Genomic DNA, 115343 nt, shown 5'->3' with positions numbered 1-115343 from the left:
TGCACTTATAATGTTGTTAGTAATACTGATAGTAATCGACAGCAATATTATCAAGTAGCTGCAGCTGCGTTAAATTTACCCGTACCAAATTTTGTTTGTGATCAACAGCCTGCTACAGGTAAAAAAATTATCGGTGAAAAATTAAGAGCAGTATTAGATTACCGTTATCAGCAAGACGAGCTATTAGTGTGGTTAAAAGAAAGTAGTTAAGCTCATTAAAGCGAATAGGCTAGTAACTTAGGTTAAAGTCAGGATTTAAAGTAAAGTGTAAAGCAAGGTTAAAAGTTATGGCGAAAAACATTATTACAAAAACATTAAAAGCAATTTACCAATATAAAATGGCATTATTGTTTGTTGTGTTATGGGCGCATGTTTCGTTGTTAAATTTGTTTTTTGTAAATTACAGCGGACCAGTTTTCCTCTGGGAGCAAAATGCACAATTAATTACTATTCAAACGCATTTTCTTATTGCACTGATAACCACTTTATTTTTTTTAATGGTGAGCAAGTGCCGAGAGTTTAATCGTAATAAAAAAGTAAAAATATCTGATAAAATTTGGCTACTTTGTTCTATCCTTTTAATTGCGTCAATTACCTTTGTGCTTATTTAATCCTCTAAAAACTTTATAATAGCGACTCAATCAAGGTTATTTTGCTATTAAATTTTTCGCAAAAAAACCGACTAGTTAAGTCGGTTTTTACATTTAGCAAAAGTATTAATCATTAATAAGGCGATGTTAAAGCTTGTTATGAATGCCGGCGGTTGCTAACCATTGTTTAAAGTCGAGTAAGTTGGCTGGCAGAATAACTTTGGTTGATGCCTGGCTTAACCCTTTCATTTGTTGCAAGTATTGTTCACTTAATTGCATGTCTAAAGCTTGTTGTCCACCGGGTTGCTCAATGGCAGCCGCTAGCTTGCTGATAGAGTCGCCCGTTGCTTGTGCAATGGCTAATATTTCTGCTGCTTTACCTTCAGCGGAGTTAATTCTGCGTTGCTTTTCACCTTCAGACAAATTAATTAACTCGGTCATTTGTCCTTCTGAGCGATTAATACGACTGGCTCTATCTCCTAAACTTTTAGCTAAAATAGCGCGACGTTCTCGCTCAGCATTTACTTGCATTTCCATCGCATTTCTAACTGTTATTGGTGGGGTAATATTTTTTATTTCATAGCGATGCACTCTTATGCCCCAACTTTCACCCGCTTTATCAAGCACTTCTACCACTTTTGCGCTGATAATGTCTCGCTCTTCAAAGGTGCGGTCTAGCTCTAAAGTACCAATAACTGAACGAGTTGTGGTTTGTGCTAGCTGCATGGCTGCAAAGCGATAATCGGTAATGCCGTAACTTGCTTTTATGGCATCGATAACCTGAATATAAATAACGCCATCAACTTCAACATTAACTTCATCTTTTGAGAAACACTCTTGTGGTGGTACTTCTATTGTTTCTTCTTTTAGATCTTGGATAAACGCCACACGGTCAATAAAGGGTAATAATAAGTGAAAACCCGCTTCTAAGGTGCAACGATATTTACCTAAGCGCTCTACAATATAGGCAGATTTTGTTGGCACTAAACAAATCGCTTGGAAAAATTTATAGGCAAGAAATAAAAAGATAAATGCCCAAACGGCCAGCACAGCTAAATCTAAGGTATTACCATCAACAGCTATCATGACTTTGCTCCTTGAATATTTTCTGTTACTTTTTCCATACCTTGGAAGAAGCCTTCTAGTTTCGCTACTTCGCTTGGGACAATAGAAACATCGGCACTTTTCAATATATTGCTAGTTTGCGAAATAAACTGTTCTAATAAGCGCATTTTAATCGCTTGATCGCCACTTGGCATGGCAGCGGCTTTGGCAATTAAATTAATACCTTCTGCTGAAGCTTGAGTAAGAATGGCAATTTCTTGGGCTCGACCGTGGGCTTCATTGATTTGTTTTTGTTTGTCGCCTTCAGATAAATTAATTGCTTCTTGGCGCTCGCCTTCAGACAGGTTAATGGTCGATTCTTTTTCTGCTTCTGCTAGGGTTATTTCAGCACGCTTTTGGCGTTCAGCCTCCATTTGTTTTTCTAGTGTATGAATAACATTGTCAGACGGAGTAATATTACGTACTTCATAACGCATTACTTTTATCCCCCAAGGATCAGAAGCTTTATCTATTTCACGAACAATCGTTTCATTTAACTTGTCGCGCTCAGAAAAGGTTTGGCTCAGATTTAATTTACCAATTTCAGAGCGCATCGTGGTTTGGGCTAAATTAACGCTGGCGCGACTGTAATCTTCAATACCGTAACTGGCTTTAGCACCATCCATTACTTGAATATACACTAAACCATCAACATTGATTTGAATGTTATCGCGTGAAATACAGCTTTGGGCGGGTATATCTAGCACTTGTTCGCGGGTTTCGTGACGATAAGCAACTCGGTCAACAAAGGGAATTAAAAAATGTAAACCTGGCGCTAAAACGGCACGAAATTTACCGAGTCTTTCGATGACACAAACTTCTTTCATTTGCACTACCAGCACAAGTTTTAAAACAATAAAGAGTAACGCTAGAAATACAAATGTAATTGTAGCTAACATAGGTATTCTCCTATTTTTATAAGTGTTATTAGGTTAATTTAGCTAAGTGTTTAATGTAATTAAGACTATTTTGTTGGCTCAACCACTAATGAAATATTTTCTTTGCAGACAATCGCAGCATGCCTGCCAGCTTCGATGATAGAACCATCACTTAATGCTGACCACGTTGTACCTTGATATTCAACCCTACCTGGTTGTGTTCCCGGGCCTATTTGCTCTAATACGAGTACAGATTTTCCGTAGATATCTACTTCTTCATAAATATTTTCAATGGTCGTTTCACCGGGGAAATACCGTTGGGTAACAAAGTAGACAACAACGAGTAGGAAGGTTGCGAGGATAAACCATGTGGTTAAGGTTATTATCCAGGTATCAAGAATTTCTTGTTGAACGCCAATAGCAACGAGTAATGAGGCAATGCCTAGATTAAGTAAAATTCCGCCGGGTACGAAAATTTCTAAGCAGGCAAATAGAATGGCCAAGATAATCCATGTTTCAAAAAATAGTATGTATTCCATTACCACCTCCAAGATTAAATACTGTTAATGTAAGGTTAACAGTGATTTATTCAAAGTAGCAAGTATGACATATTATGTCAAGCAGGTTGCTTTGTTTATCTCTGAGCTTTATTGGTTAATACTTCATCTAGCCTTACAGCACATAACATTTTATGAAGATAAAAAAACCGACAGATGTCGGTTTTATTTTTTAGCTATAAACTTAATGCTAAGCAACGAGATTTAGTTTAGCAAAACTTAAGTTTTCTATTTTTAATAGACTAAAATTAAAGCGATAAGTTATCTAAAATATCATCATCAACTAAGTTAGCTAACGTTACTTTAAGCTTAGGCGTACGGGCCATTTCACGTTTAATTGCGAAGTTAGCTTCAGCGTTACGTGCCCAACTGCGACGAGCAATACCGTTGTTAACATCAAACAATAGCATGGATTTTAAACGACGTTCAGCGGCTGCACTGCCGTCAAGCAACATACCGAAACCACCGTTAACCACTTCACCCCAGCCTACGCCGCCGCCATTGTGGATTGACACCCAAGTCGCACCACGGAAGCTGTCACCAATAACGTTGTGAATCGCCATATCTGCAGTGAAACGACTGCCATCATAGATGTTTGAGGTTTCACGAAATGGAGAGTCAGTGCCACTTACATCGTGATGATCACGACCAAGAACAACAGGGCCAATTTCACCGCTATTAATGGCATCATTAAAGGCTTTAGCAATGTCCATTCTACCTTGTGCATCAGCGTATAGAATGCGGGCTTGTGAGCCAACCACTAGCTTGTTTTGCTTAGCATCTTCAATCCAAGTGATGTTGTCTTGCATTTGCTGCTGAATTTCTTCAGGCGACTCTTGCATGATTTTTTTCAATACACTGGCGGCAATAGCATCGGTCTTATCTAAATCTTGCGAATCACCCGAAGCACAAACCCAACGAAACGGACCAAAACCATAGTCAAAACACATTGGGCCTAAAATATCTTGCACGTAAGATGGGTATTTAAAATCGATACCATTTTCTGCCATCACATCGCCGCCGGCGCGTGATGCTTCAAGTAAGAAAGCATTACCGTAGTCAAAGAAGTAAGTACCACGTGCGGTGTGCTTATTAACGGCATTGGCGTGACGTATTAACGTTGCTTGTACTTTTTCTTTAAATACTGCTGGCGCTTCACGAATTAAACGATTTGATTCTTCGTAGCTAATATCTACCGGGTAGTATCCGCCTGACCACGGGTTGTGTAATGACGTTTGGTCTGAGCCTAAGTGAATAAATATCTCTTGCTCATAAAAGTTTTCCCATACGTCAACAATGTTGCCGATATAAGCAATTGAAACCACTTCTTCATTTGCTTGTGCTGTTTTAACACGGGCGACTAGCTCAGCCATATTATCGATTAACTCATCAACCCAACCTTGCTGATGACGCTTAGTTGCGGCTTTTGCATTAACTTCAGCACAAACCGTAACACAGTTAGCAATGTTACCCGCTTTAGGTTGTGCGCCACTCATGCCGCCCAAACCAGCGGTAAGGAATATTTTTCCTCGCGGGCTATCATCTTTATCAAGCACCTTACGAAAGGCATTCATTACTGTAATGGTTGTACCGTGTACTATGCCTTGTGGGCCAATATACATGAATGAGCCGGCGGTCATTTGACCATACTGAGTAACCCCTAATGCGTTGAATTTTTCCCAGTCGTCAGGCTGCGAATAGTTCGGGATCATCATACCGTTGGTCACTACTACGCGTGGAGCATCTTCTGATGATGGGAACAAACCCATTGGATGACCAGAGTATAAATGTAGCGTTTGATCGCTTTCCATTTCACTTAAATACTTCATGGCGAGTAAGTACTGTGCCCAGTTTTGGAACACGGCACCGTTACCGCCGTAGGTAATTAACTCTTCTGGATGCTGCGCAACGGCAGGATCTAAGTTATTTTCAACCATCAGCATAATCGCAGCAGCTTGCTGGCACTTAGCTGGGTAGTCAGCAATAGAACGCGCTTTTAAGTGATAACTTGGTTTAAAGCGGTACATATAAATACGGCCAAAGTCTGTTAACTCTTGTGCGAATTCAGTGGCAAGCTCTTGATGCCACTCTTTCGGGAAATAGCGCAGGGCGTTTCTAACAGCTAACTGTTTTTCTTCTCCTGATAAGATATCTTTACGTTTTGGGGCACGATTAGCATCAATAGGATATGGTTTGGCTTTAGGTAGTTCACTAGGAATACCTTGTTTTATTTCATCTTGAAAATTAATGGCTGTTTCCATTGTTATCAACTCCCCTAATTATGCTGTAAAACTAACGGTAAATGCTTGTGAACGTACTAAAGCGATCATGGCATCAATATCAGGTTTCAGTAATCTGTCTTCTTCAAGTTTTGCAACTTTTTCTCGGATTACTTGAAAGTTCTTTTCTATAATATCTGAGCATTTATTAGGGCGTCTAAACTCAATGGCTTGCGCGGCATACATCAATTCAATCGCTAAAACTTTCTCTAAATTACCCAATATTTGATTAAACTGGCGGCTTGAGATACTGCCCATAGAAACATGATCTTCTTGTCCCATTGATGTTGGTACACTATCAGCAGATGGTGGGAAACAAAGTGATTTGTTTTCGGTTACTAACGCTGCTGTAGTGTATTGTGGGATCATCATGCCTGAATTTAGGCCGCCTGAAGCAGTTAATAGGCGAGGTAAACCATGCAAACCTTCTAGTAATAAATAACAACGACGGTCTGAAATATTACCTAATTCAGCTGCGGCAATAGAAGCATAGTCAAGTACCATAGCTAACGGTTGGCCGTGGAAGTTACCACCAGAAATAGCTTCTTCGCTACTGATAACAATAGGGTTATCAGTGACAGAGTTCATTTCAATTTCTGCTAATTCATTTAAATGCTTAAAAGCGTTTCTTGAGGCGCCATGTACTTGTGGAATACATCTGAGTGAATAGGGGTCTTGTACACGATCACAGTTAGTGTGCGATGACATATTTTCAGAGCCGGTAAAGAATTCACGCATGCGCGATGCGACTTCAACATTACCAGGAAATGGTCGAGTTGCATGTAGCTCAGCTCTAAATGGTGATTGGCTGCCTTGCATACCTTCGATACTCATAGCACCCGTTAAGTCAGCTAAATCTAGCAAGTAACGCATCTTAGTTAAGCCCGTAATAGCATGCGATAAGATAAATTGTGTGCCGTTAATTAATGCCAAGCCTTCTTTTGCATGTAACTCCATTGGCGTTAAGCCGTGCTCTTTTAAAGCTTGTGCTGCAGGTACTATTGAGTCAGGTTGACCAGCGTTGCTTTGCCAAAACTCACCGACACCGAGTAAGGGTAAAAATAAATGCGAAAGCGGAGCTAAATCACCAGAAGCCCCAACTGAGCCTTGCTCTGGTACTACGGGGATAAGATCTAATTCAATAAACGCTAGCATTCTTTCAACGGTTTCTAAGCGTATACCTGAAAAACCTTTGCTTAGGGCATGTACTTTGGTGATCAGCATTAATTTTGAAATTTCTTTCGCTATTGGCTCACCAACACCTACAGCGTGTGTGATCAGCAAATTGGTTTGTAGCAGGTTGGTTTCTTCAGGGGTAATTTGTGTATCACATAATGGACCAAAGCCAGTATTAATACCGTACACCGCTTTATCTGAAGCTGCCATTTTTTCTACTCTTTGGCGGCTAACATTAATGTTATCTAATGCTTCTTGGCAAAGCTCTGCTTGGATACTGCCGTTGGCAATACCGTTAACAATATCAAGATCTAAATGGTCGATACCGTATTTAAATTTCATCTAAACGCTCCTAAACTAAAAGACTAAATGGCTACCTAAGCGGTACTTATTACCGGGTGCCGTTAATATAGCTAAGCTAACAACACCTTGGCTCGACCAAGTTCGACGTTTAACTTGCAAACAAGGGGTAGTGTTATTAATGGCTAATAATTGGTTGATGTCATCTTTAGCGATAACGGCTTCAACTTCATGAGTTGCTTCAGTTAATGGCGCTTCAGATGATAAATATTCATGAGGGGTTATTTTAGTAAAGTTTTGCTTAAGGTAATGCGGGATTAACTTTGGATTAACGAAACGTTGTTCTAGTTGTATCGGGGCATTATTCTCAAAGTGAAGTACGCTTGAATAAAAAGCAGTTTCGCCTTTCTTTAGCGCTAACAATATGGCGACTTCATCATTTACTTGTACACTTTCTAAGCTGAGTTGTTCGGCATGATATTGATGACCACGGTCGTTTATTTCATCGGCAATATTACGAATTTCTAATAGTGAAGATTGCGACTTAAAAGTGGCTACGAAGGTACCAGAGCCTTGAGAACGTACTAATAAACCTTGCTCGGTGAGTTCTTGTAAAGCACGACGTGCAGTCATACGACTGACTGAAAATTGCTCGGCTAGTTCATTTTCTGAAGGCACTTTACTGTGTTCAAGCCAGTCACCAGATTCAATATTTTCACAAATATGCTGTTTAATTATATTATATTTTGCTGTTTTTACTTGTGTCATTGTCATGCCCAATACTAGATAATATGCAGAGTAAACTTTTACTTGTATATACAATCTCATTTTTTAACGCTTAGGTCAACACTTGTATATACAAGCTTGCTTGTTAAAATACTATCAGTTAAAGTATTCGTCAGAAACATCAGTCACTAAGCCCTGCGGCCGAACTCACTCATCAAATATACATTTGCTTTAAACAGGTAATTTGGAATTTTTATGTCAATAAATACAACTGCATGGCAGACTCTTTGGATTAACGTCAATCTAGCGACCATGACCGAAGAAGCTAAGGGCTATGGCACTATTGAAAATGGCGCTATCGCTATTGCTGATGGCAAAATTGCTTGGCTAGGTTCACAAGCTCAATTGCCAAGGTTTGATGTAGATACTGTTGAGGTAATTGACGGTGGTGGCAAATGGTTAACGCCAGGTTTAGTTGATTGTCATACACATATTGTTTATGGCGGTAATCGAGCGAATGAATTTGAAATGCGCCTTGAAGGTAAGAGCTATGAAGAAATAGCGAATGCTGGCGGTGGCATTGTTTCAACGGTTAAAGCTACACGATCAGCAAGTGAGCAAAGCTTATTCCAAAGTGCTTTAAAACGTTTAACGGCATTACATCAGCAAGGTGTTACCAGTATTGAGATTAAATCGGGCTATGGTTTAGATACTGACAACGAAATTAAAATGTTAAAGGTTGCCAAAAGTTTAGGGCAAGCGCTACCCGTAACGGTATTAAAAACCTTTCTTGGCGCGCACGCCTTACCTGTTGAGTATAAAGACCGTGCAGATGAGTACATTGATCTCGTTTGCAATGACATGATACCGAAAATATCGGCTAAAAGCCTTGCGGATGCGGTTGACGTTTTTTGTGAGGGCATTGGTTTTAATTTAAGCCAAACGGAAAAAGTGTTTGCTGCTGCCAAGGCACATAACTTACCGATTAAAGTACATGCTGAACAGTTATCAAACCTTGGTGGTACTGAATTAGCTGCGCAATATCAGGCCTTGTCTTCTGATCATATCGAATTTTTAGATGAAGCTGGCATTAAAGCCATGAAAGCGGCAAATATGACTGCTGTTTTATTACCAGGGGCTTTTTATTTTCTTCGTGAAACCCAATTGCCACCCATGGACTTATTGCGTAAACATGGGGTAAATATGGCAATAGCAACAGATGCCAATCCAGGTTCATCGCCCATTTGTTCAATTCAACTTATGTTAAATATGGCATGTACATTATTTAGATTAACCCCTGTTGAGGCGCTGGCGGGTGTTACTTGTAATGGTGCGAAAGCGTTAGGGTTGTCAGCCACTAAAGGGCAGTTAGCTCTTGGCTATGACGCTGATATTGCTTGTTGGGATATCGAACAACCAGCAGAGCTATGTTATCAGTTTGGTGTTAACCCGCTAGTTAATTTAATACAAGCAGGAAAAATAGTTATTTAAGGTATAACAAAAGCTTAGCATAAATAAACCATGTAACTGTACAAAAGCAAACAGATTGATTAGTCTTAGTTAATGTTGTCGTTTTAGGTTTTTATATGGCTAGTTTCAGTGCTACACGCCTTGTAATACTTTTATTAATTAGTGCTTTATTCGGTTGTAGTTTTATATCTTTTGAGGCGAATGCTGCAAGTGAATCTTTCTCATTTGTTGAGTTTAATATTGCTTTCGTTTTAGGGCTTAGCCTACCAGTATTGCTGATTGTTTTTATTATTAAAGCTAGACCCGCCATTCAAAAAAGACTTCCTGTATTATTAACCGTTACCTTATTGGGGCTACTTTATTGTCTTAATTTCAATCCTGAAAACTATTTATATCTCAGCTTGATTTTTAGCGGTTTGATGTTTCAAACCATCAGTTATTGGTCGTGCAATTATCAATTCAACGACAGTACATCAACCATTAACCTAGTGTTGAAGCATAGCTTTTTTGTCGCGACTTTTCTGCTATTTGTATTGTTACTATGGTCGAAAATAGTGAGTACTCCTATTGCATGGGGAATTTTGGCTAGCGTACAAGTTGTGATTACTGCAAGTTATGTCTGGTTATCTCGCCACAAGAGTAATGAAGTGAATCTGCGCTCGGTATCCTTATTGATTATTAACCTTGCTTTCGCCATGAGTATTTATTGTTGGCTTACCGGGCGCTTATCATTTAATTTAATTGTCGGAATAAGTGTTGTTACCTACTTATTAGCTATGGCGAACGGTTGTTGGCATATTGTGACTACATTAATTACTCGCGAAAATGAACAAGCCGTTTTAGCCACTCAACCTCAGTTACAAGTTTCATATGATCCAACGACAAACCTGCCTAATTATCAATTTGCGTTATCTGTATTTGAACACAATATTGCAACGAATGAGTCTGCACGTTATGCCGTAATAATATGTAAGCCAACAGATTTTCAACAAATAAATGCGATACTAGGCCACCATAATTCTGACATTTTACTGTCGCAGTTGGTGTACAGCTTGCAGAAGTCGCTTACTCATAACGCCACATTACTTAACTTTTCCTCTATAGATTCACCCATTAGAATTGCACGTTTGCAAGGGCTGCAATTTTTTATGGTGATGGATGTTTCTCAAACTAGCTATAATGAAGAGATTGTTATTGAGCAACTTTGTAAAGAACTTGCTCTTGCGGTACCTGGCCCTATGAGCTTTAAAAGCTTTTCGTCATATTTTAAATTAGCGTTTGGTGTTGCCTTTGTTGGAAAAAATAGTCAAAGCGTTACTGAAGTAATAGCGTGCGCTGAAGATGCGTTATTACAAGCTGAAAAACAACAAATACTTGTTAGTTTTTTTAATCAAGAGCTCGCACTTTTTAACCAACAGCAGTTACTTAAAATGGAGCAGCTAAAATCGGCGATTGTGCAAGATAATTTACAATGGCATCTACATCCGCAAGTGAATGTTCAGAGTAAACAACTGACAGGTTTCGAATTGCAGGTGAGTTGGCAGCAACAAGACAGTGAGCTACTTAGTTTAGAGGAAATACTGCTAATTGCGGAACAAAGTGGCGATACTTATGCCTTAAGTCTACAAATAGTGAACCATGCATTTAAAGCAATTATAGCGCTTCAAAGCTTAGATATAAGAATTCCGATAGCAATAAAGCTGTCAGACAATAGTTTACTTGAACCCGATCTTGTTGATTACATTGAGCAGCAATCTAATACATATGGCGTTGATTGCGAGCTCCTTACTGTTGAGGTGCAAGAAGCTATTCTTTTAATGTCTTCACCACAAGCTAAAGCTAGTATCGATCAGTTAAAGTCATTGGATGTCAGCATTGTTATAGATCAATTTTCAGGAAGTTATGAAGCACTGCGCTATATTCGTCGTATGGCAGTCAGTGGTATAAAAATAGACTGTTATTCGTTGGCTAAAGCTACACCAGGTTCATCAGATAAAGCTATTATTAACACGTTAATAACGCTGACACGTAAAATGGGTTTACCTTTAATTGGCACGAACATTAATGTTATTGCCATTGAAGAAATGTTTATCGCAATGGGCGGAGAGTTTGCTCAAGGTCAGCGATATAGCCTAGGTATAACGCAAGAAGAGTTGCCACACTGGCTTGTAGCGTGGCGCAAGCAATATCCTGAACAGAGTTAACTAACCAAGGGGCGGTTAAGGAAACTATTACTCTAAATCTAAGGGCTCAGGTGAAAGAATAATCCCAGTGTTGTCGGCATAAATGTGATCGTCAGGTAAAAAAGTAACGCCGGCAAAGTTTATCGCGAGGTCACTTTCTCCGATATTATTCGCACTAGCGCCAACAGGAATAGAGAGTAAGCCTTGAATGCCAATATCAATATCTTCTAAGGCGTCAACATCCCTAACACTGCCATAGCAAACTATGCCTTCCCAGTTATTCTTTGCAGCTTGTTCAGCTATGTTAATATCAATAAGTGCTCTACGAGTAGAGCCACCGCCATCAATAACCAGTACTTTACCTGTACCGTCAGTGTTAACTACTTCGGCAATTAGGCCATTATCTTCGAAACACTTTATTGTCACAACCTTACCGCCAAATGAACTTCTACCACCGTAATTGCTAAATACGGGCTCAAGAACATCGATTAAATCAGTGTAAATATCACATAACTCTGAAGTGTTGTATTCCATTGTAAGTATTTCCTCATAATGTCTAATGTTAACTAGTATAACTGCTCAATACCAAGGCACAACTACTAAGCTGTTATAGCGACTAAAATAATGAAATTTATACAAACTTGTAATTCATTAAAAAACATTATTTAATAGCCAACACTATTTTTTATTAAGAGTTTTTTTTATGGCTGTTCGGGAATTCACCCATAGCTTAATTTATTCTACAGAAACTCTCATTTTCAGTATTCTTGCTTTACTTCTTCTTGCTTACTATCGTGGCCTGGGTCGCACGTATGTAAAGTACTGGATGTTAAGTTTAGTGGCGTTATCTGCCCACCACTTTTCATTAACGCTTGAAAGCATTTTTAACCAACAAGCTGTTGGTAGTTTTATTGATATATCGTTAGCGCTATTACGGCAAGTTAGCCACTATCTCTACTTTATGTTTTTAATGTTGGGTATATTTAGCGCAACAAAGCAAAAAACAATTCCTCCTAGCGTTATTACTGTAGGTTTGCTCGTTATTATTGTAATAAGTGCTACTGCAGTGCTGCCTTATGGGTTTGATAGTAGTAGTGTTTTTAATCGCTTTTATTTACGCGAAAGTATGGCTGCTTTTATTTTTGGTTGTGGTTTTATTATTGCCGCTTGTTATTTCTATTCCGCTAATATTGAACATTTTTCAGGTAAAATTTTATTGTATTTTTGCATGTTTGCAGGAGTGCGTTTTTTAGCTTTTTCATTTGCTTCTATTATTTCATTAACAGAAAGTTGGTTTAGAGAGTTAACTGAGTGGTTGATCTATGTTGATCTTGGTATTCATACTGTTTTAGGTTTTATTATACTTATATGGATGCAAGGTGCAGAAAGGCATATTGCTGATAAAGCGATTAATCGAGTAAAATATTTAGATGAACATGATGCGTTAACAGGTGCTTTAAATCGCGAACAGGTTATTGAAAAACTAACATACGAAATGAAAATTGCTGGCGACAGTGAACAAAAACTTTGTATTTATTTACTCGACATAAAACGCTTCAAATTTGTGAATGATACTTATGGTTTAAAAGTTGGAGATTTAATTTTAGGTGAAACGGCTCGCCGATTAACCGAGAGTATTTTGCAACCCAAAGTAGTTGGACGTTTGAGTGGCGACTCATTTGTGTATGTTATTGATTATACAAGTGAGCAACAACAATTGACCGCAGCTGAACATTTACATGCAATAATTGCAGATCCTTATCAAATTGATCAACATGAAGTACATCTACAATGCAGTGTAGGGTATTGTGAATACCCTAGCGATGCAGACAATGCAGACGAACTATTACAAAAATCTAATCTAGCGCTTTTTCAAGCTGAAAGTACCAATATGCATAGTGTTAAATATGAAACAGGTATGCAGGCTCACGGCCGACATTTAGTAACGGTGGAAAAAGAAATTCGTCATGCTATTGCAAATGAAGAGTTTATTTTACACTTTCAGCCGCAGTTAAATTTGAAGAGAAACCGTTTAGAGGCTGCTGAAGTATTAGTGCGTTGGCAGCATCCTGAAAAGGGGTTGTTAGCACCTGGTCAGTTTTTTGATGACATTCAAGCTTTAAATTTATTTAGTGAACTAGATAATTACGTATTAGAAAAAACATGTCAGACTATCGATAGCTGGTATAAAACTTATAAAAGGCGTATTCCTTTAGCGATTAATATTACCGCAGATGAGTTTCAGAGCCCTAACTTTATCCAAACTATACAAAAACTACTTAAAAAATATAATATTCCTCCGATTTATCTCGAATTGGAAGTTACAGAGAATGTGGTTATAACGGATATTGAATTAGTCATGAAAATTATTGTTGAGTTGCAAAGCATGGGAATTAAAGTATCGATAGATGACTTTGGTACCGGTTACTCTTCATTAGCCTACTTAAGAAGATTGCCTATTGATAAAATAAAGATAGATCGCAGCTTTATTCAAGAAGTCACCACTAACGACTCAGACTTAACCATAGTAAAAACCATGGTTGAATTATCTCATGGTTTAGGTAAGCGTGTTTTAGCGGAAGGTGTTGAGACAAAAGAACAGCTGCAGTTATTGCGTAATATTGGCTGTGATGCCGTTCAAGGTTTTTTTGTTAGTAAGCCAATTAGTGAAGAAGCGTTTGCTAAATACTTAACCAGAAAATAGCGGTAGCTAAACTCAATAACTCTTTAAGGTAATGATTATTAGACCCTGTAATACCAATTGATATAACAATAGCGTTTCGTCTATCGCTGAAATTACTTAACTTCTTTAATTTCTATCATTGCCTCACGGCTATTGCTTACTGTGCTAGTACTCGATAAGTAACGCTGCCAGCGTTGTTGGTATTCAGTCGCTAAGGTGAGTAAATAATCTTCGTTATAAATATTGCTATGGCCATCATCAAAAATGAATCGGTAGCCATGCTTGCCTACCGATTCAATGTTTAATAGCTGTACTTGCTTCTTGTGATAGACCTTAGGTATTTCACCTATTGCTTTACCTTTGTCATCAGTTGGAGCGTACACACGTAAATATTCAATACTTAACTCAATAGTTGTAGGGCTGCTTTGTTTATCCTTTTCAAAAGAAATGGATAAAGCTGAAGCAGTTTTATTGAGAATAAAGCGGCTAATATTACGCATGTATAACTCCTGTGCTAATAGTTCATTAGAGAATAAAGCGGCTTAAGTCTTCATCTTTAACTAGATCAGATAAAATATTAGCAACAAAGTCAGCATCAATGAGAATGGTTTCTCCTGTGCGATCGTTTGCGGTAAATGAAAGCTCTTCAATTAAGCGCTCCATCATAGTATGTAAACGACGAGCGCCAATGTTTTCAGTACTTTCGTTTACTTGCCATGCTGCATTCGCAATTGCTTGAATACCATCTTCACTAAATGAAATATTTACACCTTCAGTGGCTAATAAAGCAATATATTGCTCGGTTAATGAAGCATTAGGCTCGGTTAATATTCTAACAAAGTCGTTAGTGGTTAATGCTTGTAACTCAACGCGAATTGGCAAACGACCTTGTAATTCAGGGATCAAGTCAGATGGCTTTGACATTTGAAATGCGCCAGAAGCAATGAAAAGAATATGATCCGTTTTTACCATACCGTGTTTAGTACTAACCGTTGAACCTTCAACTAATGGTAGTAAATCGCGTTGCACACCTTCTCTTGAAACGTCAGGGCCAGAGCTGTCGCCGCGTTTACAAATTTTGTCAATTTCATCAATAAATACGATACCGTTTTGTTCAACGGCATAAATCGCTTTTTCTTTAATGTCGTCTTGATTAACAATTTTCGCGGCCTCTTCTTCTTGCAAGGCTTTGAAAGCATCTTTGATTTTTAATTTACGCTTTTTAGTTTTGTCACTCGACATGCTTTGAAACATGTTTTGTAATTGCGATGTCATGTCTTCCATGCCTGGAGGAGCCATGATCTCAACGCCCATTTGTGGTGCAGCTAAATCGAGTTCAATTTCTTTATCGTCAAGCTGACCTTCGCGTAATTTTTTACGGAAAACTTGTCGTGTTGAAGAGTTTTCAGCTTTTTCATCATTACCAAAACCATCGCGGGCTTGCGGTAATAAAACATCTAAAATGCGCTCTTCAGCCGCTTCTTCAGCTAAGTGCTTAACACGTGCCATTTCTTGCTCTTTGGTCATTTTAATGGCCATATCTGCAAGATCACGAATAATGGTTTCTACTTCTTTACCAACATAACCCACTTCAGTGAATTTAGTTGCTTCTACTTTAATAAAAGGGGCATTGGCTAACTTGGCTAAGCGTCGAGCAATTTCTGTTTTACCAACACCTGTAGGGCCAATCATCAAAATATTTTTAGGGGTAACTTCAGCACGCAACTCTTCGTTAAGTTGCATTCTACGCCAGCGATTTCTTAGTGCAATGGCAACGGCACGTTTAGCATCGGCTTGCCCAACAATGTGGCTATCAAGTTCGTGAACAATTTCACGTGGTGTCATATTCGACATAATAATTCCTTACAAATTTGCCGTTATAGTTCGTCAATTACGTGTTGCTGATTGGTAAACACACAAATGTCACCGGCAATTTTTAATGATTTTTCAACAATTTCTTTCGCAGAAAGTTCGGTGTTCTCTAATAGTGCAGTCGCTGCAGACTGAGCAAAGTTGCCACCGCTACCAATAGCAATAAGATCATGCTCAGGTTGCACAACATCGCCATTACCCGTAATGATCAGTGATGCGGTTTCATCAGCAACGGCTAATAATGCTTCTAGTTTGCGCAAAGCTCGGTCGCTACGCCAATCTTTGGCTAATTCAACCGCTGCTTTCGTTAAATGGCCTTGATGCATTTCTAACTTGCTTTCAAAGCGTTCAAATAGTGTGAAGGCATCAGCTGTGCCGCCAGCAAAACCAGCAAGTACTTTGCCATTATATAAACGACGCACTTTACGTGCATTACCTTTCATTACAGTGTTGCCAAGGGAAACTTGACCATCACCACCAATGGCAACTTTGCCATTACGTCTGACAGAAACAATAGTAGTCACAATTAACCTCTTACATATTGCCAACTGAGATAGTCGGCTTGTCTAATGTAGAATAGATAAGGGAGATGGAAGGCTTTTTCAAGGGAACGGCGTTTATTAATAACAAGTAGGGATTAATAAACGCAGGGATAGCTGTTAGTTCTTAGCTGTCAGCTATCAGTTTTACTATTATTTTTGCTATAGGTTGTGATCTTGCTTGCTTAATCCCAGCCCCATATTTTGCAGCCATGCACTGAATTATTTTTTAATTTGTGTTTATCTTTTTCTGCTTCACGTTTTTTCGGGTAAGGGCCCAAGTACACTTTATACCAAACTGATGAAGTGCCTGTGGCTTTACTTACTTGTGCTTCTAAACCCGTAAAAGCAATTTTAGCTTTTAAAGATTCGGCTTGTTTACGGGTTCTAAAAGACCCACATTGCATTTTGTATGGGCCTTTTTGAGTAACTTTATATTCGCCCACTTCAACTTCTTTGCTTTTTAGATCGTCTACATAAGTCCATTTTTCTTCAGGTAACTCAGGTAGCTCGGTTGTTTTTTTAGGTTTAACTATTTTAGTTTCTACTATAGGTTCAGGCTGTTTATCTTTAATACTCCATAACATATAGCCAAAACTAGGTATTGCGATAATCAAAAAGGCTGCAATTAGTTTAACTTTTGTTGGCTTACCTTGAGCTGGTTGCTCATTTTTTTTGTAGGGACTTTGCTTTTTATTTTTCGCTCTTGAGCGGGAAACGTAATCTTGATGTGCCATGGAAAATTTATACCTGAAGACTTTCGCCAATTCTAACCAACTGATAAAGAAAGATCACCCATTGAGTGTATTAATTGCATAAAACATATTCTACGCTATCTTATTTTTCTCTTTGAAATAGATTTTTATTTTTACAGGGAGGAAACAATGAGAAAAGAATGAGTAGGGATAAAGATAGTTTTTAGCTGTCAGCTGTCAGTAAGTTAAAATAAGTTTTTAATATTGGTTTTGCGGTACTTTCCTCCTGCGGTTCTCCTGTTTTTCTCCCTGTTAAAACTGTTTATGTACAAGGAGGAAACAATGAGAAAAGAATGAGTAGGGATAAAGATAGTTTTTAGCTGTCAGCTGTCAGCTATCAGTAAGTTAAAATAAGTTTTTAATATTGTTTTTTCGGTACTTTCCTCTTGCGGTTCTCCTGTTTTTCTTCCTGTTAAAACTGTTTATGTACAAGGAGGAAACAATGAGAAAAGAATGAGTAGGGATAAAGATAGTTTTTAGCTGTCAGCTGTCAGCTATCAGTAAGTTAAAATAAGTTTTTAATATTGTTTTTTCGGTACTTTCCTCTTGCGGTTCTCCTGTTTTTCTTCCTGTTAAAACTGTTTATGTACAAGGAGGAAATAATGAGAAAAGAATGAGTAGGGATAAAGATAGTTTTTAGCTGTCAGCTGTCAGCTGTCAGTAAGTTAAAATAAGTTTTTAATATTGCTTTTGCGGTACTTTCCTCTTGCGGTGCTCCTGTTTTTCTCCCTGTTAAATAGGGTTTTAGGGCGCGTGCGGTCCCCTCAACTACCAGCTTAAGTCCACTGGGTCGATATCAATTGACCATCTCACTTTAGCTTGCCACTCATTTGTTGCGCTTTGATGAATAAGTTTAAACACGGCTTGGTGCAGGTGCTTGCGTGATTTAGCCTGCAAAATTAAATGAAAACGAAATTTGCCGGCTTTTTTCTCCATTGCTGCAGGCACCGGGCCCGCAAACTGACAACCTTCGAAAGGTATTTCTGTCATGGCGCGTAAAAATTTCTCTGGATAAGAAGGGTAATTCGCTTCGGCTCTAAATAAAGCTTGAAAACTAAAGGGAGGCAATAAAGCTTGTTGACGCTCGATAAGCGCTTGTTTAGCGAAATGTTGATAACCATTGTGCACTAAATCTTGCAACAAGGGATGATCAGGAAAATTACTTTGTACCATTACTTTACCCGGTTTACTTGCTCGACCTGCACGTCCTGATACCTGCACCAGTAATTGCGCCATATGTTCAGCCGCACGAAAGTCATAACTAAAAAGTGCGCCGTCAACATCAAGCACAGCCACTAAAGTAACGTCAGGAAAGTGATGACCTTTTGCCAGCATTTGCGTGCCAATTAACAGTTGGTGCTCTTTATTACTTACTTCGGTTAATAACTTGGCTAAAGCGCCTTTTTTACGAGTGCTATCGCGATCTATACGCACGGTTGAATATTCAGGAAACAGCGCACTAATTTTTTCTTCTAACTGCTCTGTACCTTGGCCGATAGGCTTAATGCGTACGCTACCACAACTTGGACATTGCGGAGGAATACGTTTTTGGCTACCGCAATGATGGCAGATAAGTAACCCTTGACCTTGATGAAGTGTATAAGGCTTATTACAACGCTGACAATCAGCCACCCAATGACATTCTTGGCAGTTAATCGCCGGTGCATAACCACGACGATTAAGAAATATTAAGGCTTGCTCGCCGCGGGCAAGGGTGTTTTTAATTGCTTGTTTTAACGTACCAGAAAGGCCATGTTCCATTTGTTGTTGTGCTACATCAATTAAGGTAATTTTGGCTGTCGAAGCATTGCCCGCACGTTTACGTAGTTTGTGGTAATGGTATTTGCCAGTTAAGGCATTTTGCAATGACTCGAAACTCGGTGTTGCTGTACCTAAAATAATAGGAATATTAAGTTGTCTAGCCCTGAGTATGGCAATATCGCGTGCATGATAACGAAAACTGTCTTGTTGTTTAAATGAAGCATCGTGTTCTTCATCTACAATAATTAAGCCTAAATCATGTAAAGGTGAGAATATTGCCGAACGTGTGCCGATAACAATTGCGGCGCTGCCACGTTGGGCTTCTAACCAAGTTTGCAAGCGCTCTTTATCGTTCAGCCCTGAATGATGTAGGCTAATTGGCACATTAAAGCGTTGCTCGAAGCGGCTAAGTGTTTGAGGCGTTAAGCCAATTTCAGGTACTAATACTAACACTTGCTGATTTTTAGCTAATACCTGCTCAATGGCTTGTAAATACACCTCAGTTTTACCACTGCCGGTTATGCCGTCGACTAAATGACAAGAAAACTGCGACTGCATTTCTTTGACTGTAGCAACAATCATGGCTTGTTCGGCTGATAAAGTCAGTCTGTTTTCTTGCTGAAGTGCTTCTGGCTGCCAGGTAAACTTTGAGACTGGACGAGTTTTGCTATAAATAAGTTGTTTTTTTTCTAAAGCATTAAGCTGTGCTTTATTAAAACCAAGCGTTAATAGTTCAGACCATGTCATGCCTTGGTGTTGCTTGAGCATAGCTAATAACTCAGCCTGCTTCGGCGAGCGCTTAGCGGTATTGGCTTGTTCTTCTTCGGTTAATTCTGCTTTTGTTAACCAAATTTGTGGCAGTTCAACATCGGGCTGTTTAATTTGTCGTAAAAGCACAGGAAGCGCTTGTTGGAAAACATCGCCAATAGGGTGGTGGTAATAATCACTGCAGCGCTGGATAAAACTAAGTAATGTTGGTGAAAAATTAAAGTTGTCGGTAACTCTACTTAATATCGACTTTATTTTTGCTGGCGAATATTCTGTGCTTTCATCTACCGACAATACAATGGCAACAACTTGTCGAGAGCCAAAGGGTACAATCATACGTTCGCCTAAGCTGATGGGTTTACTATTCAATTCGGCAGGTACTTTATAAGTAAACAATTGGCGCATCGGCACCGGTATTGCAACTTGTACGTATATTTCTGTAGAAGGGGTTGCCAAAAATGTTGTCATATTAAAACCAAATGTTGTGCTTATTCTACTGCTAAATTACGCAATGCCAAGCCAGAAAATCGCGCTATCGGTATTTTTATGAAATAAAGTTAAGAGTTGCTTAAATTTTTAGCGATTTTTATTGCTATAGCGATAATGATCCTATAACATTCGCCTCCATTATTTTTAACTCGTATGGTGCTTGGCAGCAATAATGACTGATCAAGTGGCGATACGGCCTTAACAGAGGTTTCCCATGAAAGACGGTATTCATCCAAATTATGTAGAGTTCAAGGCAACTTGTTCTTGTGGTAACGTTATTACAACTCGTTCAACTGTAGGTAAAGACTTACATTTAGACGTATGTTCAGAATGTCACCCATTCTACACTGGTAAGCAAAAAGCTGCTGAGACTGGTGGTCGTGTTGATAAATTCAACAAGCGTTTTGGTGCTCTTAGCAAGAAGTAATTCTGCTAATATACCAGATGAAAAAAGCACCTTTGGTGCTTTTTTTTTACCTAAAATTAAGTTTATTTAATTTTAGGTAAAAAAACATAACGATATCTTGGTGAATAGACTTGGTATTGCATTGTTATTCCTCAGCTTTTATACAGTACTTATCTGCTCCTCAGAAAATAATTATTTTATTTTTACTTCTCTTTAAACCCTTTTACGGCATACTGCATCTAACTTAATAATTAAGAAATTGTCGAGAATTTACTTTTTGGATAAGTTAAAAATTATTGATGCCAATAAATGTTTTAGCCCAGATCTTGAGCCGCAATGGATAGCACAAGCTCAGCAGGGTGATCAGCAGGCGTTTCATCACCTTTATCAAAGTTATCACCGTCGTATATACGCACTGTGCTGGCGCATGATGGCCGATAAAGACAGTGCTGAAGATGTTTGCCAAGAAGTTTTTGTTCAGCTTTGGCAAAAAATAAGTAATTTTCGCGGCGAAAGTAAGTTTTCAACTTGGCTGCACAGTGTCGCAACCAATATTGTTTTAGGACATATTCGTAAAAATAAAACTTGGATACAACGAATTTTTAGTATTGAAGATCAACCGGTAAAAGACACTATGGTAGAAATGCCAGAATGTTCAAACTTAGATCAAAAAATTCAAACCTTGCCTGAAAGGGCACGCCTGGTGTTTGTTTTATTTGCCATCGAAGGCTATCGCCATGAAGAAATCGCTAATATGTTAGGTATGGCAGTAGGCACAAGTAAAGCTCAGTATCATAGAGCTAGAACTTTATTACGCGAGTCGTTAAGTGAGTAAAAAATGAAAGAAACGATGAATGCTGATAAGAATGCTGAAATGAGTTTGCAAGCGGCAATTGCACAGCTTCCCAAAGAAATAGTGCCAGAGCGAGATTTATGGTCGGGTATCGACAAAGCCATTAATCAAAGTGCTACATTGGCAGACAATAATGACAAGAAAAAAGCCTTTACACCTGTTGCATGGGCAGCTTCAATAGTTGCTGCAGTATTATTAACTTGGGTAACTCTAGGGCCTGAACAGCTTACTAGCAAACCTCAGATAAACTTAGTAGCAGCAATGCAGCAAGACTTTGAACAACAAAAACAAACAATGTTAGTGAATTTTGGCGCGCCAGACATTAAGCAATTACCAGTAGCAATGCAAACTGAATTAGTTAAGCTAAGTTCTGCACAAAACACGATTAGCAAGGCCTTAGCGGATGATCCTAATAATAGTGATTTATTAAATTTATTACGTTGGACACAGCAGCAAGAGTTAGACTTGCTGAATCAATTATATAGCCCTCAGTGGCAAACAATTTAATCGTGATGATAGTCGAGATAAGAGGTTAACATGAGAAGCTTACGTAATTATTTATCCCTGTTGCTGTTAATAGCTGCCTTGCCAAGTAAGGCCGGTGAGCGAGTCGACGAGTCAATGCTATTGGGGAATATTACCAATGTAACTATTGAAAATTTACGCGGTGAAGTAAGTGTTATAGGGAACAGCGGTGATACGGTAACCGTATCGGGCGAGTTAGACGATAAAGCACAAGGGTTAACGTTTGAACGTTCAGGATCACGAATTATTATTAAAGTTGAAGTACCCAACAATAGTCATAATAGTTGGGGCGAAGACGGCTCAGATTTGACTATTGTAATACCTAAACATGTGCGGGTTAGCTTTAAAGGTGTATCTTCAAATATTAACATTAGCGACTTTACACATGGCAGTGAAATTCAAACGGTTAGCGGTGATATTAACGCTAAAAACCTTATGCAACAGGTAGAGCTTGCAACGGTTAGCGGTAATATCGAAAGCAAGAATCTCTCAGGGAAATTGCGTTTGTCAGCAGTGAGTGGCGATATTGATGACCGAAACTCTTCAGGCAGAGCATTGTTTAAAACCGTCAGCGGTAATTTAAACGCTAACTCTAGTGCGAATGAGATATCAGCTAATACCGTATCGGGCGACATAGAGTTAAAACTTGCGAAAGTTGATGAATTAATTGTTTCAACGGTGAGTGGAGAATTTTTCAGTCAGTTATCATTAAATGACAATGGCTTGGTGAAAATGTCGAGTGTCAGTGGAGATTTAACTCTCGACTTTAAAAATGAAGTGCAAGCCAGCTTTAATTTAAAAACCAATGCTGGAGGCAATATTGTCAATGAACTAACCTCAGCAAAAGCGAAGCGCGCAAAGTATGGCCCAAGTGCTAAATTATCTTTTGAAACGGGTAACGCCAGTAGTTCAGTTCGAGCAAGTACGGTTAGTGGGCGTATAGAAGTAAAATAACTATAGTAGCGCCTCTTTTATAGAGGCGTTAATCTTTGCTAGAGCATATTAATGCTGCGAACATATCCTGATAAACCCCGCGATTTTATTGTTAAATACCTTATCTAACCTGAACGCTGAATAATGAGTGCTTGATACTCAAGTGATTCAAAAACTTAGGTAGTAAAGTAAATGCTATAGTAAGGTGAACATCTCGAATAGACACCAGCAATGCTTCATTTTATGCCATTTCCAAGGCAAAATATTTATGACTAGCGAGCTATTTATTGACGTTTTAATGCAGATAATGGGGTAAAAGGGAGCATTGAGTAAGTGCTGCTTATCCAGAATTAAGATTATCTATAAGCTTATCGAAATCACCTTTATTTAAAATGTGTTCAGTGAAATATATTGAAATAAATCTTTTCGTTTTTCATTTTGCTTAAGGTGAATTTCTGCTACATTAGCTCTCTTTATTTTCGAATAATTTTATAACGTTATTGAGGCATAATTTTTCTCAATAACAGAGATTATCGCCAAGCATTTAGGGTGTGATATGGCCGATCGCAAGCCAGCCAAGTTCAGCAAAAATAACCAATTTCCTCGTGACAAACAAATTGATGAGTTAAAAGTTCCGCCGCATTCATTAGAGGCAGAGCAATCGGTGCTGGGTGGTTTATTATTAGATAATGAAACTTGGGACCGAGTCAGTGAACGTGTAGTAGCACAAGACTTTTACAGTCGCTCTCATCGAATTACTTTTGAAACGGTTGGTCGCTTAATTGAACTAGGTAATCCGGTTGATTTGATCACCTTATCTGAAGCACTAGATAACGATCAAATGCTTGATGATGCGGGTGGTTTTGTCTATCTCGCTGAAATGATGAAAAACACGCCAAGTGCTGCCAATATTACTGCTTATGCTGATATTGTAAGAGAGCGCGCGGTTACCCGTGAAATGATCAGCGTAGCGAATGAAGTTGCTGAAGCCGGTTATGATACTCAAGGCCGTACCAGTGCTGATTTACTCGATTTTGCTGAAACCAAAATTTTCGCGATTGCAGAACAACGAGCAAATAAGTCTGAAGGCCCTGAAAACATCAGCTCAGTATTAGAAAAAACCGTTGATCGTATTGAAAAACTTTGTGCATCTCCAACTAACGGTGTTACCGGTGTTTCAAGTGGCTTTACTGATCTTGATAAAATGACGGCTGGCTTTCAAAAATCAGATTTAATTATTGTTGCTGGTCGTCCATCAATGGGTAAAACGACCTTCGCGATGAACTTGGCAGAAAATGCCGCCATGACAGAAGATAAACCTGCACTAATTTTCAGTTTAGAGATGCCTTCTGAACAGCTGATGATGAGAATGTTGGCCTCGCTTGGCCGCATAGATCAAACTAAAATTCGTACCGGCCAATTAGAAGATGAAGACTGGGCGCGCTTATCGTCAACCATGGGGTTATTAATCGAAAAAGGCAAAATGTATATCGATGATGCTGCAGGTTTAACGCCAACCGATGTGCGTTCAAGAGCAAGACGAATTGCGCGTGATCATGGTGGCATTAGCTTAATTATGATCGATTACCTTCAATTGATGCGTGCACCACAGTTTTCCGATAACCGAACCTTAGAAATCGCTGAAATATCTCGCTCATTAAAAGCTTTAGCCAAAGAATTACAAGTGCCTGTTGTTGCGCTTTCGCAGCTTAACCGTGGCTTGGAGCAACGAGCAGATAAACGCCCAATTAACTCCGATTTACGTGAGTCAGGCTCGATTGAGCAAGATGCGGATTTAATCATGTTTATTTATCGTGACGAGGTTTATCACGATGATTCTGAATACAAAGGTATGGCTGAAATTATTATCGGTAAACAACGTAACGGCCCAATTGGTCGTGTGCCGTTAACCTTCCAAGGGCAATTTTCTCGTTTTGATAATTACGCTGGCCCGCATGTTTTGGATGAAGACTAAACAATTATGGCGTTACACACAGCAACCGCGGTTATTGATTTACATGCTTTAAGTAATAATTATCAGTTAATTAAATCGCTTTCGCCTGATGCTAAAATTTTAGCGGTACTTAAAGCAAATGGTTATGGTCATGGTTTAGAGCGTATTGCTAATGCGCTTCCTGACGCTGATGCTTTTGGTGTGGCGCGTATTGATGAAGCGCTTGCCCTCAGAGCGGCAGGCATAGAAAAACCGATAGTATTACTTGAAGGTTTTTTTGCTAAAGAAGATATAGAAACTTTATCTGTTAACAACTTACAAACGATAGTACATAACGAGCAACAGCTTTCTGCTATTGTTAACGCTAATGTAGATTCGCCATTAAAGGTTTGGTTGAAAATAGATACTGGCATGCACAGGTTAGGTATTAACCCTGAGCAACTAGCAAGGTTTTATCAAGCGTTAATACAATCGAAAAATGTGCAGCAGCCAATAATATTAATGAGTCATTTAGGTTGCGCAGATGATAAAAACAATCCAAAAACTTCTCAACAAATAAGCTTATTTAACGAGTTAACCTCAGCATTACCTTCAGAAAAAAGTATGGCTAACTCTGCTGGTGTTTTACAGTGGCCAGAAAGTCACTATCAATGGATCAGACCAGGCTTATTAATGTATGGCGTTTCACCACTAGCTGCTGGTATTAACATTGAAGGTATTGAACCTGTCATGACTTTACAGTCTAGTTTAATATCGGTACGCGAAATAGCGGCAGGAGAATCTGTAGGGTATAGCGGCACTTGGACGAGTGAGAAAAATACTAGGATAGGTGTTGTTGCCATAGGGTATGGAGATGGTTATCCTCGCCATGCTGCTAACGGCACTCCCGTTCTTATAAATGGCCGTCGTGTGCCGTTAATAGGCCGTGTTTCTATGGATATGATCTCGGTAGATTTAGGGGAAAACAGTCTAGATCAAGTAGGCGATATTGCTACTCTGTGGGGTAAAGGTTTACCTGTTGAGGAAGTTGCCGTCTTTGCAACAACCATCCCATACGAGCTTTTGTGTAATATTACGCGTCGGGTACATGTTCAATTAGCAGAGTAATTATTGTTAATTTAATTAATTAACGTTTCTACGTTTTAAATTTAAGCCACTGTTCAATTTTAAACTTCTTCAATACAGTGGCTTAGGTTTAATTTTCGTTTAGCTTAATATTTATTTAACTTAAGTTTTTATGTGTTTTTATGTGTTTTTAAGTTGTTCAACTAGTATTTGTATGAATGCTTCAACAGGCTGTGCACCTGCTAGCGCACTTTTACCATTAAAAACCACGGTAGGTACCGAAGAAACACCAAGCTTTTGCCAATAAGACTCTTGATCTATTAGCGTTTCTATTGCTTGATTACTTTGCAACTTAGCCATTGCTTCTTCAACATTAAGTCCAACAACTGCTAATTCTTGAGCTAAAATTTCCCGATCAGAAACATCTTTTTTTTCTGTAAAAAATGCCGAGAATAAGCGTAATTTTAACGCGGTTTGCTTGCCTTGTGATTTTGCGTATTCCAATAAAATATGCGCGTCACGCGTATTAACTATTTTCATTCCTTCAAAGAAGTTAAAGTCAAAATCAACAGTTTTACCATGCGCGGTCATTTCTGTTCTAAATTTTGCACTACTTTCGGGGGTAGAGCCGTATTTACGTGCTGAATGTGCACTTAATTCCTCGCCTTCTAAAGGCATATTAGGATTTAGCTCAAAGGGTTGCCATTCTATCTCTACTTTGTCTTCAAGTGCTAATTCAGTTATTGCTTTTTTTAAGTTACCGTAACCGATAATGCACCACGGACATACCACATCTGAAATGATATCTATTTTGATTTTATTACTCATTTTATTTCTCTTCAAAACGTTGTCGATATTAAAAACCAGCAATAATTAAGTGCTAAATCATTGCCTACTTTCTTCATGTAATTAACTAACCCGAGAGTGGGAATACTAGATATTTAGATTTAACGTTAAGTAGTGAAGCTAAAAAAGCCAATACCTAACATTAAGCATTGGCTTGCTAGCTTATTTAAAGTTATTTAGCTTTTTTTTCCCAAGCAAATTTATTAAAAGGTGCGTCAACTTCCGTTGAAGCAATGTGATTAGTATAGTTGCTGATCACTTTTTGAGATAAGCCTAAAAGAATTTCTAAAACTTGTTGCTCGGCGTAACCTGCGGCATAAAAGTTTGCTAATTCTTCAGCTGATATATGGCCACGATTACGAACAAGAATTAATGTTGTATCAAGTAAAGCTTGTAATTTTGCTGTTGGCATTGGCTTTTCATCGCGTAATGCTTCAATTAAATCAGCATCTACTTTCATAGAGTGTGCAATGGCAGTATGGGCAGGTACACAATAGTTACAGCCATGCTCAACATTAATGCCTTGCCATACTACGGTTAATTCTTCTGCGTTGAATGATGTATTAAGGAAAAGTTCATGCAAAATTTGATAAGCATCTAATACATTTGGCGCGCTAGCTAACACGCCATGTAAATTAGGTAACATGCCATATGCGCTAACAGATTTCTCTAAAAGTGCTTTACTTGCTTCTGGTGCAGATTCAATTGTATGTGTCGTTAATGTAGTCATATCAAAGTGCCTTAATAAATTATGTTGTAAAGTTTCTAGCTCAAAAGTTTTTTATACCAGTTGGTAATTAATTGGTATTGTACCGATCGGTATTTATAAGTCAACCACTATCCGAACAATAATTTTTTATGAGTATTAACTGTGCTTTATTCACAGGTGCTGGATGCGTAAAATAACGTTTCAAATATTGTTGTTATTTAACCTGAACTCTGGATAAGCAGCACTTGATCAATGCTCCCTTTTAAGCCATTTTCTGCGTTAAAACGTTGAAAAATAGCCCGCTATTCATAAACGTTTTGCCTTGGAAATGGCATAAAATGAAGCATTGATGATATCTATTCGTGATGTTCACCTGGCTATGGCATTTACTTTATTACCTAACCTGAACTCTGGATAAGCAGCACTTGCTCAATGTTCCCTTTTAAGCCATTTTCTGCGTTAAAACGTCGATAAATAGCGCGCTATTCATAAACGTTTTGCCTTGGAAATGGCATAAAATGAAGCATTGATGATATCTATTCGTGATGTGCACCTGGCTATAGCATTTACTTTATTACCTAAGCTTTTGGTTCACTTGAGTTTCAAGCACTCATTATCCAGAGTTCAGGTTACCTAAGCTTTTGGTTCACTTGAGTTTCAAGTACTCATTATCCAGAGTTCAGGTTATTTAAATCATGAAGAATTAAGCGTTAATACATTCGCTTGTTATATAGCGTTGAGCTTGTACTCGCTAGGTTCGAAGTAAAAAGTAAGTGAAAAAAGTGAAAAAAGTGAAAAAAGTGAAAAAAGTGAAAAGAGGTAAATAAAATTAATATATTAACTGTAAGTTAAGTTTGAGGGGGCAGCTTACAGTTAATTATAGAGTAGGGAGTTATGAAGTAATCGTTAAACAGCGTTGTGAAAATATAAAATAATAAACACTACTGAATTGTATTCGTTGTAATGGTTCCGACTTTTGTTTGTTCATTGTTACCAGCGAATACACCAGCCAAAATAGTATCAATAACAAATGCTAATTCGGTTGATGACACTTTAGAGCGGGCCATTGCAGCACAACCTTTTAAAGCAGTATATAAGCTTAATGAATTCCCTTGTGCATGATGATGTAAGCCCAATGATATTGCTTCTTTATCGGTAGTAAATAAGTCTACAAATAACGTTTTTGGTAAAACGTCTATATCGATAAGTAACTTTGATGCTTCTTCTGGTATATCTCCGCCAGCAATTTCTGATTGGCATAATACAAGGTAACAACCTTTAGGCTGCTCTGTACTACATTGCATACCAACGATCGACATCATATAGTTTTTTAGGCGAGTTTTTAACGGCGTATCAGGAGTAAATAAAGCATCTAGATGCACCTTCATTTTATTTTCAATGTAATATTGAGTGGCCTTAATAAATAGAGCTTCTTTATTACCGAACGTGCTATACATGCTAGGTTTATTAATGTTCATGCTTTTTGTTAAGTCTGCTAAAGAAGCGCCAACAAAGCCTTTAGCCCAAAAAACTTCCATTGCGGCATGCAATGCTGTTTGTTCATCAAATTTTCGTTTGCGTCCGCTAACCACAATAATCACCATTTATTTTACTGAATATTAATATTGTACCTAATGGTATGATTAACTTCAATCGACAAAAAAATTTAACAAGTTATCTTGTGAAAGACAATTTTTTACCACCGCATATGCAAAGTAAATGAGCTATTTAACATGGCTTATTCGCCGTTTATAGTAATTACTATGGTTCTTGAACCACCATAATCTCTATGTTCGCCAAGATAAATGCCTTGCCAAAGACCTAAATTAATTTTGCCATTTTTTAATGGAATCGTAACGCTACTTCCTAGCGTACTCGCTTTAATATGAGCAGGCATATCGTCTGGCCCTTCATATGTATGACGATAATAAGGTGCATTTTCAGGGATAAACTGGTTAAAGTGGCGCTCCATATCATCTCGAACTGTTGGATCTGCATTTTCATTAATCGTAAGCGATGCGGATGAATGCTTAATGAAAACATGTAACAAACCACACCGAACACGTGGAAAATTAATAATCGCTTGTTCAATTTCTTCAGTGATTAAATGAAAGCCTCGAGAGTAAGGCTTGAGTTCTATCTCTACTTGTTGCCACATAATTTTAGTTACTCTTATATTATAAATATAATTGCAGTTTGTTTAAGAAGACACACCACTATGTAATTTAGGAATAAAGTCTAGTTGAGGTTGGTGAATATGTTGAGTATGCGCCCATGAAAATGTTGAAGCGATTAACGCGCTAATCAGTATTGTTTTGTGCATAAAAAAGCCCCGTATTAACGAGGCTAACTTTCAATATTGAACTGAATTATTTATCAAAACTAAATTCAATATACGCATTACCAAATTCTGACGTAAGTGCAATAATAACAATGGGACCGTCAGCCATATGATGAATTGAATGGGCAGGGCCTGAAACTACCATAGGTGTTGCCATATCAAACTCTATGCCTTTTTCACTCAACATGCGTTTCGCGCCGCCGGTAACCATATTGGTAATTTCGCCAACGAGATCCGTAATTTCTTCATTGATTTCATCTGGTCCTTCGCCAACCATTTTTTTCATTGTAGCGAGTGCTAACTTACCTTCAAAGGTAATAGATAATGAACCTTTAGTTTGTTCACTAACCATACCAATTAATCCTGAAACATCGCCTTTAGCAATTTCATTTTTTTTCAAACGAGGTTTTTCAGGTGTAAGTTCCATTTGTGCCATGGTAGACATTACGTTAAGCATCGAAGAAAGAAAGGGGTTAATAAACTCTACATTCATGAATTTTTCCAAAGGCTCAGTTTAATAAAATGACGTTATTTTGCTTATTGTAGAGCAAAATTAATATCGAGCAGCATTAATTACTATTTTGTATTTCATTAATAATAACTGATCTATTGAAAGTTAGGCTACCTTTTATCTGTTTATCGTTAAAATTAACTATATTCACTTGTTTTGGATAATACGCTGTTAACAAACTATGAGTTATTAAGACCTGTTAAAGTGTTATCAATATTATGTTCGATAAGTTGAGCAAACATGCTGACCTCTTGTATAAATGGTTTTGACTAAGAAAAAGAAGCATTTTCGTCAAACAACACCCAATGAATAGCATCATTTGCATAAATTTAAATGGGCTGGCGGTATTTATCTAATAGTTGAGGTTAATATTTACCGGGTAAGCAGGCTAGAAAGGGGAGAACCGATAGCGCTTAAAAAGGAGTGTTTAAAGTCAATAGCATTACTTTTTTTATACCTTACAGTAACAGCCTTGCGCTTCTTTAATAATAAGATCAGCTGAATACCCTTTAATAAAGTTAGATAACATGGTTTGTGCAAACCCAGATGTTTGTGAGCAAGCTAGCCCTTCACCATAAGGACCATAATATACCACTTCTCCAAGGCTGTTTAGAATGGCGACCGAGGGGGTTGCAGGTAATATAGTATGGTCTTCAAGACTAATATGCTTAACGTTGAAGTTATTTGCTGTAGCGATATCGTTGATATCTTTAATATGTGCTTCACTATATTGTTGGCACTGACAATTAGCTTGATTAAAATGCAAAATCGAACTACGACTGCTTGGTTCAATATATTGTGTTAGTGAAGCTGATAATTTTTGAGGATCCAGGTAAGTTATTTTCGTGCCATCATTAAAATTAACCAGCTTGCTATCAATAAAATAAGCAAAAGCTGCAAGGGTTAGCACTATCCAAATAACAAATACCGCTATTTGGATAGGCGTAATACTTTTATTTAAAGCGGGCAATATTACCTTCCATATCAATTGCGCTGTTTGATAATTTTAGTGACTCCTGATCTAATATTTTTATTTTTTCAATATCCGTTTGAACTGTGCTTTTTAGTATTTCTACACTTTTTGCAATTGCGCTTGTTGTGTTTGCCTGTTGTTCTACCGCGGCAGCAACATTGATTGAAACATTGCTTGCTAGCGCAACTAAATCAGACGCTTTAACTATTTTACCTTCAGCGTTACTAGCGCTGTCGATAACAGATTGCACTATTTTTAAGCTACTTCCCATAGAGTCAGTGGTAGATTTCGAGTATGTTTGAAGAATATCTAAAGTTGCGCCAATTTTATCGGTACTTTCTTTTGTTCTGTTTGCCAGTGCTCTAACTTCGTCAGCTACTACAGCAAAGCCTCGGCCCTGTTCACCAGCTCTGGCTGCTTCAATAGCGGCATTTAATGCTAATAAATTCGTTTGATCAGCAATGCTGGTAATTTCAGATAATACATTTGAAATTGCTTCAGTAGAGTTCGCTAATTCTGTTACTTGTTCGCTCGTTTTTTCAAGCGCGATAGTTAAGTGTTTATTGTGATTGTTAATTTCAACGATATCTTCGTTTGTTGCTTGAGTGTAATTATTAGCCTCTTGCATTTGATTACTTAGCAAGTGTGTTTCTTCAGAAATCGACGTAACTGTGTAAGATAGTTCTTCTGCAGATGTGGCAATAGCCTCTGTTTCAAGTTGCCTCTGTTGTGACAAACCCTCCAACTCTTCTTTTGTTTGAATGAGTTTTTGTGAATTACTGTTTAGTTCAACAATTTGCACTTTTACACTGCCAATAACACGCGACAATAACGCAAGTAAATCGTTAAATGAAAGCAAAGTGCTGTCTTCTCTTGCATCAGTTTTAATATTTAAATCAATAGCATGAGTGTCTCGAGTTAATTGTTTAGTAACAAGTGCTAACTCTTGACCTATTCTATTTACTTTCGCCATCATATTTGCAATGTAGCCGGCTATAAGTGCTTCTGTTGCTGCATAAACAGCATGAATAATCACCGTTGTTGAGGCCAATCTATCTTGAGTGAAAACAAAGACACCAAGATTATTCGTTTGCAGGATATAAAAAGAAATGTGATGTATACATACAACAAGTAGAGCAGTTATAAACACTCGCCAATCTTGATAAATAATTAAGAAGGCCATTAAAATAAACACTTCAAAGTGCGTTTCGATTAACCCGTTTGTTTGATGAATATGCAAAGCTGAAAAAATCATTAAAGCTATAGCAGAAACATGACGAGTAATCGCTAAATTTGGGGCCGTTTTGTTGAAAAAAATTGGCACAATTAAAGCGGGTAATCCGATGATAAAAGTAGGTAAATAAGAATCGTAGAAAAAGGAGAGAAACAAACTCTCAATAAACAATGCACTGAGTAAATAGATAAATATTTTATTAGTTTTATTCATTTTGACCTTGAAAGTATAGGATTGTATGTATATCAATGAACCTAACTTCACTGTCAGGAATTGCTGAATATATGGTGTATAAAAGCGTTAGCCACTTAAATTTGTATCTAATTTAAAAGGCTGAGAATATTAAATCACTTGAATAACGATGACAATTTAAATTGTCATCGACAACAGTTTCGCCGCATTATACAGTAACAAGTCTCTCGGTCTTAACGATTTTCGTTAATTTAATAGTAAAAACAATACAGTGTTTAATGCTCAGTGTTTAATGTTAAAAACTACCTGGGTAGTTATATTTTTAAAAAAGGATTTTTATGTTTTCAAGCTTTCTCAAATCTGTTCTGGTTTTTAATCGCTCACAAAACCAAGCACCTAATTTTATTTTGGTTTATGCCTTAATTGCATTGGCCTGGCATAATCAATTTTTTATTACTCTTGTAGTTTTTAGCGGTAGCTTTAGTGAAAAGTTAGCTCAAGCTTTAACAGAGCACTCATTTCAATACGGCACAGTGCTATGCCTCACGATTTTGTTTTTTATTTTAAGGTTAGCATTTTTATATTTAGTGAATAAAACCGATAACTTTATTGAAGCTGATGAACCCATTGAAGCCAAAATAGGTAGTGATCAAGTATTTACAGAGAATAAAGATGTGCTGCGTTTATTGGCATTACTAGAAGATACTAAAGCAGAATTAGCGAAAGTAAAAGCACGTGAAACGGCTGCTCAAACAGATAAAAATGCCACAATAAACAAAATGTTGGCAGTACAAGCTGAATTAGATATAGCGCAAGCTGATATAGCTATATTGAGTCAAGCTAACGAAGATTTAAGGGCAAAGCTTTCAGAACACGCGTAAGCTAGTAGTAAGATAAAATAGCCAAGATTAACTGAGAATTTTTTCTTTTGTTTAGCATCCCCAAAGCCTTTATAATTGGCGAATATTCCCGTTGTACTAATTTACAGCTATATTCGCATTAAACTTAAAGGTTTTTTATTACTTTATGATTTCTCACAAACTTTCCATTGCACCTATGCTTGATTGGACAGATCGTCATTGCCGTTATTTTTATCGCGTAATGTCAAAACAAACCGTGTTGTATACCGAAATGGTAACAACAGGCGCAATATTGCATGGTAAAGGTAATTATTTAGCTTATAACGAAGCAGAGCATCCTTTGGTATTGCAGCTTGGTGGTAGTGATGTTGCTGCGATGACAGAATGTGCAAAAATTGCTGAACAGCAGGGCTATGATGAAATCAACATTAATGTTGGTTGCCCGTCAGATCGTGTGCAAAATGGTAAGTTTGGTGCTTGTTTAATGGCTGAACCGCAACTTGTGGCTGATTGTGTTGCCAGCATGCAAAACGCAACGAAGATTCCTACAACGGTAAAATCTCGTATTGGTATTGACGATCTCGACAGTTATGAATTTTTGCACCAGTTTTTAACAACGGTTAGCGCAGCAGGGTGTCAGCATTTTATTATTCATGCGCGTAAAGCTTGGTTAAGTGGTTTAAGCCCTAAACAAAACAGAGATATTCCACCTTTAGATTACCAACGTGTTTATCAAATTAAACAAGACTTTCCTAACATTGAAATTTCTATTAATGGCGGTATTACAACGTTTGCACAAGCAAATGACCATATGCAACATTTAGATGGGGTAATGATTGGTCGTGAGGTTTATCAAAATCCATATATGCTAACCCAGGCCGACAATGAAATTTGGCAGGCCAATACTGAGATAAAATCACGCCAAGTGGTTCTAAATGAAATGATTGAATATGTTGATCGTCACGTTGCTAGCGGTGGCAGAGCGTGGCATGTTGCTAGGCATATGCTTGGTTTATGTAATGGTTTGGCAGGGGCGAAGCAATTTCGACGTTATTTAAGTGAAAATGCTAATGGCGAGAATGTTGGTGGTGAAGTGTTGCAGCAAGCGTTCGAGAAAGTCTTGCAACTTAACCCTGATTTGAACCTAATTTAGTTATTTCTGACGACCAAACGTATAAGTGTTGCTAGTGCTGCAAGTGTTAAATCTCCATTATCGAAAAAAGGTTATTTGGTAATGGAGGTGAGTGCTTTTTTCAATTTTACACTTTGACTTTATTCTCTGTCTTTATTGCTTACCTTTATTCTCTGTCTTTATTGCTTACCTTTATTCTCGGTTTTTATAATTTAGCATTACGCTTAAATATCGAAATTTTTAAAGTATAAACGTCTTTTGCTTTTATAAGCTTTTTGGCACAAACCTCACTATAAATTAGTAAATTTAACCACTTCAGCGTTTTTTTAATATTTTTATACTTGTTGATTTATTTACGAATAAAATAAATAACATTTTAAATCAATGGTTTAATCGTTTTTTCAATCTTTGGCACAACCTTTGTAACTGTTTACGCTACTTAACCAATAGCACATTTTAAATGCCGCGCTCAAAATAGCTTAAAAGGATTGATGTTATGCCAAGTTTAACCATTTTATTTACTCTGTTTATGTTACCGAGTATTTGTTTGCTAGCCACGTCGTTTATTGTTGCTCATTTAGAGCAAGGAAAGTAACCGTTATTGCTATATGAACTCGATAGCATTAGCGGTTGTATTATTACGTTATTAAAGTGCGCTATTAACGAAAGTTAAGCGTTAAATTTGCTTTTAATTCGACTCATTGTTTACATTTCTATTTGACCCACAACACCCAATTCCCTTTTGTTAACGACTGTACTTTGTTACAGAACTCAGCTAATTTTGCATATATTTACCGAACATTTCAGTTAGGTTTAATTTATGATGAATTTTCAGCAATTAATTTCCTGTGTAGATTTACACGCAATACTTGGTAGCAAAGACTTAGTGATACTCGATGCCAGTATTCCACCCATAGGTAATATGGCTGCTCCACAATACAGTTGGCCAGATTATAGCATTCCCAATGCTCGTTACTTCGACTTAAATAAAGACTTCTCAGATCCCACCAGTACTCTTCCGCACACGATGCCGAGCATTGAACATTTTGAGCAAGCAGCCAAAGGGCTAGGCATTAGTCAGCAAAGTCAGATTGTGGTTTATGATGATTTAGGGTTGTTTTCTGCCGCACGGGCTTGGTATATGTTTAAAGCCATGGGTCATAAAAAAGTGGCTGTTTTAGATGGTGGCTTGCCTATGTGGATAAAGCTGAAAAAGCCTACAGAGGAATCTATAACATCAAATATGACTAAAAATATTGTTGAAGGAGACTTTACTGCTAACCAGCGGGATAGTTTTTTTTGTGATTGGCAATATGTTGAAACTCAAACACAATCTCAAGAGGATCTTATACTTGATGCAAGGGGGAGCCGAAGATTTAAAGGCTTAGATGCAGAGCCTCGTGCAGGTGTTCGAAGTGGACATATGCCAAATGCGAAAAACTTACCTTACAGCGACCTATTAAAAGAAGGCTTGTTCAAGTCAGCAGAAGAACTTAAAAAAATATTTACGCAAATTAATCGTGAAGATAAAGCTATGATCATGACGTGCGGTTCAGGTGTTACGGCCTGTATATTAGCCCTAGCTGCAGACATTACTGGTTCACAAGCAGTGCGAGTATATGATGGCTCTTGGAGTGAGTGGGGAGCTTTACCAAATACAAAAGTTGATAGCACCTCAAAGTAAAAAACTAATACCTTCCAGCTTCTAGATACAATAAGTAAAGCATAGCTAATACTTGTCGTTTTAAAAATTAAAAATTAAAAATAGACCTGAAAACGGCTAAATAGAGTTTAGCCACTCATGCTAATTTCCTTCCCTAAAGTTAAAAAATATAATTGGTCATTTTCACTATTTAATGTGTGAAAATTGACCAATTATTAGTATGACATAATATGTCTTATTTTTTCATTCAAGCACTGTTTTTATTAAATTATTAATTAACAGTGACTTACGGTTTTTTCATTTCTTGGCACAGCACTTGTAATACCTATATCAATTACCAACATGATGAGTTGAATAATCACATTTCATGTTACTTACACAAGGATATAAATAATGAAACTATTACAAACTAAACACATATTAAGCACCGTTTTATTATCTTGTACGTTGCTACTTACAGCTACTACTTCTGCACAAGAAGTGTCACTAGAAAAAAGCTTAGCAGCAACAGTACAAGCACAAGGACAAAAAGTGCTTCATGATTTATCTGCAGAGTTATCGCATTCAATCAAAGCTGAGTTAAATCGATTTTCAATGAAGTTCAGCACTGAAGAAACTCAAGAGTTAGCTGCTGTTGTTGAGCCAAAGAAATCAAATTTATCAAAACCACAAACGACGAAGTATTAATAGGAGAAACACCATGGGCATGTTTTCAAGATTTACCGATATTATTAACGCTAACATCAATGCAATGTTAGATAAGGCTGAAGAGCCAGAAAAAATGATCAAGTTGATCATTAATGAAATGGAAGAAACACTGGTCGAAGTTCGCTCATCAGCGGCAAAATATATTGCTGAAAAGAAAACAATTATGCGCAATATTCGTGATATGGAAAATCGTGTTACTAATTGGCATACAAAAGCAGAACTGGCTTTAACCAAAGGCCGGGAAGATCTTGCTAAGTCAGCACTAGTAGAAAAGCAAACGTGCACACAAAAACTCGCTGAATTTAATGAAGAACTAGTTCAAATTGATGAACATTTAATTGCGGTCCAACAAGATAGCCAACGTTTACAAGATAAGTTATCAGAGGCAAAACGTAAGCAAGAAGCATTTGCTCTTCGCCAACAATCTGCCGAAGTTCGTTTAAAAGTACGTGAAAAAGCAGTAATTCATAATATTGATGAAGCGATTAATAAATTTGAACGATATCAGCAAAAAATTGACCGTGTTGAAGCTGAGGTTGAGGCTTACGATATGACCTCATCAAATGATCTCGATAGTCAGTTTCGTGCTTTAGAAAGTGATGAAAATGTTGAGCAAGAGCTTGAGCAATTAAAACAAAAAGTTGCTAATGGTTAACAGTATAAACGGGTGTTATATAAAGGCACCCGTGATGATTTCTGATCTGAACACGATAAATGTTTAGCGACAATATAAATGCTCACCCGCTGAGCTACAGGAGTAAATAATGAGTTACCAACGAGAATATTCAGTGCATAAAACGTTAACTAAAGACCGAGTAAATAAAAAATTGTCAGGTGTTTGTGGTGGTATTGCAAGACATTACGAACTGCCGCGTCTGGCGGTAAGGCTTGGAGCTATATTTGCTTTATTAATGTTTCCGGTAGCCACTGGGGTTGCTTATGTTGTTGCTTCATTATTAATACCTAATAAAGCTTAAAATTAATCTGATATACAAAGGAGCAAGTTATGTCATTTTTTAAATCACTGTGTTTAGCTATTTTTGCGACCCTGTTTTTAACCTATGCTTTAGGTGTTAGCTTTATGGAGTTACTTAATGTAGACATTTACATGGATGCAGAAGTAATCGAGCCTTTAAAAGCGATAAGTTTTTCAGCATTAGTGGTTGTATTGCTTGTTCTAGTAGCCTTGGCGATAGCTATGAGTGTATTTGGTACATTAATTTTTATTGCCATGTTAGTAATAGGCGGTGGCGCTATGTTATTACTTGGTGTTTTTTGGCCTATATTTTTAATCGCTGGTGCAATTTGGTTGGTTGCTCGCGACAAACGCCAAGTACAATGCTAAGTTCGGAGTATTAAGTGTAATGCTGAGATAAATGATAAATTTATAAAAACCAAGGGTTAATACTATTAAAAAAATTCAGCAGATGCAGCGTGATCAGCCCGATTGTACAGAGTAATAAACTCAGCAATGTGCTCTTTTAAAACAATTAAATTATCCATTTACCTCAAGCTTAGTTACAATGGTGATTAAGAATCACAATATGAATAAAAAGGATGTATATCAGCTTATGAGGAATGTATTCATACCGGTAATGTCATTGATAGTTTTATTGAGTATTTCGTTATTTAATAATGTGTCTGCCAGTGAAAATCATAATATTGTAGTTGAAGATGGTTATGCTAGAGAAAGTATTCCTGGTACAACTATTTCTTCAGCTTATATGACAATAAAAAACACTTCAGCAAGCGACATTCGTCTAGTTTCAGCAACAAGCACGGTGAGCGATCGTATTGAACTTCATCAACATACTATGGTTGATGGCTTAATGCGTATGCGCCAACGCGATAATGTAGATATTTTAGCTAATGACAGTACTGTTTTTCAGCCGTCGGGTTTTCATTTAATGATTTTCAACTTGAAACAGCCACTAAAAGCCAAAGAAAACATTATTATAACGCTACATTTTGACAATGAATCTAGCGTAGATGTTAGCTATACCGTTAAAGGCCTTAAGCAGAAAAAACACCATCACCACTAGGAGTCATTATGAAAGTTAATATTTCGACCAAAGCTGTTGTTTCAGCATTCTTAGCACTATTTTTTGTGCTGTATCTACTGGGTGTTTATTGGAGTTTTGAGCCAGAACAGTTTGACATTCGTACTGAGGTAACTAAAGCCGCAACAGCCGAAGGCGTTAGCCCTGTAGTAGGCTATACTACAACTACAACGCTTATTTTAGTTACTGAAACCTTGTTAAATAAACCCGGTGGCTACTTATCTAATGATGCTTTACCGCCGTCAGTATTTTTAGATAATATTCCTGCGTGGGAGTTTGGTGCTTTAGAGATGATCAGAGACATGGCCTTGGTGATGCGCCAAGAATTTAGTCGCTCACAGTCTCAATCAGCAGAAAATAAAAATTTAAAAGTGGCACAACCACAGCTTAATATTGACCATACAAGTTGGGCTATTCCAAGTGCTGAAGGTGAATATCAAAAAGCGATTAATGAGCTTTACGCATACCGAACTGCATTATCTCAAGTTAATAATCAGTCGGCGCAGTTTTATGCACGCTCTGACAACCTTCGCGGTTGGATACAGGAGGCTACTAAACGTTTAGGGAGCTATTCTCAGCGTTTAAGTGCCAGTGTTGGTAGAGCACAGATTAATGTTGATTTAGCTGGCGATAGCGTTGCTAAACAGTCAACGTTGGGTTCATCAAGTATGCAGTTGAAAACAAGCTGGTGGGATATTGATAATGAATTTTACGAAGCACGAGGCGCTACTTGGGCTTTATTACACTTTTTAAAAGCGATTGAAATAGATTTTAAAGATGTACTTGAACAGAAAAATGCGAAAGTTAGCGTACAGCAGATTATTCGTGAATTAGAAGCAAGCCAAGAAGCCATGTGGAGCCCAATGGTACTAAATGGCGATGGTTTTGGCATGCTTGCTAATCATTCTTTAGTAATGGCAAATTACATATCACGTGCTAATGCTGCACTGATCGATTTAAACGACTTATTGAGTCAAGGGTAGTTAAACATGAAAAAAATAGCACTAGCAGTAACACTTGCAACAATCTTATCAACAAATGTGCAGGCTGATGCTTTGGGGATATATCTAGGCGGACAAATTTGGGATAATCAAGCTTCAGGTACACTCGGTGATGGCAGCTCTCTAGTTGATTTTAATCTAGAGGATCAGAAGCAAAATAGTTTCTTTATTGCTTTTGAACACCCAATTCCGTTAATTCCAAATGTACGTATTGCCTCTACTTCATTAGAAACTGAAGGCAATACAACACTAACAACAGAATTCGAATTTGAAGGTGAAACATTTAGTGAAGATGCTAATGTTAATGCAGACTTCAACATAAGTTATGTTGATTACACACTCTATTATGAGTTATTTGATAACGATTTACTTTCATTTGATTTAGGTTTAACTGGTCGCGATTTTGACGGCGATGTTACTGTTTCTGCGCAAGCGAGCCAAGGATCTACATCTGGTCGTATTTCAGTAACTGAAATTGTACCTATGCTATATGCTCGTGCAAATGTTGGCTTACCTTTAACAGGCTTTAACTTGTATGCTCAAGGTAACTTTTTATCAATAGATGATCACACGCTATACGACTATGAAGTTGGCGTTAGTTATGAGCTTATTGATAACCTTGCTGTAGATGTAAATCTTAATGCAGGTTATCGAGCGGTTAAGTTAGAGTTAGACGATTTAAACGATCTGTATACTAATATTGAATTTGATGGCGTATTTCTGGGCACAACAATTCATTTTTAAAACAATAAAATAGCGTAATACAAAAAGCAGAGCTGAGAGATCAGGTCTGCTTTTTTATTGTCTACATGTCAGTGTTTTTATCCAATGGAATGTCTTTGAGGACAATTTATTCTGAGGTTAACCTTCAAAAAGTATTCTAAATGTTCAATATCGAAATCAGCATAAAGTTAACTTTGCATTAATAGCGTGTGTTATTCAGCGGTCACTTAAATAAAATAAGCCCTAGTAGGGTTCCAGCTAATGGTACAGTTAACCCGCTTATGTTGCACTTCACGAAGTTAATTCCACATCATTTTGTTTACTTATTCGAGCGCGGCTAACGTTAATAATGTGGGCTTATATTTAACCTGAACTCTGGATAATGAGTGCTTGATACTCAAGTGTACCTAAAGCTTAATAAAAGTGGCGCAGATGATCATTATACTTTTTTTAAATAGCGTTTTTTTATTAATTCATCGCTAGAGCTGTGTGCTACTTTTACTAACTAGCTTAAGGTGTGTAAACCGTAATCACGGGCTATTGAGATAGAACACAATGCAATAATAGCCTAGGTGCTTCGCAGCTTAATGCTGCACTGAATAAAAATGTATTCAGCAAAGGGTTGGCTTAAATGTATGACATTAAAGTATAGGTAATAAAAAAGCCATCAACATAGTGTTGATGGCTTTTGTTTTTATAAGCTTTCTAAAAGAAAGCTTAAGTGGTTAAATTACGCTTTTTTACGACGTGTAAATAACATTGGCGTTAGTAGTAACATTAACCAACCAAATGAACCACTTGATTTCTTATTCACAATTGATACTGAAGCAGTAGTAGCATCTGTATTGCCATTACCATCATCAACTGTTAGTTGGAAAGCGATAGTTTCATCTCTATCCACTGTTGGAGCTGTAAAGCTAATTGAAGCAGCGTTAGCTGTAAAGCTTACAGGAGAACCAGATAATTGTACCCAAGTGTAAGAAAGGGTATCACCATTTGGATCAGATGAGCTTGAACCAGAAAGTTGAACACTTTCTTTTTCAACAACAGCTGTGCTACCAGTAATCATCGCTGTAGGTGCGCCTTCAACTTGAATCTCAACACTTGTATCATTAACAACTTCAGCAGTGCTTTCATCATCTGTGCTATGAGTTAACACAACTGTTGTTGGACCACCTTTGAAAGTATCGTTAATTTCTGTAGAGAAACTAAACGTTGTTGGATCAGATGCTACGTCTGTTAGTCTGTAACACATAACTAAACCAGATTCGATTGACTCAACTGTACCAATAGAACCTTCTGCACCGCCCCAAACTGACTCAGCGTAAATAGAAGTTAAACCATTTTCGCCTGTTGCATCTTCATAGCCAACTGTAGCACCAAGATCAGAGCCCCAATCGTGTGTTACGTCGCTATAGCCGAACATGAAATTACCTGTAGCTCTTTCAATTACAACTTCAAAGTCCATACTATCAGTGATATCACCTGGTGCTATGCCATTAGATGCAGAGCCATTAACACCTAACCAATGCATCGCGTCATCAAACTCGATAATTGCCCAAGCAGAACTACTAGCTACAGATATGCCACTCTCAGCACCAATCACTATATGTCCGTCTCTCCACATTGGAGCTACTAGATCATTCGCTACTGTGCTATCAGGTAATAATTGGTTTCTCCATGGTGCAGAACCTGCAGTACCACTAAAGTAAACAAAACCATCGTCAGTTACGGTGAATGAGTCAAATGACTTACCAAGGAAGTTAGTACTAATATTGTAAGTACCTTCAGTGTCGTTACCTTCGATAGTACCAATACCTACACCTAAATCAGCTAGGTTAATGTAACCATTACCTTGACCGAAGTTTGGCATGCCACATGTAGCATCGTTAGCATTAGTTGTCATGGTATAAAATGGTGCTGAACCATGTAATGACTCTTGTACTACAGTCCAAGTAATTTCATTACCTGAAATGGTTGCATCGCCAGTAACAGACTCTTCGTCAAGCGTCATGCTTGATGGAACAGTAGCTTTAACAGTGTAAGTACGGTCACCTGGAGTAGTTTTTGCAAGTACAGAAACTTCATAATCAACACGATCTTGACGTTCCATATATGCATCAGCATTACTAGAGATAGTTACATCATCGATAGCGCGAACTAGGTCTACAGAAACTAGGCCTAAGTTACCCGCATCTTCCATGCTTGTACCTAAGTCAAGAGCACCATAGTACACATCACCTTGTTGAGCATCTTCAAGAGACCACTTAACACGTAAGTCAAACTCAGTTAATGCAGGAATAGCAGAGTCAGCTTCAACAGTTAAGTTATCACCTGCTTCACCGTCTACAATAGCTGTTGCTAGAGTATAAGCATCTTGAGTGCCTTCTTCACTATCAGAAGCCGCCCAGTTTTGTACCGAAACCCAGTAGCTACCAGCTTCAGGTAGAACTAAATCAACTTTTTCAAGCGCTGTACCAGTAGCACTTATGCCTAACTCTTCATCTTCTTGTGGAAGACCATCACCGTTAGTATCTAGACCTACGCGTAAATCTAAATCAGGAGATGCAGAAGCAAGAATTTCAGCAACGAAACGCTTAGCATCAGCCGGAACTGTATGAAGTGTAACGTTAATGCCGTCAGTTAAATCATCGTAAGCATCACTATTATCGCTATCAACTGCTAATGTAGCTTCAGTTTGAGTTGCTTTAGTTAAGCCATATGAACGACTAGTAAACTCTGTAATTTCAACTGCCATAACATCTTCAATTAAGAAGCTGTCTTGATTACGGTTAGCATTCAAAAATAGTTCATCTGGAATATTACCATTTGAAGCTTGAACACTTACCGGGATTCTAGCTGTTGGGTGTGAGGCAGATGTCATAACAACTTGACCAAAAGACCAAACGTCACTTTCAGCACGAATCGCATCAACATTGATTGCTATTGTTTGGCTTTCACCTGCAGCTAGCGTAAATGTTGCTGGCGTTGCTGTAATAACTAAACCATCAGATATTGCAGTGCCTTCAACTGTCCAAGTACCAGCAGCTGTAGCAGTTACTGTACGAGTCCAATCACAAAGACCAACACAGTTAGCGTTTGATACTGAAGGAATGTTTAAGGTTTTAGGATCGCCACCTTCACTAGGGTTTGCAGCAGTATAGTTTGCTGCTGTTTCATTCATGATAAGACCAGTAGTGTGTGCTAAATTCACACGAATACTACCTGAACCCATATCAAATACGTCTGCAGGAGTTACACCATCTTCTTTGCGAACATCAGTAACCGCTGTTAGCATTAATGCTGAACGAATGTTATCTGCTGTCCATGTTGGGTGTGCAGATTTTAATACGGCACCAGCACCAGCAACATGTGGAGCTGACATTGACGTACCTTGTAAGAAAGCGAAATCAGCAGGGGCTGTTCCTGTTTCATCATGGCCGTATTGTTCATCAGAGTATGCAGCATAAATTGAAACACCTGGTGCAGTAACAGAAGGTGTCATAATATCAGGAACTGTGTTGTTTGAACCACGTGAAGAGAAGTCAGCCATATCGTCAGCTTGACCAATTTTTAGTTCACCATCAGCAGCAGTAATTGTTGCTGTGTGTCCTTCACCTGTAGCTAACCAAGTACGTAAAGCATTACCATCTTCGGCGGTAATATGAATACCAGGCACAACGTAAACGTCGTTTGCAACTGTGTTAGAACCGCCGTCGATATTACCAAGTACAAAACCACCAGCGCCACCAGCTTCAGCGTTTATTGCTTTAGATACACGTGCGATAGCACCGCGATCACAAACAACGATCTCGCCGTCAAAAGTACCTTCAGGGAAAGGTTGTAAACATTGTGCAGGGTCGCCATCAGGATCGTTGCTGTTAGGGTAGTCACCAGCCCAAACGATACTAGCAGTAATGCCGCCAGATGCACTTTTACCTTCAATGGCTTCTAGCTCAGTGTCGCCACCAGTAAAACCACCAATTTCTTTTTCAAATGCAACTTCACGGCCATGAGTAGATGCACCTACAACAGTATACCAAGGAGCATTTTTTGAGGTTGTGTTAGCATCAGGACCATCGTTACCAGCAGATACTGATGAGAATATACCTGCTTCTTGAGCTGCTAAGAAACCTAGTTCTGTAGAGCTTGCCCAAGGATTACCACCGCCACTAATAGAGTAGTTAATAATATCTACACCATCGCGAACAGCATCATCTAAAGCAGCAATAATTGCAGCGCCAGGACAACCTGAATATGTGTCACCTTGATCTCCAGGATTACAAATTTGGTAAGCAACAATGTTTGCATGTGGTGCAACACCCGAAATTTGACCAAATTCAAATCCCGTTGTATTAATACCATCGCCTTGAGCTTCACCAGTTTCTGGATCAACTAATGGTACATCATATAAAATATTACCGCCGGCAGTACTGGCAGTATGCGAACCGTGTCCGCCGTAATCTTCACCATTTTTAGCTGGTGGAGTAGCTCCAAATACATCAGCATCGTCATAATTATCGGTAACAGATGCGTATGAACGAACACCGATTAATTTATCGTTACACATTGATGCGAAATCACCCGCACAGTCACCAACATAAACGCCAGCACCCCATGGGTTAGTATGGTCATAACCGTCATCACCAACATCAGCAAATGAACTATGATCTGAGTTAATACCGCTATCAATTACACCGATAATAACGCCTTCACCCATGTTGATAGCACTTTGTCCTTCGCCATCCCATACCATAGGAGCACCAACATGAATTGGGCCGGTATCTGTTTCCATGCGTTCCATTTTCTCACGTTCAACGTAAGCTACATCGGCAAGGTTTGATAAAGCTTCAGCTTCTTGTTGTGTTAAACGTATCGCCATACCATTAAAGGCATTCTTATATTTATAAGTAACATCGATGTAGTTACCTAATTTATTTGAAGCTTTATTTAAAAATGTTTGTTGCTTGCCTTCCAAGTAGTTGCTGTAAGCTACTGTCTCTGCAGCGTCTAAATCTATGCGCAACTCTTTTCGAATTTGTTGTGAAGACTTATTGCTATTTGCCAATGACTTGAATAATGATTTTTTGGCAATTTGCGGGTTAGTAGCTGCTAAACCTTCAATTGAACCGTCATAGGTTGCAATTGGTTGGTCTTTTAGGCGAACGATATAAGTATAAGTACCGTCTGCTAAATTCTTTTCAGCACGGAATTTCTTCGCTTGTTTTTTATTGTATGTGCCACCTTTGTTAATAGAAATTGGTGCGACTGATTGTAATGATTCAGCCGAATATTGCGTAGGCACAGTACTAGCAGATGTCTGCATAGTGGCCATTGATAATAGCGCTGTTGAAACAGCAATTGTTACTTTGTTATTCACAAAGAACCTCCCTAAATGCACATTTGTTGTGCTTGTTTATACTTTTTAGTGAGCAAAGCCGTTATATCAACGGTTTGCCAATCATATATTACGAGATACGCAAGAATGCGACGATTAAACATACCACATGTAAAAATAATGTAAATAACTTGTCACCAAAGGTTTGCTTAAATAATTAATTCACCGTTTAAATTGGAAAATAGTGTTTACAAAGTAGCCTCTTTAATTAATTAGGGTATGTAGAATTAAAGTATAGGAAGGTGAAATTTTCCAAGTTTATAGACAAATAATTCAATATTATTTGTCAAAATAGCAAGCGAGGTTATTTAAACAGAAGTATTAAGCAACAAGGAGAAAAATATTAGGATAGTTAGAGGAGGAAATGTTGAGATCTGTGAAACTACATTTATTTTTACAAAGTATCCGTAAACGCAACTTCATGTTAAATGCGTTAGCCAAAGGTTAATTCTTCAGCTAACGTACTAACAAGTAAATTAATTTAAGGCTAAATTAATGCGGTTTACCCTCTATGAATTGCGCTAATTCAGGACGTTCAAATTTATATGTTGTCATACAATAATCACAAGTCATTGATACCGCCCCTTGCTCTGCAATAATGCTTTCAATCTCGCTAGGCTCTATTTGAGAAATAGTACTTAAGCACTTATCTTCAGAACAACTGCATTTATAGCTGACAGCCTGTGGCTCAAAAATTCTCACTTCTTCTTGGTGATATAAACGATAAAGTAAATCTTCACTCGCTAGGGAGAATATTTCTTCTGGTTTAATGGTATTGGTTAATTGGCATAGGTGATCAAAATCTGCCTGTTGCTGTTCTTTATCACCGCTGTCAGGTAAAAGTTGAATCAAAGTCCCTGCTATTTGAGATGTTTGCTCGTCAGCAAACAACCAAATTTTTGTTGGTATCTGTTCAGACACTTCAAAGTAATGTGCTAAACAATCAGCTAACGTATCTTGTTCAAGTGCAACAACACCTTGATAAGGTTCGCCATCAGTTGGGCGAATAGTAATAATCATATTACCTTTGCCAATAAGGTCTTTTAAGGCGGTAGCATCGGTTTCGCTTGCCATACGGGCTATACCGCGCATTTCTTGAAGGTTATTACCATTTACGGCCAAGTAACCTATTGGGCCGTCACCTTGCAATTGTACAGCAATTTCACCTTCAAATTTTAATGTTGCTGTTAATAAACAAGTGGCGGCAACTAATTCGCCTAATAATTGTTTTACGCCTTGAGAATAATTGTGTGGAGCAACAATATCCTGATAAGTTTGACTTAAATTAACTAACTCGCCTCGCGCGTGTAGGTTGTCAAATAAATAGCGATTTAAAGTATCTTTTTGCATGGCCACTGTTTATATCCTTTCTTTTAAATGTCGAATTTGTCGACGTTGTTTCTTATCTGGCTTGGTGTCACTGGCTGGGCTAAGTAAAATACCTTGCTTGCGTGCCAAACTGTTTTTTTCACGAGTTTCAATGCTCTCGGTGGTTTCTTGATAAAGCGTTTGGGCAAAAGTAGCATCGCGACGTCTATCTGCTAAAGCGACAACAATGACATGCTTTTCTTCAAAACCTTGCCTAATAGTAATGCGATCACCTAAAACTACCGCTTTGCCTGATTTACTGCGTTGCCCATTATAAAATACTTTACCGCCGTCAATCATTTGCTTTGCAATGGCGCGTGTTTTATAAAAACGAGCAGCCCATAACCACTTATCTAAACGAGTGGATACTTTGTCTTGCGCATCATTTTCGTGATTTTTAGTCATGACGTAAATTGTACTCTATAGCGGCATTTTAAATTTGCCGAAAGTTAACATAACGATGGTGTTTTCGCTAGTTCGAATGCATTTCTTTACAATTTGTTAACTAATTATAGTTAAAAACGGATATGACGTCTTGTTGCTAAGCGATTGGTCAAGTATCATCAAAGCGAATCAAAATTTGCAGATAATAAAAAAACGATAAAAAATGACATTATTGAATAACCTATCAAGCGCGCCTGAACAGCTTTCCAAGCTTCCCCAGCGAAAAATTACTCAAGTAATTATTTTGCTATTGCTTTGTTACATCGCTTATTTATTTGCACAAATAACTTGGCTAGGTTTGTCTGAGTCTCCTAAAAATACTCATGTAACATTACAAGGCTCAGTGTCTGCCTCATCAAAACCGCAAAAACAAATTGAAGTAAAAAGTATTCAGGCATTAAATCTTTTCGGTGCTTTTACTCAACAAAAAGAAGAGCGCGTTGAAGAGGTAATTGAAGATGCGCCTGAAACACGTTTAAAGTTAACGTTAACAGGAGTGGTTGCTAGTAGTGATAAAGCAACCGCCGCTGCAGTAATTGAAAGCTCTGGCAGACAAGAAACCTACAGTATTGGTGAAAACATTACTGGCACACGTGCAACCTTAGAAAATGTTTTTAACGATCGAGTCATTATAAAACTATCAGGTGGTTTTGAAACTTTAATGTTTGAAGGCTTAGTATTTGATAAAAATGTAAAGCCAGTTCAGCCAAACTATAAAAAACAGGCGGCACCTGGGCGCACTAAAAATTCATTAAAATTGTCATCAACTCAGGTTGTTGACCAACGTGATAATAAATCATTGACCAAAATTGCTAAGTCATTAACCAGCGACTTAGAGAATGATCCCGGTAAAATTACCGACTATTTAAAAATTTCACGTAAATTAAAAGATGGCAAAACTATAGGTTATCAATTAATGCCGGCAAAAGATCCAACTTTTTTTGAAAGTGCAGGTCTGAAGTCTGGAGATTTAGCAGTACAAATGAATGGTTTTGATTTGACCGAACCTCGAGAAGCAGCACAAGCACTAAAGTCTTTAAGAGAACAACGCGAAGTTTCACTATTACTAGATCGTAATGGTGACATGACAGAAATACTTTTCAGTATCGATAATTAGAATAAAAGGAATAATAAATGCGCAAATTATTAAGCGCACCTTGGTATAAGCGTAGCCTTACCGGGGTTGTTACCGCAGTTTTACTCAATAGTGTTTTGCTCTCTGCAAATGTACATGCCGCTGAATATTCTCCAAATTTCAAAGGCACAGAAATAGCTGAATTTATTAATATTGTTGGTAAAAATTTGAAAAAAACCATGATCGTTGATCCCAACGTACGTGGCAAAGTTAATGTGCGCAGTTACGACCTGTTGACTGAAAAGCAATACTATCAATTCTTTCTAAACGTATTAGAAGTTTATGGTTTTTCTGCAGTTGAAATGGACAACAATGTTGTCAAAATTATTCGTAATAAGGATGCTAAAACCTCATCTATACCCGTGGTAGGTAACGAAAACCCTGGTGTGGGTGATGAAATGGTTACTCGCGTTGTAGAAGTTAAAAACGTTACTGTACGTGAATTAACCCCTTTACTTCGCCAGTTATCAGACCAAGCCGGCGGTGGTAACGTTGTTAACTATGATCCAGCAAACGTAATTATGCTTACGGGCACTGCAGCAGTAGTAAATCGTTTAGTACAAATTATTGAGCGTGTAGATAAAGCAGGTGACCAAGACGTACAAATTATTAATTTACAATATGCATCAGCTGGCGAAATGGTTCGCATAGTTGAAGCTATGAACAAATCTACTCAAGGTAAAAGCGCTGGAACACCGACCTTTTTAATTCCTACTATTGTGGCCGACGAACGTACTAACAGCGTTATTGTTAGTGGTGAAGTTAAAGCCCGCGAACGTGTAGCAAGATTAGTTTCACGTTTAGATAGCGAGCTTGAATCAAACGGCAACACGCGGGTTTATCATTTAAAATACGCTAAATCTGAAGACATGGTGAAAGTACTTCAGGGCGTTAGTGAATCTATTGAAGCTGAAGCTACTTCAGGTAGTACATCTTCGCGTAAAAATAAAACCCGTAATGTAAGTATTGATGCTCATGAAGACACTAATACTCTCGTTATTACCGCTCAACCAGATATGTTGCGCTCGCTAGAGGCAGTTATTCGCCAATTAGACATTCGTCGTGCTCAAGTACTTATTGAAGCCATTATTGTTGAAGTGTTTGAAGGTGACGGTGTAAACCTTGGTGTGCAGTGGTATCACGAATCCGGTGCTATGTCGCAATTTACCAATGGTGTTACACCTATAAGTTCTATTGCAGCAGCAGCTGAAGCTGCTCAGCCGACGCAGGGTACATTAGGTACTACTGTTACCTCAGAAAGCGGTGTAATTACAGAGAATCCTAATCAACCCGATATCGACGGTGACTATAGTTTAGCCGCTCAAGTGTTAGGATCAGTTAGTGGCACATTGTTCGGAATTGTGAAGAACGATTGGGGCGCAATTATTCAAGCGGTAAGTTCAGACACTAATTCGAACTTACTTTCAACGCCAAGTATCACTACGCTTGATAACGAAGAAGCTTACTTTATTGTTGGTCAAGAAGTGCCAATTATTACCGGCGCACAAACCGGCAGTAATAACAGTAACCCTTTCCAAACGGTAGAACGTCAAGAAATCGGTATTAAATTAAAAGTTACACCACAAATAAACGAAGGCAGTGGTGTGCAATTAACGATTGAGCAAGAAGTCTCTTCAGTAAGTGGTGCAACGGGTGTTGATATTTCAATTAACAAACGTGAAATTAAAACCACGGTCATGGCAGATGACGGCGCAACGGTTATTTTAGGTGGTTTAATTGATGAAGACGTGCAAGAAAGCGTACAGAAAGTACCGTTACTTGGCGATATTCCACTTCTTGGCCACTTATTTAAATCAACCAGTAACACTAAGCGTAAACGTAATTTAATGGTGTTTTTACGTCCAACTATTGTACGTGATGGCAAGTTAATGAATGACCTGAGTAAAGAAAAATATAACTTTATTCGCGCGCTAGAACTTCAAAAGAAAGAAGATGGCCTTGAATTATTATCAGACGAAAAGCTACCGATTTTACCAGAGTGGAATGATCAACTGTCATTGCCGCCATCGTTTGACGAATACATGAAAAAGCGTGATGAAGATAAAACATCGGGTGAAAAAGAATAGCCATGAGTAATATCGACCCACAAACACAAGCTTTCGTTGTTGCTAGCGAAGAAGCAGAGCGTGAAACAGCGCTTGACGAATCTTCAGAATTAACAGCAAGCGATATCATAACTGATGAGGGTATTCGTTTTCGTTTGCCCTTTGGTTTCGCCAAACGTAACAGTGTATTAGTTACCAATGACGACGGTGAATTACGCCTAGTTTGTACCGAGCTGCTAAACGCCGATGTTTTACTTGAAGTTCGTCGAGTATTAAAGGCTCCGTTTACGCTTGATTATAAAAGTGCCGCTGAATTTGAACAATTATTAACAATTGCATATCAACGCGATTCTTCTGAAGCTCAGCAAATGATGGAAGATATAGGTAACGAAGTTGACCTATATTCACTTGCTGATGAAATGACAGAAACCGAAGACTTATTAGAAAACGAAGACGATGCACCAATCATCAAACTAATCAATGCGATGTTGAGTGAAGCAATTAAAGAGAATGCTTCTGATATTCACATTGAAACTTTTGAACAAGCACTGCAAATTCGTTTTCGTGTTGATGGTGTCTTGCGTGAAGTTTTAAAACCTAATCGTAAATTAGCCTCTTTACTGGTTTCACGTATCAAGGTTATGGCTAAACTTGATATCGCCGAAAAACGTATTCCTCAAGATGGTCGTATTTCATTAAGAATAGCGGGTCGTGCTGTTGATGTGCGGGTTTCAACTATGCCAACAGGGCATGGTGAACGCGTAGTGTTACGTTTACTTGATAAAAACTCGACTCGATTAGACTTACAAGATTTAGGCATGACCGATGGCAACCGTGCTCGTTTTTCTGAACTTATAGACAAACCTCACGGCATTATTTTAGTTACCGGTCCAACAGGCTCAGGTAAAAGTACCACGCTTTATGCCGGCTTAAGTCAAATAGACAGTAAAGAACGTAATATTTTAACGGTAGAAGACCCGATTGAATACGCGATTGAAGGTATAGGCCAAACGCAAGTAAACACTAAAGTTGATATGACCTTTGCCCGCGGCCTACGTGCCATACTTCGTCAAGATCCCGATGTAGTGATGGTGGGTGAAATTCGAGATTTAGAAACCGCACAAATTGGTGTACAAGCCAGTTTAACGGGTCATTTAGTTTTATCTACACTGCATACAAATACAGCCGCAGGCGCCATAACTCGTATGGAAGACATGGGCGTTGAACCTTTCTTGCTTTCTTCTAGTCTATTAGGTGTATTAGCACAACGATTAGTAAGAACATTATGTCCACATTGTCGTGAATGTTGCGCTACTTCTGCAGAAGAACGAAAATTATTACAACTACAACCTGATGATAACTCGCCTATATATAAAGCGGTGGGTTGTGAAGAGTGTAACTTTAAAGGTTACCGAGGCCGAACCGGTATTCATGAATTAATCGTCGTTGACGAACAAGTGCGCGAATTAATCCATAACGGTAAAGGTGAGCAAGCAATTGAAAAATTCATTCGTACAACAACACCAAGTATTCGCCGAGACGGTTTTGACAAAGTCATGTTAGGCGAAACCACTATTGAAGAAGTATTGCGGGTAACACGCGAAGACTAATAATCGCGTTTTTGATAACAATAATCACCCAATGAAAACACACTTGGTAATGAACTGGATAAAGATAAACCTAAATTATGGCAGCATTTGATTATCAGGCAGTAGACGGCCGAGGAAAAAATAAAAAAGGGGTAATCGAAGGCGACACCCCTAGACATGTGCGTAATTTACTTCGCGAACAAGGCTTAATGCCTATTGAAGTAACGCCAAGTTTACAAAAGAATAAGCAAACTAATAAGAAGTCATTCTTTAGCGGCGGAACAAAAATATCGTCGGCTGAGCTAGCGCTTATCACTAGGCAACTTTCAACGTTAGTTGAGTCGGGTTTACCAATTGAAGAGTCGTTAATGGCGGTTGGTGAGCAGTGCGATAAAAATAGCTTAAAAAGTATGGTAATGGCTGTTCGTACTAAAGTAACCGAAGGCTATGGTTTGGCTGAGAGCATGGCGGAATTTCCACAGGTGTTTAATCGCTTGTTCCGCGCTATGGTTGCAGCAGGCGAAAAGTCGGGTCACCTTGATAAAGTATTAGACCGTTTAGCCGATTACACCGAAAAACGCCAACAATTACGCTCGCAATTAATTCAAGCTTTGGTTTATCCGGTAATTATGACCGTAGTCGCTACCGGTGTTATCGCGATATTGCTTACGGCTGTGGTACCTAAAATTGTTGGCCAATTCGAACATATGGGCGCTAACTTGCCAGCAACCACTAAATTCTTAATTGCCAGTAGTGATTTCTTGCGTGATTATGGTTTGTTCATTGTCATTATTGTTGCGGCGCTAATGTTGTTGTGGTCACAATTGTTGAAAAAAGACAGCTTTAAGTTTGCTTATCACAAACGCTTTTTAACTATTCCCGGTATAGGTAAAGTCGCTAAAAGCGTTAATACCGCAAGATTTGCACGTACCTTGAGCATTTTAACCGCTAGTGCCGTTCCTCTATTAGAGAGTATGAAAATATCAGGTGAAGTACTCGACAACTTATACATTAAACAAAGCGTTAAGGAGTCAACCGACAAAGTTAGAGAAGGCACCAGCTTACGGGTGTCGTTAGAGCAAACTAAGCTGTTTCCGCCAATGATGTTACACATGATCGCCAGTGGCGAGAAAAGTGGCCAGCTAGAGCATATGCTAGGGCGCGCCGCCGATAACCAAGATCGTGAATTCGAGGCTGTAATGAATATTTCATTGAAAGCCTTTGAACCGGCATTAATGGTAGTAATGGCAGGTGTTGTATTATTTATCGTTATGGCTATTTTACAGCCAATTCTTCAGTTAAATACGTTAATAGGAAGTTAGAAATGAAAGCAGTAAAAAATGTTCGAGGTTTTACCTTATTAGAAGTAATGGTTGTTATCGTAATTTTAGGTATTTTAGCCAGTATGGTCGTGCCTAACCTTATGGGCAGCCAAGAGCGCGCGAATATGCAAAAGGCGGTTTCTGATATTAATGCTTTAGAAACGTCTTTAAGCATGTACAAAATGGACAACTATAAATACCCAAGTACCGAGCAAGGGCTAGAAGCACTTGTTACTCAAACAGATATCGAGCCTATGCCACGCCGTTTTCCTGAAGGAGGCTATGTAAAACGTTTACCGAACGACCCTTGGGGCAGTGAATACCAATTATTAAACCCAGGTGAAAACAGCGCAATGGATGTTTTCTCTATGGGACCTGACGGCGAACCTGGCACAGATGACGATATTGGTAACTGGAATTTAGGCGATTATCAGTAATCAATACATATTATTGATTAACTGATTATTTATTAACTAGCTATGAAACTTAACACGAGTCGCCGTTTAGCATTACAACATCGCCCACAGCAAGGTTTTACCTTAATTGAAGTGATGTTGGTCATTGTGCTTATTGGCGTGATGGTTTCTGCCATACAGTTTAGTTTTTCAGGTAACAAGCCTGAGCAGTTATTAGAACAAAACAGTGCTCGCTTTGCGGGCATTTTTGACGTAGCGGCAGAATACGGGTTACTCAATAATGTTGAGCTAGGATTGTTTATTGAAGAAAATAGCTATCAGTTTCTGGGCTACGACGGCACAAGTTGGGCCCCGATTGCTAATAACCCATTATTTGAAGTTTATACCTTACCTGAAGGCATTGAAATAAGCTTACAGCTTGATGACTTACCGATCGAAGAGGCTTTATTGTTTGACTCGTCAGTTTTAATTAACGAAGACGAAGAAGACGACTTTACTGAAGAAGAAAAGAAAAAAAAAATCCCACAAGTTTATATGCTGTCTGGCGGAGATATTACGCCTTTTAGTTTAACTTTTTCATTGGCCGAATTCGCTTTTGACGGTGATGAAAACATCAGTTTTAAAGTGTCTGGCATTTATACCACACCGCTTACGATAGAAGGGCCAATAGTTAATGCTAATGCTCGTTAATTATTATCGCAAGTTAGAGAAAGGCTTTACCCTTATTGAGGTAATGCTAGCGATGGCGGTATTTTCAATTGCCGGGATTGCCATTTTAGGTACCGCAGAGACTAACGCACGTAATTTAGGTTATTTAGAAAGTAAAATTCTTGCAAATTGGGTAGCATCCAACCAGTTAGTAGAAATTACACTCGACGATACTTGGCCACCAAAAAATAATAAAAAAGGTAAGGTCGAATTAGCCGGGCTAGAATGGTTTTGGCAACAAAAAGTAGTTAAAACTACCGATAAAGACATGCGCGCTATTGTGTTAGAAGTACGATTAGATGAAAAAGATCCCTCTGCATTAACCAGCTTAATGACCTATATATCGAAGCAAAATAAATGAATATCGCTGCTAAAAAGTATTGTGCCTTAAATCGTACTTCTCAGCCTATATCTAAATTTAGTCAGGGTTTTACCTTGCTAGAAGTTTTGATCGCCATTGCCATTTTCTCGGTGATCAGCATGGCGAGCTTTAGCATTTTTGAAACAGTATTAAATAGTGACACAGTGACCAAAGAACGCACTGAGCGTATTAACGAATTGCAACGCGGCTTTTTAATTATTGAACGAGACGTGTTACAAATAGCAAGGCGTAGTGTGCGCTTTTATGGCGAAGCTCCTCAAAGTGGTTTTTTACACACAGACATTGAAAGTTATAGTGGTAGTGAACAAGCCATTGCTTTTGTTCGCCATGGCTGGACTAACCCTGGTTTATTATTACCGCGCAGTGATATGCAGTCTGTTGCTTATCAACTAAATGAAAACACCGTTGAGCGAATACATTTTAACTTTGTTGATGCCGTGTTAGGTGAAGAACCAAAAGTTAGACCATTAATCTCAAAAGTTGAAAGCTTAACTTTCGAGTTTTATGATGGTAAAAAATGGCAGAAAACATTGCAAGAAGGGACTTTACCGCAAGCTATTGCGATTGAAATAGATACAACCGATTTCGGCATTATTCGTCGACAATTTCTTGTTGCGGGTGATGATTTGCAGAATAAGGACGATAGCCGTGAGTAAAGTGTTCGCTGTTAAGCAAACACCCAAAGGGGTGGCGTTAATTACGGTTATGCTTATTATTGCGTTAATCGCTATTTTAGCAACGCAAATGACCGCAAGGTTACAATTACAAATGCAACGCACAACCAATATAGGCTCGAATCAGCAAGCTTATTGGTACGCAATGGGTGCGGAAGCATTTGCTAAAAGAATATTAATACAATCATTTGAAGACGATGCCGAAGTTACACATTTAGGTCAACTATGGGCACAAGGTGAAAATACTTTCCCGGTTGATTTCGGTGAAATTACTGGTGAGATAACCGACTTAAATAGTTGCTTTAATTTAAATGCTTTAAAGGTTGATAGCGAAGAAACTAACAATAACAGTACAACAGCAGTAAAAAAATCACCGGCAAGAGCTGCTTTTGAGGAGTTACTTATTGCGATTAATATCGAAGGTGTAGGTAGCTTTGAAGCTGAATACATGGCAGATGCTTTAACAGATTGGTTAGACGCTGATGGTAGTATTTCGAGTTCAGGCGGCGCAGAAGATAACGATTATGCAGCAAAAGAGTTCCCTTATTTAGCCGCCAATAATTATTTAGCCAGTATGGGAGAGCTACGAGTAGTTGAACACTTTACTGCTGATGTTATTGAAAAGCTAAAAGATTATGCCTGTATATTGCCTGACACGAATATGAATAAAATAAACATTAACACCATGGCACAAGATCAACCTGAAATACTTGTAGCCATGTTAGGGATAAGTCAAAATGAAGCATCACAAGCTTTATCTTCTCGTGGAGAAGAAGGCTTTAAAGATATTAATGAATTTTTCGCTTTAACTGAATTAGTTGAAGCGAAAATTGCACCAGAAAAAAAACAATATTTTGCCGTTAAGAGCGAGTACTTTAAGCTCAAAACAACCGCAAGTTTTAATAACAGTTACTTTGCTTTGAACACCATTATGAAAGTAGACGATAAAAATAATATAAATGTGATCAGTCGCATCATAGGACGAGAGTAATGGGTGAAACCTTATTTATCCGTTTAGGCAGCCAAGCTGAAAATAGAATTCACTGGCTGATTAAAGTCAACGGACAAGAAGATATAATAGCAAGTGGTGAGTTACCTAACGCAGGTGAATTAACACAACTTACCGAAAAATCTGCAGCAAGAGAAGTCGTTGTTTTTGTTCCTAGTAGCGATATTGCGATTAAGCGTTTAAAAGTGCCAGGTTCATCGCAACGCGCTATTCGTTTAGCTGCACCATATATGCTTGAAGAAACGCTAGCACAAGACGTTGAGCAACTTTGCTTTGCCTTTAGCGATATTAAGCAAGACGAACAAGGGCATAACTGTTTTGTTGCTGCGCTTGAGCGTAAACAACTCGAAACATGGTTACAATGGTTGGCTGAAGCAAATATTTTCTGCAAGTTAATGATACCTGACACCCTAGGATTGCCTGTTGTACCGCAAAATAGCAGTGCTGTAATGTTAGGCGAACAAGTGTTGATTAGGCTTGGCGAATGGCAAGTTATGTCATTCGAGGCTAATGCTTGGCCAGTAATTTCGCAATACTTTAAAGCCTTGGATGAAAACGAACAAACCATCCATGCTTATTCTGCCTTGTCAGAAGTACCCGATGAATTAACCATTGAGTACTTACCTGAAGAGCTACCTTTAGCTATTTTAGCGAATAACCATGCGCGTAAATTTAACTTGCTTCAAGGCGATTTTCAGGTAAAAGAAAAACGCTCGGCTAATACGATGAATTGGCTTTGGGTTGCAGGTGTTGCCTGTTTTGCCTTAATACTTAACTTTGGGCTAAAGGGCGCTAAACTTTATCAGTTATCAAATCAACAAGATGCTCTTGAAACCGAAATTATTGAAAAATATAAAACGGTTTTTCCTGAAACTAAGCGAGTGAGAATTTCAACCGTTCGTTCACAGCTTCGACAGAAGTTAGCCGAAGTGGGTAACAGTGAAGATTCTGCTGGTTTCTTAGCGCTATTAGTTAAGCTTGAGCCTGCATTAGCGAGCGTGCCAGAGATAAAACCTCAAACATTAAAGTTTGACGGCAAACGTCAAGAAGTACGTATGCAAACTGTCGCCAAAGATTATCAGTATTTTGAAAAACTTAAAGTCGCTTTCGAAAAAGCAGGCCTAACGGTTAATTTAGGTGCACAGAACAATCAAGGTGATCAAATTTCCGGTTCGTTTAGCATTACAGACACTTCAATGAAGGGGCGCTCATGAAAGCATGGTGGCAACAGTTAAATATTCGTGAGCAACGTTTAGTACTCGTTATGTCGGTGCTAGTATCGGTATTTATTTTATATGGACTTATTTGGCAACCGCTGAATGAAAGCATAAACAAACAACAATCAACGCTAGAGCGTCAGCAAGACTTATTAACTTGGGTTGAAGAAAATACTCAACGTTACCAAGCTGCAAAGCGCAGTGGTCGTGCAGGTTCTGGGGCGAGTTTATCGAGCATTGTAAACAGAACGTCAAGGCTGAATAATATTATTATTACGCGCATGCAGCCTCAAGGTGATGATCTACAAGTTTGGATAGACGAAATTTCGTTTAATCAGTTGTTAACTTGGTTAGAGCAATTAGCTAGCAGAGATGGTCTTCAAGTAAAAAATATAGATCTAAGTTTAGCTGACCAACAAGGCGTGGTTCGTGTTCGTCGATTACAGTTAGGAAAGAGTTAATGAAAAAGACGTTTGCCTATGTAGCAATTTTTTTCACCGCTTATTGTATTTTTGCAATCGCGCTAATGCCAGCTAGTTGGTTGATCTCGCAAATTCAATTACCTAAAAATGTGGCTATTTCGTCAGTTGAAGGCACAGTGTGGCATAGTGAAATTAAGCAAGTAATGATTAACGACGTTGTCATCAATCAAGTGCAAAGTTCGTTGTCACTTATGTCAGTGTTAATGTTTAACCCTAAACTTGATATTACTTTTGGCAATGCCTTGGTTAACGGCCCAGAAGGGCAATTAACCATTAGCGGCCTGTTGTCTGAGGTAGTGATTGAAGACGCACAAGTAAATGTTGCAGCTAATATCGTAGCAGCACGTTTGAACTTACCTATCGATATTATTGCTCATGAGCAACTTCAGCTTAATATTACGCGCTTTATTGTTGGTGCACCGATATGTAGTGAACTAGAAGGCGACTTGCAATGGCGTAATGCCGCAGCAACAGCGTTTGAAGAAAAAGTTGAGTTAGGTGGGCTAGCGGCCAAACTTAGCTGCGATAAAGGTGAGCTAGTTGCTGATATTGACCCAGAAAATAATTTGGGACTGAGTTACCGCGCAACGCTAGCACAAGGTGGGCAATTGTCAGGTAGTGGCTATTTAACACCCGCTGAGAAGTTTCCAGAGCCATTAACAGCCGTATTAAGCTTTTTAGGCAAACCTGATAGAAAAGGCCGTTATCGTTTGAAAATATAAGTAACCTGACCTCTGGATAAGTACCTTGTTGAATATAAAAGGTAATATAAAATGACCTTTTATATTACCAACCTTTGACCTCTTGAAAACATATACCTAAACACGATTTTTAAACACATTTCCTAAATGTAAGTCCTAAACAACAGAGTAATCTCAACCATTCGGTTTGAGCAATTATGTATAAATTTCAAAATCATCATATACAAAAAATATAGCTTGTTGTGGCTAAATAATATCAATTAATTTAATGAATTGATCAATTTTAAACCGCTTTAGAAAGATCGATTGTTTATATCAATTGGTATAACGAGAGCTTTCTAAATTTTGTAACTAATACATAATGCTTTGTAATACTTTCATTCAAAATATTTTACAGGGAAGTGTTAATTTCATTTTTTCTTTTTTTTACAGTGACTTATGTTCTGGTGTGAGTTTTGCAAATAAAATAGGGATTTAAATCAGTGCTTAAATGAGTACTTTAGTTTGAGTGCTATTTACCACCAATCTGAAATTATAGGAGAGCAACTATGAACAAAGATACTTTTGAAGGGAAATGGAAACAAGTAAAAGGTGAAGCCCAAAAACAATGGGGTGATTTAACTAATGACGATATGGATATTATCAATGGCCAAAAAGAAAAATTGGCGGGTAAGATCCAAGAACGATACGGTAAATCTAAGGAAGAGGCGGAAGCTGAAGTTGCTCATTTTTGTAAAAACAACGATTGCCAGTAGTATCAACAACTTTCCTGCAATACTTTAAGCTTTTGCACGAAATTATAGCTTAATTTATCGCTTAGATCTGGGCTAGCAGTTTTATAAGTTGCTAGCCCTACTTACAACATAAACGAAAGCGCACGAACCTTGATGAGTTCATTGCTGCATCGCTGATATCCACACCCTGGAAAACTAAAAATAGCTGAGCCTAACTACAAAAATACAGCAGTAGCATTTAGCGTTAGATGTAATAAAGAGGCCTATTCTACATGAATTCAAAAAATCAAATTAAGCACCCACAAGAGTTTTCGCTAACAAACTGGTGGCAAATCGCTATACGTGTTCTACACAAAGTTGAGCAAGACAATATGTCGCTTATTGCTGCCGGTGTGGCGTTTTATTTTTTGTTAGCTATGTTTCCCTTATTGGCCGCATTGGTTTCTATGTATGGGCTTTTTACAGATCAGCAAACGCTTTTGCAACATATGAATCTTTTGGTGGGCGTAATTCCTGAGCAAAGTCGGGAAATTTTAGAAGCACAAATTGAAAGCTTATTAACCACAGACAATAGTGCTTTAAGCGTAGGTTTTGCTTTTAGTTTTTTATTGGCTATTTGGAGTGGCGGTAAAGGCTCTGTGGCATTAATTACGGCCTGTAATATTAGTTATAAAGAGGGTCGTACTCGTTCATTTTTTAAAATGATTCTCGTGCGTACAATGTTAACTTTGGCGACAATATTAACTATGCTGCTGATGTTACTTATGATTGTTATTATTCCATTTGCGTTGAGTATGTTAGATGAAACAAGCCAATCTTTATTGGGGGGGGTAACCTGGCCAGTTTTATTAATAATATTTAATTTATCACTAGCAAGTTTATACAAATATGCGCCACATAGAGTATCAGCGAAATGGCGTTGGACAACACCGGGTGCATTATTGGCGACTTTGTTTTGGCTAGTCGGATCATACTTTTTCAACTTGTATATTACCGAGTATGCCAGTTATAACGAAACCTATGGTTCAATGGGAGGCGTAGTTATTTTATTGATGTGGTTTTATGTCACCGCTTTTACGATTTTACTGGGCGCAGCAATCAATGCTGCAGCAGAGCTACAAACGGAAGAAGATACTACGGCGGGTAAGGCAAAGCCCAAAGGAGAAAGAGGAGCGTATGTGGCTAATCATGGGCCTAGCGATTTAAAGTAATTAGTTTTCTGCACTGTTTATTCGTGACCAACATTAACCGTTTAATTCATTGGAAAAGTTTAAAAAGTATCGGGAAATGGTCATTACACTCAACTGTTGCTAAGTGAAGTTATGTTACTTAGCCGCAGTTAATAACTATCAATCTATGATTAATTATTTGGTTTATTGTTATTTATTTCAGCTAATAAAACACGGTAGTCAGTAATTGAAGGGTAGTTTTCAAATACATTATTCGCTTTTTTACTGTCAGGGTTGGCAACAGCTAATATTTGCCCAATGCCATATTTTTTAGCTGAATCGAGTACTACTGGGCTGTCATCGACAAAAAGTGTGCTTTTACGCTCAAAACCATGTTTTTCTTGCAGGCGTTGCCAAAGTAATTGTGACTCTTTAGTCACACCAAATTCGTGCGTTGAGTAAAGCGTATCAAAGTATTTGTCTAATGATGTACGTTCAATTTTTAACGATAAGCTATCAGGATGGGCATTCGTTACAAGTACAACATCTCGCCCGGATGATTTTAAGGCAACCAGAAAGTCATGTGCGTCAGCGCGCAATTGAATTAAGTGTTGTGTCTCACGTTTTAAATCGGTAATTGATAATTGAGTTTGCTCTGCCCAGTAATCTAAGCAATACCAATCTATAGTGCCCGCTACTTTTTCATAGTGCGACATTAAAGACTCTTTTGCCTCTACCAAACTCATGCCCTTTAATTCACTTAAGCGCTGGGGCAAATGATGTAGCCAAAAATGGTTGTCGTAATGTAAATCGAGAATTGTGCCATCCATATCCAGTAAAACAGTTGAAATTTTTGACCAATCAAGCATAGATTTTTCCCTTGAAACACGTTTATTATAGAATGTCTCAAAGAGACTAATATTTGCCAAACAGATAAATATTTAAAGCAATTACTATTATACCCAAGCCTTATGGTTATGTATTCAATGTTATCGTGCTATGGTTAAACTTTAGCGTTTATATACAAAACATTTCACTTAAGTTGTTACAATTAAGGGCGTTATGACAACAAAAAAAATACTACCTGAAATCACCTCACGTAAGCAGGTTGCCAAAAGTCATTTATTTACGATTGAACAAGTTGACTTAACCTTTAGCAACGGCGAAAAACGAGAGTATGAACGTATGTACGGTAAAGGTCGAGGAGCAGTAATGATTGTTCCTATGCTGGATAAAAACACCATGTTACTCGTTAGAGAATACTGCGGCGGCACCCATACTTATGAACTTGGCTTTCCTAAAGGTTTAATCGATGCTGGCGAAAGTGCAGCACAAGCCGCTAATCGTGAATTAAAAGAAGAGGTTGGCTATGGTGCTAAGAAATTAACCTCAATTCATACCGTTGCTATGGCACCTGCATTTTTTGATGCTCAAATGACGATATTTTTTGCAGAAGATCTTTATGCTGAGAAGCTAGTCGGAGATGAGCCCGAAGACTTAGAAATAGTGCCTTGGCCATTGGCGAATTATCATGAATTACTACAACAGAAAGACTTTAATGAGTCGCGTAGTATCGCGGCTTTATTACTGGTAAAAGATCACTTAGGAGCTATTGAATGAGTCAAGAAAAACTACTATCAATTGCGCTTGAAAGTGCCAAAAAAGCAGGGCAAGAGGTCGCACGCTATTATAAAAACGGTAACTTTACCGCCGAAATTAAAGAAGATAATAGTCCAGTTACCAGTGCCGACATCGCCGCAAACGATATTTTAATGGATGAATTAAAACGCTTAACGCCTGAGATTCCGATTATTTCTGAAGAAGTAGGAGCGTTAGCATTAGCACAGCGCAGTAAATGGTCTCGTTATTGGTTACTAGACCCCATTGATGGTACCGGAGAGTTTATTGCTGGCAGCGGTGACTTTGCCGTAAATGTGGCATTGGTTGAAAACGGCTGGCCCAGTATAGGTGTTATTCATGCGCCTGATCATCAACTTACTTATTATGCTCAAAATAACTTAGGGGCTTTTAAAGAAAACGATGCCGGTAGCCATAGAATACATGTGGCAAAATATGACGGCCAACGTCGTATTAAAGTCGCAATAAGTCGTCGTCAGGATATTAATCTAATGGGGCAGTATTTAAACAGTAAATACGACTTCGATCATGTTGCTTTAGGTAGTTGTTCATTAAAAAACTGTTTAATTGCTGAGGGCGGTGCAGATTGTTATTTACGTGTTGGTCCAACAGGTGAGTGGGACACTGGTGCAAGTCATTGTATAATTGAACAAGCAGGAGGCAGTATTATTGACAGTGAATTTAAGCCCTTAACCTATAATCAACGTGAGACTTTGATGCAGCCCGATTTTGTCTCGTTAGGGAACAAAGAAATTCCTTGGCAAGATATTATTAAACCGCACAAAGCTGCACGCCTTATAACTTAATAACGCTCAGGCACATCGCAATAACGCCTATACCACAAATGTATAGTTCAATATTCTGTAATGCTCTGAGCCAATATAATAGCTAATCATTTAGCCAACATGGAGAACATTTTGCGCAAGATATCCTCAATATTAATTTCCCTACTGTTGACAACAACAGTGAGCTTACCTGCATTAGCAGGGTGGAAGCTCGATAATGAAAACTCTCAACTTAGCTTCATGTCAGTGAAAAAAGGCAATATTGCTGAGAACCATAGTTTTTCAAAACTTGCCGGTAATATTACTGAAAAAGCCCAAGTTAATATCAGTGTCGACTTGAGCAGTGTTAATACGAATATTGCCATTCGTGATGAACGAATGAAAGAGTTTGTCTTTAAAACCGATACATACAGCACTGCAAACTTTACTGCAACACTTGAAACTTCATTACTCAAGAGTTTAGTTATTGGTGAAGATAAAAAGTTAACGATTAGCGGTGTGTTAGATTTTCACGGCGAGCAACAAACTATAATGCTTGATGTTAGTGTGATTAAATTAAGCGCTGATAAGATTTTGGTGAACACAATAAAGCCATTTTTTATTCAAGCTGATGCGTATGGCGTAGTAGCAGGTATTAATAAGCTTAAAGCGTTAGCTTCTCTACCGAGTATTAATTATGTAGTACCGGTAAGTTTTTCAGTTACATTTACTCGTTAATTTTTTATTTAATGATCATTAAATTATCATCTAAATATCACTTAAGCATCAACTGAAAAACTAAAGGCACTTAATAAGTGCCTTTTTTATTGCTAAAACCCGAACAATTAACGGGCATTAACTGTTTTCTTCATGCTCTTCACTACCTTCAATAAATTGGTCTTTTGGCAAAATATTAACGGTTTCATGTAGCTCTGAGTATACCAAAAGCGCTGTGCCTTGCTTTAATTGCTGGCGAACTTGGGTAATTTTTTCATCTAGCGATACGTCTGTACTACCGTACTCTGTACCTTCACGTAGAACAAAGTTTTCGATAATGGCGCTTAATGTGTCGTCTGACAATTGTTCTAATGGAATGATCATAAATATCTCGTAAAAAACTCAGGTATACGTTCTTCTAACCAATACTTTGGCTTCAGTGGATTGTTACCACTAATAAAGCCAACATGGCCACCTTTGGCACTCACTTCAAAAGTTATTTGTTTAGGTAAAGTTGCAATGGCCGTTGTATTCACATGACATAAGAAAGGATCGTCGGTGGCATGAATAATTAAACACGGCGTGGTTATTTGTTGTAACACATCGCGACCGCTGGCTTGCTGATAATAGTCATTTGCATCGACAAAGCCATTAATCGGTGCAGTAACCATTTGATCAAAATCGCGAATAGAGCGTACGTTATTCAGCAAGTTTCTATCGATATTTTTTAATAAATTAGCTTTGATTTTTATCACCGTACTCGCTCGAAGCATATCGACTAAATACTTTTGATAGACACGAGAAAAGCCACGGTTAATTCTGTTACTACAGCTTGAAAGATCAAGTGGAGCGCATATAACACAGGCCGCTTGATAGATATTTTGTTTTTGTTCTGCTAAATATTTTGTCAGGACATTACCGCCTAACGAAAAGCCAACAATGGCTTTTTTTGCTTGTGGGTAACTGCTAGCAAGGTATTGACTAAAATAGTCAACATCACAGGTTTGTCCGCTGTGATACGACTGAGCCATGCGATTTGGGCGACCGCTGCAGCCTCGAAAATGCATTAACACACCCACCCAACCTTGTGCTTTTATGGCGCTTAACATGCCTTTAGCATAATGACTGTTCTTAGAGCCTTCAAGACCATGCAATATCGCAATAATAGGGCGTGAACAGTTCGAGTTTACCTTTTCGGTCCAAGCTAAATCAACAAAGTCACCGTCAGGTAACTCTAAAGTTTCATCAGTGGTATTTATGGTGTGGCCACGCCTAAAAAACTTAGCGGCAATGGTTTGTAAATGGGCGTTTTTAAGCCACCAAGCGGGGCTGAAAGAGCTTTTGGTAAACATAATACGGTAATAGCGTGTAATACAAAAATTTATTGTACGTTAAAACTATGCCTATGCCCACCGTTTGACTACAGTGAGTGATAGGTTTAACTCGTTACATTTTAAATAAAATTTTACCAAATAAGCTTAATGGGTATCCTCACTAATATGCTTTATAAAGTAATAAACATAAAAGCTACAAATGCCTAATACAGTTGCTAAACCAAGAAATGACATAATGACAACAGGATCGTTTAAAAGCATATCTAAAAAGTTCATAGCTAACTCCAAAAGTAAGTAAATAGGTACGAAAAAGATTATAAAGAACCTTCAATACATACTTATTGATATAGATCATGTTCAGGGTTAATCGATATGTTATTCGGTATGTTATTAATAGTATTTTCAGGGATTAGTGAAGTTGATGCGCTGAGGCATAACACCTTGAATTTGTTTAATGGCATAAAGTTCAAGAACAATACCGGTTTATTTTTTAGCTCCGATAATCGGCATTATTTACATGTTTATAAAAATAAACCCGCTAAAGGTGAGCGGGTTTTGGTTTACTTAATATTGTTGTATAGATGCTTTACAAAGCACTTTAGATTAGGCTCTAGCGGTTAGAGGCTTGTCTTAACTTTAATTCTCTTTGTTCGATTATTTTACGATAAATAGCATCGGCTTTTTCACGACTCTCTTTAATCTCGTCAACGGATAATTTATGTTCGTCCATATCACGGCTTTTTTCAGCTATGCGATAAGCATTTTTAGCCGCAATAATATTCCAGATATAAGACATCTTTGTGCTTTTAGCAACGCCTTTGCCCTCAAAGTACATTAAGGCAAGATTAAATTGTGCTAGTGCATAGTTTTGATCTGCCGCCTTTTGATACCAGCGAGATGCCTGAAGGTAATCACGTTGTACGCCGTTACCGTTAAACAGCATAACACCTAAATTGAACTGTGCTCTTGGTAAGTCTTTATTCGCGGCTTTTTCCATTAATGCATAAGCCGTTTTTAAATCTTTTTTAACGACTTCACCCTCACTATAAAGTAAAGAAAGATCGAATAGCGCTTCAGAGTAATTTTGTGAAGCAGCTTGATGTAGAAGTTCTAACGCCTTCGTTGGGTTTTTAACTACGCCGTAACCGTTTAAATAAACTAATGCCATTTGATATTGTGCAGGAGCATATTCCTCGGCAACTAAAGGTTCGAATTCTGCAATTGCGGCTTTAAATTCGCCACGGTTTAGCTCGTATATGCCTAAATCTAAATCAGCACTATAAGCTGGGCTTTGGGTAAAAAGAGCAAAACTGAGTGCTAGTAAGGTCAATTTTTTCATAATAATGTCCTATGTTCGGTGTTGTCGCCACTTATCGCAGTGACAAAGTTTTTGCTGCTATACGTTAAGTGTAGCAATAAATTTATAAAGCTTGCGACATTATCTCTTCAATTTGTTCTTCAAGGTCAAGCCATTGCATTTCATTTGTTTCCAAATCTTGTTTAAGTGACGCTTGTCGTTTGAGTAAGTCAGTTAGCTTTACTTTGTGCTCTGTTTGATAAATATCACTGTCAGCAAGTTGTGCTTCTACTGTCGTTAGCTCATCTTGATTTTGCTGTACTAGCTTTTCAAATTTATCGGCTTGTTTACGCAAAGGTGATGCCTTTTTACGAAGCTCAGCTTGTTCTTTACGTTGTTGCTTTTTGTCAACTTGTGGCTCAGAAACAACTTTGTTGGCTTTAACCGACTGTTTTTTATCATCGTTTAACCATTGCTGATAATCATCAATGTCGCCGTCAAAATCGGTTACTCGACCATTAGCAACAATATAAAACTCATCAACACATGACTCTAATAAATACCTGTCATGCGCAATGAGAATAATCGCGCCGTCAAAGTCTTGCAACGCGAGTACTAGCGCTTGACGCATTTCTAAATCAAGATGGTTGGTGGGCTCATCTAATAACAATAACTGGGGTTTTTCTAAGACAATAAGGGCCAAAACTAAACGCGCTTTTTCACCACCAGACATGGTGCCCACTTTATCTAACGCCTGATCGCCACTAAAGCCAAAACGCCCTAAAAATGATCTGGCTTGTAACTCGGTTAAATCAGATTTTGCTCGCGTTATATGTTCTATAGCACTGCTTGGTAAATGCAATTGCTCAAGTTGATGCTGAGAAAAATAGCCCACACGCAAATCTTGCGCACAATAACGTTCGCCTTTTAATAAGGTTAAATCACCGGCGAGAGATTTTATTAGTGTTGATTTACCTGCCCCGTTACGACCTAGTAGGCCGATTCGGCTACCTGGGACCAAGGTCATGCCAACATCTTCTAAAATAATGGCTTCATCACTATAGCCACATTGGCTTTCAGCTAAGGACAATAACGGGTAAGGCAGAGTATCAGGCTGTTCAAAGCTAAAGGTAAATTGGCTATCGACATGCGCTGGCGCTAAATCAGGTAATTTTTGCAGGCGCTTTAAACGACTTTGCGCTTGCTTAGCCTTACTGGCTTTAGCGCGAAAACGGTCAACAAAAGAAGTTAAATGAGCAACTTCTTTTTGCTGCTTTTGATATTGAGCGTCTTGTTGCGCTAAGTGCTCTGCACGTTGACGTTCAAAAGCACTGTAGTTACCAGAATATAGCTTCGCAGTTTGATGTTCAATATGCAGTATTTGTCCGATTACATCATCAAGAAAATCGCGGTCATGCGAGATAAGCACTAAGGTGCCGGTAAATCTTTTCAGCCAACGCTGTAGCCAAATAACGGCATCTAAATCTAAATGGTTAGTCGGTTCATCAAGCAGTAATAAATCAGCACGGCTGATCAAGGCCTGAGCTAAGTTTAAGCGCATTCGCCAACCACCCGAGAACGATTTTACCGGATTAATTAGCTGCTCTTGTAAAAAACCTAAACCATGTAATAACTCGCCGGCGCGTGCCGGTAAACTATAACCATTTACCGTATCAATTTGATTAATAATTGTGGCTTCAAGTGTGCCATTGTCGTCGGCGCGTGCTTGCGCTAACTTTGCCTCTAATTGGCGAAACTCAACATCACCATCCATAACGTAATCTAGCGCTGATTGCTCTAATGCTGGTGTTTCTTGCTTTACCGTGGCAATTTTCCAGCTTGTTGGCATAGATAGATTGCCCAAGTCTGCAGGTAATGCACCTAATAAACTGGCGAATAAAGAAGATTTACCACAGCCGTTTGCCCCAACAAGCCCAACCTTATGATTTGGATGTATAGTAAAGCTTGATGATTTTATGAGGTATTTTGCACCTCGGGCTAAACTTAAATCTGTAGCTATGATCATTTATATTGTCTCATTTTAATGCAGGTTGCTATTGTCGCTTTTCCTTAGGGGGTTGTTCAAGGTAAAATAGAAGCACTGAGCATATAACTTGCTAAAATTAATTAAAAACTAATTAAATATTTAACAAAATTGAGTAAAAAAGTGAAAAAACGATTTATAGCTGGAGCAGTTTGTCCAAAGTGTAAAGCAATGGACACCATGGGATTATTTAAAGAGCACGGCGTTGAAACCGTAACCTGCGTTAGTTGTGGACACCAAATGTCGCAACCAGAAGAGCACGTAGTGCAAGAAGTAAGACCAAACGAGCAAGTTATTGGAATTTTTAAGCAAGAATAAACAGGTAAGCACAGCGCTATGTTTACTACTTTAAACTTATCTTATCTGCGGCAAATTTGCGGTTTAAATATGTTGTAACTAGATAATTCATACAAGGTATTGTTACTTATATTTTTTTAGGTAGCTTAGTTTATTCCCAATATTTCTTAGGCTTTATATCCACCGACGAACGTTGCTTTGATATATTTTATAATTATCCTGAAAAATAGTGACTAAATGCTGTTCTTCAACAATGGTTTGTTTGTATAAAGTATATAAACCAATGATAAGGCAAACTAAAGTAAATATTGAAGGTAATGCGAGAAAAAAACCTAATTGTGACAAGCCCACGCTAACAAAAATTGGATTACGAGAATGTTTAAAAAAACCATCAGTAATTAATGCTTTAGGGCCTTGTGGGTCTACACCCGAACGCCACTTTTGCTTCATGCTAAAGTGGATAATAATGGTCATTAAAAAACCAACAGTTAATAACACATTACCGAGTATTAGCATCAGGTTACGCTCGAAAATTGCAATTACGCCTAGATATTCATCTAGCGATGGAAAAAAAATCCTGATCACACAAGTCAGCCAAATTAATGCTCTGAATAAACGAAATGTCATATGGTTCCACCAATGAGAACAAAAAGGTTGTCCGAGAAACACAAGTTCACTATGGGTGTTTTTCTTGGCGGTGATAATTCTAACGGTATAAAACAGTGCAACAGCAGTATAAAAAACAGCTAAATATATACGGGTAAATTCTATTATTGCTGATGTATTTTCAAAAGGAATCATTTATTTATCAATGTATAGTTTAGTAAAGTGGCATTACTTAAATATAGCGGCTTAAAATATAGACGTACTTAATATTGCGAAATATGAATCGACTGACTATAAATTTTGCTTAATAAAGTATACTTTTATCTCAAATGTTTTTTGTTGCAGGTATAACTTCAGGCTTTGAAAAGAAAACAAAAGGGATAGCCAATGGTCCTAAAATAGCGCCAACAATTGCCCAAAAAATAGTTTTAGCGCCTCTATGTTTAGCAACGGCATAACAAATAAAAATACTTAGAATATTTAAAACAAATAAAACAGTCATATAAAACTCCTTATTACACTATAAACTGACAAATTATACGTTATTAGTACTTCATTATTTAACTTTGCTTCATTGTGTTAGCTTTTACGATAACGGTCACAGCCATGCGGTTTTATTATTCGCTGTGTTGAAGCGGGATGCTTTTTTAATGCTTCAATAGGGCGAATAGGGCGACTAACTAAATTGCCTGAGCAATTAGGACAAACAAAGTTTAATACGTTCGCTGCACACTCAGCACAAAAGGTACATTCATAAGTACAAATGTAAGCATCTTTAGCTGCAGGTGGTAAGTCTTTATCACAACATTCACAATTGGGCTTTAACATTAACATAAGTAGGTCTCTACAATAATGCGACCTAACTACTCGTTTATTTCGGCCGAATAACTTTTAAAACGTTTAAATATTGTTATATAACTTTAATTTAGCACGCTAACATAGCACTTTAGCTACTTATTTTAATAGTGCGGTGGTGGTGGCTCTATCTCTTCTTTTCCACTTTGCTCTGGTGCGTTTTCTTTAATGCGATTTGCCAGTAAAGACACTTGATGCTTAAGTTCAGCAAGTTGGTTTTGATGAACGGTAATTTCATGGTTAAGTTGGTCGATAATATCATCTTGAAAAGCATTGCGAGTTTCAAGAGCTTCAATTGCGTGGTTTAATTCTGTAACTGATTTCACTATTTATTTACCTGCCATAATTCGGCGTATCCAGAAGAGCTTTCGGTGATTACCTGGTTATTATCTCTAAATGCGACACTATACACAACTGCGCCTGCGGGTCTAATATCTTCGCGTGGTAAAACTCGCCAACTGGTAAGGCGCTCACCCGTTGCAACATCCCATATACTGACTTTTCGAGAAGGCGCACCCGTTAATAATTGGCTACCGTCAGGAGAAAATTGCACGGCACTAAAAACCTCTTGTCGATTAAAGTACTTCAGCTTAGAAATTAACTCGCCGGTTTTTAAATCCCAAATATTGGCTGATTTTTTACTATCGGCGGTAAAAGCAAAACGTCCTTTAGGATCAAGCGCCACCATAGTGACTCTACTCGGGTGATTAAAGCGATATATTACTTGTCCTGATTTTGTATCCCATACATAAGCAACAAAGTCGTTCGAGCCTGAAATCGCAATGCGGCCATTTGGCAGCATATCTACGGCATTAATTTTTTCTTGATGACCCAAAAACTCTAAACGTCGGCCATTAGCAATCGTAATATGCACAACCTTACCGTTACTTTGCCCTACCAATAAGTAATCGCCATTATTAGATACCGCTACATCGCGAATGGTCGATTCTGTAATGGACCAAAAGCCTTCAGAGGCACCATTTTCTATATTCCAAAGTGAAAAGTCATTACGATTGGCTGTAATCGCATGGCTGTTATTATCGGCAATATCAGCCACCAATACTAAATTGTCGGCATTGTTTTGTTGTTGCGACCAACTATATTTCAGCGCATTGTTTTCTAAATCCCATAAGCTAATGCCGTGATGTATTGAAGAAACAACACTAAATTTAGCGTCATTCGATATATTAGCCGCATACGCTCCCTCTACAGCGTGCTGCCATCTTTGCGTTGGCTCCTGGCCTACAGGCTGACACGCAGAAAGCAAAGCTAATAAAAACAGAAGTTTGGCTTTTAGAATTGTTAAGTTACAGTTCAGCAAAATATTAATACTTTTTTCTTAGGGCATTTATCGTTAGTATAAGCCGCATTGTTTAACAATTCACACATATTTAAATGACTTAGCCCGAATTTCTGGCTAGGTAGTAAAACGGAGATGTAAATGAAATTTTTCAAACCGACTTTAGTCGCTATTGCCTTATTATCAGTAATGGGTTGTCAAGAATCTGCTAAGCAAGAAGAACAAGCCGTTGCGCTTGATACAGAAATACAAAAACAAGCTTATGGTTTAGGTGCATCAATTGGTATGTATATGGAACGTAATCTTGAAGAGCACGACAAGTTGGGTTTAACATTAGACAAGTCACTTATTATTCGTGGTTTTACTGACAGCATGGATGGCAAGTCTCAAATCGAAAAAGAAGACATTCAAGCGTTGTTGATGAATTTAGACCAAGCCATGAAAGCTAAGCAACAAGAACAAGCTACGGTTAGCTCTGAAGCTAGCTTAGCTGAAGGTCAGGCTTTCTTAGCAGAAAACGCAACTAAAGAAGGCGTTCAAATTACTGAATCTGGCATTCAATACGAAGTTATAACGGTTGGCGACGGTGAAAAGCCAACAGCTACTGATACAGTTAAAGTTCACTACGTAGGTACTTTCCTTAATGGTGAAACTTTTGATAGCTCTATAGAGCGTGGAGAGCCAGCAGTATTCCCACTTAATCGTGTAATTTCAGGTTGGACTGAAGGTGTTCAGTTAATGTCTGTAGGTTCTAAATTCAAATTTACTATTCCTTCAGACCTAGCTTACGGCCCTAACGGTAACCCACCTCGCATTCCGGGTAACTCTGTATTGCAATTTGAAATTGAATTATTAGAAGTTCAAAAACCAGAAGCAGCAGCACAAGTTGGCGACCAGTAAGTAAACTTTCTATCTCATAGCAAGCAAAAAACCAACCTTCGAGGTTGGTTTTTTATTTTACATTATACTGGTTAGCATCAAGCTGATCACTTCGCAACAAAGGTAATACAGCGGCTTAAGCTATTCTAAACTTAAATACAAAACCTTCCCAAGTTAACTCCCCCATGGACATAAATTTGATTTCGATATACTAATTGTTGTCCCCAATAGACTTCAATAAGATATGGCTCTGGTCGTGCAGGTATATTGAACAACTGAAAATTCCCGTATTGGTCTGTATAAGTTGGAGAGCTTCTTCCTAAGTACTGATGAACAAGTGAAACCAATAAACCAGGTGCTGGGCCATTATTTTGTAAGCTGCACAAAGAACCTTGAACAAAGCCCATTGGGCCTGAACCCAATGTTTGTGAAGCCATAGTTAGGGTTAATATGAATACTATAGATTGTAGTTTTTTCATTGGCTTACACCAAACTTAGCAGGAGAGTTTACTGAGGCGTAAGCACCTTCATCTGGGACATCTATAATTTGAGTACCAACGACTCCAGTAACGAGTTGTTCCATTTGTATAGGTTGTTCGAAGTGAATAGTGCGATCTTTAAGTTCATCTAAAATATGAACAATATTGATAGGTTTGTACCCAGGAGCTGAAATTTCCAAGGTAATTGCCTCAACATAGGGTCTAATTTTACCTTTTACTACGCCATCACTACCACCAACTAAAATCCATTTTGAAGATCTTGCTGCTATTGTTATTGGTTCGCTAATTTCGGCAACTTTACCAATGATGTTAATTGGTTCTATTTCAGTAGGCTTTGATGCAAATATAGATGTTAAGGTAAATAATAGGCCGATAATGAAAAAGGCGATTCCCGGCGCTTGTGTATTGAGACGAAATTCTTTTTTCCATTCAATTGTTAAGGCACTAGAAGGATCGGTAGATGCTAAAACTAAAGCGCCTTTGTAAATTAGAATTATCCCTCCGATAACCATTATCAACCCTGCGATAGCAGCACAAAAAATTGCGATATCAAACATATTCATTTTTATTCCTTAAAGAACTTGTGCATATCGGAACTTATTCCATACTTAAATCGACAACTTTTTAAATTGGATACATCATGCCCTTCAAAATGACTTTTTATTTAATTGCTATATTAAGCTTAGCTTCAATACCCGAAGAAGCAATGAGTAGAGAATTTATTTTTGAAGTTTCAAATAATTCTGAGTTAACGATGGTAAACCTGCAAATTACAGAAGACGGTGTTCATTGGTTTGACTTTAAAAATGTAAATTTAAAGCCAAATTCAAGTGCAGAGTTTTCTTGGTCTGCTTCGCCTAAAAATTATTGCCAGCAGTATATTCGTGGAAATTTTCAAACGTTGGAATGGAGTGAACCCGTAGCAATAAACTTTTGTGAAGCGAGAAAATTAATCGTCGTTTTTGGGAAAAAATAGCCTTTTTCCTGAATATCAAGTAACAGAATATCAACGTCGGCATCAATCAATAATGTTGTTTACATGATTGAGAGTTGCAGGTTCAACCTAAACAGCACAAGTTGGCGACCAGTAAGTAAACTTTCTATCTCATAGCAAGCAAAAAACCAACCTTCGAGGTTGGTTTTTTATTTTACGCATTTAAGCTGATGGTTAAAGTTCAACCAAGTTGAGCTACTTCATTCAGCAACGCTAAGCGTTCGCACTTAATCAATAATAAGCACAATTATTGATAACCTTGACCCTTAATAAGTTAAGCGTCTACAACAATAACTTCGCCGTTAATAAAACCATCGACTGAACGTTCAAAAGCTTTGCCTACTAATGTTCCTGGTACAGGTTCAAAACCAGGCATCATCTCACCGTATACCTCCCATGCTTCAGTTAATACCGTAGGGTTAACAACATTAATACGGGTGTTTCTTGGCATTTCTAACGATACTATTTTAACAAAAGTATCAATGGCGCCACTGGTTGTTGCATCGGCAATGGCAAATGGAATTGGTTTTTTATTTAAAATACCGCTAATTAAAGTAAACGAACCGCTATCAGCAATATATTCTTGGCCAATTCTAACTAAGTTAATTTGCCCCATCATTTTACTCATTACAGTTGTCATCCACTGCGCTTCTGTCATCTCACTAAAAGTAGCATATTCACAAAAACCAACGGTATTAACTACAGCATCGAATTTGCCAACAGCTTCATACAAAGATCTAATCGATTGTTCATTAGTAATATCAACAATATGGTCAACGTCGCCAGAACGACCAGCCGTAATCACTTTGTGATTACCTAAGCCTGTTAATGCCGCTTGACCCATTTTTCCTAATGCACCGATTAAAATAACTGTTTTCATTTGAACCTCACTTTTCTTTACTATCAATTTGGTTAAATTGATTTGATAACGAGATAATATAGAGATTGCCAAACAATTAAAAACAATGAGTTTTTGTTAGTGATACAAGAAATTATGGTTATGTGTTAGCTTATCGTGGAATATAGTAAATAATAATGGCAAATACATATGAGTAAGTTAGATAGATTAGATATTAAACAGCTAAGGGTGTTTCAAGCCTTAATACAAGAAAGAAGCGCATCAAAAGCGGCTAGTCAGTTAGGCCTTACTCAACAAGCGGTAAGCGAGCATTTAAAAAAATTGCGAGATGTTTTCGACGACAGGCTGTTCTTAAGAAAAACTAGTGGCTTTGTGCCAACGCCATTTGCTGAAAACTTAGCCATTGGTGTCGACAAGCTACTACTTGAGTTTAGCGCGCTACTAGCGCCAACAACTTTTAATCCTGAAACCATTGAAGGCACTTTTGTTATAGCTGCGACCGATTACGCTCAGCAAGTAGTATTACCAGAGTTAATTGCTCAATTAAGAAAAAAATCGCCAAAGCTAAAGATCATTGTACGTGATTTTGAATTAGATAAAGTGCATGAGCTAATGGAAAGTGGCAAAGTTAATTTAGCCATAGCCTTTCCTGACTATATTCCTGATAGCTACCGCATTTTAAAGCTTTTTGAAGAACATCACGTATGCGTTGCTTCGCCAAAGGCATCAATAGCAAATAAAACCCCTAGCCTTGCTGAAATTGCAAGTTATCCTAGTATTATTGCATCACCTTCGCGGCCTAACTTTAAAGGCTCGATTGACGATTGGTTCAAAAAGTTCGGTTTAAAACGAAATATTGTTGTATCTGCACCATGTTTCTCAATTGTCCCCATGTATTTAGAAACCACAGACTCAATCGCTTTTTTACCATCACGCGCCATAACAAGCTTAGATTTAATCGAACTAACACTGGAAGAATCACCCGACAGTTTTGATGTGATCGCTGCTTGGCATCCTCGTTATAACGAGGATGCATTGCAAAAGTGGGTGGTGTCTTTGTTAAAGGCAGCGTAAGAAATGTAATTTATGCTAAATTTAATGCGCCTGTATTTAGCTGAAAGCTTTGACGCTTTAGACGGGCGGTAAATAAATTATTACTCGCACATTACTTACATTCCAACGAGCCTGAACCAACAGATAATGACAGAATATTATTTATACCGAATTATTTTTACGGAATTGTTTGGGGGTTACGCCTTCATACTTACTAAAGGTTTTTGTAAAGGCGCGCTCTGATTCATACCCTACATTTAGCGCAATATCGTTGATAAAAAGTGACGTAGTTAAAATCATCTCTTTTGCTTTTTGTATACGTAAATTCGATAAATAGGTAAAAACAGTTTGCCCAACTAGTTGCGTGAATTTTTTCGCAAATGCCGCCCTCGACATACCAATAGCAGACGCTAAGCTGTCAATTGTCCAAGGCTTTTGCGGCGACTCATGAATGAACTCAAGTGCCTTGCCAATGCGTTTATCCTTTAAAGCGTGTAAAAATGAGTGTTGTTGCTGGCGGCCAAAATTGATTCTAATTAACTCTACCAATACAACTTCAGTGAGTTTATTAACAATAATTTCATTGCCAATATTTTGTGCCATATATTCAGCACTAAGCTGATCAAAAGTGCTTTTTAACCAAGCATGTTTATTTAACTCGTTCTCGCGAACAATGGCGACTTGTTCAAACATATTACTTAACGGTGACAGTGTATCGTGCACAAACGAACAAGTGCCACAAAGTAGCAGGGTAGGTTCGACACTAATCGCCAGTTGATTCTCTGGAGGTTCACTCGTCAGTATATGATCAACACCTGGGCCTAAAAATATTAAATCACCAGCAAATAACTGCTCAACTCTATCATCAATCTTTAACCAGCAAGCGCCTCGTCTAATTAGATGAAAACAAGCGGTTTTTTTATCGACGAAGGTTTTTATCCAAGGAGGCTCAACATGGCTACAAAAATACACACTGCCACTAACACGTAAAGACGTGAGAATATCGCTTAAAATTTCCATGTTCGGTTTAATTAGCTATTAATCGTATTAAAAATATAGACGATTAGTGTAATAAGTAAAGACTTTCTAACGTTGTTGAGTTTTTTAATTCTTTCATAATAGCCACATCAATAACAATCAACCGAAGCAAGAGATAACAATCATGGCGAAGATAGAAATATACAGTAAAAGCTACTGCCCCTTTTGTAAAAGGGCAAAAGCAACGCTTAACAGCTTAGGCTTAGCGTTTAAGGAATACGAAATTACCCATAGTGAAAAACTGACTAAAGAAATGCGTGAGCGCAGTTTACGTAACACTGTGCCGCAAATATTTATTAATGATCAACACATCGGCGGCGGTGATGACTTCCATGAAGCATTGAGCAGTGGTCAATTACAGCACCTGATCGGCAAAGCATAACCATATAGTCAACAATAACAGTAAGAAATTAATCATTTGAAAGAGGATAAAACCATGTCTAACAAAACCTTAACCGTAGAAAGTGAACTAAAATTTAGTAACCCAGCATTAAGTCAAAATATAACGACTTTTGGCGACCATGCCTTAAGACTCTCAATTGCACTTATTTTATTGTGGATTGGCGCGATGAAGTTTTCTGCTTATGAAGCAGGCGCAATTGAAGGGCTTATTTCATCAAGCCCTCTAACATCGTGGCTGTACAATGTTTTTAGCTTACAAGGAGCATCTAACTTTATTGGGGCTTTTGAAATTGCCACCGCTATCGCCATTATCCTTTCACCAATAAATAGATTAATTGGGATCATAGGCAGCTTAGGTGCAATCGCTACTTTTGCGGTTACCTCTAGCTTATTATTTACTGCGCCAGTCTGGGAGGCAACATTAGGAGGTTTTCCAGCGCTTAACGTAGTTCCAGGGCAATTTTTGGTGAAAGATATTGTGCTTTTAGCCGCCTCTGTTACGCTATTAGGCAAAGCTTTAAAAGCAAAATAAGTCAGTCAGAATGAATATAGCAATTGCTATATTCATTCAAGTTTAGGTTAACGTGACGAACTAAATTAATTAAGGTGGGCAATGTCTATGTTTAAACTTATCGCGGCTTTTGCTCTAACCACCACTCTTCCATAATTCGTACATTTTTCAGGTTAGATTTATAAAATAAATCGGCAATATCGCCAATAAAAGGAATAACCCCTAATAAAAAATCTAGTGCAATATTCCATAACATTTTCATTCTAAGGGCTCTGGGCACGTGCATAGATTTCGCCATAGCAACAATACTGAGCGATAAGCCAGCCATTATCATATCGCCCACCACAGGAATAAGGCCAATAATAAAGTCTAAGCCTAACCGAATACCCAATACTGGAATACGTATTTTAGCGTCAGCTAAATTCGCTAATTTTTGTGCTCTCAATAATGCCTTAGGCGCTTGTTCTAAATCGTTCATACGTTCCTTAATGTTAGATTTAAATGTAAACTTTTAAAAAAATTATCGCAGTTGTGCTGAAATATTCAAATTTCAGGCAATAAAAAAGCCTTACCGAAGTAATATTTAAAAGTAGTCTAACCGATTGTAATTGTAAGATTTAAAGTTTTTACTTTTTACCCGGGATTCGATAGGGATGCCTTGGGGTTATCTTATTTCATAAAAGTTATAATTAGTGCAAATCTCTGTTTAGTGCTAATATGCTGTTATGAATCATTAGGTTGATAACAGCATATTAAAGTTAAATTAACACCCATTCACTTAAACATAGAAATCAACTATGGCTGCTCTAGTTACTTTTTACATAAGATAAGTGCAAGTAATTACTTTGGGCGAAGCTCATGTCTCGCAAGTTGTGTATTTTTTAAATGCTATTTCATTAGCTGTATAGGGAATAAGCGACCGTTAATACATTTTATGAACAGTAGTCGCGGTCATATCCATAGTCATTATCATAAGAACTAGATGCGTATACATCATCTAGTTCATCTGACTTTTCGTATTCTCTGAATAGTATTTGTAAATCTCGTTGATTACTTTTAGGCCGGCTAGCTATCATTGCAGTAAATGTAATTATCGCCCTATGAATATTTCCATAGCGTTTATATACATCCTCGAACAAGTATGAAATATCATTATCTTGAGCATAAAGACACAAAGCTCCCCTCCACCAATCAATTGTCACTAACTCTGACAGCTCTATACTTCTATTTAAACTAAGCTCTTGTGAAGCTAAGTGCTCTTGAAATCGAAAGTGACCGAAAGAGTATTTTTTTGTTATTGGATCTTGTATCAAAACATTACATGGATTGATTAACTCGTTTAAACAGTCATGTAACAGCTGTTCACTATACTTATCGACCAAATCATGTCTAAGAACATTTAACATATTATCTTTGTATTCAGATCTGACTCCATTATTATGCATTTTAAATGCTATTTTCATTGCACATCTTCGGAGTAATTCACCTTTTTGTTTTTGTCGTTCTATATTTTTATGTAAATCATATTCGCCAGTTAAAAGGTTTAGCCTTTCAGAATATATTTCATTTTCACTAGAAGGTGCATCAACTCCTTTTTGAACTAAAGAGCATGTGATTGTGGCTAGTAATGGAGTTTTAATGTATTCATACAAGCCCTTGTTTTCTATAGCGTCAATCAAATGCTGTGCCTCATCTAGCTTATCTTGAAACCAACCTCGAATAAACTTGTGTAGTTGTTCTTTTGTAAATGGTAATAAGGTTATACCTAGAAAATCAATATCATCTAAATAACTAACACAATCCCTGCTCGAAATTATTAATTGAGAAAGGGGGCGCTCCGATTTAAACTTTGATATCGCAGAAATTATGTCAGGTATAGCATTATAAACTTCATCTAAACCATCAAGAATAATAACAAACTTATTTATAAGAATACTTTTAGCATCATCTATATTTTCACTCGTTGGTGTTATGCCTTTACTTAAGAGGATTATTTTTATTAATAAATTTTTTTTTAAACCTTCTAAGTTCTCTTCTTTATTGGAAAAATTTTTATATTCATCCACAAGCCTATTCAAAGGAATATATATTACGTTTTTAGGCTCGTGCTCAGCTAAGACATCTGAGTATGCTTTTAATGTAGTTGTTTTACCTACTCCTGCTCCTCCGTATACTGCAATATCATGACCTGTTGAGAATATATCGTGTGGTGATATGGTTACTCGGTCTTGGGCTGAATCGTTATGTTTAAAAGAAACTAAATATGAGAGCTGGTTATCTTTATCTTTAAGCATAGATATCAGAGATAAAGTTTTTTCTGTCTTGGTTAGAAAGTTTTTTAGTTTGGTAATCCCTAGTTCTCTGTTATTTATGAGTTGAATATCTCGGATATAATCTTCTTTGTCTTTTAAAATCCTACTTTTTAATGTATCTACATAAATAGATACCTTGTAAGCAGGGCTTAATTTGACTTTACCTTGCAGCAAATTTAATTTCTTTTCAGTTTTATTTAGTTCATCAGATAATGAATAGACTAAGTCGACCTCATCATAAAAAGTACTGTTTTTAACTGATTTTCTTTTAATTCGAGTTGAGTTGGATTGTATATAAAATATAACTTCGTCTAAAATCTTTTCCCTATTATTTACTTCCTCTGGTTTCATTGTTTTAATTAGTGGGTTACTTTCTGGTTTTAAACTTTCTTTTAAAGACTTAATGAAACTTTTGATTCTAGAGTTAAGATCAGCAGACTTTATTAATAAATGGTCCTTTTGCTCTATTAGAACTTTATTCTCAGATGATTCAAAATCTTGTTTATTGCTTTTAAAGCTTTTTTCAATAACAGAAATCCATTTGTTAGAAAATATAGAGAGTGCTTAGAAGATATTTTTTCAATATCTTTTTTGAAATTAGCCCAGTTATCTTCATGGATTTCGATGTCCTTTTGGATCGATAGTATGTCTAAGTGCATTAATAAATTACTATCAAATGAGCCAACAAAAAAACTAAGATCACTATAAAAATCATCTATTTTTTGATTAGTTGTACTTTTAAGTGCAGCTAATAATTCTTTATTACTTGGTGCTAAGATTTGATGAGCTGTTATTTTATCTTCAATGTTTGATAATATTGAAAGTAGCTCTGGTTTATATTCTTTTATATCTTGAATTATCTTGGGGCCATCATAGGGGTATACTTTTAATGGCATTCCGAATAGCTGATCTTTGATTTCTTCAATAAGCCTATCTGATATTGGCTCTGGACATGCTAAATAAACTTCATTTGGTAATACTTTATTCCCTTCAGCATCTGTTAATTTCCCAAGACAGCATTGTCTCAATTGATGAAGTAAAGTTGACAGTTTAGCTGCTTTAGATGTGTTTTGAATATCACCTACTTTTTTCGATTGTACGTATACTACATAGTTTTCTTTCTTAGGGGGTATGCGCCGTTGAGCAATAAGATCTCGTCCTCTTTCGTAAGCTCCTCCATTAAAATCAACTTTATCATAACCCATAGATTCAAATAATGGTTTTATAATATCCCTAGTAAAATCATCCTCATTCATACTACATAAAGCATTAATATACTGTTTTAATACAGTGTCCATATTCCAATGTCCTTTTAGATTTACACATTAAATCAATGTAACCTATGCTAATTGCTTTTTAAAGCATAATTATCTGTTCTAAAAGACTTTTAAATTCATTTAGTACAGTTATTTACAGAACTCCAAGTTAGAACAAACTACGTTCGCTCTTTCTAAACGCCAACTAAAAAATCTAGTGACAATCATTTGACCTTGAAAATAAACACCCTTAATACTTTGTATTATATTTCCGTCATAAAACCCAAGTTTACACTCGCCAGTTTCGCTATCGAAAGATGTATCGTAGGCTAGCTTAATTGGTTGGTCTTTACGTTTGCAAAACACCCCGCCCATGGCAGTAATATAATCATCCCATTTACTTTCATCAGCAGCTATTCGCGCTTTTTCCAATACTGAATCTATGCCAAGTGATTTTCTTAATCGTCTTAATTCGCGCCACACTGTCACAGAAGCGCCACCAATTTGCTGAAACTGACGAATGCACCATGTAGAAGACCATGCATCAACACGTTGCGCTGCTGTTATAGGGTCTTCACCATAAACGCCTTTATCAAGGCATTTACCATCTATATTCTTTGAAACGTATTTAGCGACATAGCCTGTGGCCGAGCCTTTTTTTGGGTCTATTAGTTTAAAGTCGCAACGATTTTCAAGTGCTCCTCTTTCATCACCGTCTTCTTGTAATGCGTAATGGCTTATAGCGCCTTTTACGCGTTCTACTTGACCGGATTCAACAAAAAGCACTAAATGCCAATGAGGAGTGCCATCATGCTGCGGTTCAGCAATTCTGAATCCGTAAGGTTTAATATTTTCTCGATTCCATTGAGCGCGAACCTTTGCCCATACATCGCATAAATATTGGTTAGCTTGATAAGGCGTGAAGTCTTGATACTTAGGGTTAGGTTTACCGGATTTTGCAAACACAGCATGATATTTAGAAGGGCAGGTAATGGTAATAAAAATACCTACGTGATCGTGCGATTTTGATAAATCTTCAAAACCACGTAAACGTAACATTAACTCAGCTTTTCTTATTTCTGGGTTTGATACATTTAAATTTGATAATTCCTTTAATGTAAATTGCTGTCCAATGTCATTAATTACCGATATTGAGCTTAGCAATTCATCGTTACGTGCTCTTTGCTGCTTTCGATTGTTAACGGTTAAGTCACTAGCATATATTTGAGCATGTTTACTGACTAAGCCTAACTTAATGGCCGCTTGTTCGTAAGCTTGCTTGAACACTTTTCTAAGACTAGGTATCCACCATCGTTTATCACACATGCGTTTTATAGCGCCTAATTCTGTTACGCCTTTTTTCGTAAGTGATATTTTTTTAAGTCCAAACGATTCAACATATGCTGTTAACAGTGGGTAGATATCGTTTGTGTTCGTTACGGAAATTTCCGTTAACGGAATATTGCATTCCGTTACGTTAACGGAATTTGAATCTTCGTTCGATTTCGTTAACGATTTACTTCGTCCTTTAACATTATGATGAAGCGCTATTCTTCTGCAGCGTTCGGCACAGGCAATCGCAATATAACGAATTTCGTCTTCGTTAACGGTTAATGTTAATCGTAGCTTTTCAGGCAGGTAACTAACTAAGCTTTCTGTCATGGTACGAATATAAGTATTTTTTTCGTAACGAGTTTTGAGTTTATTTGCCTTATCTAACACATGCTTTTTTAATACGTCAGGTAATCTGTTTAAACAATTAAAGGTAAATTCTACATCTCGCCTATCAGCTGGGCATGTGTGCCATTCAGTTGAAAGGAATTTATCGTCTTGATAAATAGCTGCGATTTTATTTAGTTGCGTTTCAATGTCTTTATTCTGCATCGAAATACTCCTTAAAGGTTTCTATACCAAATTCATTGATTGAGAAACGCTTATATTCAATCGCTAAAATCGTAATTGTTTTACCAGAAATAAGCCCTTTAGCTTTTAAGTCTCTCAAGTCACCTTTTTTGATTGAAAGATCTTCGTTACGGTTGGTAATGATTTGACCAAAAGTATTGCCAAGCTCAATACAAACATCAGCATTTAAACCGTTATAAAACCAACGTAAATAATTCAGATTATTAGATGTGTAGTTAGGCATAACGGCTATCCGTTTCTAATAAATTATTTAAGCCTTGCTCGATAAAGTTGTTGATGTCAGAAAGACGATATTTAACTCTGCGGCCAATTTTTACAAATGGCAGAGGGTAACGGGCAGTGCAGCGCCAAACTGCTAATGTACCAATGGTGACACCTAAAATATCTGCTGCTTGCGTGGGGGTTAGTAAATTTTGATTCATGTTTAACTCCGATAATTAATCAGGATTGATTTAGGAGTTAATTTAGAGACTTAAAATAAGTTGTAACCGCTAATAGCTGTGTGAAATATCTTTCACACAGTGTTAAGGGGGGATTAGAGTGTTTTTGACTAGTTAGCTTTTTAAATTAATAGTGAGCTATTATGTTGTTGAATTTTTGTACTTTTTTTGTCAGTTAATGTAATCGCTCTTTTAATCATTAATATTCATTGTAATTCTGAAATTATAATTAATAATTAATAAAGGTTATGGAGCTGACATTACGGAAAGGTATCCATAATAAATTTAGGTTTTAAAACGTCTTCAGTAAGTAGTCGAAGGATTATCTTTAATAAAAAGGAAATGATAATGAAAAAACTACTTATACCAATTGCTTTGGCTTCTTTAGCGGGTTGTAATATTATGGTTCCATATTTTGAGGATCTAGAACCAAAATATGTTTGTGGTAACTTTTCAAAATACTGCCAGCCAACATCAAGCACTAATTACGCTTTAATAAAAAAAGGTGTAGATTTTGATGGTGACCCTAATCACTACCTAGGCGTGAGCTATAAAAAATATTTTCAAAGAGATAAGTGTATAGATACAATAATAACAGAAAATGACATTGTCATTTCTGGGACTCAAACTGTCACAGGAACTTTGAAAAATGAATCTAAAACTGAGTTTTCAAATAAATTGAGTGCAGATATTGTTGCTTTATTAAAAATAAATAGTGTTCCTGTACCAAGTGGTCTTGAAGCTGATGTGACAGCTAAAATAGGGCAGACAATAAAAGATACTGAAACTAGTAAAATTAAGCTTGAATATAAAAGAATTGATCTTGCTTTCGATTTTATCGCAGAACACATGGCAAGTTGCCAAAATATAACACCGGAAGACTATGATATTGCGACAGGCATTAGTGTTATTACTGTTAGTGGAGAGTGGACTGCTGATAATTTAACTAATAGCTTTGCTTCAATTGAAGCTTCTGCTAATTACAGTATCCTTTCTAATGATGCTAAAGCGGAATATGAAAATGCTAAGGAAAGAGTATTAGCAGGACAATTTCAACCCGTTTCATTTGTTTTTGCAGTAGCAAATAGGCCGGGGAAACTTTAAAGCTTAAAGTAGAATAACCAACAGTTGGTTTTTGCTCGTGCCTTGCTTGTTATGACCAACTGTTTTTCTATTTAGTAAGACGTTTACCGATACAAAGTATAACCTGAGTGAAACAAGCCATGAAATTGAAACTTGTACTACTATATCTGAACCACTTTATTTGCCTTTTTCTTCAGTAATCAACAAACTGAGACATAAACATTAAACGTTAACTGAGTTTGTTGCATGTTGATAAGTTAAGAGCCATTTGTAAATTGTTTTTCCTGCTTGGAAAACACTCGAAAAATGAAAACCAACACTTTTACCAAAGTCATATACATTTTCAGTTATAGCATCAGTCGCTTGGTTCGCATTTTGATAACTTTTACTTTGGTATAATTCTATAGCATATAAACGTGTTTTCTCTTTTGCTTCCCAGCGTTTAGCGCTTCCTTTTTTAGCTGCTTGTGAGGCGTTTTTACTTTTGACCTCTGTCTTAATAGCACTAGATAAAATATCACCAAGAAAATTACTATCTTTTGCTATCTCTAATATAGCGAGGACTAAGTATTGTTTGCCTGCATTAGTAAGCTTTAATAGAAAGCAAGATAGCGAGTATCTAAAATACTTAGCAGCGAGTGGGCATTTTTTTTCAGTGTGGTTTATCAACCCTATTACACCTTTAGCTTGCTCAATTTTAAAATATCCAGAGTTCGCGTTATGTAGAATGAGTGCTTCAAAGCTATCATCGAGTAGTTTGGCCATTATTTCTCGATCAGGAAATTCGCCATTTTTTTCTAAAAAAGGTTTAAATACTTGAGCCGTTGCGTCGACAATTTCTTCAACAAAAGAATTTGCATGAATGCTTAGTTGTTCCTGCATATTCTTAGTACTACCGAATATGCTTAACAGGGCTTGAGGTTTGTTATCTGATTGGAGAACTAGTGCAATCGATTGTTTGATTTCCGAAGGGGTCACAACATATCCTTTAGTTAAAATTTTTATTTACTGTTTAAGGCCTGACAGTACTTATCTTTTTTCGCGTGAAGCTTCTTATCTTTACTACCCATTGCTTTGAGTATCAGTTCATTACACTTCTTCTCTCGTGAGGAAACTTTAGAAATTGAATTTGAAGAAATTGATGCGACCATAGGTTTGTATTTTACAGCAGCGTTACAGTACATACGTTTATATTGAGCTTTTGTGTTATTAGGTTTTTTAAGTCTTGATAATTCGTTACAAATGTCTGAAAAAAGTGATTTGGCTTTGATAGTACATGAAGAAAACTTTATCGCATTTTGCTGATAAGTAGCGCAAACGGAATCATCTTTAATGCGCCATAGTTGGTGCTGAAATGAAATTTTCTCATTTTTGTATTCAATGACTATTGGGGTAATATCTAAATTTACGCTTTCTCGGTAATGGCCACTTATATCGGTACTTAATGATAATAAATAAGCTGAAAGTAATGAGCTGATCGGTTCCATCCGAAATCCTTTTTAATTTGATAAATAGTCTAATATTGATAGGCATTCATCTTCAGATAGTTTGCTGATTTTTTCAAGCAGCAATTCTTTAGGTGTTAAGTTTCTTTTTAGTTGGCCACTGGCAATTTGCAATGCATCAGTCGCTTTTTGTACACCTGCTCTAATTGTTTCACCAGACAAGTGAGCATAAGACTTGGCCGTTGTCGAAATATCAGAATGGCCTAGGCTTTTAGATATCGATAAAAGGTCGACACCTTCTAATGCTTGCCAGCTCGCTAATGTTTTTCGCATCGTATGCGGTGTAATTCGCTTAGTTGCATCGGTGCTATCTAAACCTGCTCGTTCTATAATTCTTTTCCAATAGCCTGAAATATCACTTTTAGTTGATAAGTGGCCTGTTTTGTTACCTCGTTGTTTGGTGGCAAAAACATAAGGCGAGTTATCAAAGTTTTGTTCGTGATTGATTAATCGTCTTTTAAGTATTTCTATTGCTGGCGTTGCTAATTGAGCATGGTAAATGGTTTTAGTTTTTGTTTTCGTATGTGGGATAGTCCATACACCACGCTCAAGATCTAGTTCATCCCATTCCATACTATAAACATTACCTTTACGTTGGCCTGTGTAAATTAGTATTTGAACAACATCTTGGTAAATTGGCTTCTCTTGATTTAATGAATCAAATAAAGCGGCAATTTCTACTTTGTCTAAAAATCGAGTTCTTGATTCGATGCGAACCTTAGATATACCAGAAAAAGGATTACTTTTAACTAGTTCATGGCTTTCGGCAAATTTAAACATAGCTCTTAATAGCGCAATAGAGGCGTTAAAAAGTCCAGCGGTTAACTTTGCCTTAATATCGTCAGTTATACGCAAGGCGATCGCGTGAGTTACTTCTTTAGCGCGATATTTACCAATGCGAGGTTTTACGTGTAGTTTCCATGTGCGACTAAAGTCTTCTAGCGATTTAAGTCTACGCTCACCCACTTTTATTCTAGCTCTGAAGTTTTCTTCATATTGTTCGTAAAGATCAACAGTGGTTAAGTTTTGTAGCTGTTGCTCTCTTTTTTGTGAGGTTGGATTAATACCATTTTCAAGTAGTAGTATTTTCTCTCTAGCCTTTTTCCTCGCTTGTTCAATAGTATTGGCAGGAAATCGTCCCAAAGTAACCCTGACATATTTGCCATCAATCTTTTTAGCTACAGAGAATGATTTAACCCCAGAGGCCGTAACCCGTAAGGTTAGCTCAGGTACTTTAGTGTCTCGGTATTCTGCGCGGCCTTGTGTTGGTAGCGTGATTTTCTCTAATGAAGCAATTGTGAAGTTAAAGCGACTAGACATTTTTAATCCGTTATAAATGCTGGGGATACTCTGGGGATACTTTAAAGGTGTATTTTGGTCAATTTTGGTTAAATTCCATTAATACTAAAAATTAAAGAATCGCGCTGTAGCCCTTGTAAATTAATGTCCGTTAATCTTACCACATTATTTCAGGCAATAAAAAAGCCTTACCGAAGTAAGGCTTGAAATGCTCGCTGTGTGGTCTAGTAAACTAGCTTCTTTTTATTTATTTCTTTATTTTTATTATTGTTTTTCTTTAGCGCGGAATATTTATAGCAAAGGCTTTTTACTGGTGCAACAACTTTAATAGAGCATATATTCCACGAAAATGTTCGTATAACTTGCGCTTAATTACCCACTATTTAGTCAGGTTTTTAGGCTTTAACAGCACAGAGCGTAATTTTTGCAATTTATAGTTAATTTTTATTCTTTAAGAGTTGTGTGGTAAAACACAAAAAACCATTAAATATCATAAGGTAATGGTGGTTTTTTAGGTGTTGCCTTTATGGGTTAAATACACACTTCTGGTTAACCACTTGATGAATAATTTGTATGTTTATTAGTCTCTTATGTTAATTTTTAGTTAATATTTGCCTTGAAATAAAATAAATTATTTTTGAAAAAAATTAAATTTTTTATTTTATTGTCGTTTTAATGCAATTTAATTGAAATGTTAATGTGCCTTCTTGGTTACAATTGAGCCGAACTAAGCGATTCATGTAGTGACTTTTCCCAATAAGTTAGAAATAGTGAATATTTCATCAAAAAATACGTTCTTCACACTTTTAGTATGGGCAGATTTGATATGGGAGATAGATCAATAAAATTTGAAGTGTTAGAATGCGCGCATATTATAGCGGAGAAGATTTTTGATGACTGAATTAAAGAACGATACGTATTTACGTGCACTTTTGCGCGAACCTGTTGATTACACTCCTGTATGGATGATGCGCCAAGCAGGACGTTACTTGCCTGAATATCGCGAAGTACGCAAAGGTGCTGGCGACTTTATGTCAGTGTGTCGCGATGCTGATTTAGCTTGTGAAGTTACTATTCAGCCATTACGTCGTTTTCCACTTGATGCTGCCATTTTATTCAGCGATATTTTAACTATTCCTGATGCTATGGGTTTAGGCTTATATTTTGAAACAGGTGAAGGCCCTAAATTTGAACGTCCAATTACATGTAAAGCTGACGTTGAAAAAATTGGTATTCCAGATCCTGAAGGCGAATTGCAATATGTAATGAATGCGGTTCGTACGATTAAGAAAACCTTAAATGGTGATGTACCACTTATTGGCTTTTCAGGTAGCCCGTGGACATTAGCAACATATATGATCGAAGGAGGCAGTTCAAAGGCCTTTACTAAGATCAAAAAAATGATGTTTGCAGAGCCGCAAATTTTACACATGTTGTTAGACAAACTAGCAGACTCGGTAATTTTATATTTGAATGCTCAAATAGCTGCTGGTGCGCAATCGGTAATGGTATTTGATACTTGGGGTGGCGTTTTGTCTCCAAGAGACTACAAAGAGTTTTCGTTGCAGTATATGGCAAAGATTGTTGATGGCTTAACGCGTCATAACGATGGCCGTAAAGTTCCGGTAACCTTGTTTACTAAAAACGGTGGTATGTGGTTAGAAGATATTGCCGCAACCGGTTGTGATGCTGTTGGTCTTGATTGGACTATCGATATTGAAAACGCTAAAGCGCGCGTTGGTGATAAGGTTGCTTTACAAGGCAATATGGACCCATCAATGTTATACGCTCCTAAGCCACGTATTGAACAAGAAGTTTCAAAAATACTGTCAGGCTTTGGTGAAGGTGGTACTGGCCATGTATTTAACTTAGGTCATGGTATACACCCTGATGTAAATCCAGACCATGCTGGCCATTTTATTGAGTCAGTGCACCGTTTAAGTAAGCCATATCACTTATAAGTAGTTGCTGGCGTTAAAAACATAGGTTATTGGTATTACGATTTACCGCTGATAACCAATTAGAAGGAGCTTAAAGCTCCTTTTTTTATGCCTGAGATATTGATGTAATTGATATTTTCTAAAAAATAGTTGGTAGTAGATAATCTATATATTACTTTTATATTAAGGTATGCTTGAAGCAGAAACAGACATTAAATGGATAGTAGAATGACTAACAACAAAAAAATATTATCAACATTACTGATCACTTTAGCCCTTAGTGCTTGCGGTAGCAGTTCAACTGACAACAAAGCTGATAATGCAACAGACAAAGCGGCTAAAGAATTGGTAAAACAAGAGCAGGAAAGTTCACCTGAGCAAGCGGCGACTAAACTCGTTGCTACGCCAACATTAACAGACGATAAAATGACAGAAGTAAAACAAAAATTAAAAGACGATTTTAGTGACTGGCAACGTGGACGCGTGCAGTTTTTAAATTTAGAAGGCGGCTTTTACGGAATTATTACTGACTCTGGTCAGAAAATATTACCGATGAATATGGCGAAAGAATTTGCCCAAAATGGTGCTGTTGTTCGCATTAAAGGCAAAGTTAAAAATGTAATGACCATTCAACAGTGGGGCACACCTTTTACTATTACCGATATTGAACTAATCAGCCCAGGTAATAAAGTAAAAGAAGCTGATATGTAGCAGTAAGCTTAGTACAGGCTGATTAACGACAGGTTAATGGTTGAGTTAGCAGTGTTAAGGTTTTACCACTTTCGCTAACCTGAATTTGGTATAGGTTGCGGTACGCTTTCTCGGTTATGTTTGGCACTTTTAGATCACTAAGCAATGCCGCTAATTGTGGTGTGGTGTTGCTGTGACCTACCACTAAAACATTTTCTTTTTGTTGTAGTAATTGTTGGGCAAATTGTTCTAATTTAGCCGGTGCATACTGTTTTATTGGCAAGTTTTTCTGTAAAGAAAAAGGCGTTGCGGTTGCCATAGTGCGTTGATAGGCAGTACTGTAAACATGTTTTATGTTTGTGTGTTCTAGCATGCTAGCAATTTGCCTAGCTCTTAGTTTTCCACAAGGCGTTAATTTAGGATCTTCTTTTACCGCTTGCTTTTCAGCATGACGTACTAAATAAATGCTAAAACTGTCTTTTGCAAAGCTTGGCATTGCAAAAACGCACAGAGCTACGAGTAAACTATATTTCATTTTAACTCCGGTTAATTTTCAAAATTCAGACAGTAAAAAGGGCAAGGTTATTCATAACCTTGCCCTTTTATATTTATTTAAAACAACCGGTTTAATCCGTTTAATGCCGCTACCCTGAAGGCTTCAGCCATGGTTGGGTAGTTAAACGTTGTTTCAACGAAATATTCAATGGTATTGCCACCATTGGTTTGTTGCATAATCGCCTGACCGATATGAATAATTTCGGCAGCATTCTCACCAAAACAATGAATACCTAATATTTCTTTGGTTTCACGATGGAAAAGTATTTTTAATGAGCCGACTAAATTATTCGAAATTTGTGCGCGTGCTAAATGTTTAAACTGTGCGCGACCAACTTCATAAGGAATTTTAGCTTCGGTTAGCTCTTGCTCGGTTTTACCCACCGAGCTTATCTCTGGAATAGTATAAATGCCGGTAGGTATATCAACAGTCAGTTTTGTTTTGCATTCGCTATCAAGCATTGCACTGGCACAAATTCTACCTTGGTCAAACGCTGCGCTGGCTAAACTTGGGTAGCCAATAACGTCACCTACAGCATATATACTCTCAACTTCAGTTTGGTATGAATCGTTAACTTTTAATTGTCCACGCCCGTCAGCTTTTAACCCGGCATTTTCTAGTTTTAAGTCAGCAGTATTACCTGTGCGACCATTTGCAAACAATAAACAGTCTGCTCGCATTTTTTTGCCTGACTCTAAATGCACAATAACACTGTCTTCATTTGTTTCTACGCGTTCAATTTGCTCACCGTGGCGAATAACAACACCGTTGTTCCATAGGTGATAACTTAACGAGTCTGACATTTCATCATCTAAAAATGATAACAAGCGATCACGGGTATTGATCAAATCTACCTTGACCCCTAAGCCGCGAAAAATACAGGCGTATTCACTACCAATAACACCAGCGCCGTAAATAATAATTTGGCGTGGAGAATGTTCTAATGACAATATGCTGTCAGAGTCATAAACCCTTGGGTGAGAAAAGTCGACATCGTCAGGTTGATATGGGCGTGAACCAGTTGCAATAACAACTTGTTTTGCTGTTATGGTGTCAATGGTACCATCAGCGCGCAGTACTTGAATGGTATTAGCATCAACAAATGAAGCTTCGCCGTAATAGTGTTCAACTTGGTTGCGATTATAAAAGCCACTACGCAAATTTACTTGCTTGCGAATAACTGCCGAAGCATGGCCTAAAATATCTTGAAAGGTTAATTCTTTAGCATTCTGTCCAGCATTGAACAAAGGATTTGAGTTATATTCGATTAATCTGCTTACAGATTGTCGCAAAGCTTTTGATGGAATAGTACCCCAATGAGTACAGCCGCCGCCAACGTGATGATAGCGTTCAATAATAGCAACTCGCTTATCTCGTTTGGCTAAGTTCATGGCTGCGCCTTCACCGCCAGGGCCTGTGCCTATTATAATGGCATCGAAATCGTAGCTTTTAGTTTTACTTTTTGCTTTCTTAGTTTCGGCTTTTGCTTGTTTACTCAACGGTTAACCCTTTAATTCCTGCTTCAATAGTAAAAATTTTAGCAGGAATTAAATCTAATACCAATTGAATTAATGCATTCAATTGGTATATCGGCACTGTATTGGTACTGTTTTTACGCGAGTTTTTCTACCATTTTTTGCCAGCTGCGTTGTTGCTCAGCTAATCGACGCTTAATTTCTTGATATTGCGCCATAACTTCAGAGTTCTCAACATCAGCCATTAACTGGTCACGCTTACTAGCCAGTAAGGCTTTACGCACTGCATAAAACTCATTAACTTTATGAATAAGTTCATCATACTCATGTTGTAGCCTTTCTAAGCGTTGCTCCGCATCAGGGTGAGCTGCTATTTTCTGTTGGCTACGAAGTAAGATCATGGATAAACGGGCTTTTTCAATTTTATCTTCAGGTGTTACTCGTAACTTTGACGTAAGTTTTAAGTGCTCACAACCTTTAATTAACCATTTCGTAGGGTCAAAGTGCCACCAGCGAATACCGTTACGGTAGTCATTCTCAAAAATGTGATGATAGTTATGATAGCCTTCGCCAAAAGTGAAAAACGCTAATACACCATTATCACGCGCGGTGTTTTTATCTGTGTAGGTTTGCTTACCCCAGATGTGCGCTAACGAGTTAATAAAGAAGGTCGTATGATGGCTTAGCACTAAACGTAAAAAGCCAAGTAACAATAAACTGTTGATCATATCGCCGTGCCATAAACCAAATAGAATAGGCACGCCAAAGTTCATTAAAATGGTCAGTAATAAATAATGTTTATGCTGCCAAACAACAATAGCGTCTTTTTGTAAATCGCGGACATTGCTGTAGTCGTTATATTGCTTAGGTTGATGATCTCTTAACATCCAACCTATGTGTGAATGCCAAAAACCCATTTTTGCTGAGTAAGGGTCAACATGGTTTTTATCAACATGTTTATGATGAATACGGTGATCCGAAGACCAATGTAAAGCACTATTTTGTAATGCGAATGCACCACCTAAAGCGTAAATTAATCTTAAAGACCAATGAGCTTGGTAAGTTCTATGCGACCAAAGACGGTGATAGCCCGCAGTAATCGACATGCCACAATATATAAAGCAAATTATAGCGGCAGTAATTTCAGTCGCATCAAAGCCATGAGTAAATGCACGATAAGGAACTGCGATAACAGCGAATAAGAAGGTAATGCTAAATACAAATACATTTAACCAAATAATAGGTGGTTTTTTCATTAATTATCCATCTAGGGCTTAAGCACCAAAACATGTTTCGGTGTACACATGTACGCTATTCTATCTTTACTCGATGGTGAGTCAAGTGTTGTTGATGAATAATTGTGATTATTATTTTAGCGGTTGCTTAGGGATTAATATCAATTAACTAGTAATGTTAACGATTTTTAGTATCATATCAGGCTAGTTTTAGCATGAAATAAATTAAAGGTATACTGGCGATGAGTGGTATTAGAGCACTGCAAAAAGAGAAAACGCGTCGTCAATTAATTGATGCTGCTTTAGGGCAGTTGAGTAGTGAACGTAGTTTTTCTAGTTTGAGTTTGCGTGAAGTTGCTAAAGAAGCTGGCCTGGCGCCAACATCTTTTTATCGGCACTTTTCTGACATGGACGAGTTAGGCTTAACCTTGGTTGACGAGGCAGGTTTAACTTTGCGCCAATTAATGCGACAAGCTAGGCAGCGGATTGAAAAGGGCGGTTCAGTGATTCAAATTTCTGTACGCACTTTTATGGAATTTATTGAAAACAACGGTAATATTTTTCGGTTGTTATTACGTGAACGCTCTGGAACTTCGCCGGCATTTCGTGCTGCGGTTAATCGTGAAATTCGTTACTTTACCTTAGAACTTTGCGATTATTTACAACAAGCCAATAAGCTCGATGCAGAACTTGCATATTTACAAGCTAATGCTGCTGTTACTATTGTATTTAGTGCTGGATCTGACGCGTTAGACTGCGATAAAAAGGATTTGGCCGCATTAGCACAACGAACAATTAAACAATTAAGGTTTATTGCTCGAGGTGCATTTGAGTTCAGTGTTCGCAATGATAACCTTATTGAATTGCGAAAAACTAAAGTTAAAGGCGTGACAAAATAACGCCGGTTTCTACATGATGGGTATAAGGGAACTGGTCAAATAAAGCAAAGTGTTCAATTTTATGCGTTTTTACCAGTTCAACTAAGTTATCGCGCAGTGTTTCAGGATTACATGAAATATATATAATGCGTTCAAAACGAGAAACTAACTCAACGCTGTCAGGATCAAGCCCAGCTCTTGGTGGATCAACCAATACGGTTTGATAGTTATAGCTGGTCAAATCAAAACCTTCTAAGCGACGAAAAACACGCTCGCCATTCATTGCCTGGCTAAAGTCTTCACTGGCCATTCTTACAATATCAACATTATCTAGTTTGTTAGCTGCAATATTAATTTGTGCAGATTTAACCGATGTTTTTGATATTTCAGTGCCTAATACGCGATCAAAGTTTTGTGCCAAGGCGATACTAAAGTTGCCGTTACCACAATACAGCTCGATTAAATCACCACCGGTGTTTTTAGTGGCTTTTTGCGCCCAAAGTAACATGGCTTCATTTACTTTCGCATTAGGTTGGGTAAAGCTGTTCTCAACTTGTTGGTAATGAAACTCTTCACCATTTACCGATAATGTTTCCATAACAAAATCTTTATCTAGCACAACTTTTTGTTTACGCGCACGGCCAATAATATCAACGGGTGCAATGGCAGATAAACGGGTCTTTAACTGTTGTGCTTGTTCAATCCATTGCTCGTCTAATTGTTTGTGATAAAGCAAACTAATTAACACTTCGCCACTGAGTGTTGAGAGGAAGTCAACTTGGAATAATCGTTGGCGTAAAATTGCGTTATTTCTAATGTCGGCTAAAAGTGCGGTCATAAATTGGTTGATCAGCACACTCGCAACGGGAAAATCTTCAACTTTAAATTTTTCTTTAGTTTCACTATTGAACATTATGTAGTAAAGGTCGTCACCATCATGCCAAACACGAAATTCGGCACGTTGGCGATAATTTAAAGTAGGCGATGGATAAATTTCAAAAGTTGGTAAGTCAAATTGAGCGAAAGTATTTGAAATACTTTGCTGTTTTTCGTCAAGCTGTTGTTGATAGTTATCGGGGTGAATATGACTAAACATTGAAATACCTTGTTGGAAATGATCATAGCTGAATAAAAAGGCGAATATTCTAGCCAGTGACCAATTTTTGTCTACTAAATAAAGGCTGTATTCTAGAAGAAATCGCTTTTTAAGCATAGTCTTTAGTCAAACAAAACCGACTAATTATTGAAATGAGATAACCTGATGTGTAAAAGAAAAGATAAAAAGAAAAAGAATGAAATCAGGTTAAAGCGGTTAACAGCTTTAACCTGATTATTTATATGAGTGAATTATTCAAGCAGCGCTTAATTTAACACAGGTTTAATATTTACCAACAAGGTTAATAAACCAACCTTTGTACTCGTAATCAGTAAGTTTTAAGTCGTCACTAAAATCAGTAAAGTTATAACCAACACCGACTTTAAAGTGTTGACCTATGTGTCGATCTATACCTGCAAGCCAACCATTTCGTGTTGAGTTCGACTCAACCACTTTTAAACTACGAAACTCAAGTAGTGCATCCCACTGTTTAATAATGTGATAGCGAGTTTGCAATGCAGAAAAGTTAACTGTGCTTTTAAAGAATTCACCAATACCGCGACCTGAGCGTAACTCTCCTGTTCTTCGGCCTAGTTTTGCAGCAAATTCCCACTCAGGGTTGTAACGGTAAGTACCTTCTAAGGTATAAATTTGTGACTTTTGATCGGTACCAAAGTTAGTTTGCGCCAAACCGCGTAAATCGTATAAATAAGTATATTTTCCTAATAAGTTCCAACGGTTGTTATCAAAAGGGCGGTAAGCAAAGCCTACGCTCGCTTCAGTAAACGTGGCATTGGCATCTGGGCTAATATCATCTTCAGTATCTGAATAGTTATATTTAGCAGCGACACGCCAAGAATCGTTTATTAAGTAATTTAGGCGATTGGTGGTAAGCCACTGTGTACGCTCTTCAGCGCCTTTATCTTCGCGATACTCTAATTTTGTTTGCCATTGCATATCTTTATCGCGAAACCCTAACGAAAGAGAAGCAGCGTCGCGCTCAACATTACCGGCAATCAGTGTTAGTTCGCCATGTTGTAATGAACCACCTAAATTCCAGCCTTGGCTGAGCAGGTAGTTAACACCAAAAACATGCACAAAGCCTGATTCATTTCTTTCATTGATAGTTTGCGTTTCATTAAATACGTTTAGGCTATCAGTTACTCTTGAGCGGTGACCAAAGGTAAGGCCGTTGGTATCGTTAGAGGCAAGTAGCGGGCTAGTTGTATCGGTTGACCAACTGTAGCGACTGTAAAGGTTGTGATCGCTATTAACTTGGTAATCAACATCAAGCGCAGCGGTGTCACCACGATGCCCTGTAGCGTACTCTGCACCAATGCTAGATCGACTCTCTAGTATGTATTTACCGCCTAGCGTGATTAAGTCGTTGTTTTCATAGCCGTCGTCGGCTTCAAGTGTACCTTGGGCAATACCGTAAAGCTCAAAGCTTGGTGTTAAACGTTGACGGTAGCCAAGTGCAGCCAATAAACCGGTTTGAGATTGCAGGTTTATTTGCTCTTTTATTTGTTTTATTTCTGCACTGATATTACCGCTGTTATCAAGGTTTTGCTGAATAAAAAAGCTAATTTGCTGACGCTCATTATTACCAGACTCTTGTTTCGTTATGCTGGTACTGTAGTGGCCTGTTTGACTATATTGGCCTGATACTTCAACCCCTTTTTCAGTGATATCTTCAGTTAAGTCACGTCGAGCAATTGAGAAGCCAGCGCCGGTATTTTTATGCCATGCCGCTGCTGTTAACTCTTGCTCTGTGTAGCCTAAAGCTTTTAGATTTGCTCTCGCTTCAAAACTTAAGGCATCGCCAGATTTATCATTGCCTGTTAGCTCGTCGTCAATAATATTTACTTGCTGAAAGGTTAAACCACCGTTGTCTGAATAAAACACTGGCGCTTGGCTGTTGCGGGTATCACTGTGCTCAATTTTTATGTAACTACCTTTGCCTGCTTGCAAGGTTAAGTCGGCACCGGCAAGTTGATAATCGTTACCGGCCCGATTTTCATCAACGTAGCTTAGACCAACGGCAATGTGATCGTTAAACCAGTGTTTAGCTCGTCCGCCAGCAGTTAAGTGATCAGCGCTAAAGCCATTTGGTAAGTATTCGTAATCAACTAATAATAGTAATTGATTACCGTCGAGTGGTTGATCGCGAATAATACTATTGGCGTTGTTACGTGAAAAGCTGAGTAAGGGGCGCGATAAAATAATACGGCCTTGGAGTTCGTCAACTTGGTAATCAGCATCGCGAGTTAAATCAATTCTATCGAGCGTTATGCCGGTATCTGGATTGCGAACTTCTATGACTAACTTATCTGAGCCGGGTAATACATCGGTGTGCTTTAAGTAATAAATACTACCGCCAGTGCCTAAAAACTCACTATGACCTAAAGCGGTTTGTGCTTCAGAAACAAAGGCTTTTAATTGACTTTTTTCTTGGCCGTAAGCATTTGACTCAGTTGACTTCCAGTTAAGTACTGCGCCATATAAGCTACGGTTGTACTGGCTGTACTCTGTATCGGTCATTCCGGTGTTGTAATTACCCCAAAGCGCGAGAGATTTGTCCCAATCAACACGGACATAAAAACGCCCTTGAGTGTCTACGTCGCGTGTGGTGGTTGAGTCGTCACCATAAACCGGGTAGTACTTGTCAGGATCTAAACGTCTAAAAACATCTACGGGGTCTTTATCTAAAAAGCCATTAAACAACTGTGATAATTCACGCTCTTGAGTATCAGCATGTGCGGTTATTAGATATTTTCCTTTAACCTTACCTTTTAAATAAAATGCAAGGCGGCCTTCGATGAGTAAGTCGTCATCGTACCTGTCGTCGCTTGCTAATGGTTCAATATTGCCAGTCACTTTATTTTCGCTGATGTTGATGTCGGCAAGCGCCGCTAAAAACATATATTTACCCGTTACATCAACTTTAAGTGGTTTAGTTATTGTGCCTTTTTCACCACTTAAGGTGAGGTCAAATACGTAGTTACCAATTGGCAGTAAATGTTCGCTAGCAAACTTTCGTTCTAAATCTATTGGGTAGTCTTTACCGTTAATTTCAATACTGTAGCCTTCGGGTATGTCTTGGCCAAAAATACGCACACGACTACCGGTAATTGGAATGTTTTGTTTGATAAGTTCATTTGTTCCAAAGCTGCCAGTACTGGCTGTATTTGTGTCAGTGGTTACATTGCTAGATGTAAAACTGGCAGAGGTGTTTTGGTTATTAAATTGATTTTGAGTTGAGTTATTGGCTTGCAACGACTGTTGGTTGTTACCTTGATCAAGGTATGTACCGCTGTCGTAAGCTTCAGGCGAAACAAGTTGTATTAATTTGCTTTCTGTTTCGTCCATGTTGTCTTCAGCATCAAACGCTCGTAGCACGTAACGTAAACTATCGCCGGCGATCATCGTGTTCAATGTTGATGGTTCAACTTGCCATGATATTTCGCCATGGCTATCAAGTTCGGTTAATTCACTGCTAAAAAGAGGGTCAATTAAATCAACATCGTTACCTTTATAAACCACTAACGTTAAGTGTTCTATAAACGCAGGATAGTTGGTAAAGTAATTAAATCTAGCATCGTACTTGTTAAGGCCATCAAATTTTATCGCCTGCGGTGCGCTAATGCTTAACCTAGGGGCGGTAATAGCAGGATCTTCTGTAGCCCAAAAAATTCCACCTAATGGCATTCTGACTAAAAAGTCACCTTGCACTACTGTTTTAGCTTGTTTTTCAGCCGTTGCTACTTCATGTGTTTGCTTACTCAGTGCTAATTCTACTCGGCGATCGTTCGGGGTTTTATTTACGCTCGCAGCTTGCTCGCCCTTGCTGATAATTTCAACACTAAAACCTTGTGCCGTTTTACATGCGCCAGGAGGGCATACCGGTGTTTGTTGCTCGGCCTTGGTTGTTGTTTCAATTACAGCTTCGCTGCTTTTAGTGTTTAAGTTACTCGCAAAAGAATGTGTGGTTACGCCTGCTAATAAAACGCTACAGGTAAAGGCTAGTGAATGACGTTGGATAAAGTTTCTCATTATTTACCCTCCGTCATTGAATTCTCGATTTGTAATTTTTGTATTTTGATGGTCAATTTTTCCCAAACTTCTGCAGGCATGCGTGTTTTTAATTGTTCGAATACAGCTTTAGCACGGCGTAAGCCTAGCGCTAGGTTGTAATCTTCTGATGCGCTGTTGTCGGCAAAGCCGGTAATAGCTAAGTGGCCACTTTCTGCATTCACTAATTGCTTAGCTATGCTGTCGAGTAATGGTTGATATTTTGCTTTTATTGTACTTTTGTCAGACTCGAATAGAATTTTTCCAAGTTGAGTTTGTGTTGCAATATTTACAATAGAGGCAAAACTTCCATTAACCTCTTCTACTAATTCAACACTAAACGAAGACTGAAGATCTTCACGAATTAGTGGCAATAGCCATTGATAGGTATTGTTGGCTCGAGCATAAGCTAACGCCTGCGTGTGCGCTTGAGCTGTAATTTGTATCGTTCCACCTTGATATTGGTTAATGGTGTTGGACATTTGCGTTAACCACGCTTTATGTTCTGTATTTATTTCAGCGCTATTTTCATTAAATAATAACTCACCAAGTTTAACTAAAGCATGTTGTTCATTACCGCCTAACTGTTGCTTGGCTAGTTGAATTGCAAAGTCAAAACGTGCAGGTAAACCTTGTGTAATACGCTTAACTCTTGGGTTTTCACTAACAAAAACTGTTTCAGGTGGTAACGTTGCTTTATCAACTTTCATGTAGAAGTTACGGCCACGGGCTAGGTTTTCAACGTCGACTGCTTCTAGATGGAATCGACCATGTAAGTCGGTTTCAATATATAAACCTTCAACAGTAGCAACTCTTACTCCCGGAATACCAATTTCTTGAATACCTTGGTTTTGAATGACAAGGTCAACTTGATAATTGCCATTTGCAAGTACGGTAATATTGCGCTCAATACGTAAATCTTGCGCAGTTAATCCGTCGGCCATTTTACCTACAGGGTTGGCGACTATTTTGCCTTGGCTACTCATGGTTAGATGAGTACCTTCTGCAGTGGTTAGAGTTAAATTATCAGTAAAGGCTAAGTCTTTAAGTTGCTGACGAATAATTATTTGATGATTGCTAGCTTTATCGGCTTCACTACTGCGACCCGATAAATCACCTAAATCAATACCGTGATTTAGCGGTGCACTTGCATCAGCTAATGGGCGTTGGCCATCAGCATCAATTATGAAGGTACTTTTGGCGATATAACTACTTTCGTTAATGCCACCTTGAATAAACACTGCTGAGGCATTAGCGCTGTCTTGCCAATTATCGCTATCTCTATCGTCAAACACTTTGCCAAGAATAGTGACTTCTTCAAAGTCAGGATCCGCACCAACGATAACGGTTGCTGTAGCTTCATTACCAATTGGCGCACTGCCTAAGTAAGGAGATACTCGGTTGATATGTTTACCGCGAGCTACACCTGCACCTACGCGAAGTATATAGACAAATTCAACCGTCGATTCTGCGGGTACGTCAATACCTGAAACGGTCAGTGGTTGTTTGCTTGTTATTTGCATTTCACCGTCGGCATCATTGGTATAGGCTGAGTTTTCAACATAAGTGAAACCTGCCGGCAGGTAATCAATCAATGTTAGGTTTTCAACATCAACTTCGCTAATGTTTTCAATTTGAATGTTATAGCGTACTAAGCCACCAATAAGTGTTTGTTTTGTGTTAGCACTTTTTGTCAGGCGGATCATGCTTGGGTTCACACCTATTTTATCAACAGGAATATGGTTGTTGATCACATCTGGATCACCTTGGGCCAAGGTGAAATCCATATAATATGTAGTGTCATCGCCAATTTCTGGTGCAGTAGCTGAGTTAGATAATGCAAATGGATTTTGCTGACCTGTAGGATCTAAAACGCCAGCCTGTGGCAATATCAAGTTTGAATGGCTTGGTTGATATTCTTCTTCAGGAGCAGTAACCACTAAGGTAAATATGTCGTTGTGCTGACAAGCTGGATCAGCGCCTAAGAATAATAAAAAGAAATAATAACCGTCTTCACCCGTAATTTGGTCTTGCTGATTTGGCAGTAAACAAACATCAGGTAATACTGTGCCCGCGTCATTAATAATACTAACTAATGAGTTGGCAACAGGGATACGAGTGATTGAGTCGTATACCACGCCACTAGGATCAACAGGTACCGGAACATTGACAGATTCATTCGCTGGAATATACACTACGGTACTGAAAAAGGTTGTACCGTTAGGAGTCATAAAGTCAACGGTGTAGTCACCTTGTGGTAAATTCTCAATAGAGAAAAAGCCATTTTCGTCGGTGAGTATGGTGGCAATTATATTTCCATTGGTATCGGTTACTTGTACCGTCCAGTTAATCAGTAGCGGCTCACCTTCGTTGAGGGCATCATTGCGATCAGCATCAATCCAAACGACACCTTGCAAGCTACCTGCAGGCAATTCAAATGGTGTTGGATCATCGGTACCGCCGCTGCTGTTACCAGGTGCGCTTGGGTTGTCACCACCGTTAGCAGGGTTGTTACTTGCGTTAGTTCCACTATCTGACAAATCGTTAACTTCTACACCACCTGTAGAGGTACCTAAAGCTTCTGCTTGGTTAGTTATTATACCTTTTGCTTCTTCAGCGCCAGGGTTTAACTCTAAGGTGAAACTAATATTAATACTTTGCCCAGGCATTAAACGACCACTGATGCCATCAAATAAGTTTGCTGGGAAATCAGTGTTTAAGTTAGGTGTTTCTTCAGCAGTAGAGGCGGTAATCTCTGCTGCTTCACTCACACTGACATAGGCACTACCAAACTGTGCGCTGAGGTCGTCTACAAGTTGGATATTAGTTAAAGGTACATCACCATTGTTTTGAATAACTAAAGCAAATGGCACGTCGAAGTTGCCGACACTACCATTGACAGTAGGGACTATTTCACCGCTTACCGTTTTAGCTACACCAATCGCTGGCGCTTCAGTAAAAGTAACCGGTGTTGGATCGTTATCCGTTCCATCACCATTGTCGCCAATAGTATTAGCACCGTTATCTGAATCATCATTAACATCAGCACCGCTTGGACTTTGACCTGAAGCAACAACCGTATTGTTGTATGGGCCAAGGTTGGTACCCGGCGTTACGGTTAGACTGAGTAACAAGGTATCTTTTGCGGCAACGGCAAGGCTTTGGTTAGCAGCTAAAATATTGCTATCGCTTTCGCCATCAAAATCAGCATTTACCGTTAAGGTATTTGCACTTAATGCGTTAACAACAAACGTAGCAGGTGCCGGGAAAGTTGCCCGTAAATCTTCGACAATTTGTACGTTGCTTAAAGAGATATCACCGATGTTTTCCACCACTAACTGGTAGCTTAAGTTGTATGTACCATCGCTGTTGTTAACAGGCTCTGCAACTAATAACTTAGCAATACCAATGGCCGGGGCTTCGGTAAATGTAATTGGCGTTGAGTCATCAAGACCCCCTTCACCGTTATTACCTTCAGGGTCGATACCGTTGTCTGATGTATCGTCAATGCTATTGCCACTTGGGCTAACCCCTGAGGCTAACGCACTATTATTATAAGGACCTAAGTTACCGGCAGGTGTTAGTTCAAGCACTAAGGTAATAATGTCACTTGCGCCTAGCACTAAGCTTTGATTCGCAGCTAACAAGTTAGTGTCGCTATCACCGTTAAAAGCACTATTCACCATTAAAGACGCACTACTTAATGAGGTAATGGTGTAGATGTTTTGATTTTGGAATGTTGCCATCAAATCATCAACTACTTGTACATTGGCTAGCGCAATATCACCGGTGTTTTTCAGGTTAAAGGTGTAAGTAAGTGCATACGAACCATCACCGTTATTGGTGACATTGGTCATGGCTTTTGCTACGCCTATGGCTGGTGCTTCAGTAAAGGTAACTGGGGTTGCATCATCATTAGTGCCTGCACCATTATCGCCTGAGGTATTGCTACCATTATCTGAGTTATCATTAACATCATCACCGCTAGGGCTTTGGCCTGAAGCGACAGCAGTATTGTTGTATGGGCCAAGGTTTGCGCCCGGCGTTACGGTTAGTTGTAGTAACAAGGTATCTTTTGCGGCAACGGCAAGGCTTTGGTTAGCAGCTAAAATATTGCTATCGCTTTCGCCATCAAAATCAGCATTTACCGTTAAGGTATTTGCACTTAATGCGTTAACAACAAACGTAGCAGGTGCCGGGAAAGTTGCCCGTAAATCTTCGACAATTTGTACGTTGCTTAAAGAGATATCACCGATGTTTTCCACCACTAACTGGTAGCTTAAGTTGTATGTACCATCGTTGTTGTTAGTAGGCTCTGCCACTAACAATTTAGCAATACCGATGGCAGGTGCTTCGGCAAATGTTACAGGTGTTGTATCATCCAGGCCGCCTTCACCGTTATTGCTTTCAGGATCAGTACCATTGTCAGAAACATCACTGAAATTATCACCACTTGGGCTTGTTGACGATATAGAAACGCTGTTGTTATAAGGTCCAAGATCACCAGCAGGCGTAATAATTACGCTAAGTTCTATTGTTGCAGTGGCGCTAGCAGCCAGTGTTTGATTTAGGTCTAATAGGTTCGTGTCGGTACTACCGTCAAAACCTGAATTTACTGTTAATTGCGTACTGCTCAAACTTAATACGCTAAATGTATTGGCATCGGCAAATATATTGGCTAAGTTTTCAGTTACTTGCACATTATTTAAAACAATATCACCGGTGTTTTTAGCATTGAACTGGTAATTCACTTGATAACGTCCATCACCTAAATTACTGACGCCAGTCATCGCTTTTGCTATGCCAATATCCGGTGCTTCAGTAAAAGTAATGACGGTTGCATCATCATTACCTGCATCACCATTATTGGTGGCCGGATCGCTACCATTATCAGAATTGTCTGTAACATTATCACCACTTGGGCTTTCACCTGTTGCGACAGCGGTATTACTATAAGGCCCTAAGTTAGTACCAGGTGTTATGGTAACCGGAACTAAAATAGTCGCTGAGGTATTTATCGCTAAGCTTTGAGCTGAAGCAAGTAAGTTATTATCACTAGCACCATCAAAATCATTGTTGATATTAAGATCAGCACTGCTAATGGTACCAAGGGTAAAACTAGCGCCATTAAATGTTGTTGATAGTGGCTCTGAAACTTGCACGTTGCTTAAGATCACGTCACCAATATTTCTTACGACAATACTATAAATAAGGCTGTAACTGCCATCTTCATTGTTAGTCACTGGACCGCTAATCTCTTTTGCAATACCGATAGCGGGTGCTTCTGTAAATGTTACTGGTGTTGGCGTAGCTAAATTACCATCACCATTATCACCATTGGCATCAGTACCATCATCAGAATCATCACTGATAACCGCGCCACTTGGGCTTGTACCATTTACTTTTGCCGTATTATTGTAAGGACCTAAGTTAGCACCAGGAATAATGGTAATAGTAAGATCAAGTGTCGCAGAAGATGAAGCTAACGCACCTGACGTTAACGTTTGATTTGCCGAAAGTAAGTTCTTATCGCTATAACCATTAAAGCTAGGATTTACAGTGAAATTATTACTAACGACGTTATCAACTTGCACAGTAGCAGGTGAAGGGTAAGTAACAGCAAAGTCTTCAATAATTTGTACTGAGTTTAATTCAATATCACCATTATTTTGCACTAGCATAGAGTAGGTTAAGGTATAGCTACCATCATTATTATTAACTACGGCTGAGCTAATTCTTTTCGCGATACCTATAGCAGGAGACTCGTCAAAGTTTACGGTGGTTGCATCATCAAAACCGCCTGCACCGTTATTACTTTCTGGATCGCTACCTGCATCAGAAATGTCGCTAACACTTGCTCCACTTGGACTGTCACCGCTACCAGTAGCACTGTTACTGTAAGTCGGGTTGCTGCCAGGTGTTACCGTAACGGTAACTGAAATTGTATCTTGAGCACCGACACTTAGATTTTGATTTGCAGCAAGTAAGTTGGTATCTGTATCACCGTTAAATGCATTATTAATATTGAGAGAGCCAACAGTCGACTTTGAATCAACCACATAAGTTGCGCCACTAAAGGTGGTATTTAAATTATCCACAACTTGTACATTAGATAAATTAATGGCACCGGTATTTTTAACTACTAACGCATAAGTTAAGGTATAGGTACCGTCGCTGTTGTTTGTAGGGCCTGCACTGATACTTTTTGCAACGCCAATCGCTGGATTTTCAACAAAACTCACTGGGGTGCTATCAGACAAACCACCATTACCATTGTTGGTCTCAGGGTTGGTGCCGTTATCTGAGGTGTCATTAACCGTTGCACCACTTGGGCTAGTTGCTTCAGCGGTTGCACTGTTGTTGTATGGACCTAAGTTAGTGCCTGGCGTAACGGTTACCGTTAAGCTGATCGTTTCGCTTGCGCCAACCGCTAAGTTTTGGTTTGCGGCTAATAAGTTTTTATCACCATCGCCATTAAAGGCATTGTTTATGGTCAGTGTGCCGCCAGTGCTTTTGGCATCAACAACAAAGGTAGCGCCACTAAAAGTCGTGGTAAGGTCATCAACAACTTGCACATTGCTTAGGCTGATATCACCAGTATTTTTAACCACCATAGAGTAGGTTAGCGTATGTGTACCATCACCATTATTGGTAGGTCCTGCACTTACGGTTTTAGCAACGCCAATAGCCGGTGCTTCAGCAAAGGTTACGGGTGTTGCATCGTCATCGGCAGCATTACCATTGTTTGTTTCAGGATCAGTACCGTTATCTGAGGTGTCATTAACCGTTGCACCACTTGGGCTAGTAGCGCCAGCGGTTGCACTGTTGTTGTATGGACCTAGGTTAGTGCCTGGTGTAACGGTTACCGTTAAGCTGATCGTTTCGCTTTCGCCAACCGCTAAGTTTTGGTTTGCGGCTAATAAGTTTTTATCACTATTGCCATTAAAGGCATTGTTTATGGTGAGTGTGCCGCCAGTACTTTTGGCATCAACAACAAAGGTAGCGCCACTAAAAGTCGTGGTAAGGTCATCAACAACTTGCACATTGCTTAGGCTGATATCACCAGTATTTTTAACTACCATAGAGTAAGTTAGCGTATGTGTACCATCACCATTATTGGTAGGGCCTGTGCTAATGGTTTTAGCAACGCCAATAGCCGGTGCTTCAGCAAAGGTTACGGGTGTTGCATCGTCATCGGCAGCATTACCATTGTTTGTTTCTGGGTCAGTACCGTTATCTGAGGTGTCATTAACCGTTGCACCACTTGGGCTAGTAGCGCCAGCGGTTGCACTGTTGTTGTATGGACCTAGGTTAGTGCCTGGTGTAACGGTGACCGTTAAGCTGATCGTTTCGCTTTCGCCAACCGCTAAGTTTTGGTTTGCGGCTAATAAATTTTTATCACCATCGCCATTAAAGGCATTGTTTATGGTGAGTGTGCCACCAGTGCTTTTGGCATCAACAACAAAGGTAGCGCCACTAAAAGTCGTGGTAAGGTCATCAACAACTTGCACATTGCTTAGGCTGATATCACCAGTATTTTTAACCACCATAGAATAGGTTAGTGTATGTGTACCATCACCATTATTGGTAGGGCCTGCACTTACGGTTTTAGCAACGCCAATAGCCGGTGCTTCAGCAAAGGTTACGGGTGTTGCATCGTCATCGGCAGCATTACCATTGTTTGTTTCTGGGTCAGTACCGTTATCTGAGGTGTCATTAACCGTTGCACCACTTGGGCTAGTAGCGCCAGCGGTTGCACTGTTGTTGTATGGACCTAAGTTAGTGCCTGGTGTAACGGTTACCGTTAAGCTGATCGTTTCGCTTGCGCCAACCGCTAAGTTTTGGTTCGCGGCTAATAAATTTTTATCACCATCGCCATTAAAGGCATTGTTTATAGTGAGTGTGCCGCCAGTGCTCTGAGCATCAACAACAAAGGTAGCGCCACTAAAAGTCGTGGTGAGGTCATCAACAACTTGCACATTGCTTAGGCTGATATCACCAGTATTTTTAACCACCATAGAGTAAGTTAGCGTATGTGTACCATCACCATTATTGGTAGGGCCTGCACTTACAGTTTTAGCTACGCCAATAGCCGGTGCTTCAGCAAAGGTTACGGGTGTTGCATCGTCATCGGCCGCATTACCATTATTGGTTTCAGGATCGGTGCCGTTATCTGAGGTGTCGTTAGCAGTTCCGTTAGGACTATTTGCAGAAGTAGTCGCGCTATTGTTATAAGTTAATGTTGAACCCGGTGTTACTGTGACTTCTAAATTAATAGTGCCACTATCACCTACCGCTAAACTTTGGTTTGCCGCTAATAAATTAGTGTCACCTACACCGTTGAAACTTGCATTTACTGTGAAGTCTGCACTTGTTGGTGTGCTAATACTAAAGCTATCAGCACTGGCAAAAGTGGTACTTAAATTATCAATAACTTGTAGATCAGTTAAGTTTACATCGCCGGTATTTTTAACATTAAATTGATAATTAAAAGTATAAGTACCGTCGGCATTATTCTGAATGGCACCATTAATTGACTTAGCTAATCCAAGAGCAGGGTCGACCGCAAAGGTAACAGGTGTTGGGCTAGTATCATTGTCGGGACCGTCGTTGGCTGTATCCGGATCAGAACCATTAACTGAGGTATCGTTAGTTGTATTTGTATCATCTCGAGCACTTTCTGCTTCAGCAGTAGTACTATTATTGTAAGTATTAAGATCTGTACCTGGACTAACAGTAACAGCAATGTCTAAAGTTTTAGTTTCGTTAATTGCTAAATCCGAAGGTGTAGTGTTATCTATTAATGTAGTGTTACTAATGCCATCAAACGTTCCATCGACCGTGAAATCTGTGCTGGTAATCGAGGTTACATTGATATCGCCTGAAGCTATAGGGTTAAAAGTGGCAGCAAGATCATCAGTAAGTTGAATGTTGCTTAACGCGACATCGCCGCTGTTTTCCACATAAAATCGATAAACAATATCAAACGTACCGTCAGCAGGATCAAAAGTATTACTAATTAACTCTTTTGCTACACCTATAACCGGTGTTGATGTTGTTGTTACTACACTCGTTGCTGTTTGTGTGCGGTAATTATTTAAAGGTGCACTTGTAGAAGTAACAGGGGTGTTGCCTGTGCCTGTTGTAATGTCAGCAAAGTTACGCACATTTTCAGCTGAAGCTCCAGATTGTTGCCCAGCATAATCAATATCAGTATTCGCTGTTAAGGTTGTGCCTGGTTTAACAGTAGCTTGTAAATTGGTGTTAAAGGTAATGGTTAGTGTAGCCGAAGGGCTCATGGAAAAAATACGGTTAATACTTAGCAAGTTATTATCTGCACCACTTACCGTAAAGTCTGAGCTACTTATTGCTGTAGATAGGTTTGTGTTATCAACTACAGTGCCTGTGCTTGAAACATCTAATGCAGTAATGTTTTCAACACCGCTAGGAAGTTGAACTTGCCAGTTACCGCTGTCACCATCTTGAATTTGAAATGCTTGAGCTAACCCTTCGTTTGTCAATACTAATGACCATGCAAATGTTGGTGTTTCATTAGTACGGTTATCTACTGAGCTCGGCGTTGTTGTACTGGTAAGTGATAACTGTGGTTCTAATATGTTTGCTAACATGTTATTAGATACAGAGTTCTGAATGTTACTGAGTAATACTTCAAATTGATTTGATAAAGTTACATTTTGTTGATTTGAAAGTTGGTTTATTACTAATGCCGAAAATTCAATAACAATATATTCTAGATCACTATCTGCATCGCTGTTGGTAATATCACCCATATCAAAATCAACAGAATTTCCAGACGCCCCTAAATTAGGTGTAATGGCACAATTAGGTGTTACATTTGGATCTGTTGATGCTTGGCTACCTCCTGCACAAAGACCAGCCCCTAAACTTGATGATAAACCACCATTACTGACTAATGAAACAAAGGCTGTATTATTTACATACTCTAGCCCTTCGGGAAGGTTATCTCTGACAATAAAGTTTTCCGCAGAGCCTTCTGGTACGGTTACAACTAAACGATATTTAATTTCTTCCCCGATTGAAAGCGAACGTTCTGATGAACTAGTACCTGAACCTGCTTCACTGGTATGTGCGAATGTTGTGCTAACAATAGATTTTTCCGATGTTGTTAATTCAACTGTTACGGTTGCAGAGTTTGTAGCTTGATAAGTTTTTTCAGTTCCGGGGCTTGAACCAGATAAATTGCTTCCAGAGCCGTCTAAACTAGTCCATGACAAAGTGGCATTATTGGTAATTTCTTGTCCAGGGGTCGCAGCTGATGAAACATTTGCATCGTAAGTAAATATACAGCTCTCATTGGCTGCTAATTTATCAATAGTCAGCGAAAATCCTGCGCCATTTGGATCACTATCGTCAAAACTCTTGGTCGCTGCATCACAAGCACCATAAGTTGCGGTGCCTGACTCATAAATTAATTCTGTCGGTAAAATATCGACCAAGCTGAGATCAAAAGCGCTTGAGTCAGAGCTTGCTGGAGCAGTAATTGTTAATGTGTAAGTAATGGCATCACCGGCATCACCACCGGCATTATCTGCATCCTTACTAAGTGTTAAGGTAGGGTCGACACGCTTTAGGTTTAATGAGTTTGAAGTATCATTTCCTGTACTGTCGGTATATCGACCTCGGTTAGAGAAATTAACGTTTCCACCGTCAACTTTAACTGCATTGATTTCAAGTACGATATATTCTTCATCAGCATCATCATCGCTATTCGTTACTGTACCTAAATTGAAAGTAGGGTCGGTACCGGCGCTAAAAGAGCCATTGGTTGCTGTTATATCACAGTCGGGACTCGCATTAGAGTCTGCTAATGTATAAGTACAAGTACCAGGATCGGCGATTTCAGATGAACTTACCCCTGCACCGACAAAACCAAACTTTGCACTGCCATCGTCTTGATAAATTAGTTCTGGTGGCAGTAAATCTCTCAGATTAACAGTGCTATGAAGGCCTTCAGGCAGGGCGGTAACAATTCTAAAACGTGCTATTTCACCAATAGCTAATTCATCTCGGCTATCACTAGAGGTGCTATCAGTTTCTGAAGTAGATACTAATGTTTTAACAACACTTGCTCGAATGCTTGTTGCTGTAATGGTACTTTCTCGGGTTGGAAACGCAGATTCACCTTCACCTGCGGCAAAGGACATACTCGCGGTATTATCTATGCTAGTGCCCGCAGCAATATCACTACTGATATTACAAGAAAAAGTTAAGGTTGCCGTTTCATCACCAGAACCTGCTTCACCTAAACCACCTCCAGAAGCTAAGGTGTCATCTAAAACTAGGCCGGTAGAAAAATCTCCAGAATAGCCACCACTACCACCGGTTAATACGGGTACAGTACATGAAGAAGCATCAATTGTACTTTCAAATATATCGGTTAGTGTTACGTCAAAAGCATCAGCACCACCTGTGTTTTCCAAGGTAATTAAATAGTCAATTTGATCGCCTGCATCTAAATCACTAGTATCACTGGTTATGGTTTTTGTAATCGAAACGTCTGGAGCGCGAACCGTTATTTGTGCCACCGTGGTGTTAGTAGCGTTATCGGTGGCGGTGTTATTAGTTGAAGCGTTCAATAGATTGGCAAGACTTAAACCATCAGCATACGGTTCGTTACTTGCTAGAGCATATACATTAATTACAATATTTTTTGAACTTGCAGTGCCGGTACTAATGTTACCAAAATCAATATTGATACTGTTTGAACCGGCATCACGCGTAACAGTAAAATCACCATTATAATCAGAAGTACCCGCATATTCGATAAAGTTACCAGCGCTAGCAGAGCCAGGATAAGGAGTTGAACTTGTTTGTGTTGCCGCAGGAAAGTCTGTTGCAGTAAATACAGGTAGAGGCAATACATCAGTTAACACTACGTTATTTGCATCGCCAGAAGGGATTTCCATGGTTAATTGGAATTGTACAATATCGCCAGGCTTAACAGTACTTGAACCTATGGTGTTTTTGCTGATATCAATATCATCAATAGTTACGGTAGCACTAGAATCTTCGAAACAACCTTGAGCGCCACTCGCATCGCTTAAACCGTATGTCGCGGTAACGTCATTACTAATCGTATCACGGGTAAGTACAGGTTGGCCGTTATCATAATCTTGATCAATAACCGCAGTATAAGTAATCGTGCCGCTTTCCGCTGGCCCAATACTGCCTCCTGCGGCAACAATAGCTGCTAATATATCGGCATCTTCAAACGTTGATGAAGTACCAGAGTCAGTAAAGTTAGTATTTAAAGTTGTTGTAGCGCTATTACTGCCGTTGTGCTGAATAGATAACTGAATTTGATTACTAGCAAACTCACTGTAACTAATACCATCTTGTAAAATATCAGTAACCGTAAAGTTGTTTAAACCATCAATATATTCAGAGGTTTGATAAGCATAAGTATAGGTAACAGTAGAGCCAGGTGTGCCGCTGCCAGCAACACTTTTTCTTAACACTAAATGCTTAGCTGAGTTAATGGCTGAATTGCTGTCGCAAGTCATAGCATTTAAAGTGTCAGTAATATAAACGTCAAATTCAGCACGAATATCCTGCGAATTACCATTTGTACCTGTTCCTGAAGCACAACTGATGTTGATGTCTACATCATTTCCTACACCTGAGTTAGCCGCTAATGTAGCTTCATCTGGCGATATAGTACAATCAGTGCCACCAACAATTGAAAAAGGGCCTTCATATTTAACATTGCCAGGTAAAGTAATGGTAGGAAATGTTATAGGAGCAACTGTTCTAGTTGAAGCTATATCCGCAATTGCAACAACAGGGTAAGTCCATTCGGGACCTGGTGGGTTTTCTGATTCTGCTGTGCTATCTGAAATAGTGTATTTTATAACGGTAGGAGTAAAGTCATTACTGTCAGCAGAGCCAACAATTGTATCTTCCCCTTTTGTGCCTGTAGCACTATCGCCAAATTGAAAACCAGGTACTATTCCTATTGCGTCAGTTTGCAATATATTTGGTTCAGCATCCAAAGCGACCGTAAGACAAACTTCCACTTGCAAGGGTTGTTGATTATTTGAAACCGAGCCAACAGGTATCGTAAGTGCTACTAGAGTTCCATCTTCAGTTCCCGTAAAAGGTAAACCAGAGATAGGATCATTTAAGGTTTCTGTCGCATCATAGGTTTGACTAGAAACCAATTCTAAATCTAGCCCACTAAATGTTGCTGACTGATATGTTAAATCTGGAGCTAGATTTAGTAAGTAATATGGGCCATAGCCAATATCTGATGAACTATTGGTAAAGTTTGCGTTAAAACAAAACCCTTCACCAATAAACGACTCCGCAGGAGAAAAGTTAGCTACAGTAGGTGCGGAGGCTGCATATGCAGAAGATATCGAGATTAAAAATAGGGCAGTTAATTTTAAAAAAAACAGAAAAACTTTTTGTAGCATTATATTCTCTTAGTATTATTCATTATTATAGTAATCAACTCCCTTTGTTTACATTTTTTAACACTTTATTTGATTTTTCAACTTATGTCACCTTTTTTAATTATTAATCAGTAAAGAAATCAATAATTAAGCAATAAAGTGAAATTTAGAAAATAACAGCATATTAACTATGAAAATTTATACAAAACGATGAACATAAGTGAGAGCATTCATTTATTTAGAATAAAAGAATGGTAAATCGGTGTGGGTTTGCTGACATTTGAAGGTGAATAATGCCGTTTACTAAATAAACGGCATTTGAAACATTAAAACATTACTAATGTATTTAAATAAACAGGTTACTCAGAAACTGGTTCTGGGCGTTCTTTTGCTTCACGAACTTTTAAAGTTCGCTGTTGAAATTCACTATCGTTTAGTGAAGATATCGCTTTGTCGGCATCAGCTGACGAAATTTCTACAAAACCAAAGCCACGTCTTTTCCCTGTATGCTTATCTTTCATTAATCTAACGGATTGAACTTGGCCATATTCAGAGAAAAGCTCTCTTACTGCAGCTTCATTAGCTCTATAAGGTAAATTACCAACATAGAGAGTACTTATACTTGTGTCTGCATCTTGTACACTTGTTTCAGCTTTGCCAATTAACGGGGCGATGAATGCACAAACAAAAGCAATAACAGCGGCGCTGATACTGGTAAGTTCAATAACATCACCGTTTGCTAAAAAGTATATAGCTACAGAGAAAACTAACGCTACTATGAGCGTTAATGGTTGAGGAGACTTCATAATGGATACCTAATTATTATTTTATAAGAAACTTAAATTGCAATTCTATGTTACCCACCTTTTAGCAATGTGCAAGAATAAGTGTAATTTTTATGCAATTTATTCAGCTATATACCTATATAACATTCCCAGTCACGATATTCGTTTATAAAAATTAGTAAAAACACCTATATAGCATTAATTTTTAACTGTAGCTTTCACTCTTTGCACTAGCTTTGTAGAAAATAGACTTTAAAAACTTAGTATGAGCAAAAGAAAAAACAGAGATAATAGTATTTTCATTTGAACAGCATGCTATTTACACTGCTTTAGCTTATTAAAAGCACCAGCTGTACAATTAAAAGGCAAACAAACACTTTTATGCAATTTAATTACAATTAGCGGTTGACGTGAGGTCAAAAATCTCTAAAATGCGCTCCACTTCTTCGGGACAAGTCGAAGAGGTTGATGTATAGGAAATACGAATTAGGGCGAGTTAGGACGACGTAAGCCCGGTTTTAATGAGTTATCTAGCGCGGTTTAGGCCGATTTGGTTAACTTAACGTTTTAAAGTTAAGTTTGAATCTTCTGAAAAGAAAGTTTAAAAAAAACGAAATAAAACGTTGACATTGAAACAGAGTT

Annotated in this window: 102 protein-coding genes (1 of these 102 running past the window's edge); 48 read left to right on the top strand and 54 right to left on the bottom strand. The window is 38.2% G+C overall.

Annotated features, from left to right (window positions below; genetic code table 11):
* Positions 1-210, top strand: the 3' portion of a protein-coding gene (locus B6A32_RS17375) for a Rossmann-fold NAD(P)-binding domain-containing protein (protein WP_085306189.1). The gene continues 648 nt to the left of window position 1, outside the view; only the last 210 of its 858 coding nucleotides appear in the window; its start codon lies off the left edge, out of view; the stop codon is at positions 208-210.
* A 77-nt stretch (positions 211-287) separates the two neighbouring features.
* A complete protein-coding gene (locus B6A32_RS17370) occupies positions 288-611 on the top strand; it encodes a hypothetical protein (RefSeq protein ID WP_085306188.1) in 324 nt (107 codons plus the stop codon).
* 126 nt (positions 612-737) lie between these two features.
* Here the strand turns inward: B6A32_RS17370 and B6A32_RS17365 are convergent, their stop codons facing one another.
* From B6A32_RS17365 to hutC, 6 genes are all read right to left on the bottom strand, one after another.
* Entirely contained in the window at positions 738-1676 is a 939-nt protein-coding gene (locus tag B6A32_RS17365) for an SPFH domain-containing protein (RefSeq protein ID WP_085306187.1), read from the bottom strand.
* Entirely contained in the window at positions 1673-2593 is a 921-nt protein-coding gene (locus B6A32_RS17360; protein WP_085306186.1) for an SPFH domain-containing protein, read from the bottom strand. The genes B6A32_RS17365 and B6A32_RS17360 overlap by 4 nt, the downstream gene beginning before the upstream one ends.
* A 65-nt stretch (positions 2594-2658) precedes the next feature.
* On the bottom strand, positions 2659-3111 hold the full coding sequence (locus tag B6A32_RS17355) for an NfeD family protein (protein ID WP_085306185.1): 453 nt from the start codon (positions 3109-3111) through the stop codon (positions 2659-2661).
* A 266-nt stretch (positions 3112-3377) separates the two neighbouring features.
* Positions 3378-5390 carry a urocanate hydratase gene (locus tag B6A32_RS17350; RefSeq protein WP_085306184.1) on the bottom strand — a complete coding sequence of 671 codons (2013 nt, stop codon included), beginning with the start codon at positions 5388-5390 and terminating at the stop codon, positions 3378-3380.
* An 18-nt stretch (positions 5391-5408) separates the two neighbouring features.
* Positions 5409-6926 carry a histidine ammonia-lyase gene (hutH, locus tag B6A32_RS17345; RefSeq protein ID WP_085306183.1) on the bottom strand — a complete coding sequence of 506 codons (1518 nt, stop codon included), beginning with the start codon at positions 6924-6926 and terminating at the stop codon, positions 5409-5411.
* A gap of 15 nt (positions 6927-6941) precedes the next feature.
* The gene (hutC, locus tag B6A32_RS17340; RefSeq protein WP_101685988.1) at positions 6942-7652 is read right to left on the bottom strand and encodes a histidine utilization repressor; all 711 of its coding nucleotides are present in this window, start codon (positions 7650-7652) and stop codon (positions 6942-6944) included.
* A gap of 213 nt (positions 7653-7865) precedes the next feature.
* Here hutC and hutI point away from each other — a divergent pair, with 213 nt between their 5' ends.
* Positions 7866-9101, top strand: a complete 1236-nt coding sequence (gene hutI / locus B6A32_RS17335) for an imidazolonepropionase (protein ID WP_085306181.1) — start codon at positions 7866-7868, stop codon at positions 9099-9101.
* 95 nt (positions 9102-9196) lie between these two features.
* Entirely contained in the window at positions 9197-11284 is a 2088-nt protein-coding gene (locus B6A32_RS17330) for a GGDEF domain-containing phosphodiesterase (RefSeq protein WP_085306180.1), read from the top strand.
* A gap of 27 nt (positions 11285-11311) precedes the next feature.
* On the opposite strand, the gene rraA is transcribed toward B6A32_RS17330, so the two are convergent.
* Positions 11312-11797 (bottom strand): ribonuclease E activity regulator RraA, encoded by a 486-nt coding sequence (gene rraA, locus B6A32_RS17325; protein WP_085306179.1) that lies wholly within the window; start codon positions 11795-11797, stop codon positions 11312-11314.
* 169 nt (positions 11798-11966) lie between these two features.
* On the opposite strand from rraA, the gene B6A32_RS17320 reads away from it, so the two are divergent.
* Positions 11967-13967, top strand: coding sequence for a putative bifunctional diguanylate cyclase/phosphodiesterase (locus B6A32_RS17320; protein WP_085306178.1), 2001 nt, complete (start codon positions 11967-11969; stop codon positions 13965-13967).
* A gap of 92 nt (positions 13968-14059) precedes the next feature.
* Here the strand turns inward: B6A32_RS17320 and B6A32_RS17315 are convergent, their stop codons facing one another.
* From B6A32_RS17315 to priA, 5 genes are all read right to left on the bottom strand, one after another.
* Entirely contained in the window at positions 14060-14446 is a 387-nt protein-coding gene (locus tag B6A32_RS17315) for a gamma-butyrobetaine hydroxylase-like domain-containing protein (protein WP_085306177.1), read from the bottom strand.
* A 25-nt stretch (positions 14447-14471) separates the two neighbouring features.
* On the bottom strand, positions 14472-15800 hold the full coding sequence (gene hslU / locus B6A32_RS17310; RefSeq protein WP_085306176.1) for an HslU--HslV peptidase ATPase subunit: 1329 nt from the start codon (positions 15798-15800) through the stop codon (positions 14472-14474).
* Between the two features lie 23 nt (positions 15801-15823).
* Positions 15824-16342: an ATP-dependent protease subunit HslV gene (hslV, locus tag B6A32_RS17305; RefSeq protein ID WP_085306175.1), complete on the bottom strand. Its 519-nt coding sequence runs from the start codon at positions 16340-16342 to the stop codon at positions 15824-15826.
* A 200-nt stretch (positions 16343-16542) separates the two neighbouring features.
* The gene (locus B6A32_RS17300; RefSeq protein ID WP_085306174.1) at positions 16543-17094 is read right to left on the bottom strand and encodes an SPOR domain-containing protein; all 552 of its coding nucleotides are present in this window, start codon (positions 17092-17094) and stop codon (positions 16543-16545) included.
* Positions 17095-17880: 786 nt separating this feature from the next.
* Positions 17881-20109, bottom strand: coding sequence for a primosomal protein N' (gene priA / locus B6A32_RS17295; protein WP_085306173.1), 2229 nt, complete (start codon positions 20107-20109; stop codon positions 17881-17883).
* A gap of 235 nt (positions 20110-20344) precedes the next feature.
* Here priA and rpmE point away from each other — a divergent pair, with 235 nt between their 5' ends.
* The 6 genes from rpmE (at position 20345) to alr (ending at position 25908) form a co-directional block, all read left to right on the top strand.
* Positions 20345-20557 (top strand): 50S ribosomal protein L31, encoded by a 213-nt coding sequence (rpmE, locus tag B6A32_RS17290; protein ID WP_077286181.1) that lies wholly within the window; start codon positions 20345-20347, stop codon positions 20555-20557.
* Positions 20558-20813: 256 nt separating this feature from the next.
* A complete protein-coding gene (locus tag B6A32_RS17285) occupies positions 20814-21371 on the top strand; it encodes an RNA polymerase sigma factor (RefSeq protein ID WP_198946946.1) in 558 nt (185 codons plus the stop codon).
* A 3-nt stretch (positions 21372-21374) separates the two neighbouring features.
* Complete coding sequence (locus B6A32_RS17280) at positions 21375-21896, top strand: hypothetical protein (protein ID WP_085306172.1); 522 nt, start codon at positions 21375-21377, stop codon at positions 21894-21896.
* Positions 21897-21926: 30 nt separating this feature from the next.
* Positions 21927-22868 carry a DUF4097 family beta strand repeat-containing protein gene (locus tag B6A32_RS17275; RefSeq protein ID WP_085306171.1) on the top strand — a complete coding sequence of 314 codons (942 nt, stop codon included), beginning with the start codon at positions 21927-21929 and terminating at the stop codon, positions 22866-22868.
* Positions 22869-23403: 535 nt separating this feature from the next.
* A complete protein-coding gene (gene dnaB, locus B6A32_RS17270) occupies positions 23404-24822 on the top strand; it encodes a replicative DNA helicase (protein ID WP_085306170.1) in 1419 nt (472 codons plus the stop codon).
* Positions 24823-24828: 6 nt separating this feature from the next.
* Positions 24829-25908, top strand: coding sequence for an alanine racemase (gene alr / locus B6A32_RS17265; RefSeq protein WP_085306169.1), 1080 nt, complete (start codon positions 24829-24831; stop codon positions 25906-25908).
* 138 nt (positions 25909-26046) lie between these two features.
* Here alr and B6A32_RS17260 read toward each other — a convergent pair whose 3' ends face one another.
* The 8 genes from B6A32_RS17260 to B6A32_RS17230 form a co-directional block, all read right to left on the bottom strand.
* Positions 26047-26694 (bottom strand): DsbA family oxidoreductase, encoded by a 648-nt coding sequence (locus B6A32_RS17260; protein WP_085306168.1) that lies wholly within the window; start codon positions 26692-26694, stop codon positions 26047-26049.
* Between the two features lie 190 nt (positions 26695-26884).
* The gene (locus B6A32_RS17255) at positions 26885-27442 is read right to left on the bottom strand and encodes a carboxymuconolactone decarboxylase family protein (RefSeq protein WP_085306167.1); all 558 of its coding nucleotides are present in this window, start codon (positions 27440-27442) and stop codon (positions 26885-26887) included.
* Between the two features lie 920 nt (positions 27443-28362).
* Positions 28363-29013 (bottom strand): TetR/AcrR family transcriptional regulator, encoded by a 651-nt coding sequence (locus B6A32_RS17250; protein ID WP_085306205.1) that lies wholly within the window; start codon positions 29011-29013, stop codon positions 28363-28365.
* A 146-nt stretch (positions 29014-29159) separates the two neighbouring features.
* Positions 29160-29582 carry a secondary thiamine-phosphate synthase enzyme YjbQ gene (locus B6A32_RS17245; protein ID WP_408607680.1) on the bottom strand — a complete coding sequence of 141 codons (423 nt, stop codon included), beginning with the start codon at positions 29580-29582 and terminating at the stop codon, positions 29160-29162.
* Positions 29583-29621: 39 nt separating this feature from the next.
* Entirely contained in the window at positions 29622-29744 is a 123-nt protein-coding gene (locus B6A32_RS19595) for a hypothetical protein (RefSeq protein ID WP_269844053.1), read from the bottom strand.
* Positions 29745-29790: 46 nt separating this feature from the next.
* Positions 29791-30255: a chemotaxis protein CheX gene (locus tag B6A32_RS17240; protein WP_085306165.1), complete on the bottom strand. Its 465-nt coding sequence runs from the start codon at positions 30253-30255 to the stop codon at positions 29791-29793.
* Between the two features lie 469 nt (positions 30256-30724).
* Positions 30725-31243 carry a DUF6436 domain-containing protein gene (locus B6A32_RS17235; RefSeq protein WP_085306164.1) on the bottom strand — a complete coding sequence of 173 codons (519 nt, stop codon included), beginning with the start codon at positions 31241-31243 and terminating at the stop codon, positions 30725-30727.
* The gene (locus B6A32_RS17230; protein ID WP_085306163.1) at positions 31227-32693 is read right to left on the bottom strand and encodes a methyl-accepting chemotaxis protein; all 1467 of its coding nucleotides are present in this window, start codon (positions 32691-32693) and stop codon (positions 31227-31229) included. Before B6A32_RS17230 ends, B6A32_RS17235 begins: the two co-directional genes overlap by 17 nt.
* 317 nt (positions 32694-33010) lie before the next feature.
* Here B6A32_RS17230 and B6A32_RS17225 point away from each other — a divergent pair, with 317 nt between their 5' ends.
* From B6A32_RS17225 to B6A32_RS17180, 10 genes are all read left to right on the top strand, one after another.
* Positions 33011-33553: a hypothetical protein gene (locus B6A32_RS17225; protein WP_085306162.1), complete on the top strand. Its 543-nt coding sequence runs from the start codon at positions 33011-33013 to the stop codon at positions 33551-33553.
* A 145-nt stretch (positions 33554-33698) separates the two neighbouring features.
* Positions 33699-34685, top strand: coding sequence for a tRNA dihydrouridine(20/20a) synthase DusA (dusA, locus tag B6A32_RS17220; RefSeq protein ID WP_085306161.1), 987 nt, complete (start codon positions 33699-33701; stop codon positions 34683-34685).
* A gap of 799 nt (positions 34686-35484) precedes the next feature.
* The gene (locus B6A32_RS17215) at positions 35485-36348 is read left to right on the top strand and encodes a sulfurtransferase (RefSeq protein ID WP_085306160.1); all 864 of its coding nucleotides are present in this window, start codon (positions 35485-35487) and stop codon (positions 36346-36348) included.
* 372 nt (positions 36349-36720) lie between these two features.
* Complete coding sequence (locus B6A32_RS17210) at positions 36721-37014, top strand: hypothetical protein (protein ID WP_085306159.1); 294 nt, start codon at positions 36721-36723, stop codon at positions 37012-37014.
* Between the two features lie 13 nt (positions 37015-37027).
* A complete protein-coding gene (pspA, locus tag B6A32_RS17205; protein WP_085306158.1) occupies positions 37028-37690 on the top strand; it encodes a phage shock protein PspA in 663 nt (220 codons plus the stop codon).
* 109 nt (positions 37691-37799) lie between these two features.
* A complete protein-coding gene (locus B6A32_RS17200; RefSeq protein WP_085306157.1) occupies positions 37800-38012 on the top strand; it encodes a PspC domain-containing protein in 213 nt (70 codons plus the stop codon).
* Positions 38013-38041: 29 nt separating this feature from the next.
* A complete protein-coding gene (locus tag B6A32_RS17195; RefSeq protein WP_085306156.1) occupies positions 38042-38380 on the top strand; it encodes a hypothetical protein in 339 nt (112 codons plus the stop codon).
* A 226-nt stretch (positions 38381-38606) separates the two neighbouring features.
* Positions 38607-39077, top strand: coding sequence for a copper chaperone PCu(A)C (locus B6A32_RS17190; protein WP_158088513.1), 471 nt, complete (start codon positions 38607-38609; stop codon positions 39075-39077).
* An 8-nt stretch (positions 39078-39085) separates the two neighbouring features.
* On the top strand, positions 39086-40078 hold the full coding sequence (locus B6A32_RS17185) for a DUF2333 family protein (protein WP_085306154.1): 993 nt from the start codon (positions 39086-39088) through the stop codon (positions 40076-40078).
* 6 nt (positions 40079-40084) lie between these two features.
* On the top strand, positions 40085-40840 hold the full coding sequence (locus B6A32_RS17180; RefSeq protein ID WP_085306153.1) for a TIGR04219 family outer membrane beta-barrel protein: 756 nt from the start codon (positions 40085-40087) through the stop codon (positions 40838-40840).
* 709 nt (positions 40841-41549) lie between these two features.
* On the opposite strand, the gene B6A32_RS17175 is transcribed toward B6A32_RS17180, so the two are convergent.
* From B6A32_RS17175 to hslR, 3 genes are all read right to left on the bottom strand, one after another.
* Positions 41550-46199 carry a S8 family peptidase gene (locus tag B6A32_RS17175; RefSeq protein WP_085306152.1) on the bottom strand — a complete coding sequence of 1550 codons (4650 nt, stop codon included), beginning with the start codon at positions 46197-46199 and terminating at the stop codon, positions 41550-41552.
* Between the two features lie 510 nt (positions 46200-46709).
* Positions 46710-47567 carry an Hsp33 family molecular chaperone HslO gene (hslO, locus tag B6A32_RS17170; protein WP_085306204.1) on the bottom strand — a complete coding sequence of 286 codons (858 nt, stop codon included), beginning with the start codon at positions 47565-47567 and terminating at the stop codon, positions 46710-46712.
* A 9-nt stretch (positions 47568-47576) separates the two neighbouring features.
* The gene (hslR, locus tag B6A32_RS17165) at positions 47577-47990 is read right to left on the bottom strand and encodes a ribosome-associated heat shock protein Hsp15 (RefSeq protein ID WP_085306151.1); all 414 of its coding nucleotides are present in this window, start codon (positions 47988-47990) and stop codon (positions 47577-47579) included.
* A 202-nt stretch (positions 47991-48192) separates the two neighbouring features.
* On the opposite strand from hslR, the gene gspC reads away from it, so the two are divergent.
* From gspC to B6A32_RS17095, 14 genes are all read left to right on the top strand, one after another.
* On the top strand, positions 48193-49146 hold the full coding sequence (gspC, locus tag B6A32_RS17160; RefSeq protein WP_085306150.1) for a type II secretion system protein GspC: 954 nt from the start codon (positions 48193-48195) through the stop codon (positions 49144-49146).
* A gap of 17 nt (positions 49147-49163) precedes the next feature.
* On the top strand, positions 49164-51251 hold the full coding sequence (gspD, locus tag B6A32_RS17155; protein ID WP_085306149.1) for a type II secretion system secretin GspD: 2088 nt from the start codon (positions 49164-49166) through the stop codon (positions 51249-51251).
* Between the two features lie 2 nt (positions 51252-51253).
* A complete protein-coding gene (gene gspE / locus B6A32_RS17150) occupies positions 51254-52840 on the top strand; it encodes a type II secretion system ATPase GspE (protein ID WP_085306148.1) in 1587 nt (528 codons plus the stop codon).
* A 77-nt stretch (positions 52841-52917) separates the two neighbouring features.
* Positions 52918-54141, top strand: coding sequence for a type II secretion system inner membrane protein GspF (gspF, locus tag B6A32_RS17145; protein WP_085306147.1), 1224 nt, complete (start codon positions 52918-52920; stop codon positions 54139-54141).
* 2 nt (positions 54142-54143) lie between these two features.
* The gene (gene gspG / locus B6A32_RS17140; RefSeq protein WP_085306146.1) at positions 54144-54578 is read left to right on the top strand and encodes a type II secretion system major pseudopilin GspG; all 435 of its coding nucleotides are present in this window, start codon (positions 54144-54146) and stop codon (positions 54576-54578) included.
* Between the two features lie 42 nt (positions 54579-54620).
* Entirely contained in the window at positions 54621-55247 is a 627-nt protein-coding gene (gspH, locus tag B6A32_RS17135) for a type II secretion system minor pseudopilin GspH (RefSeq protein ID WP_085306145.1), read from the top strand.
* Positions 55237-55626: a type II secretion system minor pseudopilin GspI gene (gene gspI, locus B6A32_RS17130; RefSeq protein ID WP_085306203.1), complete on the top strand. Its 390-nt coding sequence runs from the start codon at positions 55237-55239 to the stop codon at positions 55624-55626. Before gspH ends, gspI begins: the two co-directional genes overlap by 11 nt.
* A complete protein-coding gene (gene gspJ / locus B6A32_RS17125; RefSeq protein ID WP_085306144.1) occupies positions 55623-56303 on the top strand; it encodes a type II secretion system minor pseudopilin GspJ in 681 nt (226 codons plus the stop codon). The genes gspI and gspJ overlap by 4 nt, the downstream gene beginning before the upstream one ends.
* Positions 56296-57312, top strand: coding sequence for a type II secretion system minor pseudopilin GspK (gene gspK / locus B6A32_RS17120; protein WP_233131459.1), 1017 nt, complete (start codon positions 56296-56298; stop codon positions 57310-57312). The genes gspJ and gspK overlap by 8 nt, the downstream gene beginning before the upstream one ends.
* On the top strand, positions 57312-58544 hold the full coding sequence (gspL, locus tag B6A32_RS17115) for a type II secretion system protein GspL (protein ID WP_085306142.1): 1233 nt from the start codon (positions 57312-57314) through the stop codon (positions 58542-58544). The genes gspK and gspL overlap by 1 nt, the downstream gene beginning before the upstream one ends.
* On the top strand, positions 58541-59008 hold the full coding sequence (gene gspM / locus B6A32_RS17110) for a type II secretion system protein GspM (RefSeq protein WP_085306141.1): 468 nt from the start codon (positions 58541-58543) through the stop codon (positions 59006-59008). The genes gspL and gspM overlap by 4 nt, the downstream gene beginning before the upstream one ends.
* Positions 59008-59751 (top strand): type II secretion system protein N, encoded by a 744-nt coding sequence (locus tag B6A32_RS17105; protein ID WP_085306140.1) that lies wholly within the window; start codon positions 59008-59010, stop codon positions 59749-59751. Before gspM ends, B6A32_RS17105 begins: the two co-directional genes overlap by 1 nt.
* Positions 59752-60278: 527 nt before the next feature.
* Positions 60279-60485, top strand: coding sequence for a CsbD family protein (locus B6A32_RS17100; protein WP_085306139.1), 207 nt, complete (start codon positions 60279-60281; stop codon positions 60483-60485).
* Positions 60486-60736: 251 nt separating this feature from the next.
* Entirely contained in the window at positions 60737-61675 is a 939-nt protein-coding gene (locus tag B6A32_RS17095) for a YihY/virulence factor BrkB family protein (RefSeq protein WP_085306138.1), read from the top strand.
* A gap of 149 nt (positions 61676-61824) precedes the next feature.
* Here B6A32_RS17095 and yrfG read toward each other — a convergent pair whose 3' ends face one another.
* Complete coding sequence (yrfG, locus tag B6A32_RS17090) at positions 61825-62502, bottom strand: GMP/IMP nucleotidase (protein WP_085306137.1); 678 nt, start codon at positions 62500-62502, stop codon at positions 61825-61827.
* A gap of 193 nt (positions 62503-62695) precedes the next feature.
* Here yrfG and nudE point away from each other — a divergent pair, with 193 nt between their 5' ends.
* From nudE to B6A32_RS17075, 3 genes are all read left to right on the top strand, one after another.
* The gene (nudE, locus tag B6A32_RS17085; protein WP_085306136.1) at positions 62696-63253 is read left to right on the top strand and encodes an ADP compounds hydrolase NudE; all 558 of its coding nucleotides are present in this window, start codon (positions 62696-62698) and stop codon (positions 63251-63253) included.
* On the top strand, positions 63250-64077 hold the full coding sequence (cysQ, locus tag B6A32_RS17080) for a 3'(2'),5'-bisphosphate nucleotidase CysQ (RefSeq protein ID WP_085306135.1): 828 nt from the start codon (positions 63250-63252) through the stop codon (positions 64075-64077). Before nudE ends, cysQ begins: the two co-directional genes overlap by 4 nt.
* A gap of 111 nt (positions 64078-64188) precedes the next feature.
* Positions 64189-64773, top strand: a complete 585-nt coding sequence (locus tag B6A32_RS17075) for a YceI family protein (protein WP_158088512.1) — start codon at positions 64189-64191, stop codon at positions 64771-64773.
* Between the two features lie 117 nt (positions 64774-64890).
* Here the strand turns inward: B6A32_RS17075 and B6A32_RS17070 are convergent, their stop codons facing one another.
* From B6A32_RS17070 to B6A32_RS17045, 5 genes are all read right to left on the bottom strand, one after another.
* Positions 64891-65136, bottom strand: coding sequence for a YheU family protein (locus tag B6A32_RS17070; RefSeq protein WP_085306133.1), 246 nt, complete (start codon positions 65134-65136; stop codon positions 64891-64893).
* A complete protein-coding gene (locus B6A32_RS17065) occupies positions 65133-66104 on the bottom strand; it encodes a hydrolase (RefSeq protein WP_085306132.1) in 972 nt (323 codons plus the stop codon). The genes B6A32_RS17070 and B6A32_RS17065 overlap by 4 nt, the downstream gene beginning before the upstream one ends.
* A gap of 126 nt (positions 66105-66230) precedes the next feature.
* Positions 66231-66347 (bottom strand): DUF3149 domain-containing protein, encoded by a 117-nt coding sequence (locus B6A32_RS17060; protein WP_332888782.1) that lies wholly within the window; start codon positions 66345-66347, stop codon positions 66231-66233.
* A 349-nt stretch (positions 66348-66696) separates the two neighbouring features.
* Positions 66697-67425, bottom strand: coding sequence for a tetratricopeptide repeat protein (locus B6A32_RS17050; protein WP_085306129.1), 729 nt, complete (start codon positions 67423-67425; stop codon positions 66697-66699).
* An 82-nt stretch (positions 67426-67507) separates the two neighbouring features.
* Positions 67508-69409: an ATP-binding cassette domain-containing protein gene (locus tag B6A32_RS17045; RefSeq protein WP_085306128.1), complete on the bottom strand. Its 1902-nt coding sequence runs from the start codon at positions 69407-69409 to the stop codon at positions 67508-67510.
* Positions 69410-69550: 141 nt separating this feature from the next.
* Between B6A32_RS17045 and B6A32_RS17040 the strand changes: the two genes are divergently transcribed.
* Positions 69551-69745 carry a YheV family putative zinc ribbon protein gene (locus tag B6A32_RS17040; RefSeq protein ID WP_408607679.1) on the top strand — a complete coding sequence of 65 codons (195 nt, stop codon included), beginning with the start codon at positions 69551-69553 and terminating at the stop codon, positions 69743-69745.
* A gap of 153 nt (positions 69746-69898) precedes the next feature.
* Here B6A32_RS17040 and B6A32_RS17035 read toward each other — a convergent pair whose 3' ends face one another.
* From B6A32_RS17035 to B6A32_RS17020, 5 genes are all read right to left on the bottom strand, one after another.
* The gene (locus B6A32_RS17035; protein ID WP_085306126.1) at positions 69899-70525 is read right to left on the bottom strand and encodes a methyltransferase family protein; all 627 of its coding nucleotides are present in this window, start codon (positions 70523-70525) and stop codon (positions 69899-69901) included.
* Positions 70526-70655: 130 nt separating this feature from the next.
* A complete protein-coding gene (locus B6A32_RS19300) occupies positions 70656-70832 on the bottom strand; it encodes a hypothetical protein (protein WP_158088511.1) in 177 nt (58 codons plus the stop codon).
* A gap of 77 nt (positions 70833-70909) precedes the next feature.
* Positions 70910-71164: a DUF1272 domain-containing protein gene (locus B6A32_RS17030; RefSeq protein WP_085306125.1), complete on the bottom strand. Its 255-nt coding sequence runs from the start codon at positions 71162-71164 to the stop codon at positions 70910-70912.
* Between the two features lie 125 nt (positions 71165-71289).
* A complete protein-coding gene (locus tag B6A32_RS17025; RefSeq protein ID WP_233131458.1) occupies positions 71290-71511 on the bottom strand; it encodes a SlyX family protein in 222 nt (73 codons plus the stop codon).
* Positions 71511-72506: a WD40 repeat domain-containing protein gene (locus B6A32_RS17020; protein WP_101685987.1), complete on the bottom strand. Its 996-nt coding sequence runs from the start codon at positions 72504-72506 to the stop codon at positions 71511-71513. Before B6A32_RS17020 ends, B6A32_RS17025 begins: the two co-directional genes overlap by 1 nt.
* 120 nt (positions 72507-72626) lie before the next feature.
* Here B6A32_RS17020 and B6A32_RS17015 point away from each other — a divergent pair, with 120 nt between their 5' ends.
* On the top strand, positions 72627-73385 hold the full coding sequence (locus B6A32_RS17015; protein WP_085306123.1) for an FKBP-type peptidyl-prolyl cis-trans isomerase: 759 nt from the start codon (positions 72627-72629) through the stop codon (positions 73383-73385).
* A 131-nt stretch (positions 73386-73516) separates the two neighbouring features.
* On the opposite strand, the gene B6A32_RS17010 is transcribed toward B6A32_RS17015, so the two are convergent.
* Entirely contained in the window at positions 73517-73801 is a 285-nt protein-coding gene (locus tag B6A32_RS17010) for a carboxypeptidase-like regulatory domain-containing protein (protein WP_143327928.1), read from the bottom strand.
* 38 nt (positions 73802-73839) lie between these two features.
* Positions 73840-74427, bottom strand: a complete 588-nt coding sequence (locus B6A32_RS17005) for a hypothetical protein (RefSeq protein ID WP_085306121.1) — start codon at positions 74425-74427, stop codon at positions 73840-73842.
* 77 nt (positions 74428-74504) lie between these two features.
* On the opposite strand from B6A32_RS17005, the gene B6A32_RS17000 reads away from it, so the two are divergent.
* Entirely contained in the window at positions 74505-74840 is a 336-nt protein-coding gene (locus B6A32_RS17000; RefSeq protein ID WP_085306120.1) for a hypothetical protein, read from the top strand.
* 292 nt (positions 74841-75132) lie between these two features.
* On the opposite strand, the gene B6A32_RS16995 is transcribed toward B6A32_RS17000, so the two are convergent.
* Positions 75133-75738, bottom strand: coding sequence for a short chain dehydrogenase (locus B6A32_RS16995; RefSeq protein WP_085306119.1), 606 nt, complete (start codon positions 75736-75738; stop codon positions 75133-75135).
* Positions 75739-75906: 168 nt separating this feature from the next.
* On the opposite strand from B6A32_RS16995, the gene B6A32_RS16990 reads away from it, so the two are divergent.
* Positions 75907-76791: a LysR family transcriptional regulator gene (locus B6A32_RS16990; protein ID WP_085306118.1), complete on the top strand. Its 885-nt coding sequence runs from the start codon at positions 75907-75909 to the stop codon at positions 76789-76791.
* 141 nt (positions 76792-76932) lie between these two features.
* Here the strand turns inward: B6A32_RS16990 and B6A32_RS16985 are convergent, their stop codons facing one another.
* On the bottom strand, positions 76933-77790 hold the full coding sequence (locus B6A32_RS16985) for an AraC family transcriptional regulator (RefSeq protein WP_085306117.1): 858 nt from the start codon (positions 77788-77790) through the stop codon (positions 76933-76935).
* Positions 77791-77932: 142 nt separating this feature from the next.
* Between B6A32_RS16985 and grxC the strand changes: the two genes are divergently transcribed.
* A complete protein-coding gene (gene grxC, locus B6A32_RS16980) occupies positions 77933-78190 on the top strand; it encodes a glutaredoxin 3 (protein WP_085306116.1) in 258 nt (85 codons plus the stop codon).
* 54 nt (positions 78191-78244) lie between these two features.
* On the top strand, positions 78245-78742 hold the full coding sequence (locus tag B6A32_RS16975; RefSeq protein WP_085306115.1) for a YkgB family protein: 498 nt from the start codon (positions 78245-78247) through the stop codon (positions 78740-78742).
* A 97-nt stretch (positions 78743-78839) separates the two neighbouring features.
* On the opposite strand, the gene B6A32_RS16970 is transcribed toward B6A32_RS16975, so the two are convergent.
* The 6 genes from B6A32_RS16970 to B6A32_RS16945 all read right to left on the bottom strand — a co-directional run bounded on the left by B6A32_RS16970 (position 78840) and on the right by B6A32_RS16945 (position 84634).
* Positions 78840-79199, bottom strand: coding sequence for a DUF4112 domain-containing protein (locus B6A32_RS16970; protein WP_085306114.1), 360 nt, complete (start codon positions 79197-79199; stop codon positions 78840-78842).
* Positions 79200-79653: 454 nt separating this feature from the next.
* Entirely contained in the window at positions 79654-81384 is a 1731-nt protein-coding gene (locus tag B6A32_RS16965; RefSeq protein ID WP_085306113.1) for an NACHT domain-containing protein, read from the bottom strand.
* Positions 81385-81500: 116 nt separating this feature from the next.
* Positions 81501-82331, bottom strand: coding sequence for a restriction endonuclease (locus B6A32_RS16960; RefSeq protein WP_085306112.1), 831 nt, complete (start codon positions 82329-82331; stop codon positions 81501-81503).
* 108 nt (positions 82332-82439) lie between these two features.
* Positions 82440-84173 (bottom strand): replication endonuclease, encoded by a 1734-nt coding sequence (locus tag B6A32_RS16955; protein ID WP_085306111.1) that lies wholly within the window; start codon positions 84171-84173, stop codon positions 82440-82442.
* Entirely contained in the window at positions 84163-84435 is a 273-nt protein-coding gene (locus B6A32_RS16950) for a hypothetical protein (RefSeq protein ID WP_085306110.1), read from the bottom strand. Before B6A32_RS16950 ends, B6A32_RS16955 begins: the two co-directional genes overlap by 11 nt.
* Complete coding sequence (locus tag B6A32_RS16945; RefSeq protein ID WP_081179962.1) at positions 84428-84634, bottom strand: helix-turn-helix domain-containing protein; 207 nt, start codon at positions 84632-84634, stop codon at positions 84428-84430. The genes B6A32_RS16950 and B6A32_RS16945 overlap by 8 nt, the downstream gene beginning before the upstream one ends.
* A gap of 366 nt (positions 84635-85000) precedes the next feature.
* Between B6A32_RS16945 and B6A32_RS16940 the strand changes: the two genes are divergently transcribed.
* Positions 85001-85756, top strand: coding sequence for a hypothetical protein (locus B6A32_RS16940; RefSeq protein WP_085306109.1), 756 nt, complete (start codon positions 85001-85003; stop codon positions 85754-85756).
* A 201-nt stretch (positions 85757-85957) separates the two neighbouring features.
* On the opposite strand, the gene B6A32_RS16935 is transcribed toward B6A32_RS16940, so the two are convergent.
* Genes B6A32_RS16935 through B6A32_RS16925 form a run of 3 tightly spaced genes read right to left on the bottom strand, consistent with a single transcriptional unit; the run spans position 85958 to position 88560 of the window.
* Positions 85958-86713, bottom strand: a complete 756-nt coding sequence (locus B6A32_RS16935) for a hypothetical protein (protein WP_085306108.1) — start codon at positions 86711-86713, stop codon at positions 85958-85960.
* A 23-nt stretch (positions 86714-86736) separates the two neighbouring features.
* A complete protein-coding gene (locus tag B6A32_RS16930; protein WP_085306107.1) occupies positions 86737-87222 on the bottom strand; it encodes a hypothetical protein in 486 nt (161 codons plus the stop codon).
* 12 nt (positions 87223-87234) lie between these two features.
* A complete protein-coding gene (locus tag B6A32_RS16925; protein ID WP_085306106.1) occupies positions 87235-88560 on the bottom strand; it encodes a tyrosine-type recombinase/integrase in 1326 nt (441 codons plus the stop codon).
* Between the two features lie 872 nt (positions 88561-89432).
* Here B6A32_RS16925 and hemE point away from each other — a divergent pair.
* Both hemE and B6A32_RS16915 read left to right on the top strand, forming a co-directional pair.
* Positions 89433-90500, top strand: coding sequence for a uroporphyrinogen decarboxylase (gene hemE, locus B6A32_RS16920; RefSeq protein WP_085306105.1), 1068 nt, complete (start codon positions 89433-89435; stop codon positions 90498-90500).
* Positions 90501-90707: 207 nt separating this feature from the next.
* On the top strand, positions 90708-91190 hold the full coding sequence (locus B6A32_RS16915; protein WP_085306104.1) for an outer membrane protein assembly factor BamD: 483 nt from the start codon (positions 90708-90710) through the stop codon (positions 91188-91190).
* Between the two features lie 22 nt (positions 91191-91212).
* Here B6A32_RS16915 and B6A32_RS16910 read toward each other — a convergent pair whose 3' ends face one another.
* From B6A32_RS16910 to B6A32_RS16900, 3 genes are all read right to left on the bottom strand, one after another.
* Positions 91213-91704, bottom strand: coding sequence for a histidine phosphatase family protein (locus B6A32_RS16910; protein ID WP_085306103.1), 492 nt, complete (start codon positions 91702-91704; stop codon positions 91213-91215).
* A gap of 77 nt (positions 91705-91781) precedes the next feature.
* Complete coding sequence (gene sthA / locus B6A32_RS16905; protein ID WP_085306102.1) at positions 91782-93224, bottom strand: Si-specific NAD(P)(+) transhydrogenase; 1443 nt, start codon at positions 93222-93224, stop codon at positions 91782-91784.
* Between the two features lie 113 nt (positions 93225-93337).
* Positions 93338-94456, bottom strand: coding sequence for a fatty acid desaturase (locus B6A32_RS16900; RefSeq protein ID WP_085306101.1), 1119 nt, complete (start codon positions 94454-94456; stop codon positions 93338-93340).
* A gap of 221 nt (positions 94457-94677) precedes the next feature.
* Between B6A32_RS16900 and fabR the strand changes: the two genes are divergently transcribed.
* On the top strand, positions 94678-95334 hold the full coding sequence (gene fabR / locus B6A32_RS16895; protein ID WP_085306100.1) for an HTH-type transcriptional repressor FabR: 657 nt from the start codon (positions 94678-94680) through the stop codon (positions 95332-95334).
* Here the strand turns inward: fabR and trmA are convergent.
* The 4 genes from trmA to B6A32_RS16875 all read right to left on the bottom strand — a co-directional run bounded on the left by trmA (position 95315) and on the right by B6A32_RS16875 (position 114722).
* The gene (gene trmA, locus B6A32_RS16890; RefSeq protein ID WP_085306099.1) at positions 95315-96409 is read right to left on the bottom strand and encodes a tRNA (uridine(54)-C5)-methyltransferase TrmA; all 1095 of its coding nucleotides are present in this window, start codon (positions 96407-96409) and stop codon (positions 95315-95317) included. The genes fabR and trmA overlap by 20 nt on opposite strands.
* Positions 96410-96691: 282 nt before the next feature.
* Complete coding sequence (locus B6A32_RS16885) at positions 96692-100462, bottom strand: TonB-dependent receptor (protein ID WP_085306098.1); 3771 nt, start codon at positions 100460-100462, stop codon at positions 96692-96694.
* A complete protein-coding gene (locus B6A32_RS16880) occupies positions 100462-113937 on the bottom strand; it encodes an OmpA family protein (RefSeq protein ID WP_085306097.1) in 13476 nt (4491 codons plus the stop codon). The genes B6A32_RS16885 and B6A32_RS16880 overlap by 1 nt, the downstream gene beginning before the upstream one ends.
* A gap of 338 nt (positions 113938-114275) precedes the next feature.
* Complete coding sequence (locus B6A32_RS16875) at positions 114276-114722, bottom strand: RNA recognition motif domain-containing protein (protein WP_085306096.1); 447 nt, start codon at positions 114720-114722, stop codon at positions 114276-114278.
* Positions 114723-115343 lie beyond the last annotated feature (621 nt).

The organism is Colwellia polaris, from assembly GCF_002104515.1.
Lineage (GTDB): Bacteria > Pseudomonadota > Gammaproteobacteria > Enterobacterales > Alteromonadaceae > Cognaticolwellia > Cognaticolwellia polaris.
The sequence above is the reverse complement of the archived record's forward strand: the minus strand, read 5'-3'. Positions and strand labels throughout refer to the sequence as shown.

What these genes read in the sequence shown, in the direction of transcription:
- trmA (WP_085306099.1), bottom strand. Translation starts at nt 96,409, where the DNA reads ATGTTTAGTCATATTCACCCCGATAACTATCAACAACAGCTTGACGAA.
- B6A32_RS16940 (WP_085306109.1), top strand. Translation starts at nt 85,001, where the DNA reads ATGAAAAAACTACTTATACCAATTGCTTTGGCTTCTTTAGCGGGTTGT.
- B6A32_RS17010 (WP_143327928.1), bottom strand. Translation starts at nt 73,801, where the DNA reads ATGGCTTCACAAACATTGGGTTCAGGCCCAATGGGCTTTGTTCAAGGT.
- B6A32_RS17280 (WP_085306172.1), top strand. Translation starts at nt 21,375, where the DNA reads ATGAAAGAAACGATGAATGCTGATAAGAATGCTGAAATGAGTTTGCAA.
- B6A32_RS17050 (WP_085306129.1), bottom strand. Translation starts at nt 67,425, where the DNA reads ATGAAAAAATTGACCTTACTAGCACTCAGTTTTGCTCTTTTTACCCAA.
- hutH (WP_085306183.1), bottom strand. Translation starts at nt 6,926, where the DNA reads ATGAAATTTAAATACGGTATCGACCATTTAGATCTTGATATTGTTAAC.
- cysQ (WP_085306135.1), top strand. Translation starts at nt 63,250, where the DNA reads ATGAGTCAAGAAAAACTACTATCAATTGCGCTTGAAAGTGCCAAAAAA.
- B6A32_RS16910 (WP_085306103.1), bottom strand. Translation starts at nt 91,704, where the DNA reads ATGAAATATAGTTTACTCGTAGCTCTGTGCGTTTTTGCAATGCCAAGC.
- gspC (WP_085306150.1), top strand. Translation starts at nt 48,193, where the DNA reads ATGACATTATTGAATAACCTATCAAGCGCGCCTGAACAGCTTTCCAAG.
- B6A32_RS16965 (WP_085306113.1), bottom strand. Translation starts at nt 81,384, where the DNA reads ATGAAACCAGAGGAAGTAAATAATAGGGAAAAGATTTTAGACGAAGTT.
- rpmE (WP_077286181.1), top strand. Translation starts at nt 20,345, where the DNA reads ATGAAAGACGGTATTCATCCAAATTATGTAGAGTTCAAGGCAACTTGT.
- B6A32_RS16930 (WP_085306107.1), bottom strand. Translation starts at nt 87,222, where the DNA reads ATGGAACCGATCAGCTCATTACTTTCAGCTTATTTATTATCATTAAGT.
- hutC (WP_101685988.1), bottom strand. Translation starts at nt 7,652, where the DNA reads ATGACACAAGTAAAAACAGCAAAATATAATATAATTAAACAGCATATT.
- gspI (WP_085306203.1), top strand. Translation starts at nt 55,237, where the DNA reads ATGCTCGTTAATTATTATCGCAAGTTAGAGAAAGGCTTTACCCTTATT.
- B6A32_RS17045 (WP_085306128.1), bottom strand. Translation starts at nt 69,409, where the DNA reads ATGATCATAGCTACAGATTTAAGTTTAGCCCGAGGTGCAAAATACCTC.
- B6A32_RS17315 (WP_085306177.1), bottom strand. Translation starts at nt 14,446, where the DNA reads ATGCGTAATATTAGCCGCTTTATTCTCAATAAAACTGCTTCAGCTTTA.
- gspE (WP_085306148.1), top strand. Translation starts at nt 51,254, where the DNA reads ATGAGTAATATCGACCCACAAACACAAGCTTTCGTTGTTGCTAGCGAA.
- B6A32_RS17215 (WP_085306160.1), top strand. Translation starts at nt 35,485, where the DNA reads ATGATGAATTTTCAGCAATTAATTTCCTGTGTAGATTTACACGCAATA.
- priA (WP_085306173.1), bottom strand. Translation starts at nt 20,109, where the DNA reads ATGACAACATTTTTGGCAACCCCTTCTACAGAAATATACGTACAAGTT.
- gspF (WP_085306147.1), top strand. Translation starts at nt 52,918, where the DNA reads ATGGCAGCATTTGATTATCAGGCAGTAGACGGCCGAGGAAAAAATAAA.
- B6A32_RS16945 (WP_081179962.1), bottom strand. Translation starts at nt 84,634, where the DNA reads ATGAATCAAAATTTACTAACCCCCACGCAAGCAGCAGATATTTTAGGT.
- B6A32_RS17370 (WP_085306188.1), top strand. Translation starts at nt 288, where the DNA reads ATGGCGAAAAACATTATTACAAAAACATTAAAAGCAATTTACCAATAT.
- B6A32_RS17005 (WP_085306121.1), bottom strand. Translation starts at nt 74,427, where the DNA reads ATGAATATGTTTGATATCGCAATTTTTTGTGCTGCTATCGCAGGGTTG.
- gspD (WP_085306149.1), top strand. Translation starts at nt 49,164, where the DNA reads ATGCGCAAATTATTAAGCGCACCTTGGTATAAGCGTAGCCTTACCGGG.
- B6A32_RS17195 (WP_085306156.1), top strand. Translation starts at nt 38,042, where the DNA reads ATGTCATTTTTTAAATCACTGTGTTTAGCTATTTTTGCGACCCTGTTT.
- alr (WP_085306169.1), top strand. Translation starts at nt 24,829, where the DNA reads ATGGCGTTACACACAGCAACCGCGGTTATTGATTTACATGCTTTAAGT.
- grxC (WP_085306116.1), top strand. Translation starts at nt 77,933, where the DNA reads ATGGCGAAGATAGAAATATACAGTAAAAGCTACTGCCCCTTTTGTAAA.
- fabR (WP_085306100.1), top strand. Translation starts at nt 94,678, where the DNA reads ATGAGTGGTATTAGAGCACTGCAAAAAGAGAAAACGCGTCGTCAATTA.
- B6A32_RS17255 (WP_085306167.1), bottom strand. Translation starts at nt 27,442, where the DNA reads ATGACTACATTAACGACACATACAATTGAATCTGCACCAGAAGCAAGT.
- B6A32_RS16900 (WP_085306101.1), bottom strand. Translation starts at nt 94,456, where the DNA reads ATGAAAAAACCACCTATTATTTGGTTAAATGTATTTGTATTTAGCATT.
- B6A32_RS17225 (WP_085306162.1), top strand. Translation starts at nt 33,011, where the DNA reads ATGTTTTCAAGCTTTCTCAAATCTGTTCTGGTTTTTAATCGCTCACAA.
- B6A32_RS16975 (WP_085306115.1), top strand. Translation starts at nt 78,245, where the DNA reads ATGTCTAACAAAACCTTAACCGTAGAAAGTGAACTAAAATTTAGTAAC.
- B6A32_RS16985 (WP_085306117.1), bottom strand. Translation starts at nt 77,790, where the DNA reads ATGGAAATTTTAAGCGATATTCTCACGTCTTTACGTGTTAGTGGCAGT.
- B6A32_RS17060 (WP_332888782.1), bottom strand. Translation starts at nt 66,347, where the DNA reads ATGCTTTTAAACGATCCTGTTGTCATTATGTCATTTCTTGGTTTAGCA.
- B6A32_RS17210 (WP_085306159.1), top strand. Translation starts at nt 36,721, where the DNA reads ATGAAACTATTACAAACTAAACACATATTAAGCACCGTTTTATTATCT.
- B6A32_RS17230 (WP_085306163.1), bottom strand. Translation starts at nt 32,693, where the DNA reads ATGAATAAAACTAATAAAATATTTATCTATTTACTCAGTGCATTGTTT.
- B6A32_RS16915 (WP_085306104.1), top strand. Translation starts at nt 90,708, where the DNA reads ATGACTAACAACAAAAAAATATTATCAACATTACTGATCACTTTAGCC.
- nudE (WP_085306136.1), top strand. Translation starts at nt 62,696, where the DNA reads ATGACAACAAAAAAAATACTACCTGAAATCACCTCACGTAAGCAGGTT.
- dnaB (WP_085306170.1), top strand. Translation starts at nt 23,404, where the DNA reads ATGGCCGATCGCAAGCCAGCCAAGTTCAGCAAAAATAACCAATTTCCT.
- B6A32_RS17030 (WP_085306125.1), bottom strand. Translation starts at nt 71,164, where the DNA reads ATGTTAATGTTAAAGCCCAATTGTGAATGTTGTGATAAAGACTTACCA.
- B6A32_RS17330 (WP_085306180.1), top strand. Translation starts at nt 9,197, where the DNA reads ATGGCTAGTTTCAGTGCTACACGCCTTGTAATACTTTTATTAATTAGT.
- B6A32_RS17100 (WP_085306139.1), top strand. Translation starts at nt 60,279, where the DNA reads ATGAACAAAGATACTTTTGAAGGGAAATGGAAACAAGTAAAAGGTGAA.
- B6A32_RS17360 (WP_085306186.1), bottom strand. Translation starts at nt 2,593, where the DNA reads ATGTTAGCTACAATTACATTTGTATTTCTAGCGTTACTCTTTATTGTT.
- hslU (WP_085306176.1), bottom strand. Translation starts at nt 15,800, where the DNA reads ATGTCGAATATGACACCACGTGAAATTGTTCACGAACTTGATAGCCAC.
- B6A32_RS17000 (WP_085306120.1), top strand. Translation starts at nt 74,505, where the DNA reads ATGCCCTTCAAAATGACTTTTTATTTAATTGCTATATTAAGCTTAGCT.
- B6A32_RS16990 (WP_085306118.1), top strand. Translation starts at nt 75,907, where the DNA reads ATGAGTAAGTTAGATAGATTAGATATTAAACAGCTAAGGGTGTTTCAA.
- B6A32_RS17240 (WP_085306165.1), bottom strand. Translation starts at nt 30,255, where the DNA reads ATGAATGTAGAGTTTATTAACCCCTTTCTTTCTTCGATGCTTAACGTA.
- hslO (WP_085306204.1), bottom strand. Translation starts at nt 47,567, where the DNA reads ATGCAAAAAGATACTTTAAATCGCTATTTATTTGACAACCTACACGCG.
- B6A32_RS16950 (WP_085306110.1), bottom strand. Translation starts at nt 84,435, where the DNA reads ATGCCTAACTACACATCTAATAATCTGAATTATTTACGTTGGTTTTAT.
- gspJ (WP_085306144.1), top strand. Translation starts at nt 55,623, where the DNA reads ATGAATATCGCTGCTAAAAAGTATTGTGCCTTAAATCGTACTTCTCAG.
- B6A32_RS16885 (WP_085306098.1), bottom strand. Translation starts at nt 100,462, where the DNA reads ATGAGAAACTTTATCCAACGTCATTCACTAGCCTTTACCTGTAGCGTT.
- B6A32_RS17355 (WP_085306185.1), bottom strand. Translation starts at nt 3,111, where the DNA reads ATGGAATACATACTATTTTTTGAAACATGGATTATCTTGGCCATTCTA.
- hemE (WP_085306105.1), top strand. Translation starts at nt 89,433, where the DNA reads ATGACTGAATTAAAGAACGATACGTATTTACGTGCACTTTTGCGCGAA.
- B6A32_RS17095 (WP_085306138.1), top strand. Translation starts at nt 60,737, where the DNA reads ATGAATTCAAAAAATCAAATTAAGCACCCACAAGAGTTTTCGCTAACA.
- yrfG (WP_085306137.1), bottom strand. Translation starts at nt 62,502, where the DNA reads ATGCTTGATTGGTCAAAAATTTCAACTGTTTTACTGGATATGGATGGC.
- pspA (WP_085306158.1), top strand. Translation starts at nt 37,028, where the DNA reads ATGGGCATGTTTTCAAGATTTACCGATATTATTAACGCTAACATCAAT.
- B6A32_RS19300 (WP_158088511.1), bottom strand. Translation starts at nt 70,832, where the DNA reads ATGACTGTTTTATTTGTTTTAAATATTCTAAGTATTTTTATTTGTTAT.
- B6A32_RS17350 (WP_085306184.1), bottom strand. Translation starts at nt 5,390, where the DNA reads ATGGAAACAGCCATTAATTTTCAAGATGAAATAAAACAAGGTATTCCT.
- gspH (WP_085306145.1), top strand. Translation starts at nt 54,621, where the DNA reads ATGAAACTTAACACGAGTCGCCGTTTAGCATTACAACATCGCCCACAG.
- B6A32_RS17035 (WP_085306126.1), bottom strand. Translation starts at nt 70,525, where the DNA reads ATGATTCCTTTTGAAAATACATCAGCAATAATAGAATTTACCCGTATA.
- gspM (WP_085306141.1), top strand. Translation starts at nt 58,541, where the DNA reads ATGAAAGCATGGTGGCAACAGTTAAATATTCGTGAGCAACGTTTAGTA.
- B6A32_RS16960 (WP_085306112.1), bottom strand. Translation starts at nt 82,331, where the DNA reads ATGGACACTGTATTAAAACAGTATATTAATGCTTTATGTAGTATGAAT.
- B6A32_RS19595 (WP_269844053.1), bottom strand. Translation starts at nt 29,744, where the DNA reads ATGCACAAAACAATACTGATTAGCGCGTTAATCGCTTCAACATTTTCA.
- B6A32_RS16875 (WP_085306096.1), bottom strand. Translation starts at nt 114,722, where the DNA reads ATGAAGTCTCCTCAACCATTAACGCTCATAGTAGCGTTAGTTTTCTCT.
- B6A32_RS17105 (WP_085306140.1), top strand. Translation starts at nt 59,008, where the DNA reads ATGAAAAAGACGTTTGCCTATGTAGCAATTTTTTTCACCGCTTATTGT.
- B6A32_RS17015 (WP_085306123.1), top strand. Translation starts at nt 72,627, where the DNA reads ATGAAATTTTTCAAACCGACTTTAGTCGCTATTGCCTTATTATCAGTA.
- B6A32_RS17200 (WP_085306157.1), top strand. Translation starts at nt 37,800, where the DNA reads ATGAGTTACCAACGAGAATATTCAGTGCATAAAACGTTAACTAAAGAC.
- B6A32_RS17065 (WP_085306132.1), bottom strand. Translation starts at nt 66,104, where the DNA reads ATGTTTACCAAAAGCTCTTTCAGCCCCGCTTGGTGGCTTAAAAACGCC.
- B6A32_RS17300 (WP_085306174.1), bottom strand. Translation starts at nt 17,094, where the DNA reads ATGGCACATCAAGATTACGTTTCCCGCTCAAGAGCGAAAAATAAAAAG.
- B6A32_RS17070 (WP_085306133.1), bottom strand. Translation starts at nt 65,136, where the DNA reads ATGATCATTCCATTAGAACAATTGTCAGACGACACATTAAGCGCCATT.
- B6A32_RS17185 (WP_085306154.1), top strand. Translation starts at nt 39,086, where the DNA reads ATGAAAGTTAATATTTCGACCAAAGCTGTTGTTTCAGCATTCTTAGCA.
- gspL (WP_085306142.1), top strand. Translation starts at nt 57,312, where the DNA reads ATGGGTGAAACCTTATTTATCCGTTTAGGCAGCCAAGCTGAAAATAGA.
- B6A32_RS17320 (WP_085306178.1), top strand. Translation starts at nt 11,967, where the DNA reads ATGGCTGTTCGGGAATTCACCCATAGCTTAATTTATTCTACAGAAACT.
- B6A32_RS16970 (WP_085306114.1), bottom strand. Translation starts at nt 79,199, where the DNA reads ATGAACGATTTAGAACAAGCGCCTAAGGCATTATTGAGAGCACAAAAA.
- B6A32_RS17180 (WP_085306153.1), top strand. Translation starts at nt 40,085, where the DNA reads ATGAAAAAAATAGCACTAGCAGTAACACTTGCAACAATCTTATCAACA.
- B6A32_RS17190 (WP_158088513.1), top strand. Translation starts at nt 38,607, where the DNA reads ATGAGGAATGTATTCATACCGGTAATGTCATTGATAGTTTTATTGAGT.
- B6A32_RS16880 (WP_085306097.1), bottom strand. Translation starts at nt 113,937, where the DNA reads ATGCTACAAAAAGTTTTTCTGTTTTTTTTAAAATTAACTGCCCTATTT.
- B6A32_RS17260 (WP_085306168.1), bottom strand. Translation starts at nt 26,694, where the DNA reads ATGAGTAATAAAATCAAAATAGATATCATTTCAGATGTGGTATGTCCG.
- rraA (WP_085306179.1), bottom strand. Translation starts at nt 11,797, where the DNA reads ATGGAATACAACACTTCAGAGTTATGTGATATTTACACTGATTTAATC.
- B6A32_RS17275 (WP_085306171.1), top strand. Translation starts at nt 21,927, where the DNA reads ATGAGAAGCTTACGTAATTATTTATCCCTGTTGCTGTTAATAGCTGCC.
- B6A32_RS17365 (WP_085306187.1), bottom strand. Translation starts at nt 1,676, where the DNA reads ATGATAGCTGTTGATGGTAATACCTTAGATTTAGCTGTGCTGGCCGTT.
- gspG (WP_085306146.1), top strand. Translation starts at nt 54,144, where the DNA reads ATGAAAGCAGTAAAAAATGTTCGAGGTTTTACCTTATTAGAAGTAATG.
- hutI (WP_085306181.1), top strand. Translation starts at nt 7,866, where the DNA reads ATGTCAATAAATACAACTGCATGGCAGACTCTTTGGATTAACGTCAAT.
- dusA (WP_085306161.1), top strand. Translation starts at nt 33,699, where the DNA reads ATGATTTCTCACAAACTTTCCATTGCACCTATGCTTGATTGGACAGAT.
- B6A32_RS16995 (WP_085306119.1), bottom strand. Translation starts at nt 75,738, where the DNA reads ATGAAAACAGTTATTTTAATCGGTGCATTAGGAAAAATGGGTCAAGCG.
- hslR (WP_085306151.1), bottom strand. Translation starts at nt 47,990, where the DNA reads ATGACTAAAAATCACGAAAATGATGCGCAAGACAAAGTATCCACTCGT.
- B6A32_RS16955 (WP_085306111.1), bottom strand. Translation starts at nt 84,173, where the DNA reads ATGCAGAATAAAGACATTGAAACGCAACTAAATAAAATCGCAGCTATT.
- B6A32_RS16925 (WP_085306106.1), bottom strand. Translation starts at nt 88,560, where the DNA reads ATGTCTAGTCGCTTTAACTTCACAATTGCTTCATTAGAGAAAATCACG.